Here is a 112722-nt window from a genome sequence, read left to right as displayed (position 1 = left end):
CGAGCAGCGCGTGGCCGCCCTTGAGGGCGGCGTCGCCGCACTGCTCGTGGCCTCCGGCATGGCCGCGACCACCTACGCGATCCAGAACATCGTCGAGAACGGCGGACACGTCGTGTCCAGCCCGCGTATCTACGGCGGCACGTTCAACCTGTTCCATTACACGCTGCCGAAGTTCGGCATCGAGGTGTCGTTCGTGGAGGATCCCGACGATCTCGAGTCGTGGAAGTCCGCGATCAAGTCGAACACGCGCGCCGTGTTCGCCGAGACGATCTCGAACCCGCACAACCAGATCCTCGACACCGCGGGCGTCGCGAAGGTCGCTCACGACGCGGGCGTCCCGCTGATCGTCGACAACACCGTCGCCACCCCGTACCTGTTGAACCCGCTCAAGCACGGCGCCGACGTGGTCGTCCACTCGGCCACCAAATACCTTGGCGGACACGGGAACTCGATCGGCGGCGTGCTGGTCGACGGCGGCACGTTCGACTGGCGTGCGCAGCGCGACGGCCAGGACCTGTTCCCCGGCTTCACGACGCCGGACCCGAGCTACAACGGCGTCGTCTTCGCCGACCTGGGCGCCCCGGCATACGCACTGAAGGCCCGCACCCAGCTGCTGCGCGACACGGGTGCCGCGATCTCCCCGTTCAACGCATTCCTGCTGGCGCAGGGCATCGAGACGTTGAGCCTGCGTGTGGAGCGTCATGTCGCCAACGCGCAGAAGGTCGCCGCGTTCCTCGAGGGACACGACCAGGTCACCTCGGTCTCGTACGCCGGACTCCCGTCGTCGCCGTACTACCAGCGCGGCCAGGAACTGCTGCCCAAGGGGCAGGGCGCGATCATCGCCTTCGAGATCGACGGCGGTGTCGAAGCCGGCAAGAAGTTCGTCAACGCGCTGACCCTGCACAGCCACGTCGCGAACATCGGCGACGTCCGCTCGCTGGTCATCCACCCGGCGTCGACGACGCACAGCCAGCTGTCCGAGGACGAGCTGCTCGCCGCGGGCGTCACCCCGGGCCTGGTGCGTCTGGCCGTCGGCATCGAGGGAATCGACGACATCTTGGCCGACCTGGGCGAAGGTTTCAAGGCCGCCAAGTGAAGCTCGCACACGGCGCAGGCGTGCACGGCGGGGTCGTCGGGTGTCGGTGAGCGCCGATTTGGCCGCTACGACGTTCGACCCGGACTGGGCTGCCGCCCCGGACGGGACGCACGTCGCCGTGCGCATCGGCGATCTCGACCTCGATTCGGGGGCGAGCATCGCCGACGTCACGGTCACCTTCCAGAAGTGGGGCCGCCCGAACGCGGCGCGCGACAACATCGTCCTCGCGCTGCACGCGTTGACCGGCAACTCCCACGTCACCGGCCCCGCCGACGAACGGTTCTCGATGACCGGCTGGTGGGACGGTCTGGTGGGTCCCGACGGCGCCGTCGACACCGACGAGTGGTGCGTCGTCGCACCGAACGCGATCGGCGGCTGCTACGGATCGACCGGTCCGGGATCGGTTGCGCCGGATGGCAAACCGTGGGGTTCGCGGTTTCCGATCCTGACCGTGCGCGATCTGGTCCGTTCCGAACAGATCGCGTTCGAACAGGTCGGCATCTCCCGGTTCGCCGCGGTCGCAGGCGGATCGATGGGCGGTGCGCGCGCGCTGGAGTGGATCGTCACCCACCCGGACAGGGTCGACGCCGCGTTGATCCTGGCGGTCGGCGCGCATGCGTCGGGCGACCAGATCGGCACTCAGGTCACCCAGATCGCAGCGATCGAGAACGACGCCGACTGGCAGGGCGGCGACTATTACGGGACGTCGCGGGCGCCGATGGCGGGGATGGGTGTCGCCCGCCGGATCGCACACCTGTCGTATCGGAGCGGCCGCGAGTTGGACGAGCGCTTCGAGAACAGCGCGCAGGGTGACGAAGATCCGTTGACCGGCGGTCGGTATGCGATCGCCAGCTATCTCGACTACCAGTCGGAGAAGTTGAAGACCCGCTTCGATCCGGGCAGCTATGTCGCGTTGTCGAAGGTGTTGAGCAACCATGATGTCGGTCGCGGCCGCGGCGGTTGGAAAGCCGCGTTGAACGGGTGCGGCGTCCCGGCGATCGTCGGCGGCATCGACTCCGACCGGCTGTACCCGATCTATCAGCAGCAGCAGATCGCCGACGAGCTCGGCGGCACGGTCGGCGGTCTCCGCGTCATCTCATCCGACGCCGGACACGACGGGTTCCTCACCGCGAAGGAACCGATCGGCGAACTGCTGCTCGAGACGCTCGTGCTGGCCCGCGCTCAGCGGCAATAGCGCGCCCTCACACTCCCGGCGAGGCCACCCAGCATTCGACCAGGCGCCCGTCCGCGATGCGCAGGATGTCGTTGCCGGACGTGTACACGTTCTCCCCTGCGCCGACGGTTCCGTGGCTGATCCAGCGGGCCGCGACGTAGCCGTCGCCGCCGAACGGCCCCACTTCGAGCGAGTACTCGAGCCCCTTATGTGTCGCCTTCACGGCCGCGATGAGGGCCGCGAGCTTACCGGGGCCCACCACGTCGGTCGTCGGCCAATGTCCGACGAAGTCCTCATCGACGAACTCCTCGGCGATCTCGGCGAGCTTCGTGCGGTCTTTGGGGCCGTTCCACAGGTCGTCAATCCAACGGCGGTACAGATCCGTGTCGGTGGTTTCGCGCATACTCCACCGTGTCACACGGGCACTGAAGAACCTTGGCACTCGAAGTGTCCTGTGGGAGCGGTTCGAGTGCCGACGTTGTGCGCGGTTCGCCGATGGCGCTCAGGAAGTGCCCAACGAGTCGATCGATGTCGCCAGCCACAGGACCGAGGCACCGAGTACTGCCATGGTCGCAACGTCGAACGGCCGGCTGCGGACCTGCAACAGTCCCACGCGCGTGGTCGGCAGGAGGGCGCGGATGGTCCCGGCGACGAGGAGCGCCGCGCCGAACACGAAGGCGCCGCGTCGCCACCGGTCGACGAGCACCAGGAGCGCGGCCACGGCGACGAGTGCGAGCACCACGTAGAACGGGATGTTCGCGATGTAGCCGTGGATCCGGCGTGCTCGCCGGAGTTCGTCGACGCGGTCGTCGGTCATCAGGAGCCCGCGGCCGCCAGTTGTTGCTCGGCCCGTTCGACGACGTTCGCGAGCAGGAAGGCCCGCGTCAACGGCCCGACTCCCCCGGGGTTGGGCGAGACGGCGCCTGCGACGTCCCACACCTCGGGGGCGACGTCGCCTTTGAGTCCGTCGTCGGTGCGGGACACGCCAACGTCGACGACGGCCGCGCCGGGCTTGACCATGTCGGCGGCGATGAGGTGCGCGACGCCTGCCGCCGCGACGACGATGTCGGCGCGGCGGATCTCGGCGGCGAGGTCACGAGTACCGGTGTGGCACAGGGTGACGGTCGCGTTCTCGCTACGACGGGTCAGGAGCAGGCCGATGGGGCGGCCGATGGTGACTCCGCGTCCGACGACAGTCACGTGAGCGCCGTTGAGTGGGATGTCGTAGCGGCGAAGGAGGTGGATGACGCCCCGCGGAGTGCACGGGAGGGTCGACTCCTTGCCGAGGACGAGCCGTCCGAGGTTGATCGGGTGCAGACCGTCCGCATCCTTCTCGGGTGCGATCCGTTCGAGCGCCGCGTTCTCGTCGAGGTGCTTCGGGAGCGGCAGCTGGACGATGTAGCCGGTGCAGCTCGGATCTGCGTTCAGCTCGTCGATCGTCGCGTCGAGTTGCTCCTGCGTGATGTCGGCGGGCAGATCCTTGCGGATCGATGCGATGCCGACCTTCGCGCAGTCGGAGTGCTTGCCCTTCACGTAGCTCTGCGAGCCCGGGTCGTCGCCGACCAGCACCGTCCCCAGTCCGGGGGTGATGCCTGCCGCGCGAAGCACGTCCACGCGTGCCTTGAGATCAGTGAAGATCTCGTCTCGGGTGAGTTTGCCGTCCAGTCGAATCGCCGTCACGGTGTTCCATTGTTCCACGCCGCGGCGAAACTTCCGATCAGGCGGCTACGGTCTGCGATCGTGCGACGGCGAGGAACTCCTCGACGGTCACGTAGAAGCCGGTCGCATCGTCGATCTGAAACCAGACGGTCTGGCGCGGATCGAGGTCGGTCGTGTCGTTGTTGATTGCGTTCGTCGTATACATGGGTATGCCTCCTCGGCATGAGTAAGTGGCAGCGACGCAAAGCGTCACTGCTGTGCAAGTGTGGGTCGTGGGCTCCGAAAGTCGGCCCGTATCTCCGCGTCGTGCGGAGCATCTCCGCTATCGAGCGGAGTCGAGACATCAATGAGGTTCTCGCGGTTCGCCTGCGCCTTCCGGCGCGCGATCCTAGACCCAGAGGTCCTCAGGAGATTCGCAGCAGTGCTCGCGGACCGTGAGATGGTCGACGCTGTTCGCTGCGGACATATCAGTCTCGCACGGATGTTCGGCCGATGTCAAGGGTTATCGGCGAGAGCGAGGCTCGCGCCGCCAGATGATCAGCTTTCACCGTTCGCTCCCGGCGACCGGGCGCGAGGAAGTCGGCGGCGATGCCGCGAGCCTGCCGCAGGCCTGCGTCACGGTGAGGTGCGTTGTGGTCGCCTTCGACGTCGTAGATGAGATGGCTCGCAACGTCGTCGATGCCGCAGTAGGCGAAGATGCCGACGTCGATCTGGGTGCGCATCGCCTCGTCGTAGCCGTACTTGTCGTACGTGCGCTTCTTCGAGCCGCCGATGCCGATGAGCACGGTCGGGATGCTCGGCAGCAGCGCATTGAGCGGCTGCTTTCCACGGTCGTCGACTCCGCTGCCGTACTGGTAGGCCCAGCCGCCGGTGAAGACGCGTTCGATCCAGCCCTTCATCGTGGCAGGCATCCCCCACCAGTAGACCGGGTAGACGAACGCCAGCCGATCTGCGGCTTCGACCCGCTGGTGCATCTCGGTGATGCCGTCCGGTGCCGGCCCGCCCCAGAAGTGCGCATGGTCGGCCTCGGTGAAACGCGGATCGAAGCCTTCCTGGTGCAGGTCGAGCACATCGACGGTGTGCCCTCCGCGCCGAAACGGCTCGTGGAAGGCGTCCATCACTGCGGCCGGATAGTGGTCGGCGAACGGGTGCGAGAATACGGTCATCAGGTGCACGTGTGCGGCCTCCGTTTCACATCGGTGGTGGTTCAGCGCGTAACGACGAGTCGCTGCGCTGCGGTCCGGGCAGATTCGACGGCGCGCGGCCCGCGGTACGAGGCCGTCGACGTCGCACCCTCGAACAGCACGAGCAATTGCTCAACAAGTAGTTCGTCCGCGGTCCCGGTCTCGTATTCCACGACTCGTGTGACCACGGAGTACAGCAGTTCGCGGTACTCGGCGACGGCGGCCGAGATCTCCGGGACGGACCCGCCGTCCTCCCCCATCGCCCGTAGAAACAGACATCCGTGCGACCCCTCGGTCCGCACCCAGGTCGCCAGTGCGTTGAAGAGCTCGTCCACCGTCAGGACATCGAAGGCTCGGGCGAAACGCTCGCCGCGGGCGCCGAGAACTGCGGCGACGAGGCCCGTCTTGCTGCCTAGATGCTTGTACAGGGTCCGCGACGAGACGCCGGCGGCCGCGGTCAGCCGGTCGACGCCGACGCCTGCGAAGCCGTGCCGATCGAAGACGGGCTCGACTGCGGTGAGGATGCGTTCGCGAGTTGGTGCCACACCCACAAGGTAGCACGATCGTTTTACACAGTCCGGAATGGCCGAGCGGCCAGACTGCCGCGTCCGGCCGATGACAAGGCGCGCCGGGTGCGCGCATAGAATCTCCCCGTGTTCCGGATCATGTACTACCAACCGTACATCACAACCTAGGAGACAGATATGACTACACCGACAGATTTCGTAGACGCCTTCCCCGCTGATCCGCTCTACGCGGTACCGGGGTGGATCGCTGTATGCCGACTCAAAGACGACTCAGTCTTGATCGTTCGGTCATCACTACTCCGACCGACGGACACGATCTACCTGGAAGCACTCCAGCACGTCGGAGACCTAGAACTAGTCGAGTCCGAGACAGTCCAGACCCGAGGAAACGCGGGATGGGAAGGTGGTTCGCTCATCTCCGAGGTCTGGGGTCTTCGCCTGTAGACCCCTAGAGACGACTCAACCCCCGACCTTCGCGGTGTCGGGGGTTGTTTCTGTTACTAGGTCGATCGGACCTAGACCGTCTGGAGATACCAGCGGTCGGGCTGGAGATCGAGCGCCACGAGGATCTCGTACGTGCCACACCGGATGCCTTCGGACTCTAGCCACGCCTCTAGATCGGCTACGTACGCGCGTAGGGACTCGCGTGTGGTCCCGGTGATCTTCGGCTGTAGGAACCGCGTAGGGAGCCGCTGAACGACCCCCTGGACACCTACGAGCTTCCTGCCCTTAGGGAGCACAGGAGACCTGATCAGAGATCCGGTCGACCCTCGTAGACTCCGTCGACTCGAACGAAGCCCTCTTGACGACGGCTCCCGGAGCCGGAGCCGGGATCAGGTCATCTGGATCGATGTCCGGGACCTTGAGACGTGCGAGTAGTTGAGCGAGCAACGTTCGGTGTTGACGGATTTCTCCTAACTCCGGAGCCGCTACCGGTTGACCCTGGGAGCCTCGGACCCGGTACTCGCCTTGCATCCTGGTTATCCTCCGCTGTAGCTCGTCGATCAGGTCGACCTCCCGGCACGCTTGCTCCAGGATGAGACTCTCAGCCGGAGTGAGGTCGTAATCTCCGGTGATCGACTCCCAAAGCCTCTTTCCGGAGGCTCCGAGACCGTTCGGCGCGCGCTTCCTCACATCATCACCGACGAAGACAACTGAGACTGAATCCAACCGGCCTTCTTCGTATCGTTCAACCCGATCTCGATCCCGGCCTTCGCTGCGACGAAGAACGCGTACCCGATCTGGTTCTCGAATTGTGTCGAGTTCGTAGCGAGGAAAGCGTTCTCGATATTCGCGTACTCCACAGCGTTCACCGGACGGAACAACCGGAGCGGTCGATCCGACGGAGTGGACAGACCGACGGCTTGACCGTGGAGCGTGACGAACGCCTCTACGGATTTGAGCTTCGCTCCGGCTTCACGAGCGACCGACATAGCCGCCACAGCGGAGGCCCCAGCCGCTACGAGCGACTCAGCATCGAGCTTCTTGGGCAGTTGCTTCACCGCTTCAACGAGCTTCTCCCCAGCGTCGTCCACGATCAACGAGAGGGTCTCGAAGATGTTCGCGGAGTCCTTGCGGATCTCCGCCATAGCGAGCCGTTGATGAGCGTCGACAAGCTCGCGCTTAGCGCGTTCGAGCGGGGACAACCCATCGACCGCAGTAGCGAGCATCAACTCGCGCGCGTACTGGTGTACGTACGCTTCCGCTGTGTCTTCGGTGACCGGGTCCGTCGGGACGTTCGGCTTCGAGTCATACGACCATCGGATCGCGTCGGCGGAGTCGGCGTGTACCTTCACCGCGTCGGAGACCTTGACGCCGAAACGGGCCAGGTCGGAGACGATGTTGTCGAAGTTGATAGATTGCATGATCTGTTCCTGTCAGTCGTTCTTGAATCCGCCCCGGAGTGCTTCTCCGAGGATTTGTGCTGTTGACTTCTTCGGAGCCTCTAGAGCGCCGATCGCCTTACGGAGAACCTGAGCGCCGTTGAGCGGGATAGAGCCGTCTCCGGACGCCTCAGACGAGGAATTGCTTCCCCCGTAGATCTGCTGGAGTCGGGTTACTTCGTCGATCTTCTCCGAGAGTGTGGGTTGACCGGCGGGAGCCGGAGACGGGGTGTTCCGCTGGATCTTCTGCTCCCAGTCGGATACCTCCCGGGACTTCGGCTTGACGATGTTCTCCGCGCGCGCTCTGCGAGCGTTCTCTAGCTGCTGAATGATGTTGATCTCCATGTTCATTTCCTTTCGCTATTCGTCATCCGACGAGTGTGCATTCGGACTGTTTCGCGGTGATAGACTCAGCCACGCGGAGCACTTTCCCGATGTAGTTCTTTTGCCACTTCTCCGAGGGGACGTGTCCGAGTCGGGAGGCGAAGACGAACCGCTCCAGAGATTCGCGGATCTCGTATCTGATCTCGTCGCGTAGCATCGCCTCCGCTATCGAGATCGCCTCACCCGGAGTAAGTGACGAGGGTCGTTCGGGGTCGTACACGGCGTCCATCGCCTGCGACATCATCGCCCACGCGCGGGGAGCTTTCGACGCTCCGACGCATCCGTTACCGGCGACACCGGTAGGCGTTCCGTGGTCTCCTGAGTACGCGATACCGCAGAACGGGCATAGGTAGGTACCCGCTGAAGTCTCGAACTTGCACCCGTTACAGTTCTTCGATCCCGGTTGTGCTTCACAGATACAATCCGGTGATACGCATACTGTCGTTGTCATCTGTCTCCTGATCTTCTTCTGTGCCGATGCTCGGCACTGTTTACACTTGCTCTGTCGTACCGAGAAACACTCGGCGGGCCTGACCTCTAGACACCTGGTACATGTCTTGAAACAGCCGTATTCGACCTCTGGTGCCTGCATCTCCGTCACACTTTCTCCGGATAATGGGTAGTTGTACCGATCTACGTGTAGAGCGGCTCAGAATCGCCCTGAGGGGCCCTTATGAGTACCTGGAGCGCCGCCTGAACCGGCTCCACGTGGAGAGATCCTTTGCGATCTCTTCGGGACCCTCCCCGTCGTTCAAGCGGTCCTCCCAGCGCTCTCGATTGCGCTTCGGGATGCCGTACTCGTAAGCGAGCTTCTCCGGAGTCCTCGGAGTCTCAGTCCGAACGGGCCTCGGCTCTGTGAGTAGACGATCGATATATCGGTCAGCGGAGCGAGCTACAGCCTCCCCTACGAGCCTCTCGTATTCATCACCGGGCATAGCCTCCAGCTCCATCAACCTGTTCTCTAAAGCTCCCACCATTTCCTCCTCTAGATAGATCACTGAACCTCGCGCAACGCTTCGTCATCGTTGGATCTCCTCTCGGAGCATTTCGACGAGCGAGCTCGCGTCCATCCGCTTCGACAAAGCGTCTACGATCATCTGTGCCTCCGACATCTTCGCCCGGTGAACACGGTTCCGCTCTCGGTCGCAGACCAAGCACCGATGCCCTGGAGAGTTCCCCCGCCTCTTCCAGACCTCTCCGCCGTGTCCCTTTTTGCATCCGTCGGTGTTCACATCGATCCCTCTTCTCTATGGCGTAGTCATGCATATAGCTGATGAAATTCGCCGCCCGTCGGTTGACGAACGGCGTGGTGGTATTTCGGAGGTGAAGACCAGTCGACCTATGGCGACTGGGTTAGGTAGGTGGAGAGCATCATCGTCTAACGAGGCTCAAGTCGGTTCGATGACGCTCTCCGTCCCGTCGGACGTCCGCATGAGTTTGCGACGGGAGGTAGACGAAGACTCGACCGTCGGCGCTGACCAGGAGCAGTCAGCGCGTAGGACCCGGGAGGAGTATCCGGGGAGATCAAGCCTCCGAGCGCTCAGCGGTGGAGAGTCCGCGAGCGCCTAGGGAAATCCACCCGCCTCAGGAAGCGAGCCCTCAAGCTCGACAGACGGGTGGATCATGGTGGAGAACCCGCGCTCGAACACGAGCGCGGAGTCTTTAGAGGGTGATGCCTTCTCCCCCCTACATATATATGTACCCCTGAGTAGAGATCCCAGCACCGTACGCCGGAGGCGACGGAGCGCGAAGCCTTCTTCGATCAAACCTTGTGAATATCGACCAGGCCAGAGGTCGTCATGCCTTCTTCGAGAAGGGGGGCAGGGTCATACCTTATTGATTAACTGGGGCGGAGGGCACGAAGCCTTCTCATAGGACCTATACAGGAAGACCCCGGGACCATAAGGTCGCCCGGGGTCTCCATAGCGACGGAATGCGACGATCGTCAGAGGGTCAACCCTTACGAGAATCAGCACTCACGGCTCCGGGGTCATAGACCCTCACGCTCCGGAGGTGCTGGTGCTACGCGTAGGTCTCCGCGTACCACGCCAGTACGTCGCGCTCCACGTAGCCGTAGACGGGCCGGCCCGTGCCTTCGCCGACGACGACCGCGTACGGGCACGGCCGGCGGTGGGTCTTGAACGCTGCTGCTGAGATCCCGACGAGCTCAGCCGCTTGTCCAGACGATAGATAGGTCATCGTTCCACCGTAGACGATCGTAGGCCCTAGGGTCAATCGCCTACGATCATTTGCTTTCTCGTCCTAGTACATCTACGTCCGTCTACACACTCCGACGGAACCATGACCAACGGGTCCTGCTGGTACTCGATCGTCGATGCTCCGGAGCTTTTCTAGCGTCCGTTGCCTACGATCGTTTGCATTCTCGATCTCGGTCGTATACGTTCGTAGACATCAACAACATCAACCCACCACGGAGGACACCATGACCAGCTACGCGCGACTCATCGAGACCGGGAACTACTACGAGGGTGTGTTCTGCACCGACTGCACCATCGCTCACGAGAACGGAGACATCAGCGGAGCGGGAGAGACCTGGAGTCAGGTCGAGTTCATCAACGCTTGCTCGGACTACGACATCGTCGTCGACTCCGACGAGATCGACGAGTTCTCGGACTCAACCTGCTTCGGTTGCATGACCCGGTTGGCCGGAGTCCGCTACGGAGTTGTAGCCGTTCTCCGCTCCGACCTGGACTACGTGGTCTCTCTCGCCAAGCTGACCCCGGTTCAAGAGTTCCCATGCCCCGTCCCCCCGATCTCCCTCTGACTAGTACAAGACCAGGAGTACAGACCATGAGTTCTTTCACCCTCACCATCAGCACCGACGGAGCCGCTTTCGACGGCTCAGGACACGACTGGATGATCGGCACTATCGCTCAGGCCCTCGCCGATGTCGCCCTCTCCGGAGTCGGACTAGTCCCCGGACTCGTCCACGACATCAACGGCAACCGATGCGGAACGATCGAGATCAGCACCGACGACTGGACCAACGAACCGATCGGACGATGACGATGAGGAACTACATCGACCCCGCTGAGTACGCTTTGTTCCCTTGTTCGTGCGGTCGGATTCACGAAGGTCAGTTCGCGGAGAACTCCGAACTAGGGTGTCTGTACCTGGTCGAGTGCGACGAGATAGTCGACTTACGAGACTCTCGACTCGCTACGACGTTCTACGACCCGATCATCCTGTAACCCCCTACGAACCGATCGGAAGATGATCATGGATGCCGTACCAGACGTCACCTACTCCAACGGAGTCGAACTACGACCGTGTGCTAGCGGGGGGTGGACCATCGTCGATACCGACGACACGGAGTACTGGGTCCCCTCTATCCCAGCTTTCATGCGCTGGTGCTCCGCCCACTACAGTTGGCCTATGGACTAACCCCCCGCTCTAACCACCTACCCCCTGGTCTCTACTGGCCGGGGGGTATTCCTATGCAGTACCCCCCCTTATCGCCACCCCCTTGCTTCCTCTGTGAGGGGGTAGTTCTGCATGGGTAGGGATATACCCCTAAGCGCATAGATAGGCCCTCAGCGTGGCGTATAGAGGGGTGTATGCGGGTATGCCGTGGTAGGGGGTGTATGGGTAGGGGTAGGTGAGGGTGTACCAGGGTAGGTGAGGGTACCTTGGCCGTTCGTATGCCCTACCCCTAGTAGTGCCACCCATCAGTAAGGCAATCCTAAGTTGTGTTCTTTGCACAGCGCGCCTGCTCAGAGCGCTTACTAAGTGCTTGCAGTTGCAATCGCACACTAGTTCGAATCGGATCGTTGGGCCTGTCCTACCCCTAGGGGGTTACCCCTCCACCCCCGCTCGCTGCCCGGGCGTGAATGCGCCTGCCAGGTTCATCGACGGTCTGAAAAGTTCAAATTCGGGGAACGGCGCTGGTCGGAGGATAGATCGCTACTGAAAATGATTGTCGAACGAGTGTTCGACGCGATTACCCTCGCCGACCCCAGTAGTGGTGTATCTGACGAATACACCAAACTCCAGTACCGATAAGGGGCAATAGCCAAACCACGGCGACCCATGCCGCGCTGCGGATGAAGCCGATACGTTCCTTGCCGATGTAGAACGTCGAGAACATCGATCCGACGAGGGATACGCAGTGCCTCTGCGGTGAACATCAGACGATCATACCCGAAGTTTCCGTCCGCTTTCCTGTAAGATTTCGGCAATCTGTAGCCGTAAGGCTCGACGGTACTACAATATAGCGGGACCCAGCTTCTCAGTAATCCACAGGACCCCTTTCGGGTCCGGCTTCATGCAGAGCCAGCGGACTATGCCGTCCCCCATCTGATCGATCTCATCTTGATCAACGGACTGGAAGTTCGGATCTCCCCTATGCGGATCTCGGACCCGTTTACCAACGATCGTTAGAGACTGACCCGCGCTGTTGACTAACGGGCCGATTCCAGCTTTCTTCTCTTCGATCGCTTTCCTGTTCGGCCAATACGGGTCCGCCCCCTTCTCCGCTAGATAGACATCTACGTGAAGTCCTCCGTCTTCCGGCATCGTCCACTTGCTGTGACGGCCCTTTTTCGAAACAGACTTAGACAGATCCACGTTGTACCCGAGCGGAAGTCCGTCGGAGAATAGTTCGGATGCGAAGCTGAACCGTAGTATCCTCCGTACATGCTCCGTGACCTTCTGCCCCGGAAACTCAAGAGGGAGACGTACTCCATCACCTAGCATTCTGGACTCAGGCGGAGGTTCGGCCTTAGAGGACGTGTCTCGGCCGATTTTCAATATCGGAGGCCCAATTCCGGATCGCTCGTCAGGACCGTGCAGACTTATCTTGAAGTCGTTCATACGCTCGTGCATTACTTTGATGTAGAAGCTAGTACTGCGCGATTCTATACGCCATGCGAAACTCCGGTGACCGACCTCGGTCGCGTCTTCGGTTCTAGCGCTCACGATAAAAGCACACAGAGGAATCGGTGTATCAAGGTCTACTTTGTCGTCCGTCGCTGACATATCTGGACAGTACTGCCGAAGCGAGTCGACCGGTGCATCCTACGGTTAATTCCTCCGAACACACGACCGACGGAGAAGAACCCAACGGAAGGGAAACACTTACCCTGACCCCTCCGGCACTAGGGGCCTCTGGGGTCTCCCTAGACGAACTTGATCTAGTTCGCCCCCTCGGAGAGTCGTTCGACCAGAGAAGAACGACGACCACCTTTCGGGTGGTCTACTTCCGTGGGAGAAGCAAGCGCCAGGCTTGCTCCACCGCCCGACGGGTGTCGTCCGACCCGAGAAGGTCGACACCCCGAGGGGTCTCCCTTCCCCTGGAGTCGACCCCGATAGGAAGGTCGACGACCTCTGACGGTCGGTCGTCTCCGGCGGAGACCTTCGGAGGCCCTAGCCGACGGAGAAGGTCTTGGGCTGGGTTGGTCTTCGTCTTCCGTTGGTCTCCGGTGCGGTCTGGAGGCCCTAGCCGAAAGACCGTTCGAGTAGTTGTTAGTGGGGATTAGGTGGTGAGGTACGAACTACCTATATAAGGGGTCACCATCACCACTAAACAACCCCTCTGACCTGCGACGATGCTGACGGGTGGTGACGAGCTGTCACCACCCTGAAAACCCTTTGGCCTGCGTGTTTACCCCGTAGGTGGTGACAGATTATCGGCCTCGTCACCACCCTAGAGCGCCCGTTTCAACTCGTTTTCAAGCTCCACGAGCCGTCGTCGGGCCGGTCTAGCATCGCGCCGTACGCGTACCCCTTCGACACCTGAGACTTGAACGACGACACCGCGACGGACGGTCGTCCTTCCGTCCCGTCGAAGTGAGCCGCGACGGTCTCGGCTGACTTGTTCCGACTCATCCCCTGGCAGTTCTCCACCACCCACGACGCGATCTCAGCGTTCCGGTCCAGAGTCTCCTTAGAACGCTTTTGCTCCGCCAACTCCCTGTCATCTTCCGTTCGCCACGACAAGACCGTGAAACGCGCTCCAGCCTCCGACCGCACGACCCCCTCGGACTTGTATCCGAGGTTCCCCGACGACTTCACTCCGAGGTTCTTGTTCTTGGTCTTCCAGATGAACAGCTTCCAACGGACCATCTGCGAGATAACCGACGACCCTAGCGGGGTAGTCGGTTTGTACCCGTTCATCCCAGCCTTATCCGATGTGTGTCCGACGATGACCACCGCGACACCGGAGCGGATGAGCTTACGAACCCCGTCGAAGAACGCTCGGACCGTTGGGTCATCGTTGATCGATCCTCCGGGCTGGAGAGCCTGGGACAAGTTGTCGATGATGACCACGTTATGCCCATGACTTCGGACGACTGTAGCGAGCGACTCCCAGCCTTCGGGAGTCATCGGAGGCATCTGATAGAGCCGGAGTCGTTCGTCGTCGTCGTCTGGGCAGATAGTCCCGATCCGCCCCGAATACTCAGACTCGCCCCGGTCGTCGGTGGCGAACACACCGACCGAATACGGGCGGTCTTCCGGCTTGACTCCGAGGAACTCGCTTCCGGTCAAGAGAGATCCGACGAGAGCGGACACCATCCACGATTTTCCGATCTTCGCCTCCCCGTACAGCAGAGTCGTAGTAGCGGAGATCAGACCCGGTACGACCCAGTCGTCTTCGTTTTTGCCTCGCTCTAGCGCCTCTGCCAGAGTCACGCCGGGGAACATCTCGTATGCGAGCCGTAGCGCGCGCTCTTCGTCGGTCTCTATCTCCTCTTCGTACGCCTGGAGGATCTCGTCCTGTTCTTCCGGCGTAATCGTGAACGGATCAGACACCGGTAACCTCCTTCTCGGCTTCTTCCTGATCTCGTCGGACCCGCTCTTTTAGTTGGTCGAAGTACGTTGTTTCGTTCATGTTCAATCTCCTCTGTTAGTTGTTGTTCGTATGCGCTTGCTGACGTGCGATCTCGTGGAACGCGTTGACCGTGATCCAAAAGCCGATCTTGTCGTCCACCTGGAGTAGGACCTTTTGGTCCGGGTCCGCTCGGTATCCCGCGAGATGTGTATTGTTCTTCACCTTCACCCCCTTTCCCGAGGTTGTTCGGTAGTGTCCGCGTATGCGGAGATCGGCACTCGGCCTACTGTTCGTCAGCGCTCTACTCGGCGCATGCTCCAGCAACGACACAGACGAAGGGCCGACGCTGGTCCTGGAGGTCGGCGGGGACTTCGAGTACGCGGGGTACTCCGACGCCGACGGACATCACGAGTTCGAGCCTGGACAGACGAGAGCCGTCATCTCCGGGGATGACGTACCCAACACGATCCTTCTCCAAGTGACTCCGTACCCGGGCGAGCGGAAGGCGGGGGTCTGGTGCCGCGCCACGCTCGACGGGGTTGTCGAGTACGAAGACCGAGGGACCGACGATGGAGCGCTCTGCTCAGACCTGGTACCGGGCGGTGGGATGAATCCACCACCCAGCGAATGAGTCAGCCCACCAACCCGTAGTCGTCTCGGCCTCCGAGATCGACGAGCAAGCCGTAGAGTTCCGGCTCAGACTCTTCGGCGTAAGGCGTCTCGACGTCACACCCCGCGACTTGCTCGATCTCCGGAGTCATGACCGGACGGAGTCCTGGTCCGTCGTGTGCCCGGTCATCATCGTGGCGCTGACGGAGTTCGAGTGTCGCGAGGACCCCGTACGCGCGCCCCGCGTTCTTGGACAGGTCACGTTCGATGATCCCGAGGTTCGCGTCGGACAAATCCCGGTGCGTTAACTGGTCCCCGAGCCGTCGAACGGCGTCGGGCATCGAGTTCCAGTCAGGGGCATCGCCGACGAGGTCGTACAACCTGACCGCTTCACGGGCCTCTTGCCAGGTGAACCCGGGGAGCTTCTTCTCCGCTTCCTCCGAGATGTACCCACGACCCCAAGCGGCTGTAGCGGTAAATACGACACCGGGGAGCGATCTCGGCTCACCCTTCGCCGGGTACCCATGCTGGCGCAGATCCTTGTGGAGCCGACCTTGCTTCTCGATCGAGACGATGCGCTCGAAGGCGTGAGACGCGAGATCGTCGGCGTCGAGACCGTGCGGATTGCTCTCGATATGCGGGAACTGGCTGACCGTCACCCGAGCCGCCGCGTACACCGCCGAGCGGATCTCCGGATCGTTGAGGATGGAACCAATTGGTTCCACGTTGGTAGTGCTGTTCATCTGTGTATGTGTCTTTCTGGGTGTGCTCCACCCGCACAGCGGGGAGCAGAGGGAACGGTCGCGTACGACCGTGAAAAGAGAATGAGAGAGCGCGGATCTACAGCGCGAGGTGATTGTGAGGAAGGCTCCCGGACAAAGGGCAGACACAGCCTACGAGAGCACCGCGCTACCAGCGCGGGATCGTCCGAGCACGCCGACATAGGCGTACCGGGGTGTGTCGTTCCTTTCGTGTCAGCCCGTCAGGGCATCGGGTGCGGCTTGTGACACCGCTATTCCTTCGTTGTTATCAGTAGACCACACGTTCGAGTCGTGTGTCAACCCCGGTACCCCGGAGTATTGCTGAACCGGTCTCGGAGATCCTCGGGGACGTAGACCTCTGCGTAGGTCACACCGGATTCTGTAGGCGTCCGTCGTGCTCCGCTCGTATCGATCCGGAGTGCTACCGAGATCCCCGATCGGACCAGCAACCCGCGCCGCTCTTCGGCGGATGCCGAACTCCAGGCGTCGCGGTACGTCCCACCGACGGGTACGTACTCCCAGTGAGCTTCGACGCGGGGAGCTTGCTCTAGTCGTCCGAGCTCTTCGTCCTTCGCCTGGATCTGCGCCCGTAAGCGTTGTTTCGCGGTCTCCGACGTCATGGTCCCGATGAGACCTTGCAACTCGTCCAGGGCAGATACAGCGGCTCTGATCTCGTCGTCCCGCGAGTCTCCAGGGACCCAGACACGCTCGACGACCGGAGTATCACCTAGCTCACCTAGGAACACGTCTTCTACGAGCGCCTCCGCTTCCCCGACGGGGACCGGAGTAGAAGTACCGAACTCGCACGAGTCCCGATGCTCTACCGGGTGGACGAGGTATGTGTACTCGTACGACTTCGACCCCCGACGGGTCGTCGTCTTCGAGTGGTGGAGCGCTCTCCGGCACCCTGGACATACGACGATCCCCGCGAGCGGGTACGGCGTCTCTCGTCGGTCGTAGGTGAGCTTCTTCTCCAGCCTCTTCTGGACTCGCTCGAACTCAGCGAGCGAGACGAGCGGCTGTCCGATCATCACCGGATCTCCGGAGTCGTCTCGGATCGTCGCCCCCGCTTTGGTCGAATACCCGAGCAACGACGGAGACCGGAGTATCTGCCTCACCGTCTGCTGTACCCAGCGTTTCGACGCGTCCGGAGCTTTGCCACGGACGGACCTACGATGTTCGGCGGGGATCAGGACCCCGGCATCGTTCAACCGAGCAACGATGAACGGGATTCCTTTGTCGTCGAGCACGTCGGAGACGATCCCCCGGACGATCTCAGCGGCTCCCGGATCGACTTCGAGCCTCCAGCCGGGACCGTCTTCTACCGGGACCGGGCGATACCCGTACGGGAAGGTGCCACCGGCCCACCTGCCGACCTCCCGGAGCTTGGCTCGTGATGAGAGTTGACGTTCTCGGATCGCTTCGAGCTCGCCTTCCGCTAGTCCCGCGATAACCGACGCGAGCATACGGCCCGACCACGTCGAGAGGTCGATCGACTCGGAGACGGACACGAGCGTCTTTCCGTTCTCGTTCGCCCAAGCGAAGAGCTTGTTCAGCAACACAGCGGACCGCCCGAGACGGTCGAGCTTCCAGGCGACGACCGTCGTGTACCGGGAGACCTTCTCCGGGTCCGTCAACCACGGCCCCAGCGACGGAGTAGAGAACGGATCTACGGAGCCTGAGACTCCGTCGTCTACCGCCCACCCGATGATCTCGGCATCGTGCATCTGTGCCCATTGGACGATCATCTCGCGCTGACGTTCGACCGATGTCGACTCTTCGGTCGATCGAGAGAGTCGGACTCGTCCGAGTACCTTTATCCCCATGGTTGACCACCCTAGACCGAAAAAAGCGTTTGCCCTTAAAATCATGTACTATCAGCCCTGCATCCCGCCCAATACCGGTAATGCGATCCGGATCGCGGCGAACACCGGGTGCGAGCTCCACCTGATCGAGCCGCTCGGCTTCACGATGACGGATACGCAGGTCAAGCGCGCAGGTCTCGATTATCACGAGATGGCGAACGTGACGGTCCACCCGGACCTGTCGACTGCCTGGGAGCGGCTACAACCCGAGCGTGTGTTCGCGTTCAGTTCGCACGCGACGCGCTTCCACACCGACGTCGAGTACCGGGCGGGTGACGTCCTGCTGTTCGGCCCCGAACCGACCGGTCTGCCCGACGAGGTCCTCAGCGATCCACTCATCACCGACCAGATCCGGATCCCGATGCTGCCAGACCGTCGATCGATGAATCTCGCCAACGCGACCAGCGTCGCGCTGTACGAGGCGTGGCGGCAGCACGGGTTCAACGGCGCGGTGTAACGAACGTCCACGTGGCTATCGCAGGTGGCGTTCGAAGAACTGGTCCGGCATGCGACCGACTATGACGTCGCCCGATCAGCTCCGTTGGGGCTGCCCCGCCACCGCAGCGGGGCTTCGCCGTACTCCTCCACGACGTGCGCAGCCATCCCGACGGTCCTGCCGTATTGGAACAGGACTTCGCCTGCTCGTGGCCCGAGCTCGAGTTCGCGGGCAACCACGGCGCTGGCGAGGTCGACGTTCACCGGACGTCCCGCGCGCGCGGTGAGCTGGTCTGCCGCGGCGAGCGCAGGCGAATCGGGCATGTCGTGGCGGATGCGATCGAAGACGATCCGCGCACGCGGATCCGGGCCGCCGTAGACGACATGTCCGAAGCCGGGTAGGCGACCGTCGATCACCGCGTCGGCGAGCGCACGCTCGACGGGAGTGCCTGCGACGACCGCATCCACCATGTCGTACGCCGCGGCTGGCGCACCACCGTGCAGCGGTCCAGACAGCGCCGCGTATCCGGCGAGCAACGCGTCGAACACCCCGGCCCGCGCGGACGCCGCGACCCTCGCCGCCGTCGTCGACGCGGCGAGCCCGTTGTCGATCAACGTCGTCGCCAGCAAGTCCACCCACGGGTGCGCCCAGTCGATCTCGGGCACGGCCCGCGTCAGGGCCGGGAGGAGTCCGAGAACACGCGCCGACGCGTCTGTCCGATCGACGCGCAGCGGATCGTGTGCGGCGATCAACGCGACGGCGAGCGGAATGCGGCGTTCCACGTCGACCGCGGCGATCACCGCGTCGTCGACGGTCGCCACCTGGCGCGGCCCGTCGACGGCAAGCACAAAACGGGCGGCCGCCGCGAAATCCATCGCCGCGCACACCTCGGCGACGTCGCGTCCCCGCAGGTAGAGACGGTCGTCGCGGATAGAGGACACTCGCGTCGCGACCGCCCGGAAACGGAGCAGACGATCGCCCGCACGGCGGCCGTCATGCTTGGCGGCCGCCAGCGAATCGATCTGTGTGCGGTCGAATAGCGACTCGGACTGGCCGGGCTGCCGCCGCGACACCAACACTCCCCGACTCACGTACGAGTAGAGCGTGCCGCGTTTGACGCCGAGCCGCGCCGCAGCCTCCGACGTGGTGATCCACTGGTCCACCCGGTTGATTCAATCAACATTGCAGACATTGATCAATAGCGCGATGATCGAGCGATGAGCACACCCATCAGCGTTCCCCGCGGCCTGAAGAACGTCATCGTCACCGACACTGAGATCGGCGACGTCCGAGGGGAGGAGGGCTTCTTCCACTACCGCGAATACGATGCGACCGAGTTGGCGCGGTCTTCGGCCTTTACCGACGTCTGGCATCTGATGGTGTTCGGGGCGCTCCCCTCACCGGCGCAGTCAGCCGAGTTCGCTCGCCGTGTCGGCGCGCTCCGTGTGGTCGACGGCGCCACCGTCGACCTGCTACGCACGGTGGTGACAAGCGACGTCGAACCGCTCGCCGCACTGCGTGTCGCGCTCGCCGCGCTCGGCGTCGGCGACCGGCCGCTCTTCGACATGGACGAGACCGAACGTGTCGACGCCGCTCTACGCGCGGCATCCGTCGTTCCGACGGTCCTCGCTGCGGCCCAACGAATCTCGCGCGGACTCGAAGTTCTCGACGTCGATCCTGATGCAGATCACGTCGCCGACTATCTGCGGATGTCGACGGGTTCGATAGATGCCGAGTCGGCGGACTCCCTGCGCACATACCTGGTCACCACGATCGACCACGGATTTAACGCGTCGACGTTCGCCGGCCGGGTGGTCGCATCCACCGGGTCGGATATGACGTCGTCAGTGCTCGGCGCGCTCGGAGCGTTCCTCGGCCCGCTGCACGGCGGAGCCCCCAGTCGGGCACTCGCCGCTCTCGACGAGATCGGCGACCCGTCGAACACTCGCGACTGGGTGCGTAATCGGATCGAACACGGAGAAGTCATCATGGGCTTCGGGCACGCCGTCTACCGGACCCGTGATCCGCGCGCCGAACTCCTCAAATCTGTTGTGCTGCAGCGCTACGACTCTCCGCTGGTCCGGCAGGCGACGGCTGTCGAAGCCGAGATCGAAGCCGCGATCAACGAATTGAAGCCGGGACGACGGCTATACGCGAACGTCGAATTCTATGCGGGTGTGCTGATGCACGAGGTGGGTCTTCCACCCGAGATGTTCACGCCGACATTCGCCACAGCGCGCGTCGTCGGATGGACGGCCAACATCCTGGAGCAGGCTGCCGAAGGCAAGATCATCCGCCCGATCGCCCGCTACGTCGGCCCCGAACCGCGTCGCTGACGGCGAGATCCCGACTCCGCGCGATCAACACCAGTCCCGTGACTTGGTCCCGACCTTCAGATCGAGCTTGCTCAACCGGTCGGCGACGACGGTCACCGCCCCCTCCGCGTTCTGCACCTTGCCGCGGATCAGCAAGGCGGACGCGGTCTGAGCGAGCGTCCGGTAGCGCGACCAGAGGCCGACCGAGCAGACGACGTTGACCATGCCGGTCTCGTCTTCGAGGTTCACGAAGGTCACGCCGGACGCGGTGGCCGGCCGTTGCCGGTGGGTCACCGCTCCCCCGACGAGCACCCGCGTGCCGTCGGGCACCGCGAGCAGCCCGTCGGCCCGCGTCACCCCCATCGCATCCAACCGGGGGCGCAAGTATTGGGTCGGGTAGGCGCGCGGCGAGATTCCCGTCGAGATCGCGTCCACCGCAGTCAATTCCACCTCCGACATGCCGGGCAGCGTCGGGGCCTCGCGGGGTGAGATCACCTCGAGTTGGTCGTCGCGCAGCCCCGCCGCGGCACCGGCCTCCCACAGCGCGGCGCGACGATCCAGGCCGAAGCATTCGAATGCACCCGCCGTCGCCAACGACTCCAGCTGCGGCAGCGTCAACTCGGTGCGACGAGACAGGTCCGCGACCGACATGAACGGGCCCGACTCGCGCGCCTCGACGACGCGTTGCGCGGCGTCGCTCGACAGGCCGCGAACCGCAGCCAACCCGATACGCACGTCGAGCCCGTCGTTCTCCAGCCACGCGTACGAGCGTGAGGCGTTCACATCCGGGCGGTGCACCCGGACGCCGTGGCGTCGTGCATCGGCGACGAGGCTCTGCGGAGAGTAAAAGCCCATCGGCTGCGCCCGCAGCAGCGCCGCACAAAACGCGGCCGGATGATGCAGCTTGAACCACGACGAATAGAAGACGATCGACGCGAAACTCTGCGAATGGCTCTCCGGGAAGCCGAAATTGGCGAACGCGGCCATCTTCTCGTAGATACGGTCGGCCACCGCGCCCTCGATCCCGTGAGTCTGTCGCATCCCGTCGTAGAAGCGTCTGCGCAGCCGCTCCATCCGTTCCGGCGACCGTTTGGATCCCATCGCGCGCCGCAACTGATCGGCTTCGGCCGCGTCGAAGCCGGCGACGTCGACCGCCACCTGCATCATCTGTTCCTGGAACAACGGGATGCCGAGCGTCCGATCCAGCGACTTGTGCATCGACGGGTGGTCGACGGCCACCGGCTCCTTGCCGTCGCGGCGTCGGATGTACGGGTGCACCGATCCGCCCTGGATGGGTCCCGGTCTGATGAGCGCGACTTCGACGACGAGATCGTAGAAGTTCCGCGGTTTCAGTCGCGGCAGCGTCGCCATCTGGGCGCGCGACTCCACTTGGAAGACGCCGACCGAGTCGGCGCGGCACAGCATGTCGTAGACGGCCTCCTCGGTGAGGTCGAGTCGCGCGAGATCCACGTCGATCCCCTTATGCTCACGGACGAGGTCGATCGCGTAGTGCAGCGCCGACAGCATGCCGAGGCCCAGCAGGTCGAACTTGACGAGGCCGACGGCCGCGCAGTCGTCCTTGTCCCATTGCAGGACGCTGCGGCCCGGCATCCGCGCCCACTCGGTGGGACACACGTCGGCGATCGGCCGGTCGCAGATCACCATGCCGCCCGAATGGATACCGAGATGTCTTGGCATGGACGAGATCTGGGATGCGAGGTCGCGGACGTCGTCGGGTGCCGAGTCGGGAATCTTGCTCCACGCGTCCTGCTGGCCGGGCGCGTAGCCGAGAGCGCGCGCCATGTCGCGGACAGCGGACCGTCCCCGATAGGTGATGACGTTGGCGACCTGGGCGCTGTGCGAACGCCCGTGCCGCGAGTACACGTACTGGATCACCTCCTCGCGCCGATCCGATTCGATGTCGACGTCGATGTCGGGCGGGCCATCACGCTCGGGTGAGAGGAAGCGTTCGAACAACAGGTGGTTGCCGACCGGGTCGACGTTAGTGATGCCGAGCGCGAAACAGACCGCCGAGTTGGCCGAACTTCCCCGCCCCTGGCACAGGATGTCGTGACTCTTACAGAACGAGACGATGTCATGGACCACCAGGAAGTAGCCGGGGAACGTCAGCGTCTCGATGATCGCGAGCTCGTGGTCGAGCTGCCGGTACGCGTCGGGCCGTTCGGTGCGCGTCCCATACCTGCGCAGCGCGCCCTCCTCAGTGAGATGCCGCAGCCAGGTGGCTTCGGTGTGGCCGTCGGGGACGTCGAACGGCGGCAGGTTCGGCGCGATCAGGCCGAGGGAGAACGTGCAGTCGGAGGCCAGCTGCACGGCGTTGTCGATGGCGTCCAGATGCGCGGGCAGCAGACGCGCCATCTCGTCGCCGCTGCGCAGGTGCGCTCCGCCGACGCCGGGCAGCCAGCCGTCGATCGTCGTGATGTCGGTACGGGCGCGGACGGCGGCCACCGCGGTCGCCAGCTTCCGATTCGACGGCCCCGCGAAGTGGGCGCCCGTCGTCGCGACCGTCGGCAGTCGCATCTCGGCGGCGAGGGCGGCGAGGATCGCGTTGCGTTCGTCGTCGTCGGAGACACCGGTGGCGGTCAGCTCCACCGCGACGTTCGACGCGCCGAACCTGTCGACGAGATCGCCGAGCGCATCCCGCGCGCCGACTCGTCCCGCACGTGCCAGACCTTGGCGGACCGCGCCTTTGCGGCAGCCGGTGAGGATCTGCCAGTGCCCGTCCGCCGCGGCGGCCGTGATCGCGTCGGCGTCGTACCGGAGGAGCCCCTTCTCGCCGCCCGTCATGTGGGCGTCGGCGATGACCCGCGACAGTCGTCGATAGCCTTCGTCGCCGCGGGCGAGGACCAGGAGGTGATCGCCCGGCGGGTCGACGGCTCCGGCGCGCGGCGCGTCGCGCTGCAGCGACAGTTCGGCGCCGAACACCGTCGGCATGCCGAATTCGCGTGCGGCTTCGGCGAATCGGACGACACCGTAGAAGCCGTCGTGGTCGGTCAACGCCAGCGCCGTCAAACCGAGTCGCTGGGATTCTTCGACCATCTGTTCCGGCATGGATGCGCCGTCGAGGAAACTGTACGAGCTGTGCGCGTGCAGTTCGGCGTAGGCGACGCTCGACGTCCCGTGCGCGATGTCGGCGGCCACGTACTCGCCGCGTTTGCGCGACCACGCGGGCGAGTCCCCGCCGTCGCCTGGAACGGACCCGTTGAACGTGGGCGGAAAGGTCTCACCGCGCCGGTCGTCTGCCCCCGGGGCACGCCCCGACAGCACTCTCTCCATCTCCGACCAGGTCGGCGGACCGTTACTCCAACCCATCCCACAAGTATAGAACGTACGTTCGATGCTTGTGGTGATCGGGTGCTGACCTCAGATTCCCCGCCCAGAGCCGGCATCGGCCACCGAAGGCATCTCGACGCTGAGCGGGGAATCTGAGGTCACGGGCCAGGCTGCGGGATACTCCGCGGCACTGCGTCAAACCGCCGGTAGAGCTGTTTGCGGCTGCGCGCCGACAGTCGGTCTCCGAAGACGGTGCCGTTGATGTGGTCTGTCTCGTGCTGCAGGCAACGGCCGAAGGTTCCGCCGCCGGTCAGGGTCACGGGCTCGCCGTACTGGTCGTACCCGCGGCAGGTCGCGACGTCCGGTCGCGCCAACTCGACGAACGCGCCGGGCAGCGACAGGCATGCACTTCACGGTTCACCGCGGGCGGTGGCGCGTCAAGCGTCCGCCTCGCCCGACTCCTTCGTTCGTCCACATGAGACACATGTATGAGAACCTGTTCCAGTGACCGGATACCTCGTGACAGGCGCAAGCGGCTTCATCGGCCGGCGCGTCCTGCAGCGACTGCTCGCCGCAGACCCAGACGCTCGCATCACCGCGGTGGTGCGGTCGAGTTCTGTGCCGTCCTTCGCGACGCTGCTCGAATCGATCGACGGCGGCGACCGCGTGATCACAGTGACGGGCGATCTCACCGAGGACAGACTCGGCCTCCGTGACATCACCGGGCTCGGCGACGTCGACCACGTCGTCCACCTGGCGGCGATCTACAACATGGCGGCCGACGCCGCGTCGCAGGAGGAGGCGAACACCGAGGGCACCCGCCGGGTCGCGGCACTGTCCGTCGATCTCGGCGCCATGCTCCACCACGTGTCGTCGATCGCGGTGTCCGGCGACTACGACGGCGTCTTCACCGAAGCAGACTTCGACGAGGGGCAGGGCTTTCCCACCCCGTATCACCGGACCAAGTTCGAGGCCGAGCAGATCGTTCGCGAGACTCCCGACCTGCGGTGGCGCGTCTACCGTCCGACGGCGGTCGTCGGCGATTCGCGGACCGGCGAGATGGACAAGATCGACGGCCCCTACTACTTCTTCGGGCAGCTCGCGACGCTCGGCATGCTGCCGTCGTTCCTGAAGATGCCGATGCCCGATCTGGGTCGGATCGAGTTGGTGCCGGTCGACTATGTCGCCGACTCCATCGTCGCGCTCGTCGACCACCGCCCCGCCGAGTCGGGCCTGGTGTTCCATCTGGCCGATCCGACCCCCACCACGATCACCGACATGGTGAACGCGTTGGCGCCCGCCTTCGACGCGCCGCGCGGATTCGACGCCGTCCCCAACGCGCTGATCCGCCCGGTGCTCGCCGCCGGATCGCGCGGACCGTTGCGCGCCGCCCGCGACATCGTCGTCACCCAGCTCGGCATCCCACCCGCGATGGCCGACCTCGTCTCCCTGCCCGTCGACTTCCGCAGCGACGAGTCGGCCGCGACACTGGGCGGCCTCGGCGTCGAACTGCCCGACCTCTGCGAGTACGGGCCGCGCCTGTGGCGCTACTGGTACGACCATCTCGATCCGGCGCGGCATCGTCGCGCCGACGCCCGCGGGCCGCTCGTCGGCAAGAACGTGCTGATCACCGGCGCATCGGCGGGCATCGGCCGGGCGACGGCCCGCATGTGCATCACGCGTGGCGCGAACGTCTTTCTCGTGGCCCGCGACTCCGATCGGCTCGCCGAAGCCGTCGCCGAACTGGAAGCCGAGACTCCGGCTGCCGGTCTTCCGCTGGGTCGGGCGTACGCCTACCAGGCCGATATCACCGATGAGTCGTCGGTGCAGACCGTGGTGAAGTCGATCATCGCCGAACATGACCACGTCGACGTGCTCGTCAATAACGCGGGCCGCTCGATCCGCCGGTCGACGTTGAACTCGGTGGACCGTTCGCACGACTACCAGCGCACGATGGCGGTCAACTATTTCGGAGCCGTCTACATGACGCTCGCGCTGCTGCCCCATATGACGGCGCGTCAGACCGGGCACGTGGTGAACGTGTCGTCGATCGCGGTGCAGAGCCGCGGTCCGCGGTTCGGCGCGTACGGCGCGTCGAAGGCCGCCCTCGAAGCGTTCAGTGCGGCGACGGCGGCGGAAACGTTGTCCGACCATGTCACGTTCAGCACTGTCCGACTCCCGTTGACGCGGACCCGGATGATCGCGCCGACCGATGCCTACCAGGCCCAGCACGGTGTGTGGAGTGTCGACAAGGCAGCCGCCCGCGTCCTCTACGCGATCGCCAATCGGCCGAAACGCGTCAACACGTTCCTCGGTGACCTCGTCGATGCCGGCCACCACCTCTTCCCTCGCCTGACCAACCGGATCATGCACCAGGAGTTCCTGATGGTCGGCGAATCCGAAGCCGCGCTGGGGCGCAAGAGCTAAGCACCCGTACCCGGTTGGGCATACCTACTCGTAGACTCCTTCCACCGTCCACGATTGCTCCCGGTAACAGAGCAGCAAGGCACGGGAATCTTCCAGCAGCACTTGGGCTCTCGCGGAGACAGCGGGCGACGGGGCAGAAGAGCGGGAGGCAGCGGAGCCGAAGGGCCACGGCCCGGCCCACCACCGCAGACGGTGGAGACTGCGCCCGATCCGGACGTCGGTGGGCTCGGCGGTGAACGCGCCGCGCGGAGTCACGGCGACGAGTCGCCCCTGCGCGTCGAGGACTTCGGCGTCGGTGTGCGAGAGCAGTGCGGGCGACGGCCGGGCCAGCCGGTCGGGCCACGCCGCGTCCGGGTCGCGCGGGGCGACGAGTTCGTCGCCGAGCGCTACCAGCGCAACCTGTTCGGCGGGGCCGCGCCCGCCGCTGCGGATCGGGACGCGCACGGACTCCCCGCCGAGCAGCCCCTGCACCCGGACCAGCGCGCGTCGGGCACGATCGCCGAGCCCGTCGCCGACGGCAGCGGGCAGACCAGCCCCGACGAACGTGTACTGGAGGGTCCCCGGATCGACGACTTCGACGGGTTCGAGCAGCAGACGCGCGATCGGCGAGTCCGGTGCACCCGCGCCTCCCGCGGTTCCGGTCAACCAGCCTTCCAACTGCCATCGCACCCGAGCCGCCGTCGCCTCCGGGGTGAGCGGTTCGGCACATCGCCACGTCCTCGAATGCCGTTGTCCACGTTCGGTGATCGCGTGCACCGTCAATCTGGTGCACGCCAGTGACGCCGCCGTCAGACGACGGTGCAGGTCGTCGGCGAGGCGTCGTCCGAGGAACGCGGCCGCGTCGATCCGGTCGATCGGCGGATCGCAGGTGTGCTCCACTTCCAACGCGACCGGGATCGGCGCGCGACTGGGACGCCGCCCGGGAAGTCCGGCGGCCAACCGATGCGCGCCGATGGCGTCCGCGGTGAAACGGGACGCCACGTCAGCGGCGGACAGTTCGGCGAACGCGCCGAGAGTCCGAATCCCCAACCGCCACAACAAATCCACCAGGTCGGCACGTTCGGGCACCGACAGCGCCGCTTCGACGGTCAGGTCCGAGATCGGCCGCGTCGCCAGGTAGGCGGCGTCCGTCCCGGCCGGCACGGTCTGCCCCGACCGTGCGGCGAGGACCGCGGTGAACAGTTCGTCGGCGGTCCCGACCGACGCGGTGACGCCGGTCGCCGCGACCGCGTCGACGATCTGTTCGGCGAGCGCGTCCTCACCGCCGAAGTAGCGGGCGGCACGGTCGGCAGTCACCACGAGCAGACCCGGACGCAGCACCTCGGTCAGCGGAACCACCTGCGTCACCGCGGTCACCACCGGATCGAACAACCGCCCGTCGCGCGCTGGGTCGGCGTCGGCCACCACCACATCCGGGCACAGCGACTGCGCTTGCCGTTTCCGCATGCCGCGTCGGATACCGGCCGCTCGCGCCGCCCGCGAACACGCCTGCACCTTGCCCGCGTGCAGGACTGCGATCGGGTCGACGGCGGTGAGCCCGACCGCAGACGCTGCCGCGACCGCAGGCCAGTCGGGACACCAGACGGCCATGACCCGGAACCGCTCGCCCCCGTTCGATTCGACCCCGTTCAATTCGCTACCGCCAGCTTCGGACGTGCTGGTGCGCGCACGTCGACGTCGACCGCCTCCAGATGCAGAACGCCCTGTTCGTCGCCCATGCCCGGGGTCACGAGGTCGAACCGCCCGGTCGACGGTCGTGCACCCGACGCGGACACCTGCACGTCCACCCCGAATCCGCCGATGCGGCCGTACCCGCTGCGTCGAGCGGGGACGTGTTGATAGTCGGTCACCTCACTGGAGATGCGGACCGCGGCGCCCGGCCAGTCCCCCAGGACCAGCAGCGTCGACGACTGTTTGCGGGCCCGCCCCGCCAACACACGCGCCCGCGACGGCGCGACCGGGCCGCGCATCCGCCCGTGCCCCAGTTCCGGACCGAGCACCACCAGGTCGATCCCGTCGAGCAGCACCCCGGCCACTTCGAGCGGGTCGACGCCGGGTTCGGTGACCACCGCGACCCGGCTGAGGTCGGCTCCCATGTCCATGGCCGCCGCCAGGTTCAGCCGCGGCAACCCGACGAGCGCGACCGTCGCTCCCGCTCGGGTCGTCTCGGCGATGATCGCCATCGGCACCGTGGTGGCCCCGGCGGAGGCGACGACCGTCCCGCGCGAGAGACCGCCACGCGGGAACAACGGCGTCATCGCGTCTGGAACGGGCAGCACCGATGTCTCCGACACCGTGTCTCCCGACATGCCCGCCAGCCGGCGACGAAGCTCTTCGACCTCCCCCGGCACATCCCGCTGACCTGCATTGACAACCTCTGACCGAGTCATCGTCTCCCCAATCCTCGGTGTTCGAACTCTTGTTCGATAGTCTAGGACTCGCCTCTGACAATCGTCAACGCCGCAGTTCACCGACACCGGTCGCCGTCTACCGCCGACCGCATCCACTACAGTCGGCACCCATGCAGCCGTCCCGCCTGTTCCCGTTCGCGACGATCGTGGCCGCCGTGACCGCCATCGCCCTCACCGCATTGCCTTGGACGACCCTGAAGAGCCTCGGCCTCGACCTGTCGTGGAACGGGTTGGGCATGAGCGACTCCGACGTCGCCGACCTCGGAGTCGGCCCCGACGGTCGCGGCTGGCTGGTCGTGGCAGCGTCCGTCGTGGCGATCCTCGCGGCGTTGATCTCACTGATGCCCGCGCCGTCGGCCCGCCCACTGTCGCGTCTGGCGAACGCGATCGCCGCCGTCGTCAGCGCTCTCGGCGCCGCCGTTCCAGTGGCGGTGATGATCTGGCCCGGCTGGTACTTCGGCGAACTCCCCGAACAGCTCGGGGCGCCCGACCTCGCCGAGTTCGCCGCCCCCAGCAAAGCGATCCTCATCCCGCTCACGCTGGTCATGCTGTTGACCGCAGCGCTCTGCGCCTACTCGTCGCGACTCAGAACAGAGTGAGCGCCGCATCGTCGGACGGCTCGGGCGGCGGTGCGACGGCGACGGCGGGCCGATCGTCGACCTGCCGCGTCAATCCGTGCGCCTGCACGAGCGGCCCCATCCGTTCCCGGAGCCTGACCGCATAGTCGGCGGGCACGAATGATCCACGCCCGTACAGCGACCGGTAGCGCCGCAGCAGAGCCGGATGCTCGTCGGCGATCCATTCGAGGTAGCCGTCGTCGGACAGCTGCAGCACCGACACCGACACCCGGTCGGCGCCCGCATCCGCGAGCCGGCCGAGCAACTCGTCCAACTGCGACGTCGAGTCGGTCAACAGCGGGAGCAGCGGCGCGATCTGCACATGCGGCGCGAGCCCGGCCTCGGCGAGTCGTCGGACGGTCTCGATCCTGGCCGTCGGCGACGATCCCTGCGGGTCGGCCCGTCGACACAGGTCGACGTCCAGGCACGGCACCGCGACCACCACCGTCACCGGGACCGCATGCCGCACCACGCGCAGCAGCGACAGATCGCGCACGACGAGGTCCGACCCGGTGTGCAGTGCGAACGGCGTCTGCGACTCGGCGAGCGTCGAGATGACGCCCGGCATCAACCGGTACCGGTCTTCGAATGACCCGTACGGATCGGACCCGGACGCCCCGATCGCGACCGTCGACCGATGCCACGATCGTCGTCGGACCTCCCTGCGCAGCACGGCGGCGGCGTTCAGCATCACCCGCACGTCGTCGCCGTCGCGCACCATCGGGTCCACCGCGTACTCGTACGTGTGCCTGCGATCCCCGGTCACCGACCGAAGCATGGTCGGCGCCAGCACTTCGTGCACGGTGAGTCGTGGCACCTCGGGGATCCGCAGGGTCCGCACGAGGTCGTCCGCGACCAGCCCCGGCAACCCACTCATGCCAACCATCCGAACATATGTGCGATAGCGGCGTCAAGGACGTGTCACACCCATGGCCTAGACTCTCGCTATGACCGGATCGGCCGCGCCTGCACCCTCGTATCTCGTCGCAGGCCGCTATCGCCTGGTCCGCCAGATCGGCCAGGGAGGCATGGGTGCCGTCTGGCTCGCCCGCGACACCCTGCTCGACCGCGACGTCGCCGTGAAGCAGGTCCTGTCGACGGCGGGCATGTCCGACGAGGAGTCGCTCACCAACCGTCAGCGCGCGATGCGCGAGGGCCGGCTCGCCGCGCGCCTGTCGCACCGCAACGCGATCGGCATGCACGACGTCGCCCTCGACGGCGAGGATCCGTGGCTGGTCATGGAGTATCTGCCGTCGCACAGTGTGGCCGACGTGCTCCGCGACAACGAGACCATCCCGACGATCGAAGCCGCGCAGATCGCCGCGCAGGTCGCCGACGCAATCGCCGAAGCGCACGCGTCGGGCATCATCCACCGAGACATCAAACCTGCGAACATCCTGATCGCGAACACCGGCCGCAACGTGGGACTGGTCAAGATCACCGACTTCGGGATCTCGCGCGCCAAGGACGACGTGTCGCTCACCCAGACCGGCATCGTCACCGGCACGCCCGCCTATTTCGCACCCGAGGTGGCCCGTGGCGACGAACCGGGCGAGGCGTCGGACGTGTACTCGCTTGGTGCCACGCTGTACACGATGGTCGAGGGCCGTCCCCCGTACGGCGACAACGAGAACTACATCGCGACCCTGCACCGCGCAGCGAACGCCCAGATCGATTCGCCGACGCGTGCGGGTGCGCTCGAGCCGGTGCTGTTGCAGTTGCTCGAACCGTCGCCGGTCGCCCGTCCGACGATGTCGGAGGCTCGTGATCTCCTGGTCCAGTACGCGGCGGGGACGCTCGGCAACACGGAGCGGGTGCTGACCGGGCTCATCACGACCAAACCGCAACGATCGGCCCCTGCCCGCGAGACGATCATCCCGCCGTCGACGCCCGGTGCCCGCCCGTTCCAGAACCAGACTCCGCCGCCGAATCAGACTCCGCCGAATCAGACGTCCGGTCCGACCGCGCACCCGCCGACACGTGTCGCCCCGACGGCCAGCGGTTACGCTCCGCGCGCCACCCCGGAACCGGTGCCGTACCCGTCCAACCCGTCGAACCCGTACCCGGTGCAGTCGAGCTACCCGGCGACCGGCGGCTACCCGTCCGGTCCGGGGAGCTACCCGCCCTACTACCAGCAGCCTCCGCAGCAGAGCAGCAACGTCGGGCTCGCCGCCGCGATCTTCGCGCTGCTGGTGTTGTTGACGGTCATCATCGCCGTCATCATCGTGCTCACGGTGTAAGTGCCCACGGTGTGAGAGCCCACGATGTAGATGCTCAGCCCAGCTGCCGGTTGACCGCCCACCGGGTCAGCGCGTTCCGGTTCGACTGCTGGGTCTTGCGGAGCACGTTGGACGCGTGGGTTTCGACGGTCTTCACGGAGATGAAGAGTTCTTCGGCGATCTCGCGGTAGGTGTAGCCGCGAGCCAGGAGTCGCAGTACTTCGAGTTCGCGTTTGGTGAGCGAGTCGAGTTCGGGATCCAGGTGCGGTTCGGGTACCGCGGACCGCCCGGTGAACGAGTCGAGAACGAACCCCGCGAGCCGCGGGCTGAACACGGCGTCGCCTTCGGCCACCCGTCGTACCGCGTCGGCGAGTTCCGCGCCGCCGATGGTCTTGGTGACGTAACCGCGTGCACCGGCACGGATGGTGGCGATGACGTCGGTGGCCGCGTCCGACACCGACAACGCCAGGAACACGGGGGCCTCGGAGCCGAGGGCGTCGGTCACGCCGCGCAGGACGGCGACGCCTCCCCCGCCGGGCATGTGCACGTCGAGCAGCACCACGTCGGGTCGGGTCGCGGTGATCTGCGCGATGGCCTCGGGAACGGTTCCGGCGTCGCCGACTACCTCGAGCCCGTCCTCGCCGGCGAGTTCGGCGCGCACCCCGGAGCGGAACACTCCGTGGTCGTCGACGAGGAACAGTCGGTACAGGCTCATGCGATCTCCTGATCGTTCCCGGGGCGAGGTCTGTCGACGGCCGGATCGGCGGCAGTGTGCTCGGCCGTACGCGGCAGCGTGAGGGCGACGTTGGTGCCGCGTCCCGGCGTCGAGGTCACGCGCGCCGTCCCGCCTGCGCGTTCCATGCGGGCGCGGATCGACCGGCTGATGCCCTGCCGGTCGGGGTCGACGGCGTCCAGGTCGAAGCCGACGCCGCGGTCGCGCACGAACACTTCCACTTCGCCGTCGGCAACCTCGCAGTACACGTCGATGGTGTCGGCGCCGGAGTGTTTGGCGGCGTTGACGAGTGCTTCACGGGCGGCGGCGACGAGGGCGCCCCAGTCGCGTGCGCGTGCCGGGTCGCGGAGCTCGTCGACGGTCACGTCGCCGACGGTCACGGTCTCGATTTCGGGACCGTACGTGTCTTCGACTTCGGCGGCGACGACGCTGATCGCGGCGGCGAGCGATTCGTTGGGGCGGGCGTTGTCGCCGAACAGCCACTGCCGCAGTTCACGTTCCTGTCGACGGGCCAGTTTCGCGACGGTGTCGGGTCGGTCGGCCTGTTTCTGGATCAGGGCGAGCGTCTGGAGTACCGAGTCGTGCAGGTGGGAGGCGATCTCTTCGCGTTCGTCGGTGCGGATGCGGGCAGCGCGCTCTTCGTTGAGGGCGCGCAGCATCTTCATCCAGACGGGGACGGTGAGCAGGACGCTGCCGACGACGGTGACGAGGACGGCCACCAGGATCGGGTTCATCCCGGCGAGCGGGGTGTCGGGCGAGACGACCATGAGCACGAGGCCGCCGACCACGAACAGCGCGCCGAACACGAGCCGCGTCCACGTGATGAGTCGGGAGTGGGACGACGAGATCCCGGTGACGTCGGCTTCGCGCCAGACGAGCGCCGCGCCGCCGAGGACGAACAGGATGGCGAGCATCGATTGGGCGGGTGCGCTGGTGGCGACCATTCCGTTGGCGGCGAGGGCGATCACGCCGATCACGATGAGGCCGTAGGCCTGTCGTCGTTCGCGTGGTTCGACGTGGGTCGTGTCGTCGCCCGACGGGCAGAAGAACCACAGGAGTGCGTAGGCGAGGACGCCCGCGCCTGCGAGGGCGGCGAGGACGACGAAGACGACGCGGACACGGAACACGTCGACGCCGAGGTGGTCGGCGACACCGCCGCACACCCCGGCCACCACCTTGCCGCCGCTGCGTCGCTGCAGCCGCGGTTCGGCTCCCGTGCGAATCTCTGACTTCATTGATTCGATAGTGGCACGTTCGGGCGGGTTCGCACATCAGGGACGATCTCAGGGTTTAGCCCGATTCGCCCCACACAGTCGGCGCGCAAAGATGATCAGCATGAACGCTTCGACTATCCAGAGCATGTGGAACACCAGGCCGGTGCGCCGTCGTTCCGGCAACACCATCGCCGGTGTGTGCGTCGGTATCGGCGACCGGTACCGCGTGGATCCCACACTGGTGAAGGTCGCCTTCGTCGTCGCCGCACTGTTCGGCGGCAGCGGCGTCATCGTCTACATCGCGGCGGCGATCGCGTTCCCCGCCGACGACGAGCGGAACCCGCACCAGGCGTCGGGCGATCCGATGCAGAACCGGCACGTCCAGTGGATGCGGCACCGGACCTCGAATGGCAATCTCCGGTGGATTCCGTTGGCTGTGTTGGCGGTGATCGCGGTGTCGATCATCGGGATGCAGAACTTCTGGGGGTCGAGCGGTCTGCTGGGTGGGCTGTTGATGGCCGCCGGCTGGTGGCTGCTGTATCAGCGGACTCCGCAGGCTCCCGCGGGAACGTCGGCCGATCAGCTGGTGGACGCGCAGGTCGCCGCCGGTCAGGTGACGGTCCCGTCGTTCGACGGCGTCTCGATGACGAAGGCCGAGGCGCCTGCCGGTGGGGTCCCCACGGTTCCGCTGGAACGTTCCTCGGACGAGCCGCCGAGCTGGGATCCGTTGGGGGTAGCCAAGTTCGCGTGGGATCTTCCGGAGCCTACGGTTCCCGCCGAACCGCCGGCCCCGCGTGTGCCGCGGTCGCCGGTGACCCCGATCTTCCTCGGCCTCGCGGTGATCACGTGCGCTGCCGGCGCGGCTTTGAACGCGGCGGGCGTCGACTGGTTCTCGCCCGGCCGGATCGCGTCGCTCGTCCTCGCGGTGTTCGGTGTCGGTCTGATCGCTGCGTCGTTCCAACGACGTCGCGGCGGTTCGGGGTTGGTGCCGCTCGCCGCGGTCGCCGCGGTGGTCGCGATCATCGGCACCGGCTTGTCGGGCGTCGGCGACGCGTTCCCGAACGGCGGCGTGGGCGATCGGACGTGGCATCCGCCGACGGCCAACGATCTGCGTGACGAATACCAACTGACGGTCGGCTCGTCGACGCTCGATCTGCGCGACGTCGGCGACCTGGACCGGGACCGGACGATCGACGTCCGCCAGGGTGTCGGCGAGATCAAGATCCTCCTGCCGAACGACCTCCGGGTCCGCACGAACTGTTCGGCCGGCGTCGGCGAAGTGAACTGCATCGACGGGGTCGTGAACCCCGACGCGAAGACCCCGACTTTGACGATTGACGCGCACACCGCGCTGGGAAATGTGGAGACAGTCCGATGACCGAGCAGCAGACCACCGAAGCTCCCGAAGGCCGCCGCAACCCCTTTCTCGCGGTTCTCGGCGTCCTCGCTCTCCTCGTCGCGGGGTGGGGACTGGCCGGCGGTCCCGATATCGCCGAGACCAGCGCGATCCCGTGGACGATCCTCGTCGTAGGCCTCGTGGTGGGGCTCGGTCTGGTGATCAGCGGTATTCGGCGGCGGTAGGCGTCCGCCGGTCGGGCGGAGTCGCTCCCCCGGAATTGTCACCAGTCGCGGCTACGCTCCGACGCATGGTGGACGTAGATAAATGGCGCTTCTGGCAGTTCTTCAACACAGATGACGAACTCGAATGGATCGGCGTGATGCGCACCAAGGCGCACGCTCGGATCGACCGTCAGAAGGTCTGGACGTTGCTTCCCGGGCAGCGTCGTCTGATCGCCAACTGGTTCATCTCGCTCGATCATCAACTCGACGAGAGCGAACGGCGTTGGCACCACGACTCGATCGACGGTTGGGACTTCTGCGACGCGGCCATCATCGTCCCCGAGCCGTCGAAGGACGACGTCGAGCGTCTCTCCCGACCGGAAGCGGTCCTCACGTTCGATCAGATCGACGACATCCCGCTGATGAAGATCACCGGGAAACGGGATTACGACCGCATCATCAGCGAGCGCGGAACGTAGCTTCCCGACGACCGCGGACCGGCGAAGCCGCGTCCCAGTTGTTGGTGGTGCGATGCCGGGACCCTCACCGCGAGTCCTAGTCGCTGGGCGGCTGCACGATGGTGACGCTACGCGCGGCGCCGAGCACGGTGATTCCGACTTCGTCTGCTGCCGTGCCGAACGTCTGCGGTTGCCGGTCAGCGGGCAAGTTCAGTTCCGACAGAACACGCTCGCGGGCGAACTTCGCTGTCACGACGCCGAGTTGGTGCAGACTAGCGCCGAGCGTCTCGCGGATCGCGGTAGCCGGATCGAACGCGAGGTAGCAGGTTCCACGGTCGTCGGCGAGGTCGTACCGACCGCCACCGGAGTTCCCGAAGTACCACGGACCGAGGTCGCGACGATGCGCTCGGTACAGGCGCGCCTGCGCGGTGACGGACGTGACGGGAAAGCCGGTGAGGTCCCGGTCGCCCGGTGACTGTAGGGCGACCTGCTCGCGGGTCACGCAGTCCACCGCTCCGCATCGTTACGAGCCTCAGCTACGACAGTGGCCAGGTCGCCGCCCGCAATGAGCCAGTCGACGGGTGCCGCTCCGCCGAGTGCGGGGTGACGGGCACGGAGCCAGAACAGGGCCATCCATGGATCGTCGGCCGCGGGGCACAGGATGCGCCACACGTCGCTCAGTCCCGCAAGCACTGTGCGGTCGTCAGTGAACTGCCAGGTGGGGAACACCCACGTGCCGCGGTAGTCGTCGAGTTGGCAGGCGATGACGCTACCGACTTTGACCCGTTTGGCGAGGGCCTGCTTGCTCAGGCCGAGCCACGTGGTGAGACCGGCGGTGTCGTAGAAAGGGCCTCCGAGCTGGTCGTAGACATTGCTCGTCGGGAGGGCGGAGACCATCTTGGCCGCGATAGCGGCGGGATCGGCGAATACATCAGCGTCGACGCCGGCTTCAGCCGCGTCCGCGAACTTCTGCTCGATCTGGGCATGGAGCGCGGCGTAAAGCTGCTCCTTGCGGTCCATGAGGTCGGACATGATGAAAACCTCCTCGTGCGGCCACTCCAGGTTAAGTCAACCCAGTCAACCCGTCAACCCAGTCAACCTCATGGTCGTACTATACGAGCCCGGTACAGCGGGTGCTGCCGCCCCCCACAACGCGTCAGGCCCTCGCACCCAAAGGTGCGAGGGCCTGACGGTAGGACCCTATGGAAGTCTCACTCCCATTCGATGGTCCCCGGCGGCTTGCTCGTCACGTCGAGCACGACGCGGTTCACGTCGGGCACCTCGTTGGTGATGCGGGTCGAGATGATCTCCAGCACCTCGTACGGGACGCGGGTCCAGTCGGCGGTCATGGCGTCTTCGCTCGACACCGGGCGCAGCACGATCGGGTGGCCGTAGGTCCGTCCGTCGCCCTGCACACCGACGCTGCGAACATCAGCCAACAGGACCACCGGGCACTGCCAGATCTGGCCGTCGAGCCCGGCCGAGGTGAGTTCTTCACGTGCGATCAGGTCGGCCTGGCGGAGCAGGTCGAGCCGATCCTTGGTCACTTCACCGACGATGCGGATCGCGAGGCCGGGGCCGGGGAACGGCTGGCGGGCGACCATCTCTTCGGGCAGTCCGAGTTCGCGTCCGACGGCACGCACTTCGTCTTTGAACAGGAGGCGGAGCGGTTCGACGAGCTTGAACTCGAGGTCTTCGGGGAGCCCGCCGACGTTGTGGTGGCTCTTGATGTTGGCGGTGCCGCTGCCGCCGCCGGATTCGACGACGTCCGGGTACAGGGTGCCCTGGACGAGGTAGTCGATGGTCTTGCCTTCGGCTGCGCGGTCGCCGAGTGCTTCGGACACGACGTCTTCGAACGACCGGATGAACTCGCGGCCGATGATCTTGCGCTTCTCCTCCGGGTCGGACACGCCCGCGAGGTGTCCGAGAAAGGTCTCTTCGGCGTCGACGGTCACCAGGCGCGCGCCGGTGGCGGCGACGAAGTCGTTCTGCACCTGCTCACGCTCACCGGCGCGCAGCAGACCGTGGTCGACGAACACACAGGTGAGCCGGTCACCGATCGCGCGCTGCACGAGGGCGCCCGCGACTGCCGAGTCGACACCGCCGGACAGTGCACAGAGCGCGAGATCGTCGCCGACCTGTTCGCGCACGTCGGCGATGAGCGCGTCGGCGATGTTGGCCGCGGTCCACGTCGGTTCGAGGCCGGCAACCTCGTAGAGGAAGCGGGTGAGCACTTCCTGGCCGTGCGGGCTGTGCATCACTTCGGGGTGGTACTGGACGCCGGCCATCTGCCGCTCGACGCATTCGAAGGCCGCGACCGGGGCGCCCGGCGTCGACGCGGTCACGTCGAACCCTTCGGGCGGGCTCTGCACGGCGTCGTTGTGGCTCATCCAGACCGGCTGCGTCTCGGGAAGTCCGCGATGCAGTTTGCCGTCGCCCGACACGGTCAACGTGGTGCGACCGAACTCGCGTCCACCGGTGTTGGCGACGACTCCGCCGAGCGCGGCGGTCATCTTCTGGAAGCCGTAGCAGATGCCGAACACGGGGATGCCGAGGTCGAACAGCTTCTCGTCGATGGTCGGCGCGCCGTCGGCGTACACCGACGCCGGCCCGCCCGACAAGATCAGTGCCGCCGGATTCTTCGCGGTGATCTCCTCGAGCGTCGCATCGTGGGCAACGACCTCCGAGTAGATGCGGGCCTCGCGCACACGCCGAGCGATGAGCTGCGCGTACTGGGCTCCGAAGTCGACGACGAGGACAGGACGCGGATGGTCTGCGGATGGGTTCGTCACGGGGTCAGTCTATCGGGTGGTGCAGACAACAGTTGCCGCTGGTCAGCGTCGTCGGTTCGGAGCTCGGACGTCGCGATTTGTGATGTCACCCGCGGGCGGTGAGGCCACGTTCACGGAGTAGAGATTTCACGCCATCATGCTCGTCGAAGACGTACGCGCGAGCGAGGGCGTCGTTAAACGTTGCGGCGACGCTCGGATCGTTTTCGTCGACCGGGATCGTGAGGAGAACGTCAGCGTCGTTCCCGATGAGCAGTGCGTTAGCCACAAACACCGCCGTGCGCTTATTTCCGTCTTCGAATGGTTGGGCTTTAGCGAGGTCGACGAACAGATTCACTGCATCTTCGCGCACGTCCTGTCCGGCGACGGCGGACGCAACAAGTGACTGCAGCGCATCGTCGGTGAGTGCGTCTGGCTCATGGCGACCATGAGTGGTCGCGACCCCGATTCGTTGTGCCGCAGTCCGCAGCTGCCCCGGATGCAGTGCGCCGCTGCGTGTAATCGTCGCATTGACCTCTTTGACGAACGCAGCATCGACCGGCTGCGGTGCACGATCGATGATGAACTGCGCCGCATCTCGAAGGTCTTCGAGCAAGGCGAGGTCGGCGCGAGACGCAACGCCGTCTAGGTTTCCATCCGAAAGGAAATTCTCAGTATCGAGCCGACCCGTCGACAGTCCGTCGAATACCTTTCCGGACGAGTAGACGACTCCCGCTAGGTCACCAACGGTCAAGTCCGCCACTGCGATTTCCCTCCGCTGCCACCGAGCTCCTGACGTTTGAAGAGTACCTCTGCCCTCGGGCAGCTTCGACATGCGACAACGTCCGGCCAGTTCTCCCCTGGTCTGGGCGACCGGGGGCCCGCCATAGCTACTCTGAGGCAGAGCTTGAGTCTGTTGCCCTTCGCGCCGCATTCCCGACCACGAGCGTCCATGTCGCGTACAGCCTCCCTGGCCGCAGACGCAGCACGCCGTGTGCCACGCCACAGCGACGAGTACGCCATCAGCTAACCTGACACCTGCGGCCCGACGGACTTCTAACGCCTTGCGCTCCTTGATATGTCCCCACCCGCACGAATCGTTTCGTGCTGCCCTGGGGACTGAGAGTGACGCTGCTTCGTACGACTGCCGCCGACCCGCGGATGAGTCAACCGGATTCGTTGGTGGAGCAGTTGCTGAGCCAAATGTTGTTCACCACTGGTCACCGTGTCGGGGAGTCTGAACAGAATTCGTGGCAGCGGAGCCTTCCAGCGCTCGCAGTGGATCTTCGTGACGCGGGCCTCGACGACGTCGAGATGTTGATCGAGTACCAGATGCCGCTCACGTCCAAGCGTGCCGACGTCGTCCTGGCCGGCGTGCACCCGACGACCGGCGAGCCATCGTATGTGGTCATCGAACTAAAGCAGTGGACGGCCGCCTACTCGTTCGAGGACAGCGCCGACCTCGTCGAAGTTCCCAGCACGCCGGGCGGACCCAAGCTCAACCCGATCCTTCAAGTTCGCGGCTACTGCGATTACATCAACGACTTCGCCCGGGTGCTCCAGGACCAGCCTGACGCACTGGCAGGGGCCGCATACCTTCATAACGCGAGCGATCCGACCTTAGTCGCCGACCTGAAGAACGTTCCTGTCACGACGACGGGTCGTGTGTTCACGGCGGCCGACCGCGGAAAGTTCCACGAGTTCCTCCGCTCGCGCCTTGCTCCGCACGGCGGAAAGGCCTCGGCCGACCTACTCCTGAACTCGGCTGCGTCTCCGTCGCGCCAACTTCTCAAAGTAGCGGCGGACGAGGTGAAGAATCGCTCGCAGTTCCATCTGCTCGGCAATCAGCAATTGGCCGTCGATCTCGTGATGCACCAGGTCGATCAGGCAAAGAAGTCGAACTCGAAGCGCGTCATCATCGTCACCGGCGGACCGGGAAGCGGCAAGAGCGTGATCGCTCTGGAACTACTCGGCGAGCTCGCGCGGCAGGGCCGCACTGTTCTACACGCCACTGGGTCGCGTTCGTTCACGCAGACGCTCCGCAAGGTCGCCGGACATCGCGCACCCCGCGTGCAGAAGATGTTCAAGTACTTCAACCAGTTCATGACCGCTGACGCGAACGACCTTGACGTCCTACTCATGGACGAAGCGCACCGCGTCCGCGAGACCTCCGTCGACCGCTACACAAAGGCGTCACTGCGAACAGACCGACCACAGATCGACGAACTGATCTCCGCCGCGCGAGTCCCTGTCTTCCTGTTGGACGAGCATCAGGTGGTGCGGCCCGGCGAAATGGGTTCGCTCGAACAGATCACTGCGTACGCCAAGACCCTCGCTTTGGAGACCGTCCACGTCCCGCTCGATGCTCAATTCCGCTGCGGAGGAAGTGCCGAGTATCTCGACTGGGTCCACCGTCTGCTCGGACTGTCCGAGAACGAGCCGACCGCGTGGAAGCCCGTTCCCGAGTTCTCCGTCGAGGTAGCCGACACTCCATGGGATCTCGAGCGTCGACTTCTCGAGAAGATGGACGACGGCTACTCAGCGCGCATGACAGCCGGGTTCTGCTGGCCCTGGTCCGATCCTCGCGACGGAGAGCTGGTCCCAGACGTCGAGATCGGCGATTGGGCCCGACCATGGAATGCCAAGGGCGACAGAAGAGTCGGCGACGCTCCCCCGTCCGCGCTGTGGGCCACTCAGGATGGCGGGTTCGGCCAAGTCGGCTGCATCTATACCGCTCAGGGTTTCGAGTACGACTGGAACGGGGTCATCTTCGGACCCGACCTTCTGTGGCGCGACGGCCGCTTCATCACCGACCGCACCGCCAACCGCGATCCCGACTTCCGTAGCGCCAAGAACATCTCGGATGTGCGGTTCGACCGTCTAGTCCGTCACGTCTACAAGGTGCTGCTGACCCGCGGCATGGTCGGCACGGTCCTCTACTCGACGGACGAACAGACACGGGATGCGCTGCACCGGTTGGTGAATGCCCCTGCCTGACACCCGGACGCACAACTAAACAAAACACCGACGAACAAGCACGGCCCGACAGGCTTCCGTACAGGACACGCCTCCACCCGGAGCGAACCTGGAATAGGCATGCCTGCAAGTGACTGGATGGATCGTCAAAGTCGACAACGCAACCCCGGAGCACGCGAGATTCGCGATGGAAGACGGGTTCTGGGACATTCTGACGTACTCGACCTTTCGAAAGATGGAGCCGGGCGACGACGTCTTCTTTTGGGTAACCGGGACCAAGTCGGTTTCCGGCCTACACGGGTGGGGTCGAGTCACTCAAGCTCTCCGGCCCCTGTCCGACCCGTCCCTTACCAAAGCACGTTGGTTCAATGTCGATACCGCCAGTTACACCCATCGGTTCGCATTCGAACCCCTCGCTTCCAGCCCTGAATGGAAGCCGTCATGGAGCGAGGTCGAGCAGCTGATCGACAAGAGGCTGGCTCCGCCCGCAGGTGGAAACCCGATCGTGGAGAAGGACAAGATCGCCAGGCTTCGTGGGCTGTATCAACCAGGCGCCGAGCGAGGCGTGGACATAGATTTCACGACGAATTGGAGTCCGAGTCCGCTCGACGACGTGACGCCGTACGATGCGCAACCTGACGAAGACACGCGAGAGTTCATCAAACGTTCCATTGCGAACCGACGTGGATCTAAGAAGTTCCGGAACGCACTCCTCGCCGCCTACCACGAAGAATGCGCAGTGACACGCTCCGATGCGGTCGGCGCGCTCGAAGCCGCACATATCGACCCCTTTCGGGGCGGCAGGACCGACCACGTCCAGAACGGACTGCTACTCCGCGCCGACATCCACACACTGTTCGATCTCCACCAGTTGACGATCGGCCATGACTACCGCATCATCGTGTCCCCTGAACTTGGATCCTCCACATACCGGGACCTGGCCGGAACGAAGATCTCGCTCCCCGACAATAAGTCCCAGCACCCGGATCAGGAGGCACTCGGCCGCCACCGTGCCGACTGCGTTTGGTACTCGGGTCACTGATCTCGCGACTCGTTAGCCAGATTGCCAGTGAGGTCGAGCGACTCGTCCAACGAGACGACCGCAGCATCGGAGTTGTGACGTTCAACCGCCAGCAACAGGACCTGGTTCTCAACCTTCTCGAGGCCAGCATTGACTCGCGAGTCCGCGAGTTGCTGTCACCCGACGTCGAAGACGGACTGTTCGTGAAGAACCTGGAGAACGTCCAGGGCGACGAACGCGACGTGATCCTGTTCTCGACGGCGTTGTCGAAACCCACCGGAAAGGACCAGCTGCCGCTCAACTTCGGTCCGCTGAGTCGTTCCGGCGGCGAGAAGCGCCTCAATGTCGCGGTCACCCGTGCCAAGCGGAAGGTGGTGATGTTCAGTTCGTTCGACCCGTCCGACATCGACCTGAACCGCACCTCCGCGGTCGGCCTGGCACACCTTCGGGGCTATATGGAAGCAGCGATCGCCGGCAACGGGTCGGCGACTCCTTCCAGTTCCCGGCAGACCAACATGGTCGAAACCGATATCGCCGAAGCGTTGCGCTCCGCTGGACTCGACGTGCAACCGGCGTTCGGGATGTCGGAGTTCTGCGTCGACATCGCGGTCAAGGCGCCGAGTTCCCCGACGTGGCAGATCGCGGTCATGCTCGACGGCCCACGCTGGCGCAGTCGTGCCACGGTCACCGATCGTGATGTGATGCCAAGTCTGTTGGAGTCGATGATGGGCTGGGACGAAGTCGTTCGCGTGTGGCTTCCATCGTGGATCAATGATCGCGAGGGCAATGTGCAGACCATCGCCGACGCGGTGGCCGCGGCCGAAGCCGAACGGATCGCCCGGGAGGCCGTGGCCGAACGCGACGAGCCGACCTTAGAGGTCGCCACGGCCGACGGCCCTGAGGTGAGCCACGAGCCCGCGCCTGAGCCCACCTCTCTCGACGAAGTCCTCGTCCCGGCGAGCACTGTGCCGATCGTCGAGGCGCGGCCAGAACGTCGGCAGTCGCTGCGCGTTGCCTCCGCCGTCGTTGCGGATCTGCCGCCCAGTCCCGTCCGTCTCCTCGACAGCGGGCCAGCGGAGGTGACACCAAGCCCGTATGTGTCGGTCGAAGACACACCGCTGGGGTCGCGAGACGAACTGATGATGCATCAATCGAGCCCGCTCAGAGCCAAGATTCGGAGCGCGCTCGAAGAGACAGTACGGGTGGAGGGACCGATCCATCTCGATCAGCTGTGCGCACGCCTCGTTCGACGATTCAACTACGGCCGAGCGCGTGCCAACCAAACAGACTTCGTCCGAATGCTGGTGCCTCGCCACCAGATCCGGCGAGGTGATCTCGGCGCTTTCGTCTGGCCCGACGACAAAGACCCGCATACGTGGGCGTCGTTCAGGCGACCGGCCCCTGACGAGCGAAAGCGCCCCGCCTCCGAGATCCCGCCCGAGGAGATCGTGAACGCGCTCCTCTACTGCCTCGAAGACGCACAGCTCGACGTCGAACACCTGACGCGTGCCATGTACCAGCAGTTCGGCATGACACGCATCACAGACGGCCTCCGTGAACGTGCGCAGGCGTGCATCGATCGAGCTGTCAGCGACCAAAAGGTCACCGTCATGGCGGACGTGTACAGCCGAACACGGCCTGGCACGCCCGACTGTCGTTGATCGACTTCCTCGACACAGAACCTGCGTCAGCGAACGAGTCGTGCCACGCGAATCCACGTGGCGCCTCGTGAATGTGTCGTGGTCGACCGGTCGTGACGACAACCGGACCGTCCCACATCGTGAGGCACGTCTACTCACCGACCTCGCAGGACGCGCGTCGAACTGTATGTGGACCATCCGTCTGGAGTCGATGACGACAACGGAGAACGTGCTTCGCGGAACTGGAGTTCGTGTCCGTTGAACACTCGTTCCGCGCGCGCCGGATTGTCGGTCCTGGCTCATACACTCCACCCAATTCGATGAGAACGTTCGTGACGTCCGTGTCGCCTTCCCTTGGCAACGGGTTGATCGAACGAGGAGGCCATGATGAACACCGACGACACGAGTGCATGGCGAGCCGCGGTCGGAGGGAGGGCTGACAGCCACACGACGCCCGAGTGGATCGCCTCATGCGACTCGTACGTCCGTCGGCTGTGGGACTTCCTCGATGACCCGTCGGCTCCCCGCCTGAACGAGTCACAGACTCTCATTCGGCTTCGCGCGCTTCACTCGACGAAGGCCGACCTGCTTCGGCTCGTGGAGAAGGCCAGGGTCGACCAGATCGAAGGCCCAGACAACAGCGCGGTACAGGGAAACGAATGGTCGTTTCCTGTCGGCAGCGGCCGTACGACCCAACCGATCGGCGAACTTCGTCAGCCACGAGAAGGTTGCGACGTCTGGCGCCTACACCACCGCGCCTACTTCGCAGCCCCGACCGCGTGGCCAGGTTCACTCATCTGGTCGCTCGCCGCGTTCAAACCCGACCAATCGATCTCCGAAGACTGGGCCGAACAACAGGACGCCCACATTGCCGAAGCGGACAAGTCCGCCACCACCTACATCACCAGGTCCGACGCTAATGTCGCCGCCATCCACCACAGGATGTCGCCATGAGCATGCGTAATCACGCGACCGCCCGAACGACTTCCCCTCACTCCCGGTAGAGGTTAAGCTCTACCCATGTCCAGTTTCGATGATGCCATGGCGATGGTGGACGAGTCCGACCTCGATGCTGCCGAGGATCTCGCAAAGCATCTTGCCGCACAGGACGCCGAGTTCCTGGCAACCCTTATCGCGCACCGCACTGCCGCCGGGTTGACGCAAGCCGACCTCGCTGCCGCGTGGGGTCGGCACAAGACGGCGGTCAGCCAGTTCGAGCAGCTCGGGAACGACCCTAGGCTGTCGACGATCCGTCGGTACGCTGCGTCGGTTGGCGTCCGCTACCACCACTTCGTGTCGCTCGACGCCAACGTTCACCGCCCGGCCACCGATACGCCGGTCAGCACAGTTCAGACCACGTACTCCGACACGGATACGTGGGGACAACACCCGCCTCGCGTCGCGCAATGAGCCTGAAGCACGCACTGTCGAGCACCTCGATGCGATGGCATCAGCGGGCTGTCGTGCGCAAGTGGACCGACATCGACAGTTCCGATGCTCCGTTTCTCGTCACTGTCGCAAGCGGATCTGATGCGGACGAGGCCTCCTCACGCATCGCGGCACGAGTGCTCATCGGCGGCACGCCGGACGTGCAGACCGTGAGCCTTCGCGTCGTCGCGCGCGTGAACGACGACCAGCTCACCACAGTTCAAGATATAGAGGTCCGATTCGACTTCACACGGCCAGACCCGCCAACCGACGTCGAGCTCGCAGATCTTCTCCATGGCTGGGGCGTCGAAGTCGCGCTCGGCTACATCCGCGGAGCACTCGCCGAAGCATCGTCTTCAGTCGGCCTGCCTGCGTTGGTCCTCGACCCGCTCTACGCGCTCAGCGACGCGGACGTCGACTCCATCATCGCCAGTGCCCGCGCAGCCTCGACAATCGCCGAACCGTAGCCTCGAACCGCTGCGTAAGGCGGCAGCCTTTAAATGAACCACGACTATCGCCAAGTACAACCGAGTACATGGCCGAGATGCGCGCGTGCAGATCGCGACAGCAACGTTGACGCTGGGCGAGATCACGAGTGCTACGCGTAGCCGTCTACGTCGGCTACCCGAACTCCCCATCTCTTGCTCGCTCGGCCATTAGCAGTTCCCCGAGCATGTTCACGCCAGACTCCGAGCAGCGAGGACCGCCACATCGACAGTCACCCCAGAAGTTGTCGTGAAACGTGTTCCCCTCGACGAGTCGTGCGCTGTCCGTCGCCGCCAGCAGCTTGCGCATGTCGACGGCGACGAACTTGTGCTGGAGCACTACCTGCATCGCGCGGACACGAATGCCGGTGTCCCAGTCGGCACGCAGTCGAATTGAACGCCCGCGCCGTTTCGCCTCCGCGGGTGTCGGCGCCGCGACTACAAACTGCTGCTCCGCCGGATCAGTCGACTTCAACGCGTTAAACGCGTGTTCGGACGTGGAGACCACTCCGAGACCCGGCACGGTGAACTCCACCGCGTAGAAGTTCGACAGGAAAAAGTGCGGACCACGAAACGACTCGATTGCTTGGACTGAGACTCTGCCTGTCATGCACGAATAGTCGCATCCGGGTACGACATCTGGACCCGTGGAGACCTGCCGAGGAGCGCCGAACCAGTCACGGCGCTCCCTGTCATACAGCGACCCAGGTGTTCAACCCAGTAGATACCGCTCTCGTGGTAGTCGTCCGACTATCCCCACCGCGATCCAGTCCGACGGTAGCTATCGGAATCGAACGACGATAAGTTCACGATTTCATATGTACGACGGACAACCACATCACGCTGATCAGGCATTTCTCATTCTTCGACAGCCTATAATCAGAATCTAGCGACCTCCGATGCCGCTCTTCTGTCACCCCGAAGTCGTAAATTCCGACTACGCAGACAAACAAAATCGAGGTCAACCAATGAATCCCCTACAGCCAGGCGACCCGACCGGCCCTAACCCGGTGGGACCGCCGATGCAACCCTCCCAACCCCAATTCCTCGCAACTCCACCTCCCGCGGGCAGCCCACCGCCCGTGTTCACGACCAGCGGACAACCGGCGCCGAGAAGGTCACGGCGGAGGATCGTCTTCGCCGCGATAGCCGCCTTGCTCATCGCGGGGGCCAGCGGAGGAATCGGGTATGCGTTCGGGTCCAGCGGCACCGAACCAACCACAACCTCGGCGTCGATCGAGGACGAGACGCTGCCGGTGGCCGACGAGACTACGCCCGAAGCGATCCCCGTGACCGCTTCAGACATCACGCTCGACGTCCTGACCGAGGAGAAGCAGTGCTTCGGCTCCGCCGGGTGCAACGTGACCATCTCACTCTCGCCTACCTACGCCGGCACGATGTCGACTCTGGAAGGACGCTCGTTCAAAGTCCTGTACGAGATCCACGGCGGCGACGACCCTATTCTCGACCGCTTTACGATGACTGGAACACGAGTGTCAATCGACGAGACGCTGTTCGTCCAGACCGCCTCCAGTGACGCCGTCATCACAGCCGAAGTCACACAGGTCATCGAAACCACCTACGGAGGCTGAGCGAGCTCCCCACGTCGACGCCCCGCACTCCGCCAAACGCTCTCACCGCACCGCTTCCGGATCATCTGCCGATCGGGTGAGCCTTCGGGCAGATCGAGGGCGCGCGTTGTGCGTCGTGGAGATCGCCCATTAAATCCACATCGTGGGTATAGTATCGCTTGCTACCCACGACGCGGATCACTCCTTGCGATGCAACCGCGCCCTCCCGATCACAGCCCCGATTCGATCCAGGAGTACCGCGATGACCGACCGATTCACCATCCCTCCCGAAGGCGTCCTTCGTGCCCGCGAGAAGCTTGTGCTCGATCACTTCCACGACGAGGTCGTGCAGGACTGGGACGCCACCCTGTCGACGTTCCCGCACCCGCACTACGAGCTGATCGCCCAGATGATCGTCCACGACGGCGATCACGAGGTGCGCGACTATTACAACGCCACGCGCGTCGCGTTCCCCGACCAACACCACGAGATCATCGACATCCGTCACAGCCACGATTCGGTGATCGTCGAGTTCTGGCTGCTCGGCACCCACAAGCGGCCGCTGGGCGCGATCCCGCCGACCGGCAGCAGGCACCGCACCCGCATGACCGCATACTTCGTGTTTGACCACAACGAGAACCCGATCGTCGAACGGATCTACTTCGACCAGCTCACGATCCTCAAGCAGCTCATTGGCGGATTGGACAAGAAGAGCCCACGAGACCTGGCGACCCTCCTCGGCGTCGCCAAGGGCGCGTTGGCCATGTCCGGCGCAGAACCCGATCCGCGACTGACCGACACGACACCACCGGACGGTCTGCGATGACGGCGCTGAAAGTCCACCACCTCAACTGCGGCACCATGCGCCCGCTCGCGACACCCGGCGGGTTGGTCTGCCACGTCCTGTTGGTCGAGACGCCGACCGGGCTGGCTCTCGTCGACACCGGTCTCGGTCTGCGATACGGAAGCGAACCCGGCAAGCTGTTCGGTCCGTCGCGCTTCGTCGTGCGTCCGGTGTTCGACGAAGCCGAAGCCGCAGTCAGACAGGTTCAGGCCCGTGGGTTCGACCCACACGACGTCCGCGACATCGTCCTGACCCATTTCGACGCCGACCACGTCGGCGGGATCGCCGACTTCCCGTGGGCGCGAATCCACTTGACCGGCGACGAAGCGACCGCCGCGCTCACGCCGCGGACGTTCGCCGAGAAGTCACGGTACCTACCGGCACAGCGCGACCACCGCCCCGAGTTGGTGCGCCACGAGCCCGCAGCCGGTGATCAGTGGCGCGGATTCGCGAGCGCCACCGAGCTGACCGAGATCGGCGACGGCATCGTCATGCTCGCGCTCCCCGGGCACAGTCGCGGACACGCTGCCATCGCCGTCGACGCCGGCCACGGTCGCTGGATCCTGCACGCGGGCGACTCCTTCTATCACTCCGGCCAGATCGGCGGCCACGGCAAGGCGCCGCTCGGACTGCTCGCTATGGAGCGCACCGTCGCCTTCGACTGGCCGAGAGTCCGCGAAAATCATGAGCGGCTCCGAGAACTGTTGGCGTCCAACGACCCTGGACTACAGATCGTCAACGCCCACGACCCGACACTTCTAGCGGCGGCGCGAGAGTCGTCGGGACAACGCGGCTAGTCGCCGTTGGTCGGATCGGCCGCGCGCGGTACTCGGCGAAGCACCGCGTCGACGCACAGCTCAACCGCGTAGTCGAACTCTCGCCGAGCGTCGAACGTCGCCAGGTACGGCGCCGCGCCCGCGACCGCCGGAAGACCGCTGGCTTCCAGAACGGCCGTGCGGCCAGCGACGTCATCGGACCCGAATGTCGGTCCCGCGTCGACCTCTCGTAGCAGCGTGCCGATCAACGTCGCGAGGGCGACGCGGAGGAGATGCACCGCCTCCCGCGCATCGAACCCTGCGGCTCGCAAGACGCTCAATACCGCTTCGACGGGTGCGAGTCCCTCGAGCGACAACATCGGCCTGGTCAGGACTAGTGCAGCGGCGTCCGGTTGCGCTAACGCTCGATCGCGGAACGCGTAGGTGATCGCCGTCAGGTCGGCCGCGAGGTCACCGGTCGGATCCGGCAGATCGAGTGCGCCCAGCAGCGCTTCGGTCACCGCATCCAACAGCCCGTCCTTGCCGTCGACGTGGTTGTAGAGGCTCTTGGGGTCGACACCGAGAACCCTCGCGACTGCGCGCATGCTGACCCCGCCCACCCCTTCGGCGTCGATCACCTGGAGCGTGGCCTGCACGATGGCGGGCTTGGACAGCAGCGGCGAGCCCTTGGGTGGGCGGCCTCGGCGTGCACTCGACCCGTTGTTCACGCTTGCAATCGTGTCATAAGTCCACGAGGTGGGTAATTGCCGATCCTGCTGCTACCGCACCCCGGGGTCAGTCGCTGTACTTGGTCAGCAACTCCGCAGGGAGATGACAAGAATCGTCGGGGAAACGCGCGAGCCGATCCTGATGCTCCTGCGCACTCCGCACGTAGTTGGCGATCGGAAGCACCTCTACCGCGATCCGATCGGCGTCGTCGCGCGCCGCGATGAACGCCCGCGCCTGGCCGAGGTGGGACGGGCTGTCGGAGTACACGCCGGTGCGGTACTTCCGACCGACGTCCGGGCCCTGCCGGTTCACGCTGTACGGGTCGATGATCTCGAAGAAGTACCCCATCAACTGCTCGACGCTCACCACGGCCGGGTCGAAGCGCGTTCGCACACACTCGGCGTACCCGTCGTAGGGGCCGTCGATGGACTGGCTTGCACCGTTGGCCCGCCCCGCCTCGGTGAAGGTCACTCCGGGCAGCGTTCCGATGAACGCTTGGACGCCCCAGAGGCAACCGCCGGCGAAGTAGATCTGCTCGCTGCTGTTCTCGCCGTCCATGGGCCGATGGTATCGATGCGCGAGGACGGGACGCGCATCGCCCCGACCGGTATCCGAACCCGATTTCATCTGTACGACTGACAGGGACAGGCCGCTGACCAGCCACTATCAGTCTGCCGATGTGTCGTCCGCGGCCATCACGTGACTACGACGACGGATCTTCTGTCGGCTCACGGGCATAGATTCCGGCTACACACGCAAAACGGAATTCGAGGACCACGATGAACCCCACACTGCCAGACGAACCGATCGGACCGAGCTATGCGGCCTCGCCGATGCACCACTCCCCGACCGAGTAAGTCGTAGGGACGACGTCGGCGGGCAGTCCACCGCCTCCGACCATGCCCCCACCATTGCCTCCGAGCGGCGGCCAGCCGCTACGACGGAAGCCACGACGAACGATCCTCCTGGCCGCAGTCGTCACCCTGCTCGTCGCGGTGACCAGCGGAGGCATCGGATATGCGTTCGGATCCAGCGGCAGCACAACGTCCACACCTACCGACGACGATGACGCAACGCCAGCGGAGACGACACCCGAAGCGGTCCCCCTGACCGCGTCGGACTTCTCGCTCGAGGTATTGACCGAGGAGAAGAAGTGCTTCGGTTCGGCGGGATGCCTCCTGAGCGTCTCCATCTCGCCTACGTTCAACGGCGTGAGCTCCATTCTGGAAGGCCGATCGTTCAAGGTGTTGTACGAAGTCAATGGCGGCGAAGAACCCATCCTTGATCGATTCACCATGATCGGCACACGGGTGAGAATCGATGAGACTCTTTCCGTTCAAACCGATTCCAGCGACGCCGTCGTCACGGCAGAAGTCACACAGGTCATCGAGACCACCAACGGAGGTTGACGAGTCACGCTGCTGGTCACGTTGTCCGCGGGACCTCGCCCGCCCTCCGGCCTTACGACCGCCGGGTAGCATTCGAGCGGGTCGAACCGTCCGGCCTTGGGGAGGGGAGGCTCGTGAACGCTGCTCGAACGTTCAGTCGGTCGCTCCAGGTCGCGAAGTTCACCGGAAGCTCAGCTTGGTGGGTGTTTGTGGTCGCACAGCTCATGGCAGAGCTGGCGATGCCTCCCTCCGGAGCCCCGGTCCGCTACTCGGACGCCTCATACACGCCAATGACCTCGGTGAGCGACGTGACAGGCGACTTGTTCACCACGTCGAATACCTTGGCGTCGATATCGATAGCGGCACTTGCCGTCACAGTGATCGCGGCACTGGCGCACGCCGTGATCGTCCGCCGGCTGTTCGCGTGCGTTGTTATCGTCATCGCACCGATCGTCGGTGGGGCACTCATCCTGTGGACGCTCGATTCCGGAGTGGGCGATTCTCCCCGCCTGTCGACGTTTGCCGCTTTCGCACTGGTCCTGTTGGGCGTTGCGATCCGTGAGATCGGTAGCCGCATCACGACGTACGTGCACGGTTGAGGGACGTCGCTGTCACCGCGCGGCGTAGACGGTGTCGCGACCCTAACTTTCCTCCGGACTCACTCATCTGCCGAATCGCTTCTAACGTCTCGGCGACGTGCTCATCCAACTCGTCCGCATGCTTCGCCAAGCCGCCGAGAAAGACCGCGGCGAACACCTTTGCCGTTCGGGACACAGCCTGGTCGATGCGGCGGCTCTCGTGAACAATCGTGTCGGTGCCGTCGCCCGTGAGGGTGTATGTCCACGTCGCCCCGCTCGTCCGCGTGAACCAGGCCAGCTTCCGCCCGGGCTCGACTTCAGTGACCTTGTTGACGGTCGGCCACACGACCAAACCGTTGCGATTCCAACCGATGAACGTCTCCCCCACGCGCAGCGGCCCCCGCCGCGTACGGGACGTCGCGAACAGTTCCGGACTCGCCGTCCTCATGGTCGCCGGGTCCGATAGGACCGACCACACCCGGTCGGGTGTCGCATGCACAGTGGTCTCGGCGTGAAGTTCGCGGTCGGGCGGCAGGCCGGTCATCGTTCGAACTCCGTTCGTTACGTGAGCGCCGACTACAGTCACCTCGGGCGACGCCCGACACTTCCTGACGGTACCGCGACTCGAACCCCTACGAGCGGCCACACACGACCGTGCGGCGAGACAAAGCAGCCGCAGATCGAGCGCAGCAGCCTCCCTGTCGAGCACATCCTTCCCCAGAAATGGCGGGACGCGTGTGCCGTGAGCGAAGACGACGCAGCAATCGGACTGGGACGAAGCCCTCATCGACCAGCGCACGGACGAAATGACGTCCGCGATCCTCCGGATCTGGCCGGTGCCCGACGGACATACCGGCCAGGTCGCAGACCGGCACGCCAAAACTCAGGACTGGATACAGATCAAGCCCCCAATCGAGGCCGGGTTCGTACCCAAGGGTGACACCCTGCACGCCACCCACAGCGAACACGTCTCCTCGAGGCTGATTGCGCACGGACGCTCCCACAACGCCCCCTGAATCACCCGCGATACTTGGTCAGCAACTCCACGGAAAGATGACATGAATCGTCGGGGAAACGCGCGAGTCGATCCTGATGCTCCTGCGCACTCCGCACGTAGTTGGCGAGTGGAAGCACCTCCACCGCGATCCGATCGGCGTCGCCGCTCACCCCGAGCCGGCGCGCGATCCACCAGGACTGTCGTCACAAGCACTAGCGCGACTACCAGCTACAGCCGGGCACGCGCTTTGACGAGTCGTTCAGCGATCGCGCTCGACCCGCGGCCGGTCGGGCACGCCTGCTGGTAACGTTCCAGGATCCTGACCTCAGCAGAAACATTGCCTGACTTGCGATACAACATGGCCGCCTGCTCCGTGTACGCGGGAGCCGGCTCGCGCGCGTGGAACTTCGCATCACGCTCAGCGGCGTCGACGCACTCAAGCGCGAGCTGCAGGGCCGCGTCGTCTCGCTTCTCGCGTTTGAGTTCTTTGATCGTCGAACTCCACTCGACGTAGTCCTTGCCACGAACCAGGCGTCGACGCTGGTCAGCGGCTTCCTCGCCACCTGCGGCAAGACGCTGAGTTCGGAGCGCCGCCAACTCGGTGTCTTCTTGGCGTGCGCGAGCCGCCGATTCGGTCTCGTCCTCCCTCGCGACCACATCCTCGTAACGACCAAGCGTTATCCGAGCGTTCGGCCGCGCGTCGGGCGAAAGGTACACGCGGCACCGTATCCGACAATCCTTCCCCGCATGTTGTTCGCGGCGAATGACTTCTCGAATATCGTCGGCCTCTATCGCACTAACCGATCCAACGAGCATTCCGTCGATGAAAGCGTCGACGATGCCACGACTTCGGGGTCTGTGTGGGCGTTCTCGCAGAACTGCCGCGCTATGCAAGGCAGTCCCCGGCTGTATGTTCGCGTCGCCGAGAACCGCTCGAATGGCGTCAATGTGGTCCTTCTCGTACGAGAGTTCGGCCGCGAACGGGATTCTGACGTCGACGACAGGTAGCTGATCTGGCAACCGCGTGATTTCTGCCGGAGCGTCGTGACATGACGCCGAGTCGACGACGTCGCCAACTCTGCCTGCAAGCTGGCGAGCTCTGACAAGCCGGGTCTGCACACTCTTGGTGGCCATGTTGTCGGGGCATGCCGCGACAAACCGTTCGAGGACCGCCACCTCCGCGTCGTAGTCCTTGAGTGACCGATAGACGATCGCCGCCTGTTCGGTCGGCCACGAGGCCGGCCTGGCGAGCAGGACCGCGGCAGCGCGTTCTGCTGCGTCGATGCAGTCGTCGAGGACCGACAATGCCAGCGCATTGTCTTGGTCGACGCGAGCCTGCGCGATATCAGGACGGTAGTCGTCGAAGTCACGCCCTCGAACAAGGCGTGCAGCATAGTGTGCTTCCAACTGGCGCCGCAGTCCCGCATCGGTAAGCCGCTCAGTGCCGTCCGGACTCATTCGTCCGGGCCAGTGCGCCTCGTCGACGTACCGCCATTCTGGCTCGGGATCACCACTAGGAGACAGCGTGACCCGGGCCGACCACGTCGCGTCCTCGTAGATCGCCCAAATGCGTGCCGCGACATGCGTCGACTCATGTCGCTTCGCCGCGCGCAGCACCGTCGGTTGGATCGTTGGTGCGAGTTCGGCGGGAACGTGCCCAACCTTGTGTCCGTCGATCACTACCGCGACCGCATTGCGGTCGTGCGGATTGGCCTGTTCGGCAACTAGTTCGGCATCGCGCCAGATCACTCCACCGAGTGGCTTCCCCGCCATAAGGAACAACTGAGCGAACGCCGCTCGGTAATTGCTCTCCCCTACGACTTCCAGGTCTACAACCGACAGATCGAAGGTCGACACGCGTCCGCGACGTCCACCGTTGCGCTGTGTCAAGATCTGCGTTGCGCTCGGCACCTCCGTCAGCGTCTGATTCGTTCCCGCGACCGTCTCGAGCCAATCTCGGAGCCGCTCGAAATCCGATTGTGTGTTGCGAGTGAAGACGACCGTGTTCGGATCACCGGCGACAGGCTTCGCCGCCGCAACGGCGGCGACCACTACCTGAAGATAGCCCTTGACGAACACATTCGCGGGCTTGAACCGACAACCGACGACCGCGGTGAGCGGAACGCTGGTCCCGCGGTCGAAGACTGCTCCAGTCATCGACTCGTTCACCTTCGTGATCGACGCGGCGTCAACATCGAAACGAGCACCGTACCCGTTGAAGCTGGTCGGCATGCGACTCTCCCTTCTTTGACGATCGATTAGCCAGGAACGACCGGCCGTCGGCGCACATCGGCCGTCGACGAATCTCGGCCCCTATGAGTGACGACGTTAGCGGTGACGGGTGACGACAGCTGCCGTCTCACCCGAGATGAACGGAATCACTCGCGTCAGTCCTGCCACGAGTAACTGCCTCCCGGCTCAGCGACACGACAGGTGACGATCCGCTCGGTGGCCGTGACCCTCGCACGCGCGCCCGGTTCGGAGCACGGCGCGCCGAACTGCACCGTCGCGTGCCCCTCATGCGTCGTGTCCACCCACCCGCCTTCCAGCGCGCTGCACCTCAACGTTCCGTCCGCTGACGTCGCGCCGAACTCATCGGGCCCACATGGCTTGCCCTCGTACGGCACCGCGTCTTCCGTCGTCGTCACCGGCACTGTCTCCTCCGGCGTCCACGTGTCTTCCGGTACCGCAGCAGCCGTGGTCGACGTCGCCGGCGCCGTGACGGTTCGCGTGACGCGCGTAGGCTGCGGCGACGACGTCGCTGGCGCGGCGTCTGTCGCCGGCGAACCATCGTCCCGCGCGATGTACACGCCGAGTGCCGCGGCCACACCCACAGCCAGCACCACCGCGAGCGTCGCGACGGCGTACACGGCGGTCCGGTACTTCTCACCGCGGGCGACATCGCCAGGCGGCATCGACGCTGCGGTCAACGTCCGATCGAACGCAGGCCCCGCCCCACCGTCGAGGGCCCTCGCCAGGTCGTCGACGAACTCACCGCACGAGGCGTACCGCAATGCCGGATCCTTGGCCAAGACCTTCGCGAACACCGCGTCGACCGACGGCGCGAACTGCGGCACGACGTCGTTCACCCGCGGCGGTGCCTGGTGCAGGTGCGCCGAGAGCAGCGCAGTGATCGAACTCCCCGAGTACGGCGGCCGCCCCGTAAGCAGATGGAACGCCGTGCAGCCGAGCGAGTAGACGTCGGCCCGGTTGTCCAGTTCCCGACCTTCGATCGCTTCCGGTGACGTGTACTGCATCGTGCCGACAGTCAATCCGGTCGCAGTGAGCGAGGTCGCCTCACCCGCAGCTTTCGCGATTCCGAAGTCGGCCAACTTCACGGACTCGATCCGAGCGTCGCCGTCACTCTCGTCCAGTCCGACCAAGATATTGGCCGGTTTCACGTCGCGGTGCGTCACGCGGCGTTTGCGCCATGCGTGATCAAGTGCGGCACCCGCGCCGCCGACGAGCGCCAGAACCAATTCTCGGTCGAGCGGACCACGTTTGGCCACCATCTCCGCCGCGTCCGTGCCGGCGACGTACTCCATCGAGATCCACAGCCGGCCGTCGACCTCACCACGGTCGTACAAGGTGACGATGTTCGGATGACTGAGCTGCGCGAGCACATCGGCCTCGCGCCGGAAGCGCTCCTTGAAATCGTCGCTGCGCGACACCCCGGCGTCGAGAAGCTTCACGGCGTCGTGGCGCGGGAGACGAGGATGCTCCGCCAGGAACACCTGCCCCATTCCGCCGGCGCCAAGCAGGCGAAGGACGCGGTACCCGGCAATCTCCGTCACGCTCACCGAAACAGTCTGTCCAACACCAGGTGACGGTGGAGGCGATTACTCTCGCGCCCATACGAACATATGACGAACCGACGGCCGCTCGCTGTTGCGTGAGCAATGAACGCGCCACATCCCTGTACGACGTACAGGGGGCGATGCGTAGGTCATCGCCCCGACGAAATACGATGTCCAGGTGATCAACGCCTCCACCACCGCCCGACCGTGGGCGCTCTCGCTCGCCGACCTGACGCAGGCCGCCGTGTTCGCGGCGCTCATCGCCGTGCTCGGCCTGCCCGGCCAGATCAACCTGTCCGCGGGCGTGCCCATCACGCTGCAAAGCTTGGGCGTCATGCTGGCAGGCGCAGTCCTCGGTCCGAAGAAGGGCACGCTCGCCGTCGTCATCTTCATGGTGCTGGCGATCGCAGGCCTGCCGATCCTGTCGGGCGGGCGCACCGGACTCGTCTCGTTGAGTGCGCCGACCGCCGGATTCTTCGTCGGCTTCCTCCCCGCAGTCATCGTGATCGGCGTGCTCACTGCCATGATGATGCCCAAGTACAACATCGTTCTCGGCATCGTCATCAACCTCATCGGCGGCATGGCCGTGCTCTACGCGTGCGGCACCATCGGCCTCATGATCAAGGCCGACATGACCGTCGGCGCAGCACTCGCCACCAACAGTTCGTTCGTCGTCGGCGACCTGATCAAAGCCGTCCTCGCCGCCCTCATCGCCGCACCCGTCCACCGCGGCCGACCAGGGCTCATCACCCCGCTGCGCGTCCGCAGACATGCCTGACACGTCGATCGTGTTCGACGGCGTCGAACACAGCTTCGGCGACCGTCGCGTTCTGTCCGGCATCTCCCTCGAACTGACGCAGCGGCGGATCGGCATCGTCGGCGCCAACGGCTCGGGCAAGTCGACGTTGGCCCGCATGATCAACGGCCTGATCATCCCCGACCGCGGCGCCGTCACCGTCAACGGACTCGACGTCCGCAAGAACAAGCGCGCCGTCCGACGCGACGTCGGTTTCATCTTCAGCGACCCCGACCGGCAGATCATCATGCCGACCGTCGCCGAAGACATCGAGCTGTCCCTGTCGCGGACCATCAAAGACAGGACCGAACGGAAGACGCGAGCACTCTCGGTGCTGTCGGAGTTCGGGCTCGACGGGCACGCCGACCAACCCGCACACCAACTGTCCGGCGGGCAGAAGCAGCTACTGGCTTTAGCGTCGGTGATGGTGCTCGGACCGTCGGTCCTCGTCGCCGACGAACCGACCACGATGCTCGATCTGCGGAACTCGCTGATGCTGCGCGAGACATTCGCCGGGCTGGACGAACAGTTGATCGTCCTGTCGCACGACCTGGACTTCCTCACCGACTACGACCGCGTCCTCGTCATCGACGACGGCCAGGTCGTCGCCGACGACGAACCCGGTCCGGCATTGGCGTTCTATCGGCGGGCGATGGCGTGATCGGCGTCTACGTCCCCGGACGCTCCGTGCTTCACCGTCTGCCCGCCGGACTCAAGTTCCTCCTGCTCGCGGCGTCGATCATCACGATGACCTTCGTCGTGCGCACACCGATGGCGGCCGGGATCGCGGTCGGGGCGGCGATCGTGTCGTTCGCACTCGCCTGGGTGCCGATCCGGCTGGTGTGGGCACAGATACGCGGCGTCGTCTGGATACTCATCGCACTCTTCGTCCTGCAGTGGATCCTGTCCGACTGGCGCAACGCGGTCGTCGTCTGTGCCATTCTGCTCGCCTCCGTCTGCCTGGCCGCCGTCGTCACCCTGACCACCCGGACCGCCGACATGTTGGCCGCGCTCACGTGGGCGATGTCGCCGCTGGCACGCATCGGCGTCCGCACCGACCTCATCGCGATGACGTTCGCCCTCACCATCCGCAGCATTCCGCTCATCGCCGAAGTGTTCACCCGGGTCGACGAGGCCCGACGTGCCCGGGGCCTGCGGCCGGGACCACGCGTGCTGTTCGCGCCCGCGATCCTCGCGACCTTGGACACCGCCGACGGATTCGCCGAGACCTTGGCGGCGCGCGGACTCGACTGAGGGGTCGCGGCTGCACGGGACCGGCGGACGGGATTAGACTGAACAGCGGCTGTCTGATCAGCCGACGGACCGACGATCACGAGGAGGACACGGTGGACCACAGCCGTCGCCTGTCCCTCGCTCTCTTCGCACACACGGTTCACCTGCTCACCGACCACTGTCGGTAGAGCGCCCGGCCTCCAGCAGTGCCTCGTCGATGCGTCGACGTGTCACGCCCGGCGCTCACGAGCCCCCTCAACTCTCGCGAGACCTCTTCTCGCGACCTTTCCATCAGATCCTCAGCAACATAGGAGTTGCCATGTCTGCCAATGTTTTCGACGACGCAACCGCGCTCATCGGACGGACCCCGCTGGTCCGCCTCAACCGCATCACCGACGGTGCAGAAGCCACCGTCCTCGCCAAGCTCGAGTACTACAACCCCACCAACTCGGTGAAGGACCGCATCGGCGTCGCCATCATCGACGCAGCCGAAGCCTCCGGTGAACTCCCCGCAGGCGGCACCGTCGTCGAAGCCACCAGCGGCAACACCGGCATCGCCCTGGCCATGGTCGGCGCCGCCCGCGGCTACAACGTCGTCCTGACGATGCCCGAGTCGATGTCGAAGGAACGACGCGCCCTCCTCCGCGCCTTCGGCGCCGAACTCATCCTGACCCCGCCGTCCGAGGGCATGGCAGGCGCCGTCAACGCCGCAGAGAAGGTCGCCGCCGAACGTCCCGGCGCCGTCCTCGCCCGCCAGTTCGCGAACCCGGCCAACGCCGAGATCCACCGCAAGACCACCGCCGAAGAGATCTGGAACGACACCGACGGCGGCGTCGACGCCGTAGTCTCCGGCATCGGCACCGGCGGAACCATCACCGGCATCGGCCAGGTGATCAAGTCCCGCAAGCCCGAGGTGAAGATCTTCGCCGTCGAACCCGAAGAGTCGGCGATCCTCAACGGCGGCGCACCCGGCCCCCACAAGATCCAGGGCCTCGGCGCCAACTTCGTCCCCGACGTGCTCGACCGCGACGTCTACGACGAGGTCATCGACATCAACATCGACGAGTCGCTCAAGTGGGCCCGCCGCGCGGCGACCGAAGAAGGACTGCTCGTCGGCATCTCGTCCGGTGCTGCGCTGTCGGCGGCCGTCCAGGTGGCCAAGCGGCCCGAGTTCGCCGGCAAGACCATCGTCGTGATCCTCCCCGACTTCGGCGAGCGGTACCTGTCCACCGCCCTCTTCGAAGGCCTGGTCGACTGATGTCCTCGCTGTCCCGACTCCTGAGCGACCTGCGCGAAGATCTGCTGGTCGCTCAGGAGCGGGATCCCGCGGCGCGGTCGATCATCGAGATCGCGCTCGCCTACCCCGGTGTCCACGCACTCTGGATCCACCGAGTGTCACACCGGATGTGGAACACAGGCGGCCTGCTCCGCCTGCCCGCACGGCTGCTCTCGCAGTTCTCGCGGTTCCTCACCGGCATTGAGATCCACCCGGGCGCCAGCATCGGGCGGCGGATGTTCATCGACCACGGGATGGGCGTCGTCATCGGCGAGACCACCGTGATCGGCGAAGACGTCGTCATGTTCCACGGCTCAACCCTCGGCGGCGTCAGCATGAACAAGGGCAAACGCCACCCCACCGTCGGCGACCGCGTCCTCATCGGCGCAGGCGCCAAAGTACTCGGCCCGATCGTCCTCGGCGACGACGCCAAAGTCGGCGCCAACGCGGTCGTGGTGCGCGACGTCGCCGCCGGGCACGTCGCCGTCGGTCTCGCCGCCACGTCCAAACCCGGCGCTTCGACGACCGATCCGTACGCCGATCCGGCGTTGTACATCTGAGGCCTGGCACAACTCTCACGTATATGGACGCCGAACCCCAGATTGGGCGGTTCGAGGTCCATATTGTGAGAGTTGTGCACGCGCCCTTCGCACCACTCTCCGCTCGATCGACCAATATCGATGGGCACCAACCTGGTTGACTGCTAAAGACACCGCAATCGAAGGGAACCCGAGTGGACCGCAAATGGTTGACGCTGGTGGTCGTCTGCATCAGCACCTTCATGCTCCTGCTGGACGTCACGATCGTGACGGTCGCACTGCCCGACATCGAACGCGACCTGGGTGCGAGCTTCACCCAACTCCAGTGGATCACCGACGCCTATGCGCTCACCCTCGCCTCGCTGCTGTTGACCGCGGGTTCCCTCGCCGACCGGTTCGGGCGACGACTCGTTTTCGCGATCGGCCTGACGATCTTCACCGGAGGCTCGGCACTGTGCGGCGCCGCGACCAGCGCCGAGATGCTCGTCGGATCCCGTGCGGCCCAAGGCGTCGGCGGCGCGATGCTGTTCGCCACCAGCCTCGCAATCCTGGCCGCCAATTTCAGCGGACGTGACCGGGGCATCGCATTCGGCGTCTGGGGCGCCGTCACCGGTATCGCGACCGCCCTCGGCCCGATTCTCGGCGGCGCGCTCACCACCGGCATCAGCTGGCGCGGCATCTTCTACGTGAACCTGCCGTTCGGTGTCCTCGCGCTCGCCATGACCTTCTTCTTCATGCGCGAATCGAAGGCGCCGCACGCCCGCCGCATCGACTGGGCGGGAATGATCACCTTCACCGTCGGCCTCTTCGCCCTCGTCTTCGGCTTCACCGAAGCGGGCGAACACTCGTGGACCGACACCAAAGTCCTCTGGTGCTTCGGCATCGCAGCCGTCCTGCTCATCGCGTTCGGGATCATCGAATGGCGGATCCGGGAACCGATGTTCGACCTCAGCCTGTTCCGCGTCCCCACCTTCGTCGGTGGGTCGATCGCGGCGTTCTGCATGAACGGGTCAGCGTTCGCGATGATGATGTACCTGGTCCTCTACCTGCAGAACCAGCTAGGACTGACCGCTCTGCAAGCGGGCCTCCGGCTGCTCGTGTTCTCCGGTGCGACCATGGTCGTCGCGACCATCGCCGGGCGGCTCACCGAGAAGATCCCCACCCGCTGGATGATCGGCCCTGGACTGATCCTCGTCGGCGCCGGACTGATGCTCATGGCCGGACTCGACGCCGACAGCTCGTGGACGCATCTGATCCCTGGCTTCCTCGTCGCAGGTATCGGCGCGGGTCTGGTGAACCCGCCGCTCGCCTCCACCGCCGTCGGCGTCGTCACCGTCGACAAGTCCGGAATGGCGTCCGGCATCAACAACACGTTCCGCCAGGTCGGGATCGCCGTCGGCATCGCCGTCTACGGGACCCTGTTCAGCTCGGCGATCGTCGACGGACTCCGCTCCCGACTCGAAGGCCCGGCCGCCGACGTCGTCGACCCCGCCGCCGTGGCCGGAGCCGTCAACGCAGGACAGCAGTCCACCGTGATCGACCACCTGCCTGCGGCGTACCGCGGCGAGATCGGCGACGCCGTCGGCTCGTCGTTCGCCGACTCTCTGAACGACCTGTTCCTCATCAGCGGCGCCGTCGCCGTGGTCGGCGGCATCGCCGCCATGGCGCTGATCCGGCGGAAAGACTTCGTCGCGATCAGCTGAACTGCGCGCACCGCACAAGACCTACACCACACAGGCCGAGCATCCGTCCATAGGCGATCGTGTCGCCGGAGCGGTGTAGGTTCAGGCCTTCGTGACCGGAATAGTCGGGGTGACCGGAATGGTTGGGGTGACCGGAATGGTTGGGGTGACCGGAGTGATCGACAGGCGAAGCGCACCGGGAGCACCCTCCGGGACGACCGGCGCGCTCGGCGCGACCGGGTCGAGCCGGCGGTAGTCGGCTCCCTGCGCCGGGCGGACATCGTCCTCGCCCTTGTTCGGCCACAGGGACATCGCGCGTTCGGCCTGCGCACAGATCGACAGCGACGGGTTGACGCCCAGGTTGGCGGTGATCGCCGCGCCGTCGGTGACATGGAGTGTCGGGTAGTTCCACACGCGGTGGTACGGGTCGATGACGCCGGTCGCCGGATCGTCGGAGATCACGCAGCCGCCGAGGTAGTGCGCGGTCATCGGCATGTTGAAGACGTCGCCCCACGTGCCGCCCGCGAGCCCCCTCGGCAGCTTCGACGCGATACGCGCCGTCGCCTCGTTGCCCTTCGGGATCCACGTCGGGTTCGGCTCCCCGTGCCCCTGCTTACTCGTCACGTACTTGAACGGGCCGCGCTTGCGCACGAATGTCGTCAACGAGTTGTTGCTGTTCTGCATGACGAGTGCGATCACGGTCCGCTGGCTCCACTTGCGCACATACAGCAGACGCACCAGCACCAGCGGGTTCTTGATGACGTCCCGAAGGAACTGCCCGAACCGGTTGGCGACGCTGCCGCCCTCGGTCATCACCGTCTGCAGGTAGGCGATCGCGTTCGACCCCTTGCCGTACCGAACCGGCTCCACGTGCGTGTTCTCCTCCGGGAAGAACGACGACGTGATCGCGACGCCCTCGGAGAAGTCGCGCGCGGGGTCGTACTTCGCGGCCATCGCGCCCATGATCGACTCCGAGTTGGTACGCGTGAGCACACCCACCGAGTCGGACAGTTCGGGGAGCGTCGACCCCTTGGCCGCATGCATCAGCTTCTGTGTGTTGAAGGTGCCCGCGGCCACGATCACCTGACCGGACCGGAACGTCTTGCGGCGTGCTCCGAACGGACCCCACGACGACGACCCGTGGGTGCTCACCGACCACGAACCGTCGGCGTTGCGGACGAGCCCGTCGACGGTGGTGCGGTCGATGATCGTCGCACCGTTGCGCTCGGCGAGACCGAGGTAGTTCTTCATCAGCGTGTTCTTGGCGCCGACGCGGCAGCCCGTCATACATGCGCCGCACTCGGTGCACGCGGTGCGGTCGGGGCCGGCACCACCGAAGTACGGGTCGGGCACGGTCTGCCCGGCGCGCCCCTGCCCGCCGGTCTTCTCACCGAAGAACACGCCGACCGGGGTCGACCGGAACGTGTCGCCGGCACCCATGTCTTCGGCGACCGCTTTGATGACCGCGTCGGAGTTGGTGAACGTCGGATTGGTGACAACGCCGAGCATGCGACGGGCCTGCTCGTAGTGCGGCGTCAGTTCGGCGTCCCAGTCGGTGATGTGATTCCACTGCGGGTCGGTGAAGAACGGCTTCTCCGGCTTGTACAGGGTGTTCGCATAGTTGAGCGACCCGCCGCCGACACCCGAGCCCGCCATGATCAGGACGTCCTTGAGCATGTGCATGCGCTGCACACCGTAGAGGCCGAGCTTCGGCGCCCACAGCCACTTGTTGAGGCGCCAGCTGGTCTTCGCGAACTGATCGTCCTCGAATCGTCGGCCCGCCTCGATCACGCCGACGCGGTACCCCTTCTCCACCAAGCGCAACGCGCTGACGCTGCCGCCGAACCCGGACCCGATGATGAGGACGTCGAAATCAGTCTGCTCCATAAGGGAACATACTAATGACGATTGTCACAGTGCCGAAAGTAAGTGTGGGCTAAGTTGCGGTCGTCAGCCGCGGACGGAGAGGCCGACCTTCTGGAACTCCTTGAGATCGGAGTAGCCCGCCTTCGCCATCGAGCGACGGAGACCGCCGACGAAGTTCAGGAGGCCGTCCGGGTCGTCGGACGGTCCGTTGAGGACGACGTCGAGGGACGCACGCTCGGACTCCTCGGCCACCTGGAGCAGCGCACCGCGCGGAGTGCTCGGGTGCGCGGCAGCCGACGGCCAGTACCAGCCGCGGCCGGGGGCCGACGCGGCAGACGCCAACGGCGTGCCGAGGACGGCGGCGTCGGCGCCGCAGGCGATGGCCTTCGCGAGATCACCGGACATGTGGATGTCGCCGTCGGCGATGACGTGGACGTAGCGCCCGCCCGTCTCGTCGAGGTAGTCGCGGCGAGCGGCAGCGGCGTCGGCGATCGCGGTGGCCATCGGGACTCCGATGCCCAACACCTCGCCGGTGGTCGTCGCGCCTTCGGCCGAACCGTAGCCGACGATGACGCCTGCCGCGCCGGTCCGCATCAAGTGCAGCGCGGTGCGGTGGTCGTGGACGGCGCCGGCGATCACCGGGATGTCGAGATCGGAGATGAAGGTCTTCAAGTTCAACGGCTCGGCGACGAGACCGTCGTCCGACCCGCGGTCGACCAGAATGACGTGCTCGGCCGAGATGATCGTGCCGTGCACGACGAGCAGTTCGGCGCCGGCGGCGATGATGCCGGGCGCCAGGTCCGGAGCGTTCTGCGGGCTGACCCGCACCGCCGTCGTCACGCCCGCGTCACGAACCTGCCGGACGACCTGCGCCAACAGATCCGGGTTCACCGGTGCTGCATGCAGCTTCTGCAGGTGTCGGACGGCCGCCGCGGGATCCGGATCGTTCTCGGCGATGTCGACGAGCTCGGCGATCTTCTCGTCGGGGTTCGCGTGGCGAGCCCACAGCCCTTCCCCGTTGAGGACGCCGAGCGCACCGAGACGCCCCATCTCGATGACCGACTCCGGCGAGCCGAGCGCATCCGTCGGATGGTTCAGGATCGGCGACTCGAACCGGTACGCATCGATCTGCCACGCGGTCGACACGTTCTTCGACGACCGCGTCCGACGGGACGGGACGATCGAGATGTCTTCCAACTCATAGGTACGACGAGCCGTCCGGCCCATGCCGAACTCGACGAGGTCACGCAACTTTGCGCCCTTTCTTAGGGAATGGATCACGCCGTCGACGAGTGCCGAACAGCGAACGGAGTCGGACCACCGGCAGCACGGCTAACGCGTGTAGTAGTTCGGCGCCTCGGCCGTCAGAGTGATGTCGTGCGGGTGCGACTCCTTGAGCCCGGCCGCCGTGATCTGCACGAACTGGGCGTTCTGCAGTTCCTCGATCGTCGTCGCCCCGGTGTACCCCATCGCGGCGCGCAGACCGCCGTCGAGCTGGTGGATCACCTGGCCGAGCGGACCGCGGAACGGGACACGTCCTTCGATGCCTTCGGGAACGAGCTTGTCCTCGGCGAGCACGTCGTCCTGGAAGTAGCGGTCCTTCGAGTACGACTTGCCCTGGCCGCGCCCCTGCATCGCGCCGAGCGACCCCATGCCGCGGTAGCTCTTGAACTGCTTGCCGTTCACCAGGATCAACTCTCCCGGCGACTCTGCGGTACCGGCCAGCAGCGAGCCGAGCATCGCGGTCGACGCTCCGGCGGCGAGCGCCTTCGCGACATCACCCGAGTACTGGAGGCCGCCGTCGGCGATCACCGGCACACCGGCGGGCTTCGCGGCCGCGGTTGCTTCGAGGATTGCGGTGATCTGCGGCGCGCCGACACCGGCGACCACCCGCGTCGTGCAGATCGAGCCGGGGCCGACGCCGACCTTGACCGCATCCACCCCCGCGTCGATCAACGCCTGCGCGCCCTCACGGGTGGCGACGTTGCCGCCGACCAGCTGCACACGGCCGCCGAACTCGGCCTTCAACTTCGCGATCATCTCGAGGACGCCGCGCGAATGGCCGTGCGCACTGTCGACGACCAGGACGTCGACGCCCGCGTCGGCCAGCGCCATCGCCCGCGAGCGCGCTTCGTCGCCGGCACCGACAGCGGCGCCGACCAGGAGGCGGCCGTCGCGGTCCTTCGTGGCGTACGGGTGCTGCTCGGTCTTCACGAAGTCTTTGACCGTGATCAGACCGGTGAGGCGCCCTGCGCCGTCCACGATCGGCAGCTTCTCGATCTTGTGGCGACGCAGCAGGCCGAGCGCGGCCTCCGCGGAGACGCCCTCCTGCGCGGTGATCAGCGGAGCCTTCGTCATCACCTCGGAGACCGGACGGCTCTGGTCCACCTCGAACCGCATGTCGCGGTTCGTGATGATGCCGACGAGATCCCCCGACGCGTCGACGACGGGCAGCCCGGAGATCCGGTAGCGCGCGCACGTCGCGTCCACGTCGGCGAGCGTGTCCGTCGGCAACGCGGTGACCGGGTTGGTCACCATGCCCGCCTCCGACCGCTTGACGGTCTCGACGGCCGAGGCCTGCGCCTCGATCGACAGGTTGCGGTGCAGCACGCCCATACCGCCTGCCCGAGCCATCGCGATCGCCATGCGGGCCTCGGTGACAGTGTCCATCGCGGATGAGACGAGGGGGACGCGAAGGGTGATCTCACGCGTCAGCTTCGACTCGGTACTCACGGCGTTCGGGACGATGTCCGACGCCGCAGGCAACAGCAGCACGTCGTCGAAAGTCAGGCCCAACATCGCAACTTTGCTCGGGTTGTCTCCACCAGTGCTCACGCGCGTCATCTGACCATCGTACCGAGTATCAGATGATGCAGCATTCGGGGTCTTTCATCGGCTACGGTGGAAACGTGCATGACCAATTCCCCGGACTTCCACCGGATCCGTTCGCCGACGATCCGAGCGACCCCGCAGCGGCGCTCGAGGACCTCGACCCGGGCATTCCGCTGGACGACGGGGAACGCGAAGCCGTCCAAGAGGATCTCGCCGACCTCGACGTCTATGAGCGTCTACTCGCACCCCGCGGAGTCCTCGGCCTCGTCGTCATCTGCGAAGACTGCCGCGAGGACCACTTCCACGACTGGGACATGCTGCGCGCCAACCTGAATCAACTCTTGCGCGACGGCAGCGTCCGACCGCACGAGCCCGCCGTCGACCCGCATCCCGAGGACTACGTCACGTGGGACTACTGCCGCGGCTACGCCGATGCGGTGTTCCGATACAACGAACCGCGGTTGTAGCGCACCCCGACTGCGCCCTGAGTGTTCTGCGCCGTGAGTGTTCTGCGCCGTGAGCGTTCTGCGCCGTGAGCGTTCTGTCGCTCAAGTGATGCCCCTGCCCCGGCCCTGCCGGCAGCCAGGGGCTTACTTGATTTCGACGCTGGTGGAGGCCGGACTCGTCGGACGGGGCGACGGCTGCGGAGACGTCGTGTCTGACGGCCGCGTCGTCGGCTGCGACGGCGAGGTGGACGGACTCGACGGGCTAGTCGGCTCGGTCGACGAATCGGTCGGATCGTCGCTCGGCGACGGAGACGTCGTCTCGTCTGTGTCGGTCGGCTCCGTGGGCTCGCTCGTCTGCGACTCGAGGACCGTGGCGCGATCGTCGTCGTCGGACGTCGGATCCTCTTCGTGGCGCAGATCGGCGATCCGGTTACGGAACTCGGCGATCTTGTCGGCGTCACCGATCGGACCGAGTTCCAGTTCGGCGCGCGCGATGTAGGTGCGTCCCATCTGCTCGTCGCCCGATTCGTAGGCGGCCTTCGCGGCATCGAGGTTGTCTTCGACGTTCACCCGAGCCTGCGTCTGCTTGGCCTGCTCGGAGAACACGACCTGCTTGACGCTCCACAGCGGGTCACCGGGTTCGGCACCCTCGGACATCACCATCAGACCCGCACCGAACACGGCGAGGATCGCGGCGGCGCCCGACACGATGCGAAGACGGCGCGACATCGAACCGCGTCCGGTCTGGACGGCGATGGCCGCGTCGATCTGCCCGAGCGTCGGCTCCGCGGGGATCGGCGCGCTGAGCGCATCGGTGCGCCACGCGGTGATCATTGCGGCGAGCTGGTACTCCGAGTCATCAGACACCGGCGTGGGACGTCCCACCGCCAGATCACTGATGAACGCCTCATCATGGCCGACCGCGCCGAGATCGACGGGATCACCGTCATGCCAGTCGTGCTGATCGCGTTTGCGGTTCATCGACGCCCACCTGCCCCGGTGACAATCTTCTTGAGTTTCGTGAGTGCGCGATGCTGCGCGACGCGGACCGCGCCCGGGCTCGAATCGACCATGTCCGCGGTCTCTTCGGCCGACAGGCCGACGACCAGGCGCAGCACCAGGATCTCGCGCTGCTTCTCCGGCAGATGTTCCAGGAGCTGACGCATCTGGCGACCGGCATCGGCGTCCAGAGCGGACTGCTCGGGTCCGTTCGCGAAGTCCACGGTCTCGGGGATCTCGTCGACCGGGTCAGCTTTGATCCGCGATGCCGAACGCATCGCATCCGCCACTTTGTGGGAGGCGATGCCGTACACGAAAGCCATGAATGGTCGCCCCTGGTCTTGGTACCGGGGCAACGCCGTCATCACAGCCATCAACACCTCCTGAGCCACATCGTCAGCGGAGAACAGGTGCCGTTCACCGGCACCCATCCGTGCTCGGCAGTAACGCAGGACTGGTTCCCGCACACTTTCGAGCACTGAGCTGAGCGCTTCGCGGTCGCCATCAGCGGCCGCACGGACCGCCTGGCCCAACGCATCACCTGTCAGTTTCATCGTCAATCGAGTCTCGAAGTGTTACGGGTTGATAAAAATGGACGTCTCGGGTCACACCGGTGTCGGCTGGCGGACGATCCCTGAGATGCACCCGACCACTGTATCGATCCCCGACTACCGCTCATGCCGCCGGAGTGACCGGCATGCCGCGCGCGGCCAGTCGATCAGCCGAATCCGCAGCTCGCCGCGCGGCGGCCGCCGGGTCGGGGCCGATTCCGGAGAGCATCGTCACGGCCGCCCACTGCAACGGCAGCAACCCCCAGGTGGTGCACGCGTTCTCGCAGTCGGAGGCAATGGACGCCGCGGTCCGCAGCTCTCCGTTCGCTGCGGCGACGGCTGCCGCGATGAGGTCGGTCTTGACGACGTGCCGGGGCGACGGCGCGTCGGCGGCGAGCCGAAGCGCCCGCTCTCGCGGCTCGACGGCCCCGGGCGTGTCACCGGAGAAGAGTGCGAACTCTGTCTGCACCCAAGCGTGCCGCAGACGGACTCGCCCGTCCGTGATCCACTCCCCCGCGCGAACCTCCCCCGCGCGGCCCTCCCGATCGGCCAGGAGGCTGCCCGCCCGCGCCAACAGTGCGCGGGATGCGCCGAAGTCGCCGACGCCGAGTCCGTCGGCCGCGAGGCCGACCAGCCCGTCGATCCACGCGGCGAACGCCCACTCATCGCCCTCGTCGCGCGCCGCGCCTGCCACCAGACGGCACGCCAGACCGTCGTCGATGAGGGCCGTGCCGTGCCCGCCCGCCTGCCGGATGAGGGAGGCACGCGTGGAGTGGGCGAGCGACGCCGTCCGCGGGTCGGTCGTCTCCCGCGCGAGGGCGTCGAGTGCCGCCCGAGCGGCCGCGCCGTGTCCGCGAGCGCCGAGATCGACCGCCGCGGCCCACGTATCGACACCGTCCGGGGTCGACGACGATTGCGGCCACCACGACGCATTCGACCACCACGGGGAACTCGTCGAGTCCATTTCCGCCTTTCATGTTTGAACATCTAGATCGAATTGATTAACTTCACGTAACTGTAAGTGAGATTCCAAAGTATCCGAGCCACCGGCAGTCACCGTCCATTTGCTTGCCATTCACCTTCGGCGCGCGGTCACCTGCTCACTCTCGTCAACTCTCGCCGACATGAGCACCCGACGCAGGCCCCGCAGGCCCGAACCAAACGACCAGGTCACTACTCTCTTCTACGGCGTGACCACACGATCCGAACCAGCATTGGCAGCACCGAGAACCGAACGAATCTGCGACACCGATCGTTCACCGAAACCCACTGGAAACAAAAGGAAAACCCTGCGAATCGCGTTTTGACTCACTTTTCATCGACGTCCTACCGTGAGCAGAGACGACAGAGGCGTCTACACGAGAAGCAGGAGCACTACGTTGATCACCACGCTCGACCGACTCCCCGGACCCAACGCCGATTTCTGGGATTGGCAGATGCACGGCACTTGTCGAGGATTGGATTCCGCAGTCTTCTTCCATCCGGAGGGCGAACGCGGTCAGGCTCGCGCCCAGCGTGAGCGTCAGGCCAAGCAGGTCTGCGCCGCGTGTCCGGTCCTCGCCCAGTGCCGATCGCACGCACTGTCGGTCGACGAGCCTTACGGCATCTGGGGCGGACTCACCGAGTCCGAGCGCAACCTGATCCGCCGACGGGCGCCACAGGGCCGACTCGGCCGCGCCTCCTAGGCTCGCCTGCCAGCCCCCGCCTGCCCCAGACAGAACTCGACCCAGACAGAACTTGACCCAGACAGAGCGACGCCCCGCCGAAGGATCGGCGGGGCGTCGGTCGTCGTGAGGCTGGTATCAGCCGACCACTGCGAGAATGTCGCGGGCCGAAAGAATCAGGTAGTCCTCGCCGGCGTACTTGATCTCGGTGCCGCCGTACTTGCTGTAGATCACGACGTCGCCCTCGGCGACGTCGACGGGGACGCGGTTGCCCTGCTCGTTGACGCGACCCGGTCCGACTGCCACGACCTTGCCCTCAGAGGGCTTCTCCTTGGCGGAATCGGGGATGACCAGTCCTGAAGCAGTGGTGGTCTCTGCTTCCACGGTCTGGACAAGAATCTTGTCTTCCAGCGGCTTGATGTTCACGCTCGCCACGATGTCATTCCTTTTCGTTCGTGTATTGAATAACGTTCGCGGCCCTTGAAGGCGCACCACCACGTCGTCGCGGGTGCCGCGGCGGGAGCGCCAGAGCCAACTAGCACTCTACCCATGCGAGTGCCAGCTCTCAACACCGGACGGTACTTTCGATCACAGTTTGCTGATCTGTACCGACATACCGGGGTCGGTCGCGACGGTCAGCGGCGACGCGGGCGCGCCGCCACCGATCACGTGCGCGCCGAGCGTCGCGACCATCACACCGTTGTCGGTGCACAGGCGCGGCCGGGGAATGCGCAGATCAATACCTTCCCGTGCGGTCCGTTCCTGCGCCAGCGACCGGATGCGCGAATTGGCCGTCGCTCCCCCGCCGAGCACCAGCGTGGTCACCTCGCGCGCCTGACACGCGCGGATCGCCTTGGCGGTCAACACGTCCGCGACCGCCTCCTGGAACGACGCCGCGACGTCTGGCACCGACACCTCGCGCCCGGCCCGCACCTCGCCCTCGACGAACCGTGCGACCGCAGTCTTGACGCCGGAGAACGAGAAGTCGAACGGTGCGTCGCGCGGGCCGGTCATGCCGCGCGGGAACGCGATGGCCGACGGGTCGCCGTCGCGGGCGGCCGCGTCGAGGGCGGGTCCGCCGGGATAGCCGAGGTCGAGGAGCCGGGCCACCTTGTCGAACGCTTCGCCCGCGGCGTCGTCGACAGTGGTCCCCATCTCGATGATCGGCTGCGACAACTGCTCGATGCCGAGCAGATGCGTGTGCCCGCCCGAGACGAGCAGGGCCACCGACGGCGGCATCGGGCCGTGTTCGAGGGTGTCGACGGCGACGTGGCCGCCGAGATGGTTCACCGCGTACAGCGGGACGTCCCACGCGAGCGCGTACGCCTTGGCTGCGGCCACCCCGACCAGGAGCGCGCCCGCCAGGCCGGGCCCGATGGTGACGGCGATCGCGTCCGGCCGATCGATGCCCGCCGCCTCCCGGGCGCGCGTCATGGTCGGGACCATCGCCTGCAGGTGCGCGCGCGACGCGACCTCTGGCACCACGCCGCCGTACCGGGCGTGCTCGTCGACGCTGGAGGCCACCCCGTCGGCCAGCAGCGTGGCACTCTCGCCGTCCCAGTCGACGACGCCGACGCCGGTCTCGTCGCACGAGCTCTCGATGCCCATCACGATCACGGGTGGTCCTCCTTCGCGGACTCGCCCGCCGGACGCACCATCGTGTAGGCGTCTGCACCGGAGGGCTGATAGTAGTTGCGCCGGGTCCCGGCGACGGTGAAGCCAGTGCGCTCGTACAGGGCGATCGCGGGCGCGTTGTCGGTGCGGACCTCCAGGTACACGGCGGCATTCTCGCGGTCGGCGACGGCGAGCAGCGCATCGAGCAGGGCCCGCCCGTGCCCGCGCCCCTGGTGGGTGGGGTCGACGGCGATCGTGTGGACCTCGCATTCGCGGTCGTCGACGGGCCCGAGCACACTCACGCCCGCGTAGCCGACGAGTGTCCCGTCGTCGGCTCGGGCGGCGAAGTAGCGGTTGTGGGCGGCGCGCAATTCGGCGACGAAACCGGCGAGCGGCCACGGCGAGTCGCCCGCGAACAGCTGCGCCTCGAGTTCCGCGCAGCGCGGCAGGTCGGCGGGGGTCAGCGCGCTCACCGGAGTCGCCGGCGTGTCAGGCACCGTCGGTCACCGGCAGGAGCGACTTGCGTCGCTGGTCCTTGAGCTCGACAGCGTCGGGCCGCCGCAGGTACAGCGGTTCGAGCGGCGGCGGGACCACCCCCGCGGAGATCGCGTCGAACGCCACGGACGCGAGCGCGGCAGGCGTCGGATGCGTCGCGCCGATCTCCTCGGCGCGACCCGCGGCGATCGGCTCGGTGAACGCCGGCGGGCCGACGACGGCGTCGACCGGCTGGTCGGCGAGGGCATCGGCGACCGTCGCAGGCGGGGCGACGTCGGGTCCAGCCGTCCGCTGCCCGTCGCGGTAGCGGGCCCAGTACACCTCGCGACGTCGGGCGTCGGTGACGACGAGCGCGGTCCGATCGGCGGCCACCACGGCGATCGCGTCGAGCGAGCACACCCCGTGCACCGGGATGCCGAGCGCGTCGCCGTAGGCCGCAGCGGTCGCGAGCCCCACCCGCAGCCCGGTGAACGGGCCGGGGCCCGCACCGACGACGACGGCGTCCAGATCGGCTCCGGCCAGGCCCGCCTCGTCGAGTACCTCGCGGATGAGGGTCGTCAGGATCTCGGCGTGCCGCCGGTGATCGTGGACGGTGCGTTCGGCGAGCGTGCTCGCCTCGCCTGACGCCGTCAGCCGTACCACTCCGGTGACGACCGTCTCGGTAGCGGTGTCGATCGTGAGAACGGTCCGCTCGCCGCTCATGTGCTCACCCACTCCCACACGGCGTGCCGCGTCTCGGATTCGTCGTCGCGGCGCAGCCGCACCAGCAGATGTCGGTCGGTCAGTCGTTCGGCGACGCCCTCGCCCCATTCGACGACCACGACGCTGTCGGCGAGGTCGGTGTCGAGGTCGAGCGCGTCGAGATCGTCGAGGGTCGCGGCACCGTTCGCGTCGGCGAGCCGGTACGCGTCGACGTGGATCAGGCCGGGACGTCCGTCGCCGCCCGGCGCGTGCTGGCGGGCGATGATGAACGTCGGCGACGACACCCGCCCGGTGACGCCGAGCCCGGCGCCGATGCCGCGGGTGAGCGCCGTCTTCCCGGCGCCCAGCGGCCCGTCGAGGATCACCAGGTCACCTGCCCGCAGGTCGGCGGCGAGTTCGCGGCCGAGCGCCTCGGTGTCGGCGGTATCCGGCAGGTCGCGCCTGCCGCTGCGCTCGGTATGACGGCTGCCGCCGGGGTGCTCAGTCATTGCGGGCCTTCCGGATCGGCTGACTGGTTCGTGCGCCGGAGTTCGCCGGCGTCTGGGGCCTGCCCAACGCGAGCCGTGACCTCGACACCAGATCGTCGATGCCGTCGTTGACGAGGTCGGGAGCCTCTACCGGCAGCATGTGCCCGCAGCCTTCGGCGACGATCAGTCGCGAGTCCGTCCCGAGCCCGGCGTACATGCGCAGCGAGTTGGGCAGCGGAGTCAGCCGATCGAAGTCGCCTGCCATGACGACGGACGGAACCTGCGCGAGCACCGGCAGCGCCGTCGACTCGTCGTGGCTCTCCAACGCTTTGAGGAAGTTCACCATGGTCCCGATATGCGTGTTCTGGATCATCTTCTCGACGGCGCGCCCCGCGGCCGGACTGTAGTAGTCGGGCCCGAAACTCGCCGCGATGAGCACGGGTTCGACTGCGCGTCGGGTGATGCCACGTCCGGCCTGGACGGCGCGCGGAACGTAGCGGACCGAGAGTCGAAAGGCGTCGACGATCGGATTGTTCAGACCTTCACCGAGCCCGATCTCGGTGATCCCGCGGACCGCCGTCGACACGAGTGCGACACCCGCGATGCGTCCGCGGTGGCCGAACAGCCGCGAATGGCGGCGGGCGAGCGACATGATCGACATCCCACCCATCGAATGTCCGACGAGGACCACCGGCCCGGTCGGCGCCATGGTCCGGATGACGGCGGCCAGGTCGTCACCGAGCTGCGCCATCGTCGAACTGGATCGGGGCACGCGATCGCTCGCGCCGTGCCCGCGCTGGTCGTAGAACACCATCTTGATGCGGCGGTCGGCCCAGCGTTGCGCCAGCCCATACCGCTGGAAGTGCCAGGACGCCATCCGCAGCGTGAACCCGTGGACGAAGACCACGGTCAGTTCCGGCGTCGACGTGCGGCCCCACGACTGCCCGCTCTCGTCGGTGTCCGGCCCGGTGGTCACCGAGCGGACCGCGAGCGCGACCCCGTCGTCGGCGGTCACGGTCGACGCCTCGTCCCGGTACATCGCGGTGAAGTCGATGTCACGATGCGGATCGACCCCGGGCGTCTTGTGGACGCTGCGCCGCCGCACCACCCCGCCGGCCACCTCTCGGCCGAGCGCGCCGACCTGCCCGAGACCCGACCGCCATGCCGGTCGGGGCCGCTCTCTTCGTCGTTCATCCATTGGAGTCCCCCTGGGTGTGCTCCGTCTGCGCTGGTACCGCCGCGACACGATCCGGCTGCACGTGAGCCGGTCCCCCCGTGTAGCGGCGTTCGGGTCGAGACCCGATGCGCGAGACGATTTCATAATCGATGGTTCCGAGTTCGTCGGCCCAGTCCGTCGCGGTGGGCACCCGTGCGCCGTCCGCTGCGGACGCGGGACCGAACAGCACGGCGCGGTCGCCTTCGCGGACGCCTCCGCCGTCGGGCCCGAGGTCGACGACCAACTGGTCCATGCAGATCCGGCCGACGTTCGGGTACAGCCGATCGCCGATGTGGACCTGCAGTCGTCCGGACAGGCTTCGTGGAACGCCGTCGGCGTATCCGGCGGGGACCACGCCGATCACGGTGTCGGCGGCCGCATGCCAGGTGTGGTTGTAGGAGACGCCCTGGCCGGCGTCGGCCCGCTTGACCGTCGTCACCTGTGATTCGAGGGTCATCGCCGGGATCAACCCGAAGTCGCCCATCGCCGGGATCGGCGAGTATCCGTACATCGCGATGCCCGGGCGCACCAGGTCTCGCGACAGGTCGGGGCGGGTGAGCGCGGCGGGCGAGTTGGACATGTGGACCACCGCTGGCGGCGCGCCGAGCCTGGTGAGGTCGGTGACGGCCGCGTCGAGGCGTTGGGCCTGCAGGTCGTTGTGCGGATGGTCGGGCTCGTCGCCGAACGCGAGGTGGCACATGACGCCGTGGAGTTCGACGGCGCCGTCGGCGACGGCGCGGGCGAGGTCGGACGCGGCCTGCTCCCACTCTTCGCGGGCGACGCCGCTCCGACCGAGCCCGGTGTCGACCTTGACCGAGACGACGGCGCGGGTACCCGTGGCACGCGCCGCGTCCACGACGGCCGCGAGCTGTCGCGGCGACGAGACGGCGATGTCGATGCCGTCGGCGACGGCCCCGGCGAAGTCGGAGTCGGGTCGGTGCAGCCACGCGGTGATGTGCGCGTCGATGCCGCCCGCCCGCAGTTCGCGGGCTTCGCGGATGCTCGCGGTGCCGAGCGCTTGCGCGCCTGCGGCGAGGGCGGCGCGTGCCACCGGCAGCGCGCCGTGACCGTAGCCGTCCGCCTTGACCACCGCGATGACTCCGGCGCCGGAGCGTTCGCGGAGTACACCGACGTTGTGCGCGATGGCGTCAAGGTCGATGGTGGCGATCAGATTTGCAGTGGTCATCACTTCTATTGTCGCAAACGCATCAGTTCGCGTAACGCCGGCGCGACCGCTGCGACGAGGTCGGACGCTCCGATCGGTGCTCCCCCGCTCGCGCGCGCCGCCGCGTGGGCGTGCAGTCGGGCGGCCATCGTCGCGGCTTCGCGCGGCGGTATTCCCGCCGCCAGGAGCGCGCCCGCGATACCGGAGAGGACGTCGCCGGAACCCGCGGTGGCCGCCCACGACGAACCCGCGTCGGTCCCCCACACGGTGCCGTCTGAGTCGGCGACGAGCGTGACGCGACCCTTGAGGAGGACGGTGACGCCCAGGTCAGCGGCCAGACACCGGACCGCGGCGAGCCGGTCCTGGGCGAGGAGGTCGGCGGCGGTGCTGCCCGCGGCGACGGCGAGTCGGGTGAACTCACCGGCGTGCGGGGTCAGCAGGACCGGGCTCTGTCGGGAGGCGATCGCGGCGCGCAGGTCGGCGTCGTCGGCGAGCATGGTCAGCGCGTCGGCGTCGACGAGGACGGGAACGGGATCGGCGAGGACCCGGCGCAGCGCGTCGGCCGAATCACTGTCGGTGCCGAATCCGGGACCGATCACCCACGCCTGGACGCGGCCCGCGTCGTCGAGGTCGGCCACCGCCACCGCCTCCGGGCGATGTGCGACGACCTGCGCCGCAGCGGATCCGACATAGCGGGTCATTCCCGATGTGGCGGCGATCGCGGCGGTCGTCGCGAGGACCGCCGCCCCGGGGTAGCGGGCCGATCCGGCGATCACGCCGACGACGCCCTGCGTGTACTTGTCGTCGGACGGGCCGGGCAACGGCCAGGCGCGGGCCACGTCGCCGTCCGACGGCGACGCGATCTCAGGACGTTCGGGGGCCTCGATCCCGATGTCGCGCACGGCGATCGACCCGCACGAGGGCGCCGCGAGCAGGTGGGCGAGCCGGCGCAGCGAGAACGTGACGGTCGCGTCGGCCCGCACCGACGGGGTGTGCACGATCCCGGTGTCGGGGTCGACCCCGGACGGCAGGTCGACGGCGACGACCGGGATGCCGGCCTGCGCGACGTCGGCCATCAGCGTCGCGCCCGGTTCACGCAACGGCCCGTGGCCGCCGAGTCCGACGATCGCGTCGACGACCAGGTCGGCGCCGTCGAAAGGATCGGCGTCGGTGACGTGGCCGCCGACCGCGCGGAAGTCGGCGAGCCCGGCCTCGTGCACACGGTCGGGCGCGGTCAGGACGGCTCGTACTCGGACGCCGCGGCCGCGGAGATGTCGGGCCGCGTACAGCGCGTCGCCGCCGTTGTCGCCCGCACCGACGACGAGCACGACGGTCCGGCCGTACGCGCCGTCGTAGCGGCGACGCAGTTCGTCGAGGACAGTCGCCGCCACACCGTGTGCGGCCCGCGCCATCAGCACCCCGTCGGTCAGCAGCGGTCCGGTGGAACGCTCGGCGTCCCGAATCGACTGCGCAGCATGGAATCCGATCACGACGAGGCCGCCTCCTGCGCTATTCGACGGTGACCGATTTGGCCAGGTTCCGCGGCTTGTCGACGTCGTACCCGCGCGACTGCGCGACGGTCGCGGCGAACACCTGCAGCGGGACCGTCGACACGAGCGGCTGCAGCAGTGTCGGCGTCGCCGGGATCGGGATCAGGTGGTCGGCGATGGCCGCAGCGGCTTCGTCGTCCGGTTCGGCGATCACGATGGTCGTCGCACCGCGCGCCTGGATCTCGCGGATGTTGCTGACCATCTTCGAGTGCAGCAGGGCGCGTCCGGTCGGCGACGGCATCACGATGATCACCGGCAGACCGTCCTCGATGAGCGCGATCGGGCCGTGCTTGAGCTCGCCGGCCGCGAAGCCCTCAGCATGGATGTACGCGAGCTCTTTGAGCTTCAGCGCGCCTTCGAGGGCCACCGGGTAGCCGACGTGACGGCCGAGGAACAGGACGGTGTCGCTCGACGCGAACGACCGGGCCAACTCGCGGACCGGCTCCATCTGTTCCAGGACCGTCTGGACGGCCGCCGGGATCTGCTCGAGTTCGGTGAACTCCCGGACCACCTCGTCCTGGTATTTGGTGCCGAGCGCCTGCGCCAGCGCCAGACCCACCAGGTAGGCGGCGGCGATCTGCGCGAGGAAGCACTTGGTGGACGCGACACCGATCTCCGGTCCGGCGTGCGTGTACAGCACTGCATCGGATTCGCGCGGGATCTGGGCGCCGTTGGTGTTGCAGATCGCGAGGACGCGGGCCTTCTGGTCCTTGGCGTGGCGGACCGCCTCGAGGGTGTCGGCGGTCTCGCCGGACTGGCTGATCGCGACGACGAGCGTCGAACGTCCCAGCACCGGGTCCCGGTAGCGGAACTCGCTGGCCAGTTCGACTTCGACCGGCAACCGCGTCCAGTGCTCGATCGCGTACTTGGCGATGAGGCCCGCGTGGTAGGCGGTGCCGCAGGCGACGACGAACACCTTGTCGACGTCACGAAGATCCTGGTCGGACAGTCGTTGCTCGTCGAGGACGATGCGGCCGTCCTGGAGGTGTCCGGACATGGTGCTCTCGAGGGCTTCGGGCTGCTCGGCGATCTCCTTGAGCATGAAGTAGTCGTAACCGCCCTTCTCGGCGGCTGCGAGATCCCAGTCGATGTGGAACGGGGTGCCGCCGGTCGCGGCGCCGTCGAAGTCGGTGATCGAGTAGCTGTCGGCGGTGATGACGACGACCTCGTCCTGGCCGAGCTCCACAGCGTCGCGGGTGTGCTCGATGAACGCGGTCACATCCGAGGCGACGAACATCTCGCCGTCGCCGACACCGACGACGAGCGGCGTGGACCGGCGGGCGGCGACGATGGTGCCTGGGTGGTCGGCGTGGGTGAACACGAGCGTGAACGCGCCTTCCAGACGGCGCAGCGTCGCGTACGCGCTCGCCACGAAGTCGCCCGCGTGCTCCCCGGAGGCGTATTCGCGTTCCAGCAGGTGAACCGCGGTCTCGGTGTCGGTGTCCGACGAGAACTCGACGCCTGCGTTCTCGAGTTCGACGCGCAGCGGCGAATAGTTCTCGATGATCCCGTTGTGGACGACGGCGAGCCTGCCGTCGGCACTCACGTGCGGGTGCGCATTGCGGTCGGTCGGCTGGCCGTGCGTCGCCCACCGCGTGTGGCCGATGCCGGTGCTGCCGCGCAGCGTCTCGGCGCCGACCTCGGCGATCTGCTTGTCGAGATTCTCCAGCCGGCCCGCCTTCTTCTCGACGGCCAGCCCTCCGTCACCGTCGAGAATGGCGACTCCGGCGGAGTCGTACCCCCGGTATTCCATCCGACGCAGAGCGTCGACGACGATGCCCAACGCGGGGCGCGCGCCCACGTATCCAACGATTCCGCACATGAGATAAAAGAGTACCGGCTACTCCTTGGGAGGCTTCGCTCCCAGCAGTTGTGACAGGTGATCGAGCGCGGCGGGCTCGGCCTCGTCCACCGAGGTCGCGACCGCATCGCCCATCGTGGCTTCCGGGTCGGAGAACGCCGCGTACCGCTCGTCGCCGGTCAGCGTGTGCAGCAGGTATCCGGTGAGTTGGGCGCGGACCGGGCCGTGCGTGTCCTTGTCGGCGCCGTTGACGCCGAGGAACGCCTTGAGTCCCCGCCGTTCCAGGAGGCCGCGATTGTCGGCGGCCTCGATGGTGCGGAACACCACATCTCCGCCGAGATTCTCGGCGAGGGCCAGCGCATTCCCGGTCATCGAGTCGATCTGTCCACCGGCCGCGAGCACGAGTGCAGGCGCGGTGACCGTCGCCGCGGCGGGCAGCAGATCGGCGGTGGTCGGCGCGCCGAATACGGTGGCGAGGGCACTCAGCGCGATCGGCGGGCGTCCGAGGAGGACGGCGTCCGACGCGGCGCGCACCGCTGCCGCGGCACCGAAGCCGTGTCCGGCGACGCCGACGCGGTGCGGGTCGACGCTGACCGTGCCGTCGCCGAGTTGGACGCTCTGCAGCACGGTGACGGCGGCCCGCAGGTCGGTGGCGAGGTCGATGTCGGAGGCGAAGACTCCGGTCTGCCCGTCCGGGACGGCGACGACGATGCCCCATGACGCGAGGTGGAATACCAGGTCGCGGTAGCGCGGGCTGGCGGCGAGCCAGTCGTGGGCGAAGGCAACGGCCGGCAGCTTGGTGCCGACGCGTGGCGCGAAGATCTGGCCGCTCATCCCGACGATGCCGAGATCCCCGCGGTCCACCTTGTGGGGTCCGCGTCGTGTGAGTTCTGCCATCAGTTTGTCGGGCGGCGGCGCCACCACTTTCTTCCCGAACACGGTTCCTACCCTAACCCGGCGAGGCGCCTCGCTCGCGCACCCGCCGCCGGACCGCCGGTTCGAGCAGCGGCGGCAGGAGCGCAGTGTCGGCGGGTGCGGCAGGCGCGGGTCGTGGTGGCGGAGTCTGCCTGCGGAGCAGGTAGCGGCGTTCGGCGTCCTCGAAGGCCTCGGCCGCGACGTCCCCGGAACGGACGATCCGGTCGGCGGCACTCATCGCCTGCCCGCTAGGACGAGTTCGCCTGCGGACGGATGCCCTGGGCCGTCGTCGGCGGCGCCCGTATCGGCGCTCACGGCGCGAACGGTGTCGGCGAGCGCCTCGGTGACCGTCCGGCCGACGGTGTCCGCGTACTCGATGCGTGCGATGAGTTCGCCACGCACATCGTCGCGGGCCACCGATCCGGCCGCGACACTGATGCGCAGCGCGCCGATGTCGATCCCGCAGATCGTGGGTTCGCAGACGGTCGCCATGGCGTGACGGTAGCGGCCCATGACGTCGGTGACGGTCGACGTCGCCGCGTCGAGCGTGGCCGCTGTCTCGGCGATCTCGGCGACGACCGCGTCCACGTTCGTCGTCGCGGACGCCAACGCAATGCCTGCCGCGCCGCCGCCGCTCCCCGACCAGAGGTCGCCGAAGGAGACGTCGGTCGACACGGTCGCGTCGTCGAGGAGACGCGCGGTGGCCCGTAGTCGGGCGGCGTCGGCGGCGAGCGCGTCGACGTCGAACGCCTCCGCGTCGCGGTGCGGCGCGCGGACGACGGTCTCGTCGTATGCGATCAGACCCAGGTCGGCCCCGACGTCGAGGATCATGATGAGGTCATCGATCACGGCAGACTCCGCAGACCGTGCGCGACGGCGGTGTCCGCGGCCGCCATTTCGGCGGCGTTCCGTCGGACGCGCCCGGCGGCGTCGCCGACGCCGCCCGCTGCGTTCTCGAGACGGTCCGCGAGGTCGGTGAGTCGGGCGTCGAGGCCGGTCTCCCGTCCGTCGCGCCACCATGCCCCGAACCCGCCGGCGCGGAGCTCGGCGACGCAGTCGGCGGCATCGGACGCGAGCGCCGCCTGGCGCGCGGTGTGATCGATCAGTCCGTCAGCGTCGACGTGGACGCCCGTCATCTGCCTCATACTCTTTGGACGCAGCGGGACGCGCCCGGGTTCCCCGACACGCCGAGAGAGGGGCGGTAGTCCTCAGACAGCGGCGACGACGGCGGCGACGCGAGCGGCGATGTCGCGCGCGTCCTCATGCGTGCCCGCCTCGACCATGACCCGGACCAGTTGTTCGGTCCCCGAGGGGCGCAACAGGATTCGACCAGAACCGTCGAGCTCGCGTTCGGCGATCGAGACCGCCTGCCGCACCGTCTCGGCGAGGGCGACGGCATGCTTGTCGCTGACCGGGACGTTGATGAGTTCCTGCGGGAGCACAGTGACGACGCCCGCGAGGTCGGCGAGACGTTTACCGGTCGACGCGACCCGAGCCGCCAGCCGCAGGCCGGTGAGCACACCGTCGCCGGTGGTGCCCGCGGCCGGGATCACGATGTGGCCGGACTGTTCGCCGCCGAGCGCATACCCGCCCTTGCGGAGCTCCTCCAGGACGTAGCGGTCACCGACACCGGTCACCTTCACGTCGATCCCCGCGTCGCGCATCGCCAGGTGCAGACCGAGGTTGCTCATCACGGTCGCGACGAGCACGTCGTCGGTGAGTTCACCGCGTTCGTGCATGTCCAGGGCGAGGATCGCCATGATCATGTCGCCGTCGACCACGGCGCCCGTCGAATCGACGGCGAGACAGCGGTCGGCGTCGCCGTCGTGTGCGAGGCCCAGGTCGGCGCCGTGCTCGAGGACGGCGGCCTGCAGGACGTCGAGGTGCGTCGAACCGCAGCCGTCGTTGATGTTCACGCCGTCGGGCCGGCAGTGGATGGCGATCACCGTCGCGCCCGCCGCCTCGTACGCGTTCGGGCCGATGGTCGACGCGGCGCCGTTCGCGCCGTCGACGACGATCGTCAACCCCTCCAGCGAGCCGTCGACGGACGCGGCGAGGTGACCCAGATAGCGTTCCTCGGCGTCCGGGGCGTCGTGGAGACGCCCGACGCCTGCGCCTGTCGGACGCGGGTTCGGCGCGCCCATGGCGGCTTCGATGGCGTCCTCGACATGGTCGGCCAGCTTGTGTCCGCCTGCCGCGAAGAATTTGATGCCGTTGTCGGGCATCGGATTGTGTGACGCGGAGATCATCACGCCGAAGTCGGCGCCGTAATCCGCGGTCAGGAATGCGACTGCGGGGGTCGGCACCACACCGACCCGGATCGCGTCCGCACCGGCGGCCGCGAGGCCCGCACACAGGGCGGCCTCGAGCAGTTCGCCGGAAGCTCGGGGGTCTCGACCGACCACGACACGAGGCCGGCGGCCTGACGCATCGTCTCGGGAGTTCTGTTGTGCACCGAGAACAGAAACGGCGGCCGAAGCCAGGCGCAACGCCAGCTCTGCAGTGAGCTGGGCGTTGGCCAGGCCTCGGACGCCGTCGGTGCCGAAAAGGCGTGCCACAGTAGCGAAGTCGATCAGCGCTTGCTGTACTGCGAAGCCTTGCGGGCCTTCTTCAAGCCGTACTTCTTACGCTCGACCGCACGTGCGTCACGCGTCAGGAAGCCAGCCTTCTTGAGGACCGCACGGTCCTCGGGGCTGACCTCGATGAGGCCGCGGGCGATTGCCAGACGCAGCGCGCCTGCCTGACCCGACGGGCCGCCGCCGACGAGGCGAGCGTGGATGTCGAACGAGTCGGTGCGCTCGACGGTCACCAGCGGAGCCTTGATGAGCTGCTGGTGGACCTTGTTGGGGAAGTAGTCCTCAAGGGTGCGGCCGTTGAGGCGGAAGTCACCGGTGCCCGAGACGAGGCGGACACGGACGACAGCTTCCTTACGACGACCGACAGTCTGGATCGGGTGTTCCAGGACCACGGGGCCGCGGGTCGATGCGCCTTCGACGGCGACCTCTTCGATCGACTCGCTCGTGTACGAGCCGTCCTCCAGGACGATCTCTTCTTCGGCGGCGACGACCTCGATGTTCTCGTTCTCGCTCACTGGGCAACCTGCTTGATCTCGAAGGGGACGGGCTGCTGAGCCGCGTGCGGGTGGTTCGGGCCTGCGTAGACCTTCAGCTTCTGGGCGATCTGATCGCCGAGCTTGTTCTTCGGCAGCATGCCCTTGACAGCCTTCTCCACGAGACGGTCGGGACGGGTCGCGAGGACCTCACCGACGGTGCGGGACTTCAGGCCGCCCGGGTGACCCGAGTGGTGGTAGATGCGCTTGTCGTTCGCCTTGTTGCCGCTGATCGCGACCTTGTCGGCGTTGATGATGACGACGTAGTCGCCACCGTCGACGTGCGGGGCGTAGGTCGGCTTGTGCTTGCCGCGGAGCAGATTCGCGCTCTGCACGGCGAGGCGGCCGAGCACCACGTCGGTGGCGTCGATGACGTGCCACGTGCGGGTCACGTCACCTGCCTTGGGGCTGTAAGTAGCCACAGTAGGTCCTCACTTGATCGTTCGTTGCTGGTCAGGCAGGCGTGCACGCCGATTCCCGGCGACCAGTGGGGACCCGGGGGCGCGAAACGCACGCTGCCAGCGATCCAGAGTACGGGGCCGCGGCGGCGCAGGTCAAAACGGGTCGCGCCTACTCCGGGACGGAGAGGTCGAGGCGGACGGTCACCTCGTCGGCGACCTTCAGCGCGCCCATCATCGTGGAGAACTGTTTGATGCCGAAGTCGGTCTGGCGCACCGTGGTCTCGCCTGCGACACGTCGGTCCGCGCCGCTGCCCGACGGCGCGACGACCACGCGGTGCTCACGAGAGCGCCCGGCGATGGTGAGCGTCCCGTCGATGCGGTACCCGTCGCCGTCGACGGCGACACCGGTCGAGACGAAGGTGATCTCGGCGAACTCGTCGGCTTTCAACGACTTGACCGCGTTGCCGCGGGCGACGCCGCGCTCGGGTGCGCTCATCGGCGTGAGGCCGCCTTCTCCGGAGATCACCTGGAGCGAGTCGACGACGACGCGGACCCGCACCTGCGACGGCGCGTCGACGTCGACGGTCGCTGACCAGTCGGTGAAACCGATCGTCAGACTGTGCCCGGTGCGGGCGGCTTTGCCCGCCACGCCCGTGTGCAGGGTGAGTTCTCCGGTGGCCGGGCCGAAAGTCGTGATGCTCATGCACGCCAGCGTACGGGCGCGTGACCTCACTTTCCCCGCTCAGCGTCGGCATTCGCTCCAGAGACGATGCCGGCGCTGAGCGGGGAAAGTGAGGTCACGCGGGTCGTAGCGATGCGACGACGTCGGCGCAGACTGTGTCGATCGCCTGCTCGCCGCTCCCCCGCTGGCATCCGACGCTCGTCTGAATCGACCGTTCGACGTCGACGTACCAGGCGATCGGCGGGCCGGATTCGGGACGTTCCCGATAGGAGATGACGCGTCGCCCGCCGAACACGGTGTCGGGCGCGAACTCGAGGACCGCGTCGTCGGCGCGCTGGGCGATCCGGTTGGCCATGCTCTCCGCGACGCTCGCCCGTGTGGACCCGGCCCGCAGCGTGGTGACGACCACGACGATCCGGCTCCCGTCGGAGTCGGTGAACACCGCTCGCTCCCCGGAACCGTCGGCGGGACGGTCGTCGGACAGGTCCGACCGCTGCCAGCCCGCAGGCGCCTTCACCTGCACGGGCCCGACCCGCTGATCGGTCGTCGCCGACTCGGCGGGCGACGGACCCGGTTTGACCAGGAACCAGCCGAGGCCGAGGAGTGCGCACGCGACGACGCCGACCACAAGCGGCGTCTTGGGGCGCGGCGACGGTGCGGGCGGCGGCGGGATCGCCGCGGCCAACCTGGCGCGCGTCGATACCGCTCGTCCCCCGTGCCTGGTGAGGAGCGCCCGGTCGGCGCGGACCACACCACCGGACGGTGCGGTGATAGTCCGCAGCGCGTCGTCGATCGACGCCGGGTCGGGGCCGTCGACGACGGCGACGTCGGCGGCCGAGACGATCGTCGCCCACTCGTCGTCTTCGGGGACGTCGGCGGGCAGTGTGACGGCGACGCCGGTGATCGTCCAGTCGCCGTCACGCAACTGCAGGAGATGTGCCGCCCAGTGGCCGCCGGTCGACGGCACGACTGCGGTCTCGATCACCGCGCAACGCTGTACGGACGCGTCGGCGTGGCTCCGTGCGAGGGCGAGAGCCCGCGGCACGGGGGTCGCGGTGACGCCGACCGCGGCGAGTCGGCGGGTGAGTTCGGCGATCCGGCGCGTACCCCACGTCGACGGATGCGTGACCTGCACGGTTCCCGGCGGGACGACGATCGGGACGGCCAGCCCGGGTTCGTCGATGTGCTCGAACATCTCGTCGACGCCGCGATGGTTCTCGCCGTATCCGAGGTCGAGGACGCCGCTCACCGGTCGGTCCCCCCGTCTGGTGCGACCCCGTCTGGTGCGACCATGTCGGGTGCGACCACCTGGACGGCTTCGGCGCGACGGCTCCGCGAGATGTATTCGCCTCGCCCGACGCCGAGCTTGCGCATCCGATGCCTGCCGACGATGTAGCCCTCGTCGGGGTCGCCCGCCATCAGGAACACGTCGCACGAGAGGTCCCGCATGCGGGCGATGAACGGGTCGAACAGGGCACGCCCGATACCGCCCGACCGGCGCGCGAGGATCACCCGCAGCCCGATGTCGCGGGCGTGGCCGAGGAGGTCGGCGATCGGTGCGAGCGGGTTTCCGGCGGGGCTCGTGACGAGGTCGTAGTCGTCGATCACCAGGTAGACGTCGGGTCCGGTCCACCAACTGCGGTCGGCGAGGTCGTCGGCGCTGACGTCGTCGGCGGGCAGCCGGGCGGTGAGGAATTCGGCGAGTTGCGCCATCATCGGCGCCGCTGTCCGGGTCGACGTCGCGTATCCGGCGAGGTGGTCGCCGGTGACGGCGCCGAGCAGGGTCCGCCGGTAGTCGACGAGCACGATCTTCACATCGGTCGCGGGCCCGGATGCGACGAGCCCGCCCACCAGCACGCGCAGTGTGTTGGTCTTGCCGGACTCGGCGTCGCCGAACACCAGCAGGTGCGCTTCGCGGGCGAAGTCGACGACGAACGGCGCAAGTTCGGCCTCCCCGAGCCCGATCGCGACCTGCCCGGGGCTCGACGGCTGTTCGTGGGCGGCGAACTCGGCTGCCGTCAGTTGCGTCGTGAGGGTCCGGACGGCGGGCGCCCGCTCGTCGGGATACCGTGCGGCGACCTCGTCGACGAGGGCCGTCGTCGATCCGTCGATGCTCGGCGAGGCGATCAGCAGGTGCAGTCCGTCTGCGGTGATGCCGCGGCCGGGCCGGTCTGCGGGCACGCGCGCGGCACTGCGACGGTCCATCTCGGAGTCGAGGGCGTCGCCGAGTTTCAGTTCGATCCTGGTGCCGAGCAGGTCTTTCACGCTCGGTCGGATGTCGGCCCAGCGCGCGGCGGCGACCAGTACGTGCACCCGGTATGCGAGGCCGCGTGCGACGAGGTCGGTCACCTGTTCTTCTAATTCTTCGAACTCGTTGCGCAGGACGCCGAACCCGTCGATCACCAGGAAGACGTCGCCGTACCCGTCGTCGAGGCCGTCCGGCGCGGCCGCTTCTCGCGCGGTGAGGACACCGGCCACTTCGGCGACGGTGCGGCGCACCGCGTCCGGCCTAGTGCGCGGCGCGACGCCGCCGACGTGCGGCAGTCCGGCGATCGCGGCGAGCGCTCCGCCGCCGAAGTCGAGGCAGTACACGCTCGCCTCGCCGGGTGCGTGGCCGAGCGCGAGGCCGGCGATGAGGGTGCAGAGCGCGCTCGACTTGCCCGATCGCGGCCCGCCGACGACCGCCGCGTGACCGGCGGCGCCGGAGAGGTCGACGAGCAGCGGGTCGCGCCGCTGATCGTAGGGGCGGTCGACGATGCCGAGGACCGTGCGGAGTCGGCCGGGCGAACCGCCGGTCTCGGCGAGCACGGTGTCGAGGCCGATCGCGGGTTCCAGCGGCGGCAGCCACACCGGGTGCGGTCGTGAGCCGTGGCCGTCGATCCGTCCGACGAGTGTCGCCAACACGGTCGGCGCCATCGTGTCGGTCTCGTGCTCGGCGGGTTCCTCGTCGTCGGCGGGCAGTCGCACTATGGTGTCGGCGTTCCAGATGCGGACGACGCCCGCTGGCCCGCGTTCTCCGGCGACGGCGTCGGCGGCAGGCGGGGTGTACGGCCCGGACACGTACGACGTCCGGAAGCGCACCGGCGTCGACGAGTCGCATTTGAGGTAGGCGGCCCCCGGTTCGCTCGGCAGATGGTAGGCGTCGGGTACTCCGAGCACGGTGCGGGATTCGTTGGCGGAGAATGTCTTCAACCCGATCCGGTACGACAGGTGGCTGTCGAGTCCGCGTAGACGCCCTTCCTCCAATCGTTGCGAGGCGAGGAGCAGGTGGATGTGCAACGACCGTCCGAGTCGGCCGATCGCGACGAACAGTTCGGCGAAGTCCGGCTTCTGTGCGAGCAGTTCGGAGAATTCGTCGACGACGACGACCAGCGCGGGCAACGGCGGCAGGTCGGCGCCCGCGGCGCGGGCCCGCTCGTAATCGGTGACGTTCGCGAAGTTGCCCGCCGCGCGCAGCAGTTCCTGGCGGCGGTGCAGTTCGCCGGAGAGCGCGTCGGCCATCCGGTCGACCATCTCCAACTCGTGTTCGAGGTTCGTGATGACGGCCGCGACATGATTCGACGACTCTAGGCCGAGAAACGTTGCGCCGCCTTTGAAGTCGACCAGGACGAGGTTCAGTTCGTCGGGCGAATGCGTGGCCATCAAGCCGAGTACGAGGGTCCTGAGCAGTTCGGATTTACCTGATCCGGTCGCCCCGACACACAGCCCGTGGGGTCCCATCCCGCCGTGGGCGCTCTCTTTGAGGTCGAGGTCGACGGGCGTCCCGTCGACCGTGTAGCCGATCGGGACGCGTAGACGTTGCGCACCGTGTCGGCCACGCCAGGCCAGGGACGGGTCGAAACCGCCCGCATCGGGGACGCCGAGGAGCCCGGGCAGACCGGGGTCGGCGGCGGTGATCGGGGTGTCGAGGTCGGCGAGCGCACCGAACGACGCAGGCCGATACCGTGCCAGCCGCCGCGCGATGGCCTCGGCGTTCGCGAGCCCGCACGCGTCGGCGGTCGCGAACTCCTCAACTCCTGCAGCAGTTCTCGCCGACAGTCGATCCCTGTCGACGATCAACGACAGTCCGCGGCGGGCAGCCAGCGAGTCGGCGGTCTCGCCGAGTTCGAGGACGGTGACGCCGTCGAGGCCTGCACCGAGCATCAACTCCTCCTCGCCGGTCAACGCCTCGTCGCCGACGATCACCAGAAGATGCCGTAACCCCGGCGACGGGTCGGTCCGCGAGAAGCGGCCACGGTCGGCGAGGTGGTCGGCCAGATCGTCTTCGAGTGCGGCGAGCGATCGGTAGATCATCCGTGTCGGACCGAGCCCGTCCACCCGTTCGGGGTGCCCGACGTGCGGCAACCACTTGATCCAGTCCCAGTGCGGGGCGATCGGGTCGGCGACGGCGACTGCGACGCCGAGATGGTCGGGACCGTGTTGGACGGCGAGTCGGCAGACCACCGACCGCATGAGAGCGTGGACGTCGTCGTGCGGTCCGGACAGGCTGACCGCGGGGAACCCACGCAGGGCGAGCGCCGTCGCCAGGCCGGGCACCGCCGACCGGGCCTGCACGAATCTGCGCAGCGCCACCGCCGACACGGGTTCGACGTTCTCCACGGGCGCGGTCTCCGGCGGCGTCAGGTCGCCTGCGAGCCGATGTGCGCCGAGCCCGATCCGGACGTCGCCGAAGTCATCGTCGGACGGCCGCCGCTCCCACATGCGGGCCGTCCCGATCAGTGACGCGAGCGACCGCGGGTCGGGATGATCGCGTTCGGTGTCCGCACGTTGGACGGCGGCCGCCTCGTCCGCGGTGTCGCGCAATGCCGCCAGATGCCGAAGATAGTCCTTGCGGTCTTCGTTTACTTCGGCGGCCCGGGCGGGGCCGCCGCGCCCGCCGGAGGCCACCATCCCGACCATCGACATCACCATCATCAGCGGAAACATGAGGAACAGCGGGTTCGCGAACGCCGACCGACCGCCGGTCACGGCCATCATGGCGATCATTCCGACGACGGCGATCACCATGACGGCGGGCATCAGCCGGAGCAGCATGTTCTGCGGGACGGCCCGCGCCAGTTCGGGCGGCGGCGCCAGAGTCAGATCGCCGGGTGGCGGCGCGGTCCGCGGCGGCCGAGGACGACGCCGGTGACCGATCGTCGGCGTCCAGCTTGCCGCGTTCGTGCCCGAAAAGCTCTCTGTGTTCATGATTCCCCCGAATCCCCCACACCGATCGCGTCGAAGTGGTTATCTCGACGCCATCGTCGCCTCGCGGCGATGCACTGGTTGTACACCGAACCTCGGGGGAGGGTTTGCGAAATGACCGTTGTGACTGAATCCGTTCGGATCTCGGTGATCGGGGGACGCACCCAAGTCGACGTGGCCGCACCGGCGGACGTCCCACTGGCCGCGCTGCTGCCCGATCTGCTCGCACTGCTGCACGTCGACGCGACGGGCGCCTGTTGGACGCTGGCCCGCGTGGGCGGGCCGCCGCTGCCCACCACCGCGACTCTGCAAGGTGCGGACGTGCACGACGGCGACCTCCTCGTGCTGACCGACGACCCGCCGGAGAGCCCCGGCGCGATGGTCGATGACGTGGCGGCAGGCGTCACGGCGTTGACGCGCGAATCCCGCAGCGAGTGGACGGCCGATTCCGCGCGGTGGGCCGCATACGCGGCCGTCCTGCTGGCCGCGGTCGTCTCGGCTGTGGCAGCGATCGTCGCGGTCTACGCGGGCGATGCCGCCGCTCCCCTGCTGTTCACGCCGGTGGCGGCGGCCGTGTCGATGGTCGCCGCGTTGACCGGCCGCAGGCTCGGCTCCGATCCACGGCTGTGCGCGACCCTGTCCGTCACCGCGTGCGTGTTCGGTGCGGCCGCAGGCGTCGCGGCCGGCGGTGGCGGACTGCCCGCGCAGGTCGCTCTCGCCGGCGTCGTCGCCGGGACGCTCGCGGTGCTCGGCCATCGCGGGACCGGAACGGCCGCGGCACTGCACACCGCGATCGCGACGGTCGGGCTCGGCGCCGCGCTGACCGGCGGGCTCGCGTCGGTGTGGTCGGCTCCGCCGCTGTCGATCGCGGCGACGTCCGCGGCGATGGGTGTCCTGCTGCTGCCGTCGGCGAGCCGGATCGCGATCGCACTCGGCGGCCTCCCGCTGCCGCCGGTGCCGGTGGCTGCGCCGCCGACCGGTGACCCGACGGCCCGACGTTCGGTGGTCGACGGCGTCGACGCCCTCGGTCCTGTCCCCGCCGATCCGCTCGGCGCCCTCGCCGACCTCGCCCTCGGCGACCTCGCAGCACTCTCCCGGCGGACCGCGGCGGCATCGTCGTACCTGACCGGGATCCTGGCAGGCGCCGGGGTTTGGATCGTGGTCGCGGTGACCGTGACGGCCGCCGTCGGATCGCCCGACACCGTCGTCCTCGCGTACTGTGCGGCGGCAGCGGCGTCGCTGCTGGTCCGCGGACGCGTCCACGCCGATCGCATCCAGTCGACGGCACTCATCCTGAGTGGGGCGTGCGCTGTCGCCGGGATCATCGTCGCCGCAATGTGCGTGGGCCCGATCCAGGTCGGCTCAGGATCGTCGACGGCGGTCACCGCGATGTGTGCGGCGGCCGCGCTGGGCGCGGCGGGGCTCCTCGTCGGGACGGTGGCCGCGGGACGCGACTTCTCGCCGCTGCAGGTGCGGGCCGTGGAACTCGTCCAGATCGGCATCCTCGTCGTCGTGGTGCCGCTCCTGTTGTGGGTGCTCGACGCGTACCGACTCGTCCGCGAGTGGTGACGTGCGCGTGGTGCGGGCGGCCGCGGCCGCCCTCCTGCTCCTGACCTCGTGCCCGGGAATCGCGTCGGCCATCCCGTCGGCGGCGCCGTTCGGCCCGTTGACGCCGACCGAACAGCATGCGCGGTGCGCCCGCCCGGTCGCGACGGCCGCCGCCGACGTCCCGGCAGGCCACGACCTGCTCGACGTCGCCGCTGCGCACCGATTCAGCCGCGGCGAAGGGGTCACCGTCGCGGTCATCGACACCGGTGTGACACCGCATCGTCGACTGCCGGGGCTCGTCGCGGGCGGCGACTATGTGTCCGGCGACGACGGCTTGTCCGACTGCGACGTCCACGGCACGCTGGTCGCCGGAATCATCGCCGCGCGAAGCGATCCCGGTGACGGATTCGTCGGCGTCGCACCCGCAGCGCGGATCGTCTCCATCCGGCAGTCGTCCGGCGCGTTCCGCGCGAAGACGTCCCGGGCCGCGAACGCCGCGGAGGCGACGGTCGGCGTCGGTTACGGCCCGCTCGCGACGCTGGCCAAGGCGATCGTGCGCGCCGTCGACCTCCGCGCGGACGTCGTCAACATCTCGGAGACGGCCTGTCTTGCGCCGTCGGAGGTGCTCGGCGACGACGCCGTCGGCCAGGCGTTGCAGTACGCGCTCGCCAAGGACGTCGTCGTGGTGACCGCTGCGGGCAACCTCGCGGACGCGACGTCGTGCCGGGAACAGAATCCGGATCCGGCCACCGACATCAAGACCGTCGCCACGCCCGCCCGGTTCGCGCCTCTGGTCGTGACCGTCGGCGCCGCGCAGGCGGCCGACGGCACCGCGGCCTCGTTCAGTCTCCGGGGGCCGTGGGTGTCGGTCGGCGCACCCGGCACCGACGTCGTCAGCATCGCCCCGACCACCCGCGGCCCTCGTCCGGTGTACGCGTTGGCAGGCGCCGACGGCGCTAGCCCGCTGGCCGGAACCAGTTACGCCGCCGCGTACGTCGCGGGCACCGTCGCGCTGGTGCGGTCCCGGTTCCCGGATCTGTCGGCGGCCGAGGTGATCGAGCGGATCGTCGCGACCGCGCACGGCGGCGGCCACGACGGAGCTCTCGGCGCCGGGATCATCGACCCCGTCGCCGCTCTCACCGCACACCTGCCGTCGCGACCGGATCCGGCGGTCGGGCACGCCGTCGACGCTCCCTCCCCGCCTGGACACGGGCCCGGTGGCGCCGGACGCATCCTCGTCACCGTGGCGCTCGCGGCGCTCCTGCTCGCCGTCAGTTGGCGGTTCGTGCGGGCCGCAGCTCCCGCGGGAGCGCGAACGTCAACGTCTCCTCTGCGGTGGTGACGGTCTCGACGTCGTTGAAGCCGTGCTCGGCGAGCAGGTCGACCACACCGCGCACCAGCACCTCGGGCACCGATGCGCCCGAGGTCAGGCCGACGGTCGTCACACCGTCGAGCCACGTCGGATCGATCTCTCGCGCGTAGTCGACGAGGTACGAGGACTTCGCACCGTTCTGCAGCGCCACTTCGACGAGGCGGACCGAGTTGGACGAGTTCTTCGACCCGACGACGATCACCAGATCGCATTTCGGAGCCATCGCCTTCACGGCCACCTGACGGTTCTGGGTGGCGTAGCAGATGTCGTCCGACGGCGGATCGTTGAGCAGCGGAAACTTCTCCCGCAGCCGCTTGACCGTCTGCATCGTCTCGTCCACCGACAGCGTGGTCTGCGACAACCAGACGACGCGCTCGGGGTCGCGGACCTGCACCTGATCGACGGCGTCGGGGCCGTCCACCAGCTGGATGTGTTCGGGCGCCTCGCCTGACGTGCCTTCGACCTCCTCGTGGCCCTCGTGGCCGATGAGGACGATGTCGTAGTCGTCGCGGGCGAAACGCTTCGCCTCCTGGTGCACCTTGGTGACCAGCGGGCAGGTGGCGTCGATGGTCTGCAGGCTTCGTTCAGCCGCGGTGCGGTGCACTTCCGGGGACACGCCGTGCGCGGAGAAGACGACGATCGCGCTCTCCGGCACCTCGTCGGTCTCGTTGACGAAGATCGCGCCCCGATCGGAGAGGGTTTCGACCACGTGCCGGTTGTGGACGATCTCCTTTCGGACGTATACCGGCGCACCGTGCTTGTCGAGCGCCCGTTCCACGGCCTCGACGGCACGGTCGACTCCCGCGCAGTAGCCGCGCGGGGAGGCGAGAAGGACACGCTTGGATTCAGCCATAACACCAATCGTACGGCTGTGAGAAGCTAAGTACATGAATCGTCCTCCGTACCCCGCTCGTGTGGTCGCCGGTCTGCTGGCCACGACCGTCGAGGAGACCCGGAAACTGCCCACGCGCGTCGTCACGCTGCCGATGTCGGCGGTCAGCTCTGCACTGCAGGCCGGGATGCGTCTGCAGCAGAACATCGCCGAACTCGCCATCAAGGGCGACGACGTGCTCGCGCCGATCTTCGACAAGGCCGAAGAGCAGCCTGCGTGGGCGACATTCGACGAAGACGACGATGACACGCTGCCGCCCGCGCCTGCGAAACCGGCGGCGGCGAAGGCCATGGCGGTCACGCCGGAGGCAGCCGAGCCCGTCGCAGCGAAGCCGGCCGCTGAACCAGTCCAGACGGAACCAGTCCCGACGGAATCCGTCCAGACGGAATCCGCGGCCGAGCCTGGTGCGGGTCGATTCGCGCTCTACAGTTCGTCGACCGCCGACGTCGCGCCCGGTGCGACCGAGGCCGCGCCCGCTGCGTCGTCGTCGGCCACGGGGCCGCAGATCGTCGTCGACCTCGACTACGACACGTTGACGCTCGCCCAGGTGCGCGCCAAGGTCCGTTCGCTGTCGCTCGCCGATCTGCAGGCGCTCGCCGAGTACGAGCGCGCCAACCGCAACCGGTCGCCGTTCGTGACGATGATCGACAACCGCGTCGCCGCCGAACAGAAGAAGGCCGACAGCGCCCAGTGATGTCAGGATCAGGCCAGTGATGTCTGGATCAGACCAGTGATGTCCGGGCCAGGAGGTCAGACGCCGGCGAGTTCGGCCGACGCGCCGTGGCCGGTGCGCACGCTCAGCTTCAAACTCGGTGAATGGATTCACCGACTGGGGCAGGTGTGGGTGGAGGGTCAGATCACTCAGATCAATGCTCGCCCGGGCACCCGCACCGCGTTCCTCACGCTGCGTGACCCGGCGGCCGACATGTCGATCTCGGTGACCTGTGACCCGAACATCTTGCGGCGCAGTCCCGTTCCGTTGACCGACGGGACACGCGTCGTCGTCTGCGGACGGCCGAACTTCTATTCCGGGCGTGGCACGGTGTCGTTGCGGATCACCGAGATCCGGCCGGTCGGCATCGGTGAACTGCTGGCTCGGATCGAACGGCTCCGCGGGCTGCTCGCTGCCGAAGGGCTGTTCGACGCGCGCCGCAAACGACCGCTCCCCTTCCTCCCGCACACCGTCGGACTGATCTCGGGGCGCGCCAGCGCCGCCCAGCGCGACGTCGTCGCCGTCGCCGAACAACGGTGGGCTGCGGTCCGTTTCGACATCCGAGACACACCGGTCCAGGGTCCGACGGCGGTCCCCGCGATTCTCACCGAGCTCGCGGCGTTGGACGCCGATCCGCGTGTCCAAGTGATCATCATCGCGCGCGGCGGCGGCAGCGTCGAAGACCTGCTGCCGTTCTCGGACGAGACGCTGCTGCGCGCGGTGTCGGACTGTTCGACGCCGGTGGTCAGCGCGATCGGGCATGAGCCGGACAGTCCGCTGCTCGATCTGGTGGCCGACGTGCGCGCCGCCACCCCGACCGACGCCGCGAAACACGCCGTCCCGGACGTTACCGCGGAGCTGGCTTCCATCGCGTCGCTGCGGGAGCGCAGCGCGCACGCTCTGCGCAACTGGGTGCACCGTGAGCAACGTGTCCTCGACGGACTGCTCGCCCGGCCGGTGCTGGCGCGGCCGCTGTCCATGATCGACAGTCGACAGGAGCGGGTGGACGCGGCTCTCGTCGACGTGCGGCGCAGCGTCCGACATCTGGTGACGGTGGAAGAGCACCGGAACTCGCAGCTCGCCGCTCGGCTGGCGACGCTCGGCCCCGCCCAGACGTTGGCGCGCGGCTACGCTGTGGTGCAGCGCACCGACATCGACCATCCGCACGCTGTGGCGAGCGTCGACGACCTGCCCGCGGGCGCGCACGTGCGCATCCGGGTGGCCGACGGCTCGGCGTTCGCGAGCATCCGTGAAGGAGACGACGCATGACCGAACCCGCCCCCGTCGACGAACTCGCTTACGAGGACGCGCGAAACGAACTGTCGGAGGTCGTCACCGCACTCGAGCGCGGCGGCCTCGGTCTCGACGAGTCACTCGCCCTGTGGGAGCGCGGCGAAGCGCTCGCCGCCCGCTGCACCGCCCACCTGGAGGGCGCCCGCAGCCGTATCGAAGCCGCGCTCAACCCCGCCGACGAGGACGACTGACCGGGCCAGCTAGCCCGTCGGCATCGGCCGGTCGGCTGCGAGCGGTTTCGCCGCGAGGACCGCTTCGGCGAGAGTCTGCATGGAGTCGTCCTTGCCGCGGCTCTTGACACCGATCCGGACGTTGCCGAGATCGACGATCCACGCCTTCTGGTGTTCGAGGTTCTCGTAGGTGACCCACATCTGGCCGCCGATGTCGCGGGTTCCGTTGCCGGAGGTGTCGTCGCCGAGGAGTTTGCGCATCAACGATTCTTCGGTGGCGTCGGTCTGCGTGAGTTGGACGTAGGCGCCGCCGTCGGTGATCCAGCCGACGTTGCTGGAGATCGTCTCGGCGATCTCCTGGGTGGAACCGGAATTGGCCTGCCAGTCGTTCGGCACCTTCGGGTCCCGGATCGGGAAGCCCATGGTGTTGGCGTCGGCGCGGAGCCCTTCGGAGACGTCGAAGTGCGGGACGTTCTGCTCGGTGGCGTCCGACCCGAAACCCCAACTGCAGCTGCCTGCGACCCCGGCGACGACGAGGATGATCACGCCCAGGGCGATGAGCGACCAGATGAGGTCCTTGCCGTCTTGCAGGATCCTGGGTTTGTCGGCCATGCCTGCCATTATCCATCAGCACCGACGACACCCTGAGGCGCGGGTCGCCGACTGTGCGTGAAAGAATGTCCAGGTCTGAGTTGTGCCTAACGAGCGGAGACCCATGTCGACGAAGCAAGCCCCCGACCGCAATCTCGCGATGGAACTCGTCCGCGTCACTGAGGCCGCAGCTCTCGCGGCCGGACGCTGGGTGGGTCGCGGCGACAAGAACGGCGGCGACGGCGCCGCGGTCGACGCGATGCGCGAACTCCTCTCCACTGTCTCGATGCGCGGCACCGTCGTCATCGGTGAGGGCGAGAAGGACGAGGCGCCGATGCTGTACAACGGCGAGGTCGTCGGTAACGGTGAGGGCCCCGAGGTGGACGTCGCGGTCGACCCGATCGACGGGACCACGTTGATGGCGGAGGGTCGGCCGAACTCGATCGCGGTCATCGCGGTCTCCGAGCGCGGCACGATGTTCGACCCGTCCGCCGTGTTCTACATGGACAAGATCGCAGTCGGGCCGGCGGCCAAGGGCGCCATCGACATCAACCAGTCGGTCGAGTGGAACATCAACTCGGTGGCTGCCGCGAAGGGCATCGACGTCGCCGACATGACCGTCGTCGTCTTGGACCGTCCGCGTCACGCCGATCTCCTCTCGCAGATCCGCGAGGCGGGCGCGAAGATCCGGCTGATCTCCGACGGCGACGTCGCGGGCGCGGTCGCCGCCGCAGGCGATTACAGCACCGTCGACATGCTGATGGGCATCGGCGGAACCCCCGAGGGAATCATCAGCGCGGTCGCCATGAAGTGCATGGGCGGCGAGATCCAGGGCAAGCTGTGGCCGACGGACGACGCCGAACGCCAGAAGGCGATCGACGCCGGACACGACCTGGACCGCGTGCTGACCAACGACATCCTGGTCGGCGGCGAGAACTCCTTCTTCTGCGCGACCGGCGTCACCAACGGCGACATGCTCCGCGGCGTCACCTACCGCCCGAACGGCGCGACGACGCGTTCGCTCGTCATGCGCTCCCGGTCGGGCACCATCCGCACCGTCGAGGCCGTCCACCAGACGTCCAAGCTCCGCGAGTACGCGCGACTGGACATCTAGTCCTCCGCCGCCAATTCCTCGACGGTTCGTGGTGCTCCGCTGTGCAGCTGGCGAGCCGGAGGGTCGTATACGGGCGGCAGGTCACTTCACATAGATCCAGAAGTAGGCCTGCCCCTCGTGCATGAAGCAAGTCGACATCGAATAGCTCGTGTACTCCTGCTGGCCCTGCTCGCAGGTCCAGAGCGAGGCGTACGGCCCCATGTACTGCCACTGTCCGCCGCTCACTGGATTGTCAGTCGGCGGCCCTGGCATCGGCGTGGTCACCGGCGTCCGGCTCGGCTCTTTCACGTATGCCCAGTAGTAATACGAGCTCTCGTACGTGAAACAGTCCGATGACGTCGTGTACTTCGTGTTCGCGTTTCGTCGGTCCAGTTCGCACGCGGGTCCCGTCGGGTACGGGCCGCCACGCTGCCATTCTCCGCCACTGACGTCGGCGACAGGCGGGCTCGGAAACGTCTCCGGTTCCAGTTCAATCTCGCTCCCCGCTTCAGGGGCGAGCTGCGGTTCGTGCGAGTCCGGCACCCCGGAGGCCTCGTCGTCGTTATCGGAGCGTCCGACGTCGAACGGATCCGCCTTGACCCGCCCAGCCGATGAGTCGCTGGACGTGTGGTCTTGTGTCGCGGTGTCCGACGCGTCGTCGTCGTCGTTGTTCGCATCGACGACCGTCCCGATCAGTAGGATGACCGTCGCCGCGCTGAGGCCGACGCCGACGAGCTTGCTCGCGCCCCGCGAACTCTCGTCCTCCTCAGATCCGCCGCCGACGAACCACGGCACCACGACGAGTCCGACCGCGGACGCCACCGCTACCCAGAAACCCCACGCCATGTGAACGTCCACCGGCGACTCGTCGGGAATGGCGAGGTCGAGGCCAGCGGCCCGCCTGATCAAGCTGGCGAGCAGGCCGACAGCGAACGCCGCTCCCCCGCTGCGGGCGGCCGTCGACGCATCGGTCGCGGTGGCCGCGTTCAGCACAGCTAACGCGGTGCACGCCGCGACGACCGCGAAAGCGATTCCCCACCAAGGCGATCCGCTGGGAGCGCCGTCGAAGAACGGTACCGCGTCGAGCACACGATGCGACAACGTCAACGCGAACAGGTCCTCGCCGTCCACGGAGACACGGACCCACGGCGCGACAAATGCGAGAACCCCGAGGGCGATCGACAGGGTGACCCCAACTGCTTTGACCCGTGTCGTGGTGGTTTGGTCGTCCACAGAATCCTCACTCAGTCGCGCCGCAGCCTACGAGCTTTCACACCGTATATCGGGGCACTCACGAGCAAGTCCTCATATGCGAGTTTGACGGCCTACTCTCAGCGAGATGAGTTCTGGCGCTTCTACGTCCCGACACCTGATCCGCGCGTCACGACGGCTGTCTTCTCGAGTCGCCTACCGTGCGTGCGTGAGTTCGGCGACCTGCCCGTCGAGCATGCGGACCACCTCGTCGGCGTCGTCGAGCGCCCGCATGTCGTGGGTGACGAACAGCGCGGCCACGTCGTGCTCGGACACCAGGCGCACGAGAAGGTCGATCATCTCTGCGGCACGGTGCGAGTCGAGAGCCGACGTCGGCTCGTCCGCGAGCAGCACGGCGGGCTCCCCCATCAGGGCGCGGGCGATGTTCACGCGCTGCCGCATACCGCCGGACAACTGACCGGGACGACGGTCCACCGCATCGGCGAGCCCGACGTCGGCGAGTAGAGCCCGGGCACGAGCCCGGTGGCGGCTCGGCCGACCCCCGGCCAGGTGGACGGGCAGGAGGACCTGTTCGAGCGCGGTCAGCTCGGGCAGCAGGTTGTCGTGCTGGAACACGAAACCGACCTGTTCACGGCGCAGTCGTGCACGGTCCTCTGCGTCGAGGTCCTCCACCGTCGCGCCTGCGACCTCCACATGACCGGAGTCGGGGGTGATGAGCGTTCCCGCAACCGAGAGGACGCTGGACTTGCCGCAGCCGGACGGGCCGGTGAGGCCGACGAGGCGACCGCGGGGCGCGGAGAGGCTGACGCCGTCGACGGCCAGCACGCGGTCACGGTCGCCGTCCGGGTAGGTGAGTGTGACGTTGTCGAGTACGAGAGACATCGGCAGCTCCTTGCTGAGAAGTGGATCGAGGGAGGAGTCAGCGGTTGAGTGCGGTCAGCGGGTCGACCTTGACCAGCGGCCGTAGGGCGACCGCCGCACCCGCCAGTCCGAGTACTGCCATGCCCGCGAGCAGCGCGATCATCGACCACGCATCGAACGCGATGGGCACGGTGCCCGAGGCGATCGCGGCGCCGATCGCGCCGACTCCCCCACCCACCAGCAGGCCTGCGAAGAGGACGACGGCGGCTTGGCCGAGCCCGTCGCGAATCAGGTAGTTGCGGCCGGCGCCCATGGCGCGGACCACCGCGAGCGAACGCACCCGTTGGCCCGTCCACACGGCGAAGAAGCCGCAGACGACGATCGCCGAGATCGCCAGCAGGAGTCCCTGGATGAGCAGCAGCGACGAATGCTCGGACTTGTAGCCCGGGACGAGCGACATCGCGTCGCCGTGCGAGGTGGCGACCATCCCTCCCGGCGCGGAGGCGGCCGCTGTCAGCACCGCGGACGCCGCGTCCCGGCCCGTCGCCGACATCCACGTCGAATACGGCATGCGGATCACCGGGGTGTGTGCGTACTTGCCGGTGTCGGCGACCTCGTCGACGCGGACCTTCTCGGTACCGACGACCACGGTCGATCCGGCCGAGAGTCCGAGCGACGCCGCGGTCTCGGAGTCGACGGTCACCTCGTCGGTGTCGCTGAATCCGAACGCCGCTGCGGCGGCCGCACGGCCGTCTGCGGTGACGCGTGTGGTGGCGACGCCGAGGACCGTCGCCTGCGGGTCGTCGTCGCGGACGTGCCCGACCGCTGCGTCGCCGACGCGGCTGTCGGTCAGGCTCGACGCCTCTCCGCCGGCAGCCGCCTGCGTGATCACCGTGTCGCCGGGCAGTGCACGGACCGCCGACGTCGATTCCGCATCGAGTCCCGAAGTCAACGCCGACAGCATGACCACCATCAGAGACAGCAGTGCGATCACACCGCTGATCAGTGCGAATCTTCCTTTGGCGTCGCGTATCTCGCGCCAGCCGATATACACGTCGAATCCTCCTGAGAGCTGCTCGCCCAGCAGTTCGCCGGGACTACTCAAGCTTGTCGTGCAGCCCCCTCCCCCGGCATCGCCCCGGATTCCCACTTTCGGCTCCACCTATCGGCGACGCGGCATCCATCGAAAGGTGTAGACGTCGCAGCCCGCACCGGATCACAGCGATACTGGGAGACATGGCCGACGATCGCAGCACCGACCGCTACGCCGAATGGGCGGGGCACATCCTGTTCACGACGCTGATGATCGTCGGCGTCGCCAACACCGTCGTCGACGACCGGACGCATGTCCTCACGCTCGTGTGCGCAGGCCTGTTCGCCGTCTGGTACGCGATCGGCGCGGTCTGGTCCACCCGCGGCCGAAGCGATCTGGTGATCCCGTGGGTCCTGATCTTGACGGCCGGCTGGATCGGGCTCTCCGTCGTGTCGTCGGACTTCGTGTGGATCGCATTCGTGGTGGCCATGCTGTGCTGGCATTTCCTACCGCGCGGTGTGGCCGTCGCCGTCGCGGTGGTGATCGCGGCGACCGCCGTGACCACGGTGCGCGTCGACACCGGCAGGTTCACCGTCGGCGGCGTGATCGGACCACTCATCGGCATCGCGACCGCGGTCGCGGTGACCGAGGCGTTCGGCCGGATCACGACGATGGTGGTCGAGCGCGACCGACTCGTCGACGAACTGATCGCGACACGGGAACAACTCGCCGAGCGTGAACGCGACGCCGGTGTAATGGCCGAACGTGAACGTCTCGGCGGCGAGATCCACGACGGCACCGGGCAGTCGCTCGCCAGCATCATCATGTTGCTTCGGGCGGCGACGTCGCCGTCGACGCCACCTGAGCAGCGCACGTCGCAGACCGCGACGGCCCTCGAGACAGCACAAACTGCGCTCGCCGAGTCCCGGCGTTTCCTCCGCGGTCTCGACGGACCGCAGTCGCCCGCCGAAGGACTGTCCGGAGCGCTCGCCGAGCAGGTCGCGGCGCTGTCGCACGACGGAGTCCCCACTGTCTTCGCCGAGCACGGTGTCCCAGGGTCGCTGCCCGAACCGGTGCAGGTCGCGCTGCAGCGGACAGTGCAGGAGGCGCTGCTGAACGTGCGACGCCATGCGGGCGCCCGGTCGGCCGCCGTCACCCTCACGCACCTGCCGGGCGAGGTGCACCTGGACATCGTCGACGACGGAGTGGGCATGGACCCGGACAATCCGTCGCCAGCCGGTGACCACACTGCGGGCAGCGGGTTCGGCCTTCGCGCGATGCGCGCCCGAATCCGCTCGTGCAGTGGGGAACTCACCGTCGAGTCGACGCCCGCCGACGGCACGACGATCCACGTCAACGTCCCGATCGAAAGGCACTGATGATCCGCATCATGATCGTCGACGATCACCCCGTGGTCCGCGCGGGTCTGCGCGCCGTGTTGGGGGCCGTTCCCGACTTCACCGTCGTCGCCGAGGCCGCAGCCGCAGCCGAATCCGTCGAGATCGCGTCGACGATCGGTCTCGACGTGGTCTTGATGGACCTGCGGCTGCACGGTGCGGATCCGGCCGCGGACGGGGTGTACGCGACCCTGGCGATCCGTGCGCTCGCCGATCCACCGCAGGTGCTGATCGTGACCACGTACCAGTCGGACGCCGACATCGTGCGCGCCGTCGAAGCCGGTGCCGTCGGCTATCTCCTCAAGGACGCGTCGCCCGACACGTTGATCGGCGCCATCCGGTCCGCTGCCGCCGGTGAGACCGTGCTCGGCCCGGCCATCGCTGCCAAGCTGCTGACCCGCGTCACCTCACGCGAAGCGCCCCTCACCGCGCGGGAACTCGAGATCATCCAGAGTCTCGCCGACGGCGGGTCCAATCGAGAGATCGCTCGCAAGATGTTCATCTCGGAGGCGACGGTCAAGTCGCATCTGGTCCACATCTTCGACAAGCTCGGCGTCAACAGCCGCACGAAAGTCCTTGCCGCGGCGCGGGAGCGCGGTCTCATCCCGTAAGTGGTGCCGGGCCCGGCCTGCCCAGCGTACCCTCGGCCCATGACTGAGATTTTCCCGGAGAACTGGTCGACCGCTCTCGTCCTCGTCGCCCACCCCGACGACCCGGAGTACGGGATGGCGGCTGCCGTCGCCCGGTGGACGTCACAGGGCAAGCGAGTCGTGTACGCGCTCGCCACCAGCGGAGAAGCAGGAATCCAGGGCATGCCGCCCGCGGAGTGCGGCCCGCTGCGCGAAGGCGAGCAGATCGCGTCGGCGGCAGTGGTCGGCGTCGACGAGGTCGAGTTCTGGGGCTTCCCCGACAGCGAGATCTTCAATACCCCCGAGCTCCGCGCAAAAGTCGCCGAGACCATCGAGCGCATCCGGCCCGAAATCGTCCTCAGCTTGTTCGGCGGCCCCGAATGGGTGCCCGGAGTGCCCAACCAGCGCGATCACATGCAGTTCTCCGATGCGGTCGTCGAAGCGTTCGATGCGCTGGAGACCGCGCCTCGCGCACTGTTCTGCAACGGACCGAACATCACGCACGCCGCCGACGTCGAAGGATTCACCGACACCGCGATCCGCGCACTCGAATGCCACCGCGTCTACCTGGAGGTCCTCGACCCACAGACACCCGTCGTCGAGCAGGCGACGTTCCAGGTCGACCGCGGCACCCGCCCGATCGACGATTTCGACGCCGCTCGCGCCTCCGGATTCGAGCTCCTGCGCGGCACCGCATAGCGACAGAAAGCCCCGAGGCCGCACGCGGGATCGCGTGCGGCCTCGGGTCGCTGAAGGGTCGGTGCGGCGTCAGCTGCCGCTGGGGATGAGCGAGCGCAGAGTGTCCGGGAGCAGCGCGGCGAGGTTGCCGAGCAGGCCGCCGAGGACGTCACCGTTCGGGCTGGTCTCGGCCTTCGGAGCCTGATCGGGCGCGTCGACGTTCACGCCGATCGTGATCTTCGGGTTCTTCGCCGGGTCGAGCCACTTGAGGATGTTGACCATCGTCTGGCGCTCGGTCGCGACGCAGCCCCACGTCGGCTCGCCGTTGTCGACGTGCAGGAAGATCGCGGACGCGTCGCCCGGGGTGCGCGTCGGATTGTGGTTGATGTTGACGGCGTAGTCGTACACGGGCCCCATGTCGTACAGGTTCTCGCTGTCGCCGCCGGGGCTCTTCGTCTGCTTGACGTGCTGGTTGTAGGTCGGCGACTTCGGGTTCGCATCCCACCAGTCCTGCTGGTTCGCCTGGAAGTACGGCATCTTGGTGCCCGGATTCGCCTGGCGGCCGAAAGCCTGGTCGAGCGGGAACGTGCCCTGCGGCGTGCGGTACACGTTGTCCTGCGCCTTACCCATGCCCTTCTCGCCGAGGTACGCCTTCACCGGACCGATTCCCTCGGCCGGCTTCCACACGCCCTCCGCGTCTTTCTCGAATCCGGTGAGCGTAGCGGTCTGCGACGACGCGACCGGCGCGGTCACGACGATCATTTGGCCGGTGTTGTCGACGGCCTTACCGGGCGCCGACGGCACGCCGGGGATCTGGAAGTTCTTCAGGATGCCGTCGATCAGCGACGTCACGTCGGTATTCGGTGTGGAATCGGGCGTCGTCGGCGCGGCGGACGCCTGCCCGGTCCCGACTACCAGGGCGACGATACTCGCCACCATCAGCAGTCCCACTTGCCACATTCGCCTCATCAGTAACTTCAGCACCACCCCAGTGTGCCAGCGGTTATGGACACTCCGCCACCCTGCGAGAGCATCGTCACCTTTCCGCAACGCGATGACCGGCGGCTATGGTCGGAGTCATGACCACCCCTCCCCCTCCCCGCTGGATCACCGACACGGACCCAGGACACAGCGAGTGGTACGTCGAGCGTTTCCGCTCGATGGCCGCCGACGGCGCGGACCTGTTCGGCGAAGCCCGACTCATCGATGCGATGGCGGCCAGGTCGTCGCGGATTCTCGATGCCGGATGCGGACCCGGCCGCGTCGGCGGATACCTGCACTCGGTGGGACACGACGTCGTCGGCGTGGACGTCGATCCCGTCCTCATCGAGGCCGCGATGACCGACTACCCGGGACCGGACTGGCAGGTCCACGACCTGGCGACTCTCGACCTCCACGCGGACGATCGATCCCGCCGCGAGTTCGACGCAATCGTCTGCGCGGGAAACGTACTCGCGTTCGTCGCACCCGACACCGAGGCGCTCGTGCTGAACCGACTCGCCGACCACCTCGCCGACGGCGGCTTCATCGCCGTCGGTTTCCACACGGAGAAGCTGCCGATCGTCGCGTTCGACGCCGCACTCGCCGAGACAAGCCTCCGACTGGACCTCCGACTGTCCACGTGGGACGTCCGGCCGTGGCACGACGACGCCGACTTCGCGGTGTCGATCCTGCGGCGCGCGTAAACCTACACCGGACAGCGCGGACATTCACATATGGGTCACTGCACGCCCTGTGCGGTGTAGGTCGCCACCGCACGTCGACTTGTGGATAGTCGTCAGAGATTCCCCAGATGCCGACCAATGTCCGATTAGTACCTATCTGATCGGCGTCGTCATGCCACGGTGCTGGCATGGAACCGATTCCGGCAGGTGTGTACCCGACCAAGAGCCTGCGCCAGACGCTTGGCCCGGCAGCAGTCGCACGACTGATCAGAGAGGAGAAGGCCGAACCGATCCGGAAAGGCTGGATCAGGGTCGGCAATGCTCCGGCGGACCAGGTCCTCGCGGTGAAGCGTGGCGGTGTCCTGAGTTGCGTGTCCGCACTGAAGAGACACGGAGTGTGGGTCCCGGAGGACATCGATCTGCACGTTCGCGGAAATCAGTGGGCGACCCGCAATCGGAAGGGTCCGTTCTGTCGACGCTTCGGACGCCCCGAACCCGAGTACGGCGCGATGGACGACGTTCCGACCGCGCTCACCTATGCGGCCCGTTGCCTCGACGCCGAGGGTTTCGTCGTGGTGTGCGACTCGATTCTCCATCTGCGCCTGATGACGTTCGATGAGATCGAGTACCTGTTTCGGGCTGCGCCCGGATGCCTCCAACGGCTGCTGTCGATGCTCGACGCCCGGGCCGAGTCCGGCCCCGAGTCGATGATCCGCTTCCGACTCCGCAACAAGCACGTGAAGCTCGACATCCAAGTGCAGATCGACGGAGTCGGACGAGTCGACATCCTCGTCGGAGAATGGCTGATCATCGAGATCGACGGCTACGAGTACCACGGCGGCAAGCCGATGTTCACTCGCGACCGCATCCGCTTCGCGGACGCGCACCTCCGTGGATATACGCCGCTCGCGTTCAGTTACGAACAAGTGGTGTTCGACCGAGCCGCAACCGACCGTCGGATCATGACCGCGATCCGCAACGGCGCGCACCTGCGGCCCTCCCAGCTCGCACGACCTACACCGCTCAGCCCGGACATCGATCGATAGACCAATGTCCGGGCCGAGCGGTGTAGGTTACGGCGCCCCGGGTGCGAACTCCTCCAGCATGTCGGTGACGAGGGCCGCGATCGGCGACCGTTCGCTGCGGGTGAGCGTGACGTGCGCGAACAACGGGTGTCCCTTTAGCTTCTCGATCACGGCGGCGACACCGTCGTGCCGGCCGACGCGCAGATTGTCGCGCTGGGCGACGTCGTGTGTGAGCGCCACCCTCGACCCCGACCCCAACCGGGATAGGACGGTGAGCAGCACGTTCCGTTCGAGCGACTGTGCCTCGTCGACGATGACGTACGAATCGTGCAGGGAGCGGCCGCGGATGTGCGTGAGCGGGAGCACTTCGAGCATGCCGCGGGAGAGCACCTCGTCGATGACCTCGGTGGAGACGAGACCCTCGAGTGTGTCGAAGACGGCCTGCGCCCACGGCCCCATCTTGTCCTGCTCGCTGCCGGGCAGATACCCGAGGTTCTGTCCGCCGACCGCGTAGAGCGGCCGGAACACCACGACTTTCCGCTGCGTGCGACGTTCCAGGACTGCTTCGAGTCCGGCGCACAGGGCGAGCGCCGACTTTCCGGTTCCTGCCTTGCCGCCGAGGGAGACGATGCCGACCGACTCGTCGAGCAGCAGATCGAGGGCGACGCGCTGTTCGGCGGACCGGCCTCGCAGACCGAACACTTCCCGGTCGCCGCGGACCAACTGGACCTGTTTGGTGTCGGTGACCCGGCCGAGCGCGCTGTTGCCGGCGCCGACGAGGCGGACGCCGGTGTTGCACGGCAGGTCACGTGCGTCGTCGACGTCGACGACGCCGTCGGCGAACAGGGTGTCGACGTCGGAGTCGACGACATCGAGCTCGGCCATCCCGCTCCATCCGGAGACGACGACGTCCTGGGCGTGGTACTCGTCGGCGGCGAGTCCGACGGCTCCCGCTTTGACACGCAGCGGCGTGTCTTTGGAGACGAGGGTGACGTCACGGTCTTCGGCTCGCAGGTTGAGCGCGCAGGCGAGGATCCGCGAGTCGTTGGTGTCGTTGCGGAACCCGGCGGGCAGCACCGCAGGATCGGTGTGGTTGAGCTCCACCTGGACGGTCCCGCCGTCGTCACCGACCGGCAGCGGGGCGTCGAGCCGACCGTGTTCGACGCGCATGTCGTCGAGCAGACGGAGGGCTTGGCGTGCAAACCAGCCGAGTTCGCTGTGGTGGCGTTTGCCCTCGAGTTCGCTGATCACGACCAGTGGCAGAACCACATGGTGCTCGGCGAAGCGAGTCACTGCCCACGGATCGGAGAGCAGGACAGAGGTGTCGAGGACGTAGGTGCGTGCGGTCACGTCTGGCTCCTTGGCGCCGTGCGGCTCCCGCACGGACCGAGTGTCTCCGGCCGGCCGGTTCGTGCCGTGCAGCCTGTAGTTCAGGCCGCGTAGGCGAGGACCGGGGCCGGTCCTCTCGTGACGTGATCGTCCACGAATCGAACCTCCCGAACGAACCGCTTCCCCACGGCCCGTCACGACCCAACGTACGCCGCGTCACACCACGAACCTGTCAACGCAGCTCTGCGTGTCAGTGAACGTCCGGTTACTGAGTCGTGTCCGAGCTCAGTGGCCTGCGGCACGCTCCAGGATCCGGGCACGTGCGGCCTGCGCTTCGTCGCTCAGGCTCTGCAGACTCTCGAGTTTGAGTTCCTGTGCGAGCTTGGCTGCGATGGCAGCGTCGGACGCGACGTCTTCGAAGTCGCTGATGTATTCGCGTTGCGCATCGAAGTCGGCGATGTCCGAACCGATGTGCTCGATGCCCGCGAGGGCCCGGTCGACGGCGAGGACTGTCGCCTCCTGGTCGGCGACGGCACCGGCCATCAGGTACGCCTGGAACATGGCGGCCTGCGCGGCGTCGTCGGTCCGGATCTTCTCCAGGATGGTGACGAGGTCAGGATCTTCAGCGTACTCGATCAGGTTGGTGATGAAGTGCGCGCACTGGTTCTCGTGGACGGCGAGGATCGCGAGAACGTCGAGCGGGCCGAGCCCCTCGATGCCTTCGGGAGTCTGCTTCCATCCGGCGACGACATGGATGCGACGCCGGTTCTCCGCGTCGACCGGATCCATCGCGCGGGTCACGACGAGGTAGTCGCGCAGCACGATCGAATGCCGGTTGTCCTCGGCCGTCCACACGCCGATCAACTGCCGCCAATCCGAGAACGGCGGGAAGTGGATCGAGAGGACCCGGTGGATCGACGGCAGGTTGTCTTTCGTCAGCAGCAGCGCGAGCAGGCCTGCGGCCGCGGTCGGCGACAGCGTCTCCTGACCGGGCTCGAAGTCCTCGCCGCCGAGGAACGCGAAGTTGCGGCCCTTGTCCCACGGAACCCAGTCGCCCGGATTCCAGTGCAGGGCTGCTTCCGCATGTTCTTCGGCGATCTCGGGGAGCGCCTTCTCCAGTGCGGTGATCAACTCGTCTTCACTAAGTGCTGGCACGTGAACCACCCTAATCGACGTTCGACGGAAACCGGTTATCGGCGATCGGGTTACCGACCGCTCATCAGACCCCAGTCCTCGAGTCCATCGTAGAGCGGGAAGTCGAGGGCCAGCGCGCTGACGCGGGCGCGGAGGGCGGTGACGTCTGCCGACTTGCCTGCCGCGAGCGCGGTCCCGATGATGTCGGCGACCTCGGCGAACTCGGTGTCGCCGAAGCCGCGAGTGGCCAGCGCCGGGGTGCCGATGCGCAGACCGGACGTGACCATCGGCGGGCGCGGGTCGAACGGCACCGCGTTGCGGTTGACGGTGATGCCGACCTCGTGGAGGAGGTCCTCGGCCTGCTGCCCGTCGAGGTCGGAGTCGCGCAGATCGACGAGCACCAGGTGGACGTCGGTGCCGCCGGTGAGGACGGTGACGCCGGCCTTCGCGGTGTCGTCGGCGAGGAGGCGATCGGCGAGGATTTTGGCGCCCGACAGGGTGCGACGCTGACGCTCGGCGAACTCCTCGGTGCCCGCGACCTTGAGTGCGACGGCCTTAGCGGCGACGGCGTGCATGAGCGGACCGCCCTGCTGGCCCGGGAAGACCGCCGAGTTGAGCTTCTTGGCCCACTCCTTCTTGGCGAGGATCATGCCCGAGCGCGGGCCGCCGAGAGTCTTGTGGACGGTGGTCGAGACGACGTCGGCGTGCTCGACCGGGTTCGGATGCAGTCCGGCGGCGACCAGGCCCGCGAAGTGCGCCATGTCGACCCACAGGTAGGCGCCGACCTCGTCGGCGATCGCCCGGAACGCCGCGAAGTCCAGGGTCCGCGGGTAGGCCGACCAGCCGGCGACGATGACCTTCGGCTTGGCGTCGAGGGCGATCTTGCGCACCTCGTCCATGTCGATGCGGAAGTCTTCCTTGCTGACCCCGTAGAAGGCGTTCTCGTAGAGTTTGCCCGAGAAGTTCAGGCGCATACCGTGGGTGAGGTGCCCGCCGTGCGCGAGGTCGAGCCCGAGCAGCGTCTCGCCCGGCTCCATGAGTGCCTGCAGGACAGCGGCATTGGCCTGCGCACCCGCGTGCGGCTGGACGTTTGCGAACTCGGCGCCGAACAGTTCTTTGGCCCGGTTGCGCGCGATGTCTTCGACGACGTCGACGTATTCGCAGCCGCCGTAGTAGCGGCGTCCCGGGTACCCCTCGGCGTACTTGTTGGTGAGCACGCTGCCCTGCGCCTGCAGGACGGCGCGCGGCACGAAGTTCTCCGAAGCGATCATTTCGAGGGTGTCGCGCTGGCGGGACAACTCGCCGTTCATGGCGGCAGCCACATCGGGGTCGAGATCGGCCAGGGACTGCGTGAACAGGCTCATGATCTTAGTCTAAATCGACAGTTCGGTACGGAGAACCGCAGGGGTGAGAGGTTCGTCGAGCAGTCGACCGAATCGTGCGAGCCGAGCGCCCGGCGCGTCGTCGAGCCACCGCCCGAGCAGTTGGTATCCCTCGACATATGTGGAGATGTAGGCGCGCCACAGCGGCGAGGTGAGGAACCGCAGTTGTTGCCGTGCGCGGTCGGGGTTCACCAGCAGCCACTGCTGCAGGAAGGCGGCGACGGTGTCGGCGTCGGCGTGCGTGTCGTGCAGGAGGAGCGCGGCGTCCTGCCGGACGGTGAGCAGCCCCGCAGTCGCGGCCGACACTGCGCGAGCCTTCTCGGCGTCGAACCGCAGACCGAAGTCGGCGTAGATCTCGGCGGCCCACTCCTGCCAGGTGCTGCTCATCGCGGCGGCGAGCGCGTGGTCGGCGAGGCCTTCGGCCATCAGACACTGCGGTGTGTTGACGAGGAAGATCTGGTGTTCGAGCTGTCCGGTGCCGACGAGTCTCTGTTCTTTTCGGCAGTGTTCGGTGTGGTGGCCGGGGTACGCCTCGTGCGCGATCAGGCCGGGCAGCCCCGACAGATGCTGCGGCAGGTCGGTGTTGACGGCGACGGTCGACCGGTAGTCGCCCAGGTAGTAGTTGAAGCCCGACCACGGTTTGTCGGAGACGACGTCGAAGTCCACGACTTCGCTGGCCGGGATCGGGAACTCGGCGCGAACGACGTCGCGCAGGCTGCTGGCGAACGCGGCGATCAGCGGTTCGGTGAGGTGCGCCGGGATCTCCTCTGCTCGGCGGTATCGCTGGTACTCGTCGCGGAGGGCGTCGCCGGTCGCTCCCGGCACCCCGAGTGCTTCGGCGAGGTCGGCGTGCGCCTGCCGGTAGGTCGCGGGGTCGGCGGGCGCGATGTCGACGTCGAAGTAGGCGCGCACCTCGTCGACGAAGCCGATGTCCTCCCCCGCGAACTTGCGAGCCGAGCATTCGAGCGCCCAGACGTGGGAGCCGACGAACTCGGCGCGGTCGGCGGGCAGCCCGTCCGGCAGTCGACTCAGCAGTGCGCGCGCTCGGGCGGCGAGATCGGCGGGGTCGGGCCGCGGCGCGTTCTGCGCGTCGGCGCGCAACGCCGGGTCGCCGGTGTATGCGTCGACGAAACCTTCTTCGAGCCGGTCGAATGCCAGCCCGATACGGAGGTATTCGACGACCGGGTCATCGGACGAGCGCGCGGGGACAGTCATGCGACACAGGGTAGTTGCCTACACAGTGCCGGGCATGTCGCACTCATCGCCCGCGCTGTAGCGTTACTCCAATGGCGCGCCATTCCAGTGACCGCGACCCCGGCCTGTACCTCGAACTCGACCGCAAGCAGTGGCGTGAACTGCGGCAGTCGATGCCGATGGTGCTCACCGAGGCGGAACTCGAAGAGCTCGTCGGCCTGGGTGAACAGATCGACCTCACCGAGGTCGCCGAGGTCTATCTGCCGATCTCGCGTCTCATCCACATGCAGGTGGAGGCACGCCGTCGCCTGTTCGCGGCGACCAGCACGTTCCTCGGCGAGCATCAACGCAACCGTCAGGTGCCGTTCGTCATCGGCATTGCGGGCAGTGTCGCGGTCGGCAAGTCGACGACGGCGCGCGTCATGGCGAAACTGTTGTCGCGCTGGGAGACTCACCCGAAGGTCGACCTGGTGACGACCGACGGTTTCCTCTACCCGACCGCGGAGTTGGAGCGGCGCGGCATCATGCACCGCAAGGGCTTCCCCGAGTCGTACGACCGGCGCGCGCTGTTGCGATTCGTCACCGAGGTCAAGTCGGGCGCATCGCTGGTGACTGCTCCGGTGTACTCGCACGTCAGCTACGACATCGTGCCGGACGCGTTCATCGAGATCCGGCAACCCGACATTCTGATCGTCGAAGGCTTGAACGTCTTGCAGACCGGTCCGACGTTGACCGTCTCGGACCTCTTCGACTTCTCGATCTACGTGGATGCGAAGACCTCAGACATCGAACGCTGGTACATCTCGCGTTTCCTGCAGATGCGCAGTACCGCGTTCCAGAACCCGAACTCGCACTTCCACCACTACGCGTCGTTGACCGACCAGCAGGCCAAGATCGCGGCCCGCGACATCTGGACGTCGATCAACCGCCCGAACCTCATCGAGAACGTCCTGCCGACGCGGCCCCGCGCGACGCTGGTCCTCCGCAAAGACCGCGACCACTCGATCAACAAGGTCCGTCTACGCAAGCTGTAGCGGGCGGCTGCTGTCGCGGCTGGTCGAGCTTCTATCCGGCCGTGATCGCCGCGACCGCGGCTCCGGTCGCGGCCACCAAGTCGGCGGGCGACAGTTCGACCTCCAGGCCGCGCCGCCCGGCACTGCACAGGATCGAGTCCCACAGGACGACGGTCTCGTCGACGACGGTCGGCAGTGCTGTCTTCTGCCCGACGGGCGAGACGCCGCCCAGGACGTACCCGGTGGCGCGGGAGGCTTTCGCGGCGTCGGCCATGACCGCCTTCGACGCACCGAGCACGCGGGCGACGGCCTTCAACGACAGCTTCTCCGGCACGGGCGCCACCGCGACACCGAAACCGTCGCCGAGATCGACCACGAGTGTCTTGAAGATCTGGTCGGCGGCGAATCCGCGCGCGGCCATCGCCTCGACGGCTTCGGCGCCGTAATCGGTGCTGCGGCGATCGTGGGTGTAGCTGTGGACCGTGAAGTCGATGCCCGCCTTCTCCAGCGCGGCGATCGCCGGGGTGGACGCGCTCACTTGCCGAATCGGCGGTTGCGGGCGGCGTAGTCGCGCAGTGCGCGCAGGAAGTCGACACGACGGAACTCGGGCCAGTACGCGTCGGTGAACCAGATCTCCGAGTACGCGCTCTGCCACAGCAGGAACCCGCTCAACCGCTGCTCGCCGGACGTGCGGATCACCAGGTCCGGGTCGGGCTGCCCGGACG

General features: G+C 66.8%; 117 protein-coding genes and 1 pseudogene (2 of these 118 running past the window's edge). 45 read left to right on the top strand and 73 right to left on the bottom strand.

Annotated features, from left to right (window positions below; translation table 11 throughout):
• Positions 1 to 1096: the 3' portion of a bifunctional o-acetylhomoserine/o-acetylserine sulfhydrylase gene (locus L5G28_RS16435; protein WP_265744435.1), read on the top strand. It extends 215 nt beyond the left edge of the window; 1096 of the gene's 1311 nt are visible here — the last part of the coding sequence; the start codon falls outside the window, past its left edge; it ends in the stop codon at positions 1094 to 1096.
• Positions 1097 to 1136: 40 nt separating this feature from the next.
• Entirely contained in the window at positions 1137 to 2291 is a 1155-nt protein-coding gene (gene metX / locus L5G28_RS16430; protein WP_237002465.1) for a homoserine O-acetyltransferase MetX, read from the top strand.
• Between the two features lie 7 nt (positions 2292 to 2298).
• Here metX and L5G28_RS16425 read toward each other — a convergent pair whose 3' ends face one another.
• From L5G28_RS16425 to L5G28_RS16370, 12 genes are all read right to left on the bottom strand, one after another.
• Positions 2299 to 2673, bottom strand: a complete 375-nt coding sequence (locus L5G28_RS16425) for a nuclear transport factor 2 family protein (RefSeq protein WP_237002464.1) — start codon at positions 2671 to 2673, stop codon at positions 2299 to 2301.
• Positions 2674 to 2772: 99 nt separating this feature from the next.
• A complete protein-coding gene (locus L5G28_RS16420) occupies positions 2773 to 3087 on the bottom strand; it encodes a DUF3017 domain-containing protein (protein ID WP_237002463.1) in 315 nt (104 codons plus the stop codon).
• Entirely contained in the window at positions 3087 to 3950 is an 864-nt protein-coding gene (locus tag L5G28_RS16415; RefSeq protein ID WP_237002462.1) for a bifunctional methylenetetrahydrofolate dehydrogenase/methenyltetrahydrofolate cyclohydrolase, read from the bottom strand. Before L5G28_RS16415 ends, L5G28_RS16420 begins: the two co-directional genes overlap by 1 nt.
• 37 nt (positions 3951 to 3987) lie before the next feature.
• A complete protein-coding gene (locus L5G28_RS16410; RefSeq protein WP_236999549.1) occupies positions 3988 to 4134 on the bottom strand; it encodes a hypothetical protein in 147 nt (48 codons plus the stop codon).
• A 262-nt stretch (positions 4135 to 4396) separates the two neighbouring features.
• Positions 4397 to 5095, bottom strand: a complete 699-nt coding sequence (locus L5G28_RS16405) for an NAD(P)H-dependent oxidoreductase (RefSeq protein ID WP_237002461.1) — start codon at positions 5093 to 5095, stop codon at positions 4397 to 4399.
• Positions 5096 to 5136: 41 nt separating this feature from the next.
• Positions 5137 to 5658, bottom strand: a complete 522-nt coding sequence (locus L5G28_RS16400) for a TetR/AcrR family transcriptional regulator (protein WP_237002460.1) — start codon at positions 5656 to 5658, stop codon at positions 5137 to 5139.
• A 711-nt stretch (positions 5659 to 6369) separates the two neighbouring features.
• A complete protein-coding gene (locus L5G28_RS16395) occupies positions 6370 to 6810 on the bottom strand; it encodes a hypothetical protein (RefSeq protein WP_237002459.1) in 441 nt (146 codons plus the stop codon).
• A complete protein-coding gene (locus L5G28_RS16390) occupies positions 6771 to 7505 on the bottom strand; it encodes a hypothetical protein (RefSeq protein WP_237002458.1) in 735 nt (244 codons plus the stop codon). Before L5G28_RS16390 ends, L5G28_RS16395 begins: the two co-directional genes overlap by 40 nt.
• A gap of 12 nt (positions 7506 to 7517) precedes the next feature.
• Positions 7518 to 7868, bottom strand: coding sequence for a hypothetical protein (locus L5G28_RS16385; protein WP_237002457.1), 351 nt, complete (start codon positions 7866 to 7868; stop codon positions 7518 to 7520).
• Positions 7869 to 7890: 22 nt separating this feature from the next.
• Positions 7891 to 8136: a hypothetical protein gene (locus L5G28_RS16380; RefSeq protein ID WP_237002456.1), complete on the bottom strand. Its 246-nt coding sequence runs from the start codon at positions 8134 to 8136 to the stop codon at positions 7891 to 7893.
• A 442-nt stretch (positions 8137 to 8578) separates the two neighbouring features.
• Positions 8579 to 8905 (bottom strand): hypothetical protein, encoded by a 327-nt coding sequence (locus L5G28_RS16375; protein ID WP_237002455.1) that lies wholly within the window; start codon positions 8903 to 8905, stop codon positions 8579 to 8581.
• A gap of 1024 nt (positions 8906 to 9929) precedes the next feature.
• Complete coding sequence (locus L5G28_RS16370; RefSeq protein WP_237002454.1) at positions 9930 to 10106, bottom strand: hypothetical protein; 177 nt, start codon at positions 10104 to 10106, stop codon at positions 9930 to 9932.
• 244 nt (positions 10107 to 10350) lie between these two features.
• Here L5G28_RS16370 and L5G28_RS16365 point away from each other — a divergent pair, with 244 nt between their 5' ends.
• Together L5G28_RS16365 and L5G28_RS16360 are read left to right on the top strand one after the other, a co-directional pair.
• Positions 10351 to 10692, top strand: coding sequence for a hypothetical protein (locus L5G28_RS16365; RefSeq protein ID WP_237002453.1), 342 nt, complete (start codon positions 10351 to 10353; stop codon positions 10690 to 10692).
• 26 nt (positions 10693 to 10718) lie between these two features.
• Positions 10719 to 10934, top strand: coding sequence for a hypothetical protein (locus L5G28_RS16360; RefSeq protein WP_237002452.1), 216 nt, complete (start codon positions 10719 to 10721; stop codon positions 10932 to 10934).
• A 1197-nt stretch (positions 10935 to 12131) separates the two neighbouring features.
• Here the strand turns inward: L5G28_RS16360 and L5G28_RS16355 are convergent.
• The 3 genes from L5G28_RS16355 to L5G28_RS16345 form a co-directional block, all read right to left on the bottom strand.
• On the bottom strand, positions 12132 to 12905 hold the full coding sequence (locus L5G28_RS16355) for a hypothetical protein (protein WP_237002451.1): 774 nt from the start codon (positions 12903 to 12905) through the stop codon (positions 12132 to 12134).
• A gap of 681 nt (positions 12906 to 13586) precedes the next feature.
• Positions 13587 to 14678 carry an AAA family ATPase gene (locus tag L5G28_RS16350; protein ID WP_237002450.1) on the bottom strand — a complete coding sequence of 364 codons (1092 nt, stop codon included), beginning with the start codon at positions 14676 to 14678 and terminating at the stop codon, positions 13587 to 13589.
• A 94-nt stretch (positions 14679 to 14772) separates the two neighbouring features.
• Positions 14773 to 14919 carry a hypothetical protein gene (locus L5G28_RS16345; RefSeq protein WP_237002449.1) on the bottom strand — a complete coding sequence of 49 codons (147 nt, stop codon included), beginning with the start codon at positions 14917 to 14919 and terminating at the stop codon, positions 14773 to 14775.
• 40 nt (positions 14920 to 14959) lie between these two features.
• Between L5G28_RS16345 and L5G28_RS16340 the strand changes: the two genes are divergently transcribed.
• Entirely contained in the window at positions 14960 to 15328 is a 369-nt protein-coding gene (locus L5G28_RS16340; RefSeq protein ID WP_237002448.1) for a hypothetical protein, read from the top strand.
• 1 nt (position 15329) lies between these two features.
• On the opposite strand, the gene L5G28_RS16335 is transcribed toward L5G28_RS16340, so the two are convergent.
• Positions 15330 to 16049: a hypothetical protein gene (locus L5G28_RS16335; RefSeq protein ID WP_237002447.1), complete on the bottom strand. Its 720-nt coding sequence runs from the start codon at positions 16047 to 16049 to the stop codon at positions 15330 to 15332.
• A gap of 314 nt (positions 16050 to 16363) precedes the next feature.
• Entirely contained in the window at positions 16364 to 17893 is a 1530-nt protein-coding gene (locus L5G28_RS16330) for a recombinase family protein (protein ID WP_237002446.1), read from the bottom strand.
• Positions 17894 to 17936: 43 nt separating this feature from the next.
• Between L5G28_RS16330 and L5G28_RS16325 the strand changes: the two genes are divergently transcribed.
• Positions 17937 to 18389, top strand: a complete 453-nt coding sequence (locus L5G28_RS16325) for a tRNA (cytidine(34)-2'-O)-methyltransferase (RefSeq protein ID WP_237002445.1) — start codon at positions 17937 to 17939, stop codon at positions 18387 to 18389.
• 59 nt (positions 18390 to 18448) lie between these two features.
• Here L5G28_RS16325 and L5G28_RS16320 read toward each other — a convergent pair whose 3' ends face one another.
• Positions 18449 to 19531 carry a citrate synthase gene (locus L5G28_RS16320; RefSeq protein WP_237002444.1) on the bottom strand — a complete coding sequence of 361 codons (1083 nt, stop codon included), beginning with the start codon at positions 19529 to 19531 and terminating at the stop codon, positions 18449 to 18451.
• 54 nt (positions 19532 to 19585) lie between these two features.
• On the opposite strand from L5G28_RS16320, the gene L5G28_RS16315 reads away from it, so the two are divergent.
• Positions 19586 to 20704: a citrate/2-methylcitrate synthase gene (locus tag L5G28_RS16315; RefSeq protein ID WP_237002443.1), complete on the top strand. Its 1119-nt coding sequence runs from the start codon at positions 19586 to 19588 to the stop codon at positions 20702 to 20704.
• A 24-nt stretch (positions 20705 to 20728) separates the two neighbouring features.
• Here L5G28_RS16315 and L5G28_RS16310 read toward each other — a convergent pair whose 3' ends face one another.
• Entirely contained in the window at positions 20729 to 24013 is a 3285-nt protein-coding gene (locus L5G28_RS16310; protein WP_237002442.1) for an error-prone DNA polymerase, read from the bottom strand.
• Positions 24014 to 24132: 119 nt separating this feature from the next.
• Complete coding sequence (locus L5G28_RS16305) at positions 24133 to 24348, bottom strand: peptide deformylase (protein ID WP_237002441.1); 216 nt, start codon at positions 24346 to 24348, stop codon at positions 24133 to 24135.
• Positions 24349 to 24478: 130 nt separating this feature from the next.
• On the opposite strand from L5G28_RS16305, the gene L5G28_RS16300 reads away from it, so the two are divergent.
• Positions 24479 to 26401 (top strand): SDR family oxidoreductase, encoded by a 1923-nt coding sequence (locus L5G28_RS16300; protein ID WP_237002440.1) that lies wholly within the window; start codon positions 24479 to 24481, stop codon positions 26399 to 26401.
• A 24-nt stretch (positions 26402 to 26425) separates the two neighbouring features.
• Here L5G28_RS16300 and L5G28_RS16295 read toward each other — a convergent pair whose 3' ends face one another.
• Together L5G28_RS16295 and imuA' are read right to left on the bottom strand one after the other, a co-directional pair.
• Complete coding sequence (locus tag L5G28_RS16295; protein WP_237002439.1) at positions 26426 to 27991, bottom strand: DNA polymerase Y family protein; 1566 nt, start codon at positions 27989 to 27991, stop codon at positions 26426 to 26428.
• Between the two features lie 38 nt (positions 27992 to 28029).
• Positions 28030 to 28791 carry a DnaE2-dependent mutagenesis accessory factor ImuA' gene (imuA', locus tag L5G28_RS16290; protein WP_237002438.1) on the bottom strand — a complete coding sequence of 254 codons (762 nt, stop codon included), beginning with the start codon at positions 28789 to 28791 and terminating at the stop codon, positions 28030 to 28032.
• Between the two features lie 131 nt (positions 28792 to 28922).
• Here imuA' and L5G28_RS16285 point away from each other — a divergent pair, with 131 nt between their 5' ends.
• Positions 28923 to 29411 carry a hypothetical protein gene (locus L5G28_RS16285; protein ID WP_237002437.1) on the top strand — a complete coding sequence of 163 codons (489 nt, stop codon included), beginning with the start codon at positions 28923 to 28925 and terminating at the stop codon, positions 29409 to 29411.
• Here L5G28_RS16285 and L5G28_RS16280 read toward each other — a convergent pair.
• Positions 29398 to 30306, bottom strand: a complete 909-nt coding sequence (locus L5G28_RS16280; RefSeq protein ID WP_237002436.1) for a radical SAM family protein — start codon at positions 30304 to 30306, stop codon at positions 29398 to 29400. The genes L5G28_RS16285 and L5G28_RS16280 overlap by 14 nt on opposite strands.
• A 70-nt stretch (positions 30307 to 30376) precedes the next feature.
• Here L5G28_RS16280 and L5G28_RS16275 point away from each other — a divergent pair, with 70 nt between their 5' ends.
• Positions 30377 to 31669 carry a serine/threonine-protein kinase gene (locus L5G28_RS16275; RefSeq protein ID WP_237002435.1) on the top strand — a complete coding sequence of 431 codons (1293 nt, stop codon included), beginning with the start codon at positions 30377 to 30379 and terminating at the stop codon, positions 31667 to 31669.
• Between the two features lie 34 nt (positions 31670 to 31703).
• On the opposite strand, the gene L5G28_RS16270 is transcribed toward L5G28_RS16275, so the two are convergent.
• Positions 31704 to 32363, bottom strand: coding sequence for a LuxR C-terminal-related transcriptional regulator (locus L5G28_RS16270; protein WP_308191597.1), 660 nt, complete (start codon positions 32361 to 32363; stop codon positions 31704 to 31706).
• Positions 32360 to 33616: an ATP-binding protein gene (locus L5G28_RS16265; protein WP_237002434.1), complete on the bottom strand. Its 1257-nt coding sequence runs from the start codon at positions 33614 to 33616 to the stop codon at positions 32360 to 32362. The genes L5G28_RS16270 and L5G28_RS16265 overlap by 4 nt, the downstream gene beginning before the upstream one ends.
• Before the next feature lie 100 nt (positions 33617 to 33716).
• On the opposite strand from L5G28_RS16265, the gene L5G28_RS16260 reads away from it, so the two are divergent.
• From L5G28_RS16260 to L5G28_RS16250, 3 genes are all read left to right on the top strand, one after another.
• Positions 33717 to 34973, top strand: a complete 1257-nt coding sequence (locus L5G28_RS16260) for a PspC domain-containing protein (RefSeq protein WP_237002433.1) — start codon at positions 33717 to 33719, stop codon at positions 34971 to 34973.
• Positions 34970 to 35176, top strand: coding sequence for a hypothetical protein (locus L5G28_RS16255; protein WP_237002432.1), 207 nt, complete (start codon positions 34970 to 34972; stop codon positions 35174 to 35176). Before L5G28_RS16260 ends, L5G28_RS16255 begins: the two co-directional genes overlap by 4 nt.
• A 65-nt stretch (positions 35177 to 35241) precedes the next feature.
• On the top strand, positions 35242 to 35634 hold the full coding sequence (locus L5G28_RS16250) for a hypothetical protein (protein ID WP_237002431.1): 393 nt from the start codon (positions 35242 to 35244) through the stop codon (positions 35632 to 35634).
• Between the two features lie 76 nt (positions 35635 to 35710).
• Here L5G28_RS16250 and L5G28_RS16245 read toward each other — a convergent pair whose 3' ends face one another.
• The 4 genes from L5G28_RS16245 to L5G28_RS16230 form a co-directional block, all read right to left on the bottom strand.
• A complete protein-coding gene (locus tag L5G28_RS16245) occupies positions 35711 to 36115 on the bottom strand; it encodes an RES family NAD+ phosphorylase (RefSeq protein ID WP_237002430.1) in 405 nt (134 codons plus the stop codon).
• Complete coding sequence (locus L5G28_RS16240) at positions 36112 to 36645, bottom strand: hypothetical protein (RefSeq protein WP_237002429.1); 534 nt, start codon at positions 36643 to 36645, stop codon at positions 36112 to 36114. The genes L5G28_RS16245 and L5G28_RS16240 overlap by 4 nt, the downstream gene beginning before the upstream one ends.
• Positions 36646 to 36824: 179 nt before the next feature.
• Complete coding sequence (gene guaA, locus L5G28_RS16235) at positions 36825 to 38405, bottom strand: glutamine-hydrolyzing GMP synthase (RefSeq protein WP_237002428.1); 1581 nt, start codon at positions 38403 to 38405, stop codon at positions 36825 to 36827.
• A gap of 85 nt (positions 38406 to 38490) precedes the next feature.
• On the bottom strand, positions 38491 to 39216 hold the full coding sequence (locus L5G28_RS16230; protein ID WP_237002427.1) for a Fic family protein: 726 nt from the start codon (positions 39214 to 39216) through the stop codon (positions 38491 to 38493).
• 290 nt (positions 39217 to 39506) lie between these two features.
• Here L5G28_RS16230 and L5G28_RS16225 point away from each other — a divergent pair, with 290 nt between their 5' ends.
• From L5G28_RS16225 to L5G28_RS16200, 6 genes are all read left to right on the top strand, one after another.
• A complete protein-coding gene (locus L5G28_RS16225) occupies positions 39507 to 41378 on the top strand; it encodes a DNA/RNA helicase domain-containing protein (protein WP_372477243.1) in 1872 nt (623 codons plus the stop codon).
• Positions 41379 to 41487: 109 nt separating this feature from the next.
• Entirely contained in the window at positions 41488 to 42399 is a 912-nt protein-coding gene (locus tag L5G28_RS16220; protein WP_237002426.1) for an HNH endonuclease, read from the top strand.
• Complete coding sequence (locus L5G28_RS16215; protein ID WP_237002425.1) at positions 42381 to 44039, top strand: DUF3320 domain-containing protein; 1659 nt, start codon at positions 42381 to 42383, stop codon at positions 44037 to 44039. Before L5G28_RS16220 ends, L5G28_RS16215 begins: the two co-directional genes overlap by 19 nt.
• A gap of 576 nt (positions 44040 to 44615) precedes the next feature.
• A complete protein-coding gene (locus L5G28_RS16210) occupies positions 44616 to 44972 on the top strand; it encodes a hypothetical protein (RefSeq protein ID WP_237002424.1) in 357 nt (118 codons plus the stop codon).
• 66 nt (positions 44973 to 45038) lie between these two features.
• Positions 45039 to 45428, top strand: a complete 390-nt coding sequence (locus tag L5G28_RS16205) for a helix-turn-helix domain-containing protein (protein ID WP_237002423.1) — start codon at positions 45039 to 45041, stop codon at positions 45426 to 45428.
• Positions 45425 to 45913 carry a hypothetical protein gene (locus L5G28_RS16200; protein ID WP_237002422.1) on the top strand — a complete coding sequence of 163 codons (489 nt, stop codon included), beginning with the start codon at positions 45425 to 45427 and terminating at the stop codon, positions 45911 to 45913. The genes L5G28_RS16205 and L5G28_RS16200 overlap by 4 nt, the downstream gene beginning before the upstream one ends.
• Positions 45914 to 46067: 154 nt before the next feature.
• Here the strand turns inward: L5G28_RS16200 and L5G28_RS16195 are convergent, their stop codons facing one another.
• Positions 46068 to 46541, bottom strand: coding sequence for an NADAR family protein (locus tag L5G28_RS16195; RefSeq protein WP_237002421.1), 474 nt, complete (start codon positions 46539 to 46541; stop codon positions 46068 to 46070).
• Positions 46542 to 47013: 472 nt separating this feature from the next.
• Here L5G28_RS16195 and L5G28_RS16190 point away from each other — a divergent pair, with 472 nt between their 5' ends.
• The 3 genes from L5G28_RS16190 (at position 47014) to L5G28_RS16180 (ending at position 49143) form a co-directional block, all read left to right on the top strand.
• Positions 47014 to 47523 carry a hypothetical protein gene (locus tag L5G28_RS16190; RefSeq protein WP_237002420.1) on the top strand — a complete coding sequence of 170 codons (510 nt, stop codon included), beginning with the start codon at positions 47014 to 47016 and terminating at the stop codon, positions 47521 to 47523.
• A gap of 241 nt (positions 47524 to 47764) precedes the next feature.
• The gene (locus tag L5G28_RS16185; protein WP_237002419.1) at positions 47765 to 48328 is read left to right on the top strand and encodes an ester cyclase; all 564 of its coding nucleotides are present in this window, start codon (positions 47765 to 47767) and stop codon (positions 48326 to 48328) included.
• A complete protein-coding gene (locus L5G28_RS16180; protein WP_308191986.1) occupies positions 48325 to 49143 on the top strand; it encodes an MBL fold metallo-hydrolase in 819 nt (272 codons plus the stop codon). The genes L5G28_RS16185 and L5G28_RS16180 overlap by 4 nt, the downstream gene beginning before the upstream one ends.
• Here the strand turns inward: L5G28_RS16180 and L5G28_RS16175 are convergent.
• On the bottom strand, positions 49140 to 49829 hold the full coding sequence (locus tag L5G28_RS16175) for a TetR/AcrR family transcriptional regulator (RefSeq protein WP_237002418.1): 690 nt from the start codon (positions 49827 to 49829) through the stop codon (positions 49140 to 49142). The genes L5G28_RS16180 and L5G28_RS16175 overlap by 4 nt on opposite strands.
• A 67-nt stretch (positions 49830 to 49896) precedes the next feature.
• Entirely contained in the window at positions 49897 to 50388 is a 492-nt protein-coding gene (locus tag L5G28_RS16170) for a peptide-methionine (S)-S-oxide reductase (RefSeq protein WP_237002417.1), read from the bottom strand.
• Between the two features lie 437 nt (positions 50389 to 50825).
• On the opposite strand from L5G28_RS16170, the gene L5G28_RS16165 reads away from it, so the two are divergent.
• Entirely contained in the window at positions 50826 to 51239 is a 414-nt protein-coding gene (locus L5G28_RS16165; protein ID WP_237002416.1) for a hypothetical protein, read from the top strand.
• A 113-nt stretch (positions 51240 to 51352) separates the two neighbouring features.
• Positions 51353 to 51817, top strand: coding sequence for a hypothetical protein (locus L5G28_RS16160; protein ID WP_237002415.1), 465 nt, complete (start codon positions 51353 to 51355; stop codon positions 51815 to 51817).
• Here the strand turns inward: L5G28_RS16160 and L5G28_RS16155 are convergent.
• The 3 genes and pseudogenes from L5G28_RS16155 to L5G28_RS16145 form a co-directional block, all read right to left on the bottom strand.
• Entirely contained in the window at positions 51795 to 52340 is a 546-nt protein-coding gene (locus tag L5G28_RS16155; RefSeq protein WP_237002414.1) for an SRPBCC family protein, read from the bottom strand. The two genes, L5G28_RS16160 and L5G28_RS16155, sit on opposite strands and share 23 nt — an antisense overlap.
• Before the next feature lie 473 nt (positions 52341 to 52813).
• Positions 52814 to 52969: pseudogene (locus L5G28_RS16150) on the bottom strand (peptide-methionine (S)-S-oxide reductase); the annotation flags it as partial.
• Between the two features lie 52 nt (positions 52970 to 53021).
• On the bottom strand, positions 53022 to 54950 hold the full coding sequence (locus tag L5G28_RS16145; protein ID WP_372477251.1) for an HIRAN domain-containing protein: 1929 nt from the start codon (positions 54948 to 54950) through the stop codon (positions 53022 to 53024).
• Between L5G28_RS16145 and L5G28_RS16140 the strand changes: the two genes are divergently transcribed.
• Positions 54862 to 55044, top strand: coding sequence for a hypothetical protein (locus tag L5G28_RS16140; RefSeq protein ID WP_237002412.1), 183 nt, complete (start codon positions 54862 to 54864; stop codon positions 55042 to 55044). The two genes, L5G28_RS16145 and L5G28_RS16140, sit on opposite strands and share 89 nt — an antisense overlap.
• A gap of 136 nt (positions 55045 to 55180) precedes the next feature.
• On the opposite strand, the gene L5G28_RS16135 is transcribed toward L5G28_RS16140, so the two are convergent.
• Entirely contained in the window at positions 55181 to 56593 is a 1413-nt protein-coding gene (locus L5G28_RS16135) for a serine/threonine-protein kinase (protein WP_237002411.1), read from the bottom strand.
• A gap of 175 nt (positions 56594 to 56768) precedes the next feature.
• Between L5G28_RS16135 and L5G28_RS16130 the strand changes: the two genes are divergently transcribed.
• The 6 genes from L5G28_RS16130 to L5G28_RS16105 all read left to right on the top strand — a co-directional run bounded on the left by L5G28_RS16130 (position 56769) and on the right by L5G28_RS16105 (position 62137).
• On the top strand, positions 56769 to 57368 hold the full coding sequence (locus L5G28_RS16130) for a biotin transporter BioY (RefSeq protein ID WP_237002410.1): 600 nt from the start codon (positions 56769 to 56771) through the stop codon (positions 57366 to 57368).
• Positions 57361 to 58047 (top strand): energy-coupling factor ABC transporter ATP-binding protein, encoded by a 687-nt coding sequence (locus L5G28_RS16125; protein WP_237002409.1) that lies wholly within the window; start codon positions 57361 to 57363, stop codon positions 58045 to 58047. The genes L5G28_RS16130 and L5G28_RS16125 overlap by 8 nt, the downstream gene beginning before the upstream one ends.
• Positions 58044 to 58640 carry an energy-coupling factor transporter transmembrane component T family protein gene (locus tag L5G28_RS16120; RefSeq protein ID WP_237002408.1) on the top strand — a complete coding sequence of 199 codons (597 nt, stop codon included), beginning with the start codon at positions 58044 to 58046 and terminating at the stop codon, positions 58638 to 58640. Before L5G28_RS16125 ends, L5G28_RS16120 begins: the two co-directional genes overlap by 4 nt.
• Before the next feature lie 298 nt (positions 58641 to 58938).
• Positions 58939 to 59877, top strand: a complete 939-nt coding sequence (gene cysK, locus L5G28_RS16115) for a cysteine synthase A (protein WP_236999585.1) — start codon at positions 58939 to 58941, stop codon at positions 59875 to 59877.
• Positions 59877 to 60455 (top strand): serine O-acetyltransferase EpsC, encoded by a 579-nt coding sequence (gene epsC / locus L5G28_RS16110; protein WP_237002407.1) that lies wholly within the window; start codon positions 59877 to 59879, stop codon positions 60453 to 60455. Before cysK ends, epsC begins: the two co-directional genes overlap by 1 nt.
• A 173-nt stretch (positions 60456 to 60628) precedes the next feature.
• Positions 60629 to 62137, top strand: a complete 1509-nt coding sequence (locus L5G28_RS16105; protein ID WP_237002406.1) for an MFS transporter — start codon at positions 60629 to 60631, stop codon at positions 62135 to 62137.
• Positions 62138 to 62218: 81 nt separating this feature from the next.
• On the opposite strand, the gene L5G28_RS16100 is transcribed toward L5G28_RS16105, so the two are convergent.
• From L5G28_RS16100 to guaB, 3 genes are all read right to left on the bottom strand, one after another.
• Entirely contained in the window at positions 62219 to 64003 is a 1785-nt protein-coding gene (locus L5G28_RS16100; RefSeq protein WP_237002405.1) for a GMC family oxidoreductase N-terminal domain-containing protein, read from the bottom strand.
• A gap of 63 nt (positions 64004 to 64066) precedes the next feature.
• A complete protein-coding gene (locus L5G28_RS16095) occupies positions 64067 to 65233 on the bottom strand; it encodes a GuaB3 family IMP dehydrogenase-related protein (RefSeq protein WP_236999589.1) in 1167 nt (388 codons plus the stop codon).
• 81 nt (positions 65234 to 65314) lie between these two features.
• Positions 65315 to 66826, bottom strand: coding sequence for an IMP dehydrogenase (gene guaB / locus L5G28_RS16090; protein WP_236999590.1), 1512 nt, complete (start codon positions 66824 to 66826; stop codon positions 65315 to 65317).
• A gap of 65 nt (positions 66827 to 66891) precedes the next feature.
• Between guaB and L5G28_RS16085 the strand changes: the two genes are divergently transcribed.
• On the top strand, positions 66892 to 67281 hold the full coding sequence (locus L5G28_RS16085) for a DUF5319 domain-containing protein (protein WP_237002404.1): 390 nt from the start codon (positions 66892 to 66894) through the stop codon (positions 67279 to 67281).
• Between the two features lie 123 nt (positions 67282 to 67404).
• Here L5G28_RS16085 and L5G28_RS16080 read toward each other — a convergent pair whose 3' ends face one another.
• From L5G28_RS16080 to L5G28_RS16070, 3 genes are all read right to left on the bottom strand, one after another.
• Positions 67405 to 68241 (bottom strand): anti-sigma-D factor RsdA, encoded by an 837-nt coding sequence (locus tag L5G28_RS16080; RefSeq protein WP_236999591.1) that lies wholly within the window; start codon positions 68239 to 68241, stop codon positions 67405 to 67407.
• Positions 68238 to 68813, bottom strand: coding sequence for a sigma-70 family RNA polymerase sigma factor (locus L5G28_RS16075; RefSeq protein WP_236999592.1), 576 nt, complete (start codon positions 68811 to 68813; stop codon positions 68238 to 68240). The genes L5G28_RS16080 and L5G28_RS16075 overlap by 4 nt, the downstream gene beginning before the upstream one ends.
• A 121-nt stretch (positions 68814 to 68934) precedes the next feature.
• Positions 68935 to 69774 (bottom strand): hypothetical protein, encoded by an 840-nt coding sequence (locus tag L5G28_RS16070; protein WP_237002403.1) that lies wholly within the window; start codon positions 69772 to 69774, stop codon positions 68935 to 68937.
• A gap of 472 nt (positions 69775 to 70246) precedes the next feature.
• On the opposite strand from L5G28_RS16070, the gene L5G28_RS16065 reads away from it, so the two are divergent.
• A complete protein-coding gene (locus L5G28_RS16065) occupies positions 70247 to 70495 on the top strand; it encodes a WhiB family transcriptional regulator (RefSeq protein WP_265743178.1) in 249 nt (82 codons plus the stop codon).
• 117 nt (positions 70496 to 70612) lie between these two features.
• Here the strand turns inward: L5G28_RS16065 and groES are convergent, their stop codons facing one another.
• The 19 genes from groES to eccCa form a co-directional block, all read right to left on the bottom strand.
• Positions 70613 to 70909, bottom strand: coding sequence for a co-chaperone GroES (gene groES, locus L5G28_RS16060; RefSeq protein ID WP_237002402.1), 297 nt, complete (start codon positions 70907 to 70909; stop codon positions 70613 to 70615).
• Positions 70910 to 71062: 153 nt separating this feature from the next.
• Complete coding sequence (gene tsaD / locus L5G28_RS16055; protein ID WP_237002401.1) at positions 71063 to 72091, bottom strand: tRNA (adenosine(37)-N6)-threonylcarbamoyltransferase complex transferase subunit TsaD; 1029 nt, start codon at positions 72089 to 72091, stop codon at positions 71063 to 71065.
• Positions 72088 to 72585: a ribosomal protein S18-alanine N-acetyltransferase gene (rimI, locus tag L5G28_RS16050; protein ID WP_237002400.1), complete on the bottom strand. Its 498-nt coding sequence runs from the start codon at positions 72583 to 72585 to the stop codon at positions 72088 to 72090. The genes tsaD and rimI overlap by 4 nt, the downstream gene beginning before the upstream one ends.
• On the bottom strand, positions 72578 to 73285 hold the full coding sequence (tsaB, locus tag L5G28_RS16045; RefSeq protein ID WP_237002399.1) for a tRNA (adenosine(37)-N6)-threonylcarbamoyltransferase complex dimerization subunit type 1 TsaB: 708 nt from the start codon (positions 73283 to 73285) through the stop codon (positions 72578 to 72580). Before tsaB ends, rimI begins: the two co-directional genes overlap by 8 nt.
• Positions 73282 to 73773 (bottom strand): tRNA (adenosine(37)-N6)-threonylcarbamoyltransferase complex ATPase subunit type 1 TsaE, encoded by a 492-nt coding sequence (gene tsaE / locus L5G28_RS16040; RefSeq protein ID WP_237002398.1) that lies wholly within the window; start codon positions 73771 to 73773, stop codon positions 73282 to 73284. Before tsaE ends, tsaB begins: the two co-directional genes overlap by 4 nt.
• A complete protein-coding gene (locus L5G28_RS16035; protein ID WP_237002397.1) occupies positions 73766 to 74950 on the bottom strand; it encodes an alpha/beta fold hydrolase in 1185 nt (394 codons plus the stop codon). Before L5G28_RS16035 ends, tsaE begins: the two co-directional genes overlap by 8 nt.
• Positions 74943 to 76154, bottom strand: coding sequence for an alanine racemase (gene alr / locus L5G28_RS16030; protein ID WP_236999600.1), 1212 nt, complete (start codon positions 76152 to 76154; stop codon positions 74943 to 74945). The genes L5G28_RS16035 and alr overlap by 8 nt, the downstream gene beginning before the upstream one ends.
• A gap of 5 nt (positions 76155 to 76159) precedes the next feature.
• Entirely contained in the window at positions 76160 to 77623 is a 1464-nt protein-coding gene (locus L5G28_RS16025; RefSeq protein WP_237002396.1) for an NAD(P)H-hydrate dehydratase, read from the bottom strand.
• Between the two features lie 19 nt (positions 77624 to 77642).
• Positions 77643 to 79505: a glutamine--fructose-6-phosphate transaminase (isomerizing) gene (gene glmS / locus L5G28_RS16020; RefSeq protein ID WP_237002395.1), complete on the bottom strand. Its 1863-nt coding sequence runs from the start codon at positions 79503 to 79505 to the stop codon at positions 77643 to 77645.
• Between the two features lie 18 nt (positions 79506 to 79523).
• Positions 79524 to 80423 carry a dienelactone hydrolase family protein gene (locus L5G28_RS16015; RefSeq protein WP_237002394.1) on the bottom strand — a complete coding sequence of 300 codons (900 nt, stop codon included), beginning with the start codon at positions 80421 to 80423 and terminating at the stop codon, positions 79524 to 79526.
• A 10-nt stretch (positions 80424 to 80433) separates the two neighbouring features.
• Positions 80434 to 80637, bottom strand: a complete 204-nt coding sequence (locus L5G28_RS16010; protein ID WP_236999604.1) for a hypothetical protein — start codon at positions 80635 to 80637, stop codon at positions 80434 to 80436.
• Positions 80634 to 81248: a hypothetical protein gene (locus tag L5G28_RS16005; RefSeq protein WP_237002393.1), complete on the bottom strand. Its 615-nt coding sequence runs from the start codon at positions 81246 to 81248 to the stop codon at positions 80634 to 80636. The genes L5G28_RS16010 and L5G28_RS16005 overlap by 4 nt, the downstream gene beginning before the upstream one ends.
• A complete protein-coding gene (locus L5G28_RS16000; protein WP_237002392.1) occupies positions 81245 to 81535 on the bottom strand; it encodes a hypothetical protein in 291 nt (96 codons plus the stop codon). The genes L5G28_RS16005 and L5G28_RS16000 overlap by 4 nt, the downstream gene beginning before the upstream one ends.
• Positions 81536 to 81607: 72 nt before the next feature.
• On the bottom strand, positions 81608 to 82957 hold the full coding sequence (gene glmM / locus L5G28_RS15995; protein WP_237002391.1) for a phosphoglucosamine mutase: 1350 nt from the start codon (positions 82955 to 82957) through the stop codon (positions 81608 to 81610).
• A 14-nt stretch (positions 82958 to 82971) separates the two neighbouring features.
• Positions 82972 to 83490, bottom strand: a complete 519-nt coding sequence (gene rpsI / locus L5G28_RS15990; RefSeq protein ID WP_236999608.1) for a 30S ribosomal protein S9 — start codon at positions 83488 to 83490, stop codon at positions 82972 to 82974.
• On the bottom strand, positions 83487 to 83930 hold the full coding sequence (gene rplM / locus L5G28_RS15985; protein ID WP_237002390.1) for a 50S ribosomal protein L13: 444 nt from the start codon (positions 83928 to 83930) through the stop codon (positions 83487 to 83489). The genes rpsI and rplM overlap by 4 nt, the downstream gene beginning before the upstream one ends.
• Positions 83931 to 84078: 148 nt before the next feature.
• A complete protein-coding gene (locus L5G28_RS15980) occupies positions 84079 to 84612 on the bottom strand; it encodes a YceI family protein (RefSeq protein WP_237002389.1) in 534 nt (177 codons plus the stop codon).
• Between the two features lie 94 nt (positions 84613 to 84706).
• The gene (locus L5G28_RS15975; protein WP_237002388.1) at positions 84707 to 85840 is read right to left on the bottom strand and encodes a type VII secretion-associated protein; all 1134 of its coding nucleotides are present in this window, start codon (positions 85838 to 85840) and stop codon (positions 84707 to 84709) included.
• Positions 85837 to 89778: a type VII secretion protein EccCa gene (gene eccCa, locus L5G28_RS15970; RefSeq protein ID WP_237002387.1), complete on the bottom strand. Its 3942-nt coding sequence runs from the start codon at positions 89776 to 89778 to the stop codon at positions 85837 to 85839. The genes L5G28_RS15975 and eccCa overlap by 4 nt, the downstream gene beginning before the upstream one ends.
• A 111-nt stretch (positions 89779 to 89889) precedes the next feature.
• Here eccCa and eccD point away from each other — a divergent pair, with 111 nt between their 5' ends.
• Both eccD and mycP read left to right on the top strand, forming a co-directional pair.
• Complete coding sequence (eccD, locus tag L5G28_RS15965; protein ID WP_237002386.1) at positions 89890 to 91344, top strand: type VII secretion integral membrane protein EccD; 1455 nt, start codon at positions 89890 to 89892, stop codon at positions 91342 to 91344.
• Between the two features lies 1 nt (position 91345).
• A complete protein-coding gene (gene mycP / locus L5G28_RS15960; protein ID WP_237002385.1) occupies positions 91346 to 92665 on the top strand; it encodes a type VII secretion-associated serine protease mycosin in 1320 nt (439 codons plus the stop codon).
• On the opposite strand, the gene L5G28_RS15955 is transcribed toward mycP, so the two are convergent.
• A complete protein-coding gene (locus L5G28_RS15955) occupies positions 92595 to 93584 on the bottom strand; it encodes a 4-hydroxy-3-methylbut-2-enyl diphosphate reductase (RefSeq protein ID WP_372477242.1) in 990 nt (329 codons plus the stop codon). The two genes, mycP and L5G28_RS15955, sit on opposite strands and share 71 nt — an antisense overlap.
• Between L5G28_RS15955 and L5G28_RS15950 the strand changes: the two genes are divergently transcribed.
• Genes L5G28_RS15950 through L5G28_RS15940 form a run of 3 tightly spaced genes read left to right on the top strand, consistent with a single transcriptional unit; the run spans position 93583 to position 95783 of the window.
• Positions 93583 to 94281, top strand: a complete 699-nt coding sequence (locus L5G28_RS15950; protein ID WP_237002383.1) for a lipid droplet-associated protein — start codon at positions 93583 to 93585, stop codon at positions 94279 to 94281. The two genes, L5G28_RS15955 and L5G28_RS15950, sit on opposite strands and share 2 nt — an antisense overlap.
• 39 nt (positions 94282 to 94320) lie before the next feature.
• Entirely contained in the window at positions 94321 to 95568 is a 1248-nt protein-coding gene (gene xseA, locus L5G28_RS15945; RefSeq protein WP_237002381.1) for an exodeoxyribonuclease VII large subunit, read from the top strand.
• Complete coding sequence (locus L5G28_RS15940) at positions 95565 to 95783, top strand: exodeoxyribonuclease VII small subunit (protein WP_237002380.1); 219 nt, start codon at positions 95565 to 95567, stop codon at positions 95781 to 95783. Before xseA ends, L5G28_RS15940 begins: the two co-directional genes overlap by 4 nt.
• A 9-nt stretch (positions 95784 to 95792) precedes the next feature.
• On the opposite strand, the gene L5G28_RS15935 is transcribed toward L5G28_RS15940, so the two are convergent.
• Positions 95793 to 96374: a DUF4245 domain-containing protein gene (locus L5G28_RS15935; RefSeq protein ID WP_237002379.1), complete on the bottom strand. Its 582-nt coding sequence runs from the start codon at positions 96372 to 96374 to the stop codon at positions 95793 to 95795.
• A gap of 103 nt (positions 96375 to 96477) precedes the next feature.
• Between L5G28_RS15935 and glpX the strand changes: the two genes are divergently transcribed.
• Positions 96478 to 97467, top strand: coding sequence for a class II fructose-bisphosphatase (gene glpX / locus L5G28_RS15930; protein WP_236999763.1), 990 nt, complete (start codon positions 96478 to 96480; stop codon positions 97465 to 97467).
• 81 nt (positions 97468 to 97548) lie between these two features.
• On the opposite strand, the gene L5G28_RS15925 is transcribed toward glpX, so the two are convergent.
• From L5G28_RS15925 to L5G28_RS15915, 3 genes are all read right to left on the bottom strand, one after another.
• Positions 97549 to 98679 (bottom strand): hypothetical protein, encoded by a 1131-nt coding sequence (locus L5G28_RS15925; protein WP_237002378.1) that lies wholly within the window; start codon positions 98677 to 98679, stop codon positions 97549 to 97551.
• A gap of 174 nt (positions 98680 to 98853) precedes the next feature.
• Complete coding sequence (locus L5G28_RS15920; protein ID WP_237002377.1) at positions 98854 to 99540, bottom strand: ABC transporter ATP-binding protein; 687 nt, start codon at positions 99538 to 99540, stop codon at positions 98854 to 98856.
• A gap of 37 nt (positions 99541 to 99577) precedes the next feature.
• Complete coding sequence (locus tag L5G28_RS15915) at positions 99578 to 100624, bottom strand: FtsX-like permease family protein (RefSeq protein WP_237002376.1); 1047 nt, start codon at positions 100622 to 100624, stop codon at positions 99578 to 99580.
• Between the two features lie 131 nt (positions 100625 to 100755).
• Between L5G28_RS15915 and L5G28_RS15910 the strand changes: the two genes are divergently transcribed.
• Genes L5G28_RS15910 through L5G28_RS15900 form a run of 3 tightly spaced genes read left to right on the top strand, consistent with a single transcriptional unit; the run spans position 100756 to position 103277 of the window.
• Entirely contained in the window at positions 100756 to 101931 is a 1176-nt protein-coding gene (locus tag L5G28_RS15910; protein WP_237002375.1) for a sensor histidine kinase, read from the top strand.
• Complete coding sequence (locus tag L5G28_RS15905) at positions 101931 to 102560, top strand: response regulator (protein WP_237002374.1); 630 nt, start codon at positions 101931 to 101933, stop codon at positions 102558 to 102560. Before L5G28_RS15910 ends, L5G28_RS15905 begins: the two co-directional genes overlap by 1 nt.
• 39 nt (positions 102561 to 102599) lie before the next feature.
• Complete coding sequence (locus tag L5G28_RS15900; RefSeq protein WP_237002373.1) at positions 102600 to 103277, top strand: PIG-L deacetylase family protein; 678 nt, start codon at positions 102600 to 102602, stop codon at positions 103275 to 103277.
• A 69-nt stretch (positions 103278 to 103346) separates the two neighbouring features.
• On the opposite strand, the gene L5G28_RS15895 is transcribed toward L5G28_RS15900, so the two are convergent.
• Entirely contained in the window at positions 103347 to 104216 is an 870-nt protein-coding gene (locus L5G28_RS15895; protein WP_237002590.1) for a L,D-transpeptidase family protein, read from the bottom strand.
• Positions 104217 to 104335: 119 nt separating this feature from the next.
• On the opposite strand from L5G28_RS15895, the gene L5G28_RS15890 reads away from it, so the two are divergent.
• The gene (locus L5G28_RS15890; RefSeq protein WP_237002372.1) at positions 104336 to 104941 is read left to right on the top strand and encodes a class I SAM-dependent methyltransferase; all 606 of its coding nucleotides are present in this window, start codon (positions 104336 to 104338) and stop codon (positions 104939 to 104941) included.
• A gap of 167 nt (positions 104942 to 105108) precedes the next feature.
• Positions 105109 to 105966, top strand: coding sequence for a putative endonuclease domain-containing protein (locus tag L5G28_RS15885; protein WP_237002371.1), 858 nt, complete (start codon positions 105109 to 105111; stop codon positions 105964 to 105966).
• A 27-nt stretch (positions 105967 to 105993) separates the two neighbouring features.
• Here L5G28_RS15885 and phoH2 read toward each other — a convergent pair whose 3' ends face one another.
• The 4 genes from phoH2 to L5G28_RS15865 all read right to left on the bottom strand — a co-directional run bounded on the left by phoH2 (position 105994) and on the right by L5G28_RS15865 (position 111005).
• Positions 105994 to 107295 (bottom strand): RNA 5'-3' helicase PhoH2, encoded by a 1302-nt coding sequence (gene phoH2 / locus L5G28_RS15880; RefSeq protein ID WP_237002370.1) that lies wholly within the window; start codon positions 107293 to 107295, stop codon positions 105994 to 105996.
• A 264-nt stretch (positions 107296 to 107559) separates the two neighbouring features.
• Positions 107560 to 108429, bottom strand: a complete 870-nt coding sequence (locus L5G28_RS15875; protein ID WP_237002369.1) for an acyl-ACP desaturase — start codon at positions 108427 to 108429, stop codon at positions 107560 to 107562.
• Between the two features lie 50 nt (positions 108430 to 108479).
• Entirely contained in the window at positions 108480 to 109772 is a 1293-nt protein-coding gene (gene glyA / locus L5G28_RS15870) for a serine hydroxymethyltransferase (RefSeq protein WP_236999753.1), read from the bottom strand.
• Between the two features lie 9 nt (positions 109773 to 109781).
• On the bottom strand, positions 109782 to 111005 hold the full coding sequence (locus L5G28_RS15865) for a DUF885 domain-containing protein (protein ID WP_237002368.1): 1224 nt from the start codon (positions 111003 to 111005) through the stop codon (positions 109782 to 109784).
• Positions 111006 to 111076: 71 nt separating this feature from the next.
• Between L5G28_RS15865 and coaA the strand changes: the two genes are divergently transcribed.
• Entirely contained in the window at positions 111077 to 112018 is a 942-nt protein-coding gene (gene coaA / locus L5G28_RS15860; RefSeq protein WP_236999751.1) for a type I pantothenate kinase, read from the top strand.
• Positions 112019 to 112049: 31 nt separating this feature from the next.
• Here the strand turns inward: coaA and L5G28_RS15855 are convergent, their stop codons facing one another.
• Positions 112050 to 112535, bottom strand: coding sequence for an aminoacyl-tRNA deacylase (locus L5G28_RS15855; protein WP_237002367.1), 486 nt, complete (start codon positions 112533 to 112535; stop codon positions 112050 to 112052).
• A protein-coding gene (locus tag L5G28_RS15850; RefSeq protein WP_237002366.1) for an isoprenyl transferase crosses the window boundary here: on the bottom strand, positions 112532 to 112722 show its end. Its footprint extends 586 nt past the window's final position; the window shows 191 of its 777 coding nt (coding positions 587-777); the start codon falls outside the window, past its right edge; the stop codon is at positions 112532 to 112534. The genes L5G28_RS15855 and L5G28_RS15850 overlap by 4 nt, the downstream gene beginning before the upstream one ends.

The sequence above is a fragment of the Gordonia liuliyuniae genome, from assembly GCF_021739025.1.
In the GTDB taxonomy this organism is placed as follows: Bacteria; Actinomycetota; Actinomycetes; order Mycobacteriales; family Mycobacteriaceae; genus Gordonia; species Gordonia liuliyuniae.
This window is presented reverse-complemented; position numbering and strand designations above follow the sequence as displayed.

Excerpts from the sequence above, each read along its gene's own strand:
- L5G28_RS16425 (WP_237002464.1), bottom strand. The coding sequence starts at position 2,673 with ATGCGCGAAACCACCGACACGGATCTGTACCGCCGTTGGATTGACGAC.
- L5G28_RS16420 (WP_237002463.1), bottom strand. The coding sequence starts at position 3,087 with ATGACCGACGACCGCGTCGACGAACTCCGGCGAGCACGCCGGATCCAC.
- L5G28_RS16410 (WP_236999549.1), bottom strand. The coding sequence starts at position 4,134 with ATGTATACGACGAACGCAATCAACAACGACACGACCGACCTCGATCCG.
- L5G28_RS16405 (WP_237002461.1), bottom strand. The coding sequence starts at position 5,095 with ATGACCGTATTCTCGCACCCGTTCGCCGACCACTATCCGGCCGCAGTG.
- L5G28_RS16390 (WP_237002458.1), bottom strand. The coding sequence starts at position 7,505 with ATGCAATCTATCAACTTCGACAACATCGTCTCCGACCTGGCCCGTTTC.
- L5G28_RS16385 (WP_237002457.1), bottom strand. The coding sequence starts at position 7,868 with ATGGAGATCAACATCATTCAGCAGCTAGAGAACGCTCGCAGAGCGCGC.
- L5G28_RS16380 (WP_237002456.1), bottom strand. The coding sequence starts at position 8,136 with ATGGACGCCGTGTACGACCCCGAACGACCCTCGTCACTTACTCCGGGT.
- L5G28_RS16370 (WP_237002454.1), bottom strand. The coding sequence starts at position 10,106 with ATGACCTATCTATCGTCTGGACAAGCGGCTGAGCTCGTCGGGATCTCA.
- L5G28_RS16365 (WP_237002453.1), top strand. The coding sequence starts at position 10,351 with ATGACCAGCTACGCGCGACTCATCGAGACCGGGAACTACTACGAGGGT.
- L5G28_RS16360 (WP_237002452.1), top strand. The coding sequence starts at position 10,719 with ATGAGTTCTTTCACCCTCACCATCAGCACCGACGGAGCCGCTTTCGAC.
- L5G28_RS16355 (WP_237002451.1), bottom strand. The coding sequence starts at position 12,905 with ATGTCAGCGACGGACGACAAAGTAGACCTTGATACACCGATTCCTCTG.
- L5G28_RS16340 (WP_237002448.1), top strand. The coding sequence starts at position 14,960 with ATGCGGAGATCGGCACTCGGCCTACTGTTCGTCAGCGCTCTACTCGGC.
- L5G28_RS16335 (WP_237002447.1), bottom strand. The coding sequence starts at position 16,049 with ATGAACAGCACTACCAACGTGGAACCAATTGGTTCCATCCTCAACGAT.
- L5G28_RS16330 (WP_237002446.1), bottom strand. The coding sequence starts at position 17,893 with ATGGGGATAAAGGTACTCGGACGAGTCCGACTCTCTCGATCGACCGAA.
- L5G28_RS16325 (WP_237002445.1), top strand. The coding sequence starts at position 17,937 with ATGTACTATCAGCCCTGCATCCCGCCCAATACCGGTAATGCGATCCGG.
- L5G28_RS16315 (WP_237002443.1), top strand. The coding sequence starts at position 19,586 with ATGAGCACACCCATCAGCGTTCCCCGCGGCCTGAAGAACGTCATCGTC.
- L5G28_RS16310 (WP_237002442.1), bottom strand. The coding sequence starts at position 24,013 with ATGGGTTGGAGTAACGGTCCGCCGACCTGGTCGGAGATGGAGAGAGTG.
- L5G28_RS16295 (WP_237002439.1), bottom strand. The coding sequence starts at position 27,991 with ATGGCCGTCTGGTGTCCCGACTGGCCTGCGGTCGCGGCAGCGTCTGCG.
- imuA' (WP_237002438.1), bottom strand. The coding sequence starts at position 28,791 with ATGACTCGGTCAGAGGTTGTCAATGCAGGTCAGCGGGATGTGCCGGGG.
- L5G28_RS16285 (WP_237002437.1), top strand. The coding sequence starts at position 28,923 with ATGCAGCCGTCCCGCCTGTTCCCGTTCGCGACGATCGTGGCCGCCGTG.
- L5G28_RS16280 (WP_237002436.1), bottom strand. The coding sequence starts at position 30,306 with ATGAGTGGGTTGCCGGGGCTGGTCGCGGACGACCTCGTGCGGACCCTG.
- L5G28_RS16275 (WP_237002435.1), top strand. The coding sequence starts at position 30,377 with ATGACCGGATCGGCCGCGCCTGCACCCTCGTATCTCGTCGCAGGCCGC.
- L5G28_RS16270 (WP_308191597.1), bottom strand. The coding sequence starts at position 32,363 with ATGAGCCTGTACCGACTGTTCCTCGTCGACGACCACGGAGTGTTCCGC.
- L5G28_RS16265 (WP_237002434.1), bottom strand. The coding sequence starts at position 33,616 with ATGAAGTCAGAGATTCGCACGGGAGCCGAACCGCGGCTGCAGCGACGC.
- L5G28_RS16260 (WP_237002433.1), top strand. The coding sequence starts at position 33,717 with ATGAACGCTTCGACTATCCAGAGCATGTGGAACACCAGGCCGGTGCGC.
- L5G28_RS16255 (WP_237002432.1), top strand. The coding sequence starts at position 34,970 with ATGACCGAGCAGCAGACCACCGAAGCTCCCGAAGGCCGCCGCAACCCC.
- L5G28_RS16250 (WP_237002431.1), top strand. The coding sequence starts at position 35,242 with ATGGTGGACGTAGATAAATGGCGCTTCTGGCAGTTCTTCAACACAGAT.
- L5G28_RS16240 (WP_237002429.1), bottom strand. The coding sequence starts at position 36,645 with ATGTCCGACCTCATGGACCGCAAGGAGCAGCTTTACGCCGCGCTCCAT.
- L5G28_RS16230 (WP_237002427.1), bottom strand. The coding sequence starts at position 39,216 with ATGTCGAAGCTGCCCGAGGGCAGAGGTACTCTTCAAACGTCAGGAGCT.
- L5G28_RS16205 (WP_237002423.1), top strand. The coding sequence starts at position 45,039 with ATGTCCAGTTTCGATGATGCCATGGCGATGGTGGACGAGTCCGACCTC.
- L5G28_RS16200 (WP_237002422.1), top strand. The coding sequence starts at position 45,425 with ATGAGCCTGAAGCACGCACTGTCGAGCACCTCGATGCGATGGCATCAG.
- L5G28_RS16195 (WP_237002421.1), bottom strand. The coding sequence starts at position 46,541 with ATGACAGGCAGAGTCTCAGTCCAAGCAATCGAGTCGTTTCGTGGTCCG.
- L5G28_RS16185 (WP_237002419.1), top strand. The coding sequence starts at position 47,765 with ATGACCGACCGATTCACCATCCCTCCCGAAGGCGTCCTTCGTGCCCGC.
- L5G28_RS16180 (WP_308191986.1), top strand. The coding sequence starts at position 48,325 with ATGACGGCGCTGAAAGTCCACCACCTCAACTGCGGCACCATGCGCCCG.
- L5G28_RS16170 (WP_237002417.1), bottom strand. The coding sequence starts at position 50,388 with ATGGACGGCGAGAACAGCAGCGAGCAGATCTACTTCGCCGGCGGTTGC.
- L5G28_RS16155 (WP_237002414.1), bottom strand. The coding sequence starts at position 52,340 with ATGACCGGCCTGCCGCCCGACCGCGAACTTCACGCCGAGACCACTGTG.
- L5G28_RS16145 (WP_372477251.1), bottom strand. The coding sequence starts at position 54,950 with ATGACTGGAGCAGTCTTCGACCGCGGGACCAGCGTTCCGCTCACCGCG.
- L5G28_RS16125 (WP_237002409.1), top strand. The coding sequence starts at position 57,361 with ATGCCTGACACGTCGATCGTGTTCGACGGCGTCGAACACAGCTTCGGC.
- cysK (WP_236999585.1), top strand. The coding sequence starts at position 58,939 with ATGTCTGCCAATGTTTTCGACGACGCAACCGCGCTCATCGGACGGACC.
- epsC (WP_237002407.1), top strand. The coding sequence starts at position 59,877 with ATGTCCTCGCTGTCCCGACTCCTGAGCGACCTGCGCGAAGATCTGCTG.
- L5G28_RS16100 (WP_237002405.1), bottom strand. The coding sequence starts at position 64,003 with ATGGAGCAGACTGATTTCGACGTCCTCATCATCGGGTCCGGGTTCGGC.
- guaB (WP_236999590.1), bottom strand. The coding sequence starts at position 66,826 with ATGACGCGCGTGAGCACTGGTGGAGACAACCCGAGCAAAGTTGCGATG.
- L5G28_RS16080 (WP_236999591.1), bottom strand. The coding sequence starts at position 68,241 with ATGAACCGCAAACGCGATCAGCACGACTGGCATGACGGTGATCCCGTC.
- L5G28_RS16075 (WP_236999592.1), bottom strand. The coding sequence starts at position 68,813 with ATGAAACTGACAGGTGATGCGTTGGGCCAGGCGGTCCGTGCGGCCGCT.
- L5G28_RS16070 (WP_237002403.1), bottom strand. The coding sequence starts at position 69,774 with ATGGACTCGACGAGTTCCCCGTGGTGGTCGAATGCGTCGTGGTGGCCG.
- L5G28_RS16065 (WP_265743178.1), top strand. The coding sequence starts at position 70,247 with ATGCACGGCACTTGTCGAGGATTGGATTCCGCAGTCTTCTTCCATCCG.
- tsaB (WP_237002399.1), bottom strand. The coding sequence starts at position 73,285 with ATGAGCGGCGAGCGGACCGTTCTCACGATCGACACCGCTACCGAGACG.
- tsaE (WP_237002398.1), bottom strand. The coding sequence starts at position 73,773 with ATGACTGAGCACCCCGGCGGCAGCCGTCATACCGAGCGCAGCGGCAGG.
- L5G28_RS16035 (WP_237002397.1), bottom strand. The coding sequence starts at position 74,950 with ATGGATGAACGACGAAGAGAGCGGCCCCGACCGGCATGGCGGTCGGGT.
- alr (WP_236999600.1), bottom strand. The coding sequence starts at position 76,154 with ATGACCACTGCAAATCTGATCGCCACCATCGACCTTGACGCCATCGCG.
- glmS (WP_237002395.1), bottom strand. The coding sequence starts at position 79,505 with ATGTGCGGAATCGTTGGATACGTGGGCGCGCGCCCCGCGTTGGGCATC.
- L5G28_RS16010 (WP_236999604.1), bottom strand. The coding sequence starts at position 80,637 with ATGAGTGCCGCCGACCGGATCGTCCGTTCCGGGGACGTCGCGGCCGAG.
- L5G28_RS16000 (WP_237002392.1), bottom strand. The coding sequence starts at position 81,535 with ATGACGGGCGTCCACGTCGACGCTGACGGACTGATCGATCACACCGCG.
- L5G28_RS15980 (WP_237002389.1), bottom strand. The coding sequence starts at position 84,612 with ATGAGCATCACGACTTTCGGCCCGGCCACCGGAGAACTCACCCTGCAC.
- eccCa (WP_237002387.1), bottom strand. The coding sequence starts at position 89,778 with ATGAACACAGAGAGCTTTTCGGGCACGAACGCGGCAAGCTGGACGCCG.
- eccD (WP_237002386.1), top strand. The coding sequence starts at position 89,890 with ATGACCGTTGTGACTGAATCCGTTCGGATCTCGGTGATCGGGGGACGC.
- L5G28_RS15950 (WP_237002383.1), top strand. The coding sequence starts at position 93,583 with ATGAATCGTCCTCCGTACCCCGCTCGTGTGGTCGCCGGTCTGCTGGCC.
- L5G28_RS15955 (WP_372477242.1), bottom strand. The coding sequence starts at position 93,584 with ATGTACTTAGCTTCTCACAGCCGTACGATTGGTGTTATGGCTGAATCC.
- xseA (WP_237002381.1), top strand. The coding sequence starts at position 94,321 with ATGTCCGGGCCAGGAGGTCAGACGCCGGCGAGTTCGGCCGACGCGCCG.
- L5G28_RS15940 (WP_237002380.1), top strand. The coding sequence starts at position 95,565 with ATGACCGAACCCGCCCCCGTCGACGAACTCGCTTACGAGGACGCGCGA.
- L5G28_RS15935 (WP_237002379.1), bottom strand. The coding sequence starts at position 96,374 with ATGGCCGACAAACCCAGGATCCTGCAAGACGGCAAGGACCTCATCTGG.
- glpX (WP_236999763.1), top strand. The coding sequence starts at position 96,478 with ATGTCGACGAAGCAAGCCCCCGACCGCAATCTCGCGATGGAACTCGTC.
- L5G28_RS15920 (WP_237002377.1), bottom strand. The coding sequence starts at position 99,540 with ATGTCTCTCGTACTCGACAACGTCACACTCACCTACCCGGACGGCGAC.
- L5G28_RS15910 (WP_237002375.1), top strand. The coding sequence starts at position 100,756 with ATGGCCGACGATCGCAGCACCGACCGCTACGCCGAATGGGCGGGGCAC.
- L5G28_RS15905 (WP_237002374.1), top strand. The coding sequence starts at position 101,931 with ATGATCCGCATCATGATCGTCGACGATCACCCCGTGGTCCGCGCGGGT.
- L5G28_RS15900 (WP_237002373.1), top strand. The coding sequence starts at position 102,600 with ATGACTGAGATTTTCCCGGAGAACTGGTCGACCGCTCTCGTCCTCGTC.
- L5G28_RS15895 (WP_237002590.1), bottom strand. The coding sequence starts at position 104,216 with ATGTGGCAAGTGGGACTGCTGATGGTGGCGAGTATCGTCGCCCTGGTA.
- L5G28_RS15890 (WP_237002372.1), top strand. The coding sequence starts at position 104,336 with ATGACCACCCCTCCCCCTCCCCGCTGGATCACCGACACGGACCCAGGA.
- L5G28_RS15885 (WP_237002371.1), top strand. The coding sequence starts at position 105,109 with ATGGAACCGATTCCGGCAGGTGTGTACCCGACCAAGAGCCTGCGCCAG.
- glyA (WP_236999753.1), bottom strand. The coding sequence starts at position 109,772 with ATGAGCCTGTTCACGCAGTCCCTGGCCGATCTCGACCCCGATGTGGCT.
- L5G28_RS15865 (WP_237002368.1), bottom strand. The coding sequence starts at position 111,005 with ATGACTGTCCCCGCGCGCTCGTCCGATGACCCGGTCGTCGAATACCTC.
- coaA (WP_236999751.1), top strand. The coding sequence starts at position 111,077 with ATGGCGCGCCATTCCAGTGACCGCGACCCCGGCCTGTACCTCGAACTC.